Genomic DNA, 111,672 nt, shown 5'->3' on the forward strand with positions numbered 1-111,672 from the left:
GGCATTCTCGGCCGAGAGCGCGTCAATGGTGCGCGCGCCGTCGGTCCGCATCGCCTGGTTTTCGGCGGCGAGCGCATCGAGCTTGGCTTGCAGCTCGCTCGGGTTGGTACGGCCGTCCTCGAGCGCCTTCAGCTGCCGCGCTTGCGCGTCGAGCCGATTGCCGTAGATCGCGACGAACTCCTTCTGGCTCAGATCGCGATTGACGATGCCGTCGGTCTCGATCCGCTGCGGTGCGTCGGGATTGGCGATGCCGCCATCCGGTGAGCCGCCGAGCACGAACCAGGCGCCGAGCAGCGCGACGGTCCCGCCGCCGCCAAGCAGGATCATCTTCTGACGCCGCGCGGTTTTTGCGTTGAGTGCGCCGAGCGCGCCGCCGGCCGGCACCTCGGCGTCGCGGGTATCGACCGGCATGTGCGGCTGGGTGGAGCTCACCATGCCCCCTCTCCCGCCATGCCGACGAGCCACACGCTGGTGGCTGCGCCGGGTGCCAGCTCGGGGGTTGCAACGCTGAGCGCCAGCGTGCGGGAGGGTGCGATATCCCTCGCGCGAACGGACGCCGGCTTCGTCCCGCGGTTATCGATGCGGAGCACCTTTCCGACGAGCGCTGCGCCGCGATACTCGGCGATCAAGCGAACACTGAGGTCACCGATGCGCGTGGGTGCGGCGGCGACCTGCCGCAGCTGGTAGCCGTCCACGGTCGCGGACGTGGCCATGGCCTGGATGAGCCGCACGGCGGTTTCGCGCGGGCCGGACCTCGCTTCCCATTCCGCGGCCTTTTCGAGACCCAGTGCCGGGTTGGTGACGAAGATCTGCTCGGCTTCGTCGCCGCCGATCATGCAGGCGAACTTGTAGACATAGCCCTTCTTCGAGGTGGCGAAGAAGCTCAGTGAGCGCGCGGCGAACCCGTCCGGAACGGACAGATAGATGTCGCCGCGGATCGGCTCGTTGGTGACGGTGAAGTCGTTATAGGGGTAGCCGGTCGACACCTTGCTGACGCTCGCAAAGCCGTCGCCGACCAGCGCGATGCGGGTCAGGTCACGCGACGAGACGACACAGTCGACACGCGCATTGTCGGCGGCCTGCCGGTACTGGTCCGCCCAGGCAGGCGAGGCGCCGAGCACCAGGGCCGCGCCGATCAAGGCGAAGCCCAGCGGCTTCAGCCCCAGATCGATCGGCCGCGACGCGCCAGCCACGACCGAGGTCGCGCCGGCCGCAAGCAGCCAAGTGGGGGGGATGCAGATCACGGACGTGCCTCCTTGGGCGAATGGACGAGCGCGAAGCTCGTGAGGGAGAGGCGAAGGCCGGCGTAGTTCCAGCCGAAGCGGAACCGCTTGGTCTCGCTGGCAATCACCTGGCCGCCGACAAAGGTCTTGAGGTCACCCTCGACCTCAGAGGTCAGGCCTTTGGGATCGACCGTCATGCCGTTGATCACGAAGGCTTGGCTGACATCCGAGCCGCGCTGCTCGGTGACGATCTTGACGAGCTCGGCCTTGAGCGCCCCGTGCGCCGCCGGGTCGGCAAGCTTCAGGATCTGCTCCATCCAATAGTCGAGGCCGGCGGGCGATCGGTTGAGCAGCATCAGCGCGACGTCGCGGGTTACCAGCTCCAGATAATCGGCCTCGACACCCGACGAGCTGATCGTCAGGGGACGCGTCGCGATCGGTTGCAGGACGATCTCGCGGTCCTTCGACGACAATGCCGAGAACAGGGCGATGTTGGTGACGAACGAGGCGGCGGCGGCAAGCAGCAGCACCTTGCGCTGCCGCAACAAGGACTGGCTGCGCTGGTGCGCAATGTCGGCGAGCATATCGTCCTCCCTCAGCCGGCCAGCAGGCGGCAATGGGAGGGCGGAGTGGCTTTCAGCCTGACGAAGGTCGCACCCAGATACCAATAGGCGGCATGGATCACCCACGAGCTGGCCCGGCCAGCCTTTGCCTTGCGCAGCGCAAACCACGCTCCGCAGGAGAGTATGATGCCAATCAGGATATGCTGGGTGAGAATGCCCCAGGCGAACGGGATCGCCAGCCCCATGAATTCATCAAGGGTCCAAAGGCCGATGAGCTCGGGATCATCGAGACGCCTGGGAACAATATACTTGTCAGACATGGCTGCCGCCCCGCCCTCTTTTCCCGCGCTCAGATGAGCGCGGTGACCGTGGAGGTGACGATCGGCACGCCAGTGCCGACACCGATGCCGACGCCGACGGGCAGCGCCACCTGGCCGAGGCTGAACCGGCCCGACGCCATGCCGATAATGCCGCCGGCGAGGCTGAGCACGGCAATGATCTTGCCGCCCGAACCCTCGAGGAAGTCGGTGAACTTGGTCAGCGCCGGGCTGAAGGTTGCGTCCGCGCCGGCATAGGCTGCGGTCGCGCAGAGCATGAGGCCGACGGCAGGCAGGACGTAATCACTGGCGCGGCCGAGTTTGGCGCGGGCCAGCGGGAGCTTGAGGCTGTGCATCGAGAGCGTCTCCGTGGGAGTGTCGGTGCGGCCGAACGCCGACCGCCCAGTCACCAAGCGCGCCTCGCCGGGCTGCCTCAACAGAAAGGAACATCAGGAGAACAGATTGCCGCTTTCGTCGCGGCTTTTGCGATCGCCATCGCGGCTGTCCTTGGAATCTTCCTACTTTCCGCGACGGGGATCGCGCTGGTCCATCAGGGCAGCGCTCAACGTCGCGACAGCTGTCGCAACTTCCGCTTCTCGCCTGATTCGCTTCAGTTACAATTCGATTCGGTCGTCTGGCACGCCATCGAGAACCGACCCGCACGCCTATACCCCGCTAGGATGTTCCTGTTTTGTTTTCCTACAGGCCATGTTGGCGCTAGCGTGCGGTGCGACTCGATAATTGGAGATATTTCGTGCCCGCCAATGCCGACCCTCCACCTTTTACCTCGGCGCCGCTGCATGCCGTGGTCGCCGATCTCGTGGACGAGAGCGGCGTGAGCCAGCGCGACCTCGTTTCCCGCGTCGGGCTCTCCAAGGATCAATTAAGCCGTACGCTGAAGGGCTCCCGACACATGAGTCTAGAAGAAGCGGCGACGATCCTGCACGAAGCCGGGCTGCCGGCCCGCGGCACACTGACGCTGGCACTGTTCGATCGTCAGGATCTCGCGACCGATTGGGCACGCTCAGGACTCGGTGGCTTCTTGGAAATGATGGTGGCCGCTCTCCCCGATGCGCTCGCCGCGGAAATTGGCGAAACCAGCGATCGGGTCGACCCCCGTTGGGGAACGCAGGCCGCGCGCTTTGTCGCGCAGCGGATTGCCCACCACATCCACGACCTGATCGAACGAGAACAGCGTCTTGGCGACTTCTCGCCCGGACGTACCGCCTAACCCACTAGCAGCCGACCACTGGGGAGAGGTCGCGGTAGCTTCAACGAAGGACAGCTTGATGCAAGCTCATCTCTCCCGATCCTCGGAACGCCTCATCAGGCTGCCCGAAGTCAGACAGCGGGTCGGCCTCGGTCGCTCAACCATTTACCGGCTGATGGAACTCGGATCATTCCCGAAAGCGCGGAAGTTGGGCCCTCGCGCGATTGCGTGGTCCGAGGGCGAAATCGACAGCTGGATTGAGGGCAAGCTGACGGACCAAGCTAGAGACTGAGGCGCAATGGCGCGTTCGCAGAGCGAATTGTTCATGCAGCAGTTGCTGGGCTCCTGTAGCGATCGCTCTCTCTCTCTCTCTCTCTCTCTCTCTCTCAAGTGCACGCCTCGGGCAGTCCCTCGGACAACTGTTTGGCCCGCTCTGCGCAATACACTCGGCTTCAGTCGCCAAACTGGCCGATCCTCGATGCTGCCATCGGCGCTTGCTCACCGGCGCCGTCGAAATCGACCGGCATTGGGGACTTTCCCGCCATGCAGCTATCGGAGATAGCGACGCGGATAGCTGACGTAGCGCCCTCCTGAGAGGGGCGCCCGTAGCCCCATCGGCTAGGGGTGGCGGCCTACCGCGCGCTGGCGCAAGAGCTGACGGCGTTCCGCTCCGCAACCGGGACCGAGGCGGTGGTGGACTGCACCGCCGCCGTCTCCGACACGTCCGCGGCCACTGCTGACGGGCGGTTCGTTGCGCCTCAAGCGACGATGCGCACGGGCACGCTCTTGGCGGCCGGAGTCTTCGACTCTTCGTCGTGGTACCAGAGCGGAATGAGCGGGTTCATCTCCGGATAATAGCTGCCCAGGCACCCGCGCGGCAGCAGGAAGGGCGTGACCGTCAGACCGCCGACCTGCCGGTCGACGCCATCGCCGGCGTCACTGGCCAAGCCGACCACCTGACCCTCTTCGAGCCCTGCTGCCGCTATGTCCTCCGGGTTCATCAGCAGCACGTCGCGCGTGCCCTCGATTCCGCGAAGCCGATCAGAATAGCCGTAGATCGTGGTATTGAACTGGTCGTTCGACCGCATGGTGATCAGCCGCCAGCGGCCCGGCGCGTCGTCCACGCCGAAGGCGTTCATGTTGGTCGGCACGGTGAACTGGGCTTTGCCACTCTCAGTTTTCCAGATCCGCTCGCGCGCGGGATTGCCGCGGTAGAAGCCGCCGGGCGTGAAGACACGTTCGTTAAAGTCGTGGAACTGCTCGGGGTAGGTCGCCTCGATAAGGTCGCGAATGCGGTCGTAGTCCGATACCCAGCCGTTCCAGTCGACCTTAGAGTTCGGCGGCACCGTCGCCTTGGCGATGCCAGCGACGATGGCGGGTTCGGACAGCAGGTCAGGGCTGGCCGGTGACGCCTTGCCGACCGATCCGTGGATGCAGCTGAAAGTATCCTCCATCGTCACCTTCTGCGGCCCCGACGCCTGGACATCCTCCTCCGTGCGGCTGAGGCATGGCAGCAGATACGCTTGTGCCCCGTTGATCAGGTGGCTGCGGTTGAGCTTGGTCGCGATCTGCACGGTCAGCTGGAGGTCGGGCCATGCCGCTTCCATCTGTTCGCGCTCGGGTACCGCGCGGACGAAATTGCCGCCCAGGCCGATGAACGCCTTCACCTGGCGCGAAAGGATTCCCTCGCACGCTTTGACGGTATTCAAGCCCTCGTCGCGGGGCGGCTCGAACCCGAACTGTTCGGCGAGCGCGTCCAACGGCACCAGTTCGGGCTTCTCGGAGATTCCGACGGTGCGCTGCCCCTGCACGTTGGAGTGCCCGCGCATCGGCGACATACCGGTGCCGTCGCGCCCGATATTGCCCTTCATCAGCATCAGATTGACCAGCATCGCCAGGTTCTGGAACCCATGCACCTGCTGGGTCAGGCCCATGCCGTAGATGCAGATGGTGCGATGCGCGGCGATGTAGACGTCGGCGGCTTCTTCGATATCAGCCCGCGCCAGCCCGGATTCGTGCTCAATTTCGTCCCAACCCGTCGCGTCCGCTTTCGCCTTGACCGCCTCGAACCCGGTGGTGTGCTGAGCGATGAAGTCGACGTCGAGGACATGATGCTTGCTCTCGGACCATTTTCGCTCCTCGGCGGCGAACACGTGCTTGATCATCCCCATGATTGCCGCGATGTCGCCGCCCGCCTTTACCTGCAGATAGAGGTGCGAGATCTGCGTTGCCTTGGGCGTCAGCATCTCGAGCGGACTTTGCGGGTTCTTGAAGCTCTCCAGCCCTGTCTCGAGGACCGGGTTGAACGTCACGATCTTCACACCCCGGCGCACGCATTCCTGCAAGGGATGGAGCAGCCGCGGGCTGTTGGTGCCGGGGTTCTGCCCGAAGAAGAAGATCGCATCGCACAGGCTGAAGTCGTCGAGCACCGTGGTGCCGACCGGCGAGCCGATCACCTTCTTCAGCCCGACCGAGGTCGTCTCGTGACACATGTTGGACGAATCGGGCAGGTTGTTGTGCCCGTACAGCCGGGCGAACAGGGCGTAGAGATAGGCGGTCTCCAGGCTCGCGCGGCCCGACGAATAGAACACCGCCGCCCCCGGGTCGATCGCCCGTAGCGCGGCGCCGATCGCGTCGAACGCCTCCTGCCATTCGCAGGGAACGTAGCGGTCGGACGCATGGTCGTAGCGCATAGGATGCGTCAGCCGACCCGTCTGCTCCAGGTCATGATCCTTCCAGTCCTTGAGTTCGCTCACCGTGTGTTCCGCGAAGAAATCGGGCGTGCAGCGGCGGCTCGTCAGGTCCCAGAGCGTCGCCTTGGCGCCGTTCTCGCAAAATTCGAAGGCATGCGGGTGCGCGGGCTTGGTATAGGCACACGAGACGCACATGAAGCCGCCCGGCTTGTTCTGCCGCCGCAGGGTGTCGAGCGCGGCGGGGCGGCTTCCTTCCCTGGCGAAGGTCTCGACGATCCCGCGTACGGAGCCCCAGCCGCCCTCGGATCCCTCATAATGAACCGTGTCCTTCTCATCGGTCATGATCGGTGCTCCTCCGCAGCTCACGCTTTAACGTGCTGATTTCAAAAGGTGTTCGTCTCCGCGCTGTCATGTCAGCGTATAGAGATAGGCGGCTAGGCGTGTGTCGATGCAGGGGCTTTCCACGGTGCGTCGCCCAGACCGGCAAGCGGCACGGCGGCCTCGTCTAGCAACGCCGCGTCGCGAGACCGAAGGGTGCGCCCGCGGCGGCCGTTGCCGGGCACCAATATTCGGCAACCACGCCGTATCCCATCCCGAGCAATACACCGAAGCCGTAGTGCACGGCCTGGCCTGCAGCTGCCTTGCGCGGCTCCGGCACCGGCTCACCCGTTGCAGCCTCGCTCACCGCATCGGCAGCGCGTGCGGTCGCACATTCGTCGCTACTGTCGCTGTCCTGCAACATCGCAACGCCCCGCTGCAACAGATCCATCGCGGCGGCTGCCACGAGACCGGCCGCCAAGCCCGCAGCGCACCGCGCCAGACCGAGGGCGCGGTCACGTGGCGGGTTCCAGCTCGACCTTGATCCAGCCAGGCTGGCGCTCGTCGAACGCCTTGTAGGCATCGATCGCGCCGGTCATCGGCTCAGTCTGGGTCAGAATCTTGACCGGATCGAGCCTTCCCGAGCGCACATGGTCGAGCAACACGTCGTAGTAGCGGCGATGGTTGCAGTTCCCCATGCGGACGGTGACGTTCTTGTTCATCGCCGTGCCGATCGGGAACATGCGGTCGGTGGGTGGGTACACGCCGATAATCGATATCGTGCCGCCCTTGGCGACGCACTCGACCGCCCAGTCGAGCGCCTGGCTGGGATTGTCGCCGGCGACGAAGTGCGATCCATGGTTGTTGGCCATCGGCTCGATGACGTACTGCTCGACCGCCTCCTTTGCCTTGCCGAGCAGGCTAGGTGCGTCCGGGCCGGCATGCGCGTGCTGCGCGTCGACCCCGACCGCGTCGATCACACGCCGCGCGCCGTCGCCATCGGTCAGTTTCAGCACCGCATCGGGCACGTCGGCCTCGTCGAAGTTGATCACCTGCGCTCCCTGGCGCAGTGCCATGTCCAGGCGGTCGGACAAGCGATCGACCGCGATCACCTTGCCGCCCATGACGATCGCCGATGCGATCGCCATCTGGCCGACCGGACCGCAACCTAAAACGAGGACATGGTCTCCCGGCTCTATCTCGGCCAGATCCGCGCCGAACCAGCCGGTCGGTAGGATGTCGCTGAGCATGATCGCCTGATCGTCGCCGATCTCGTCCGGCACAGGAACCAGGTTCGTATCCGCCCAGGGTGTGCGCGCCTTCTCCGCCTGCAGCCCCTTCAGATTGCCTGCGGCCTCCGGTCCGCCGAAAAACACGGTGCCCGCACGCTTGCCCATCGGGTTGGCGTTGTCACATTGCGCAAAGAAGCCGTTGTCGCAGAACTGGCAATGGCCGCAGCCGACAGTGGAAGGGATGATGACCCGCTGGCCGACCCGGATCGTCTTCACCTCGGCCCCGACCGCCTCGACGATGCCAACGCCTTCGTGGCCGAGCACCTGGCCCTTCTTCATGCCGCTGAACGTGCCACGCACGAAGTGCAGGTCGGTACCGCAGATGGCGCTGGCGGTGAGGCGAACGATCGCGTCCGTCGGCTGCTCTAGAGTGGGCTCGGGGACGTCGTCGAGGCGGATGTCACCGACGCCGTGCCAGACTACTGCTTTCATTGCCGTCAAACCTTTGATGAGGAGGTTGTCAGCATGAAGCGCGATTTTCGGCGGCAGGTTCCCTCTATAAGGCAGTATCTATTTTCATTTAACTTGGATTTATAATAAATGTTGCAAGTCGTCCTGCGTAAATCAAATTCTGCACCTTTGTGAACTGCCCCCTCCTCACGCGTCGTCAAATTTCTATCGTATTTTTTGCGCAGTACGCCGACAATCAGTGCAACGTTACTTCTGATCGGCGAGTTACTGCCGAGCAATTACCGGCGAATATCCACTCAAGCCGGCAGGAGGATGCAATCTCATGGGCATTTTCGGTAGTACCACGCACACCCTCGACGACCTGTTCGTCCACGGCCTCAAGACGATCTACTACGCCGAGCGTCAGATCGCCGAGACGCTGCCCAAAATGATCGACATGGCCACCAACCCCGATTTGCGCAGCGGCTTCGAACAGCATCTCCGCGAAACTGAAAACCAGCGGACACGGTTGGAGCAGGTGTTCCAAATGCATGGTCGACAACCCGACGAAACGACGTGCCCGGCGATCGATGGCATCATTAAGGCCGCCAATTCGACCGCATCGGATATCGACGACAAGCAGGTGCTGGATGCCGCCCTCGCGTACGGGGCCCAGATGGTCGAGCATTATGAGATTGCCCAATACGGCACGTTGATCGCTTGGGCACGCGAGCTTGGGCGCGAGGATTGCGCCTCAGTGCTTTCCGATACGCTGGCCGAGGAAAAAGCGACCGACGAGAAGCTGACCCGCATCGCGGAGGCGCGCATCAATCGTGCCGCCGAGATGAAAGCCGGCTGAACCTCAGCGGGACGGATGCCCAGTGAATGAACGGCCCCACCCGCTCGCACTGAAAGCGTATGAGGATATGCTTAGTTATCACAGCACCGTAATCGGCGGTTCGGACGATCTCGGCCAATACCGTGACGATCGGACCATCGGTATGCCCGAAGTATCTGCAGAATCGGCGTCGAGGAACGCCCACAAGGGCCGGAAGCTCGCGGCTAAGCTGATCAAGGCCTGGCATAAAGATGTTGCAACCAGAGTGGAGTGCGAAGCCGCCCAAGAGGCGGCCATTAAGGCGCGATTCGGCAGAGCCCGTTGATGATCGCGGTCCCCACGGTACTGTCTTTGCTGATGGCCGCTGTGATCGCGTGGGTCACTGCATCATCCATCAGCACAGGCCACATCACTTTGTACACTGGTCGGCGTGGACGAGCGCTCTTGATAACACGGCAGGAGCCGATACCGTTCTGGTCAATGCTGCTGCTGATGTGCCTGATATCGCTCATGCTGTTGCTGAGCGCAGCTGGGGGATGAGCAGCATCGCAGGAGTAGCGGCCGTGCGGGAATTTCGTGCCTTGGGGCGTGTCGCTATTCTACCCGACTAGGCAGACGCCGTTAGCAACTCTGAATAATCAAGCGGCTGCATGGGAGCGTAGGGAAGCGGTTCAGTGGAACGGCAAGCAACTGCTCCGGCACCACGTACTGTTGTGACAGCAATTGCCGGATTGCACGCCCGATCAACTCGATGGTGAACCACTCGCCCGGACAGCGGTGATCGCGCGCGTGATCGCCCGCTCCCTGCGGCACCAGATCGAACCCGCTCGACTCCCGACCGACAAAGCGGTCGGGCCGGAACTGCTCCGGAGCGTCCCAAAGGCGCGGATCGTGGTTGGTAGCGTGGAGGCCCAGCAGCGTCCAGTCGCCCTGTTCAAACCGACGGCCTCGCCAGACAAAGGCCTGTCGCACGCGTCCGCCGATGACCGGGAAGAACGGGTAGAAGCGCCGAACCTCCGACACGAACGCCGGCAATCTGCCGTCCAGATCATGTCTCAGCCATGCCGCGGCGTTGACATGCTCGTGAAGGGCGAGGGCCGCGAACGTGATAAACCGGGCGACGGCTACCGTCGGGCGGATGAGGTTGAGCACTTCTACGCCGGCAGTGGTGAGATCCAGCGGCTTGCCGTGTTGATCATGGAATTGCGCGAGGCGCTCAATGGGGGAGGTTGGCGGCCCACCTGCGTCGCGGCAGCGAACCTCGGCGATGGCGCGACGGGCCCATCGCTCGCTGCGTCGACGCAGCATCAGCCCGCGCCAGGCGCGCGGACCGGCGGTGCCGGCACCATCGATCATCGCCGTCATTTCGCGCGTGCGCGCTGCCAACGTCTCTCCGGCCACCGGCACGCCAGCCCAGGCGCAAGCAGCGTCGCAAAGAACTTCCGCGACTGCATCGTGCAGCACGATCGGGCCTGTCTTGCGCCAACGCTTGAAAGCCGCAGCAAGGCGTGTTTCGAATAGATCGCCGATGTGCGTGACCTCGCTCCCGGTGAGCAGTTGGAGGAACAGCGCCTTGCGGGCGGCATGGGCCGCGCCGTCGAGCGACTGTACGCTACCCTTGTCCTGCAACTGGCGCAGCGTGGTCGTTGGCATCGCCCCCGAGCGGGTGAAGTGATGGCCGTCGTAGAATTGCCGCGCCGCATCCTCGCCCATCATGCACACCACCTGGCGGAGCATGATGCGCGTTGCGAAGGCGTCGGTGTCGAGTTCGGCACAGCGATTGCCTACAAAGCGATAGCCTTCGCGAAAGAAGGCGCGTGTGCTGTCCACTGTTCGAAGGCGCGGGATGGTCATTCAGCCAGAACGGACGCGAGCCGAACGAGTTCAGTCACTTGACCGTCGGAACGGATGATCGCGCCGGGAATTGTTGAGACGGTCAGGAGAGCGATCATGAGCACGACCAAGCATGACAAATCCGGCGACGAAGGTCCTTTTACCAGCGACCTTGAGGATGATCCGGGCGTCGGTCAGTCGCCGGGCTTGCAGCGCACCGGCGAAGACCCCGATCTGCTGGAGGCCGACAACACGCAGGAGGGCGACGTCGAGAACGGCGCCGGCCCGAACGGCGAAGCGCGTGAAGGCGATCTGGGACGAACAAACAAATAAGTGACGCCGAGCCTCCGACCCAGCTTGGTCAACGGCCGGTTCGGCGATCCTGCCGTGTTCATCGAGGTGGCGCACGAGCGCGCCGCCATTCTGCTGGATTGCGGCGATCTGTCGGCGCTCAGCGCACGCGACCTGCTGCGCGTTCGGGCGGTGTGCGTGTCGCACATGCACATCGATCACCTGATTGGCTTCGACGCGCTGCTGCGGGTGAATGTCGGCCGCGACGCTGTCATCGACCTGATCGGCCCTGTTGGCGTGACAGGATGCATCGGTGCGAAGCTGGCTGGCTACAGCTGGGATCTGGTCGACCGCTACGCGACCGAGTTGGTGTTCGTGGTCCACGAGGTCATCGCCGCCGGCAGGGTTGCAGCGACGCGCTTCCGCTTCTCGCGCGGTTTCGCTCCCGAACCGGAGCGCGAAAGGTCGGGCGAGGCGATCCTCGCGACGACGCACTGGCGGTTGCGGACCGCCGTCCTGGCCCATCACGGCCCCTGCCTCGGCTTCCTGGTCGAGGAGCCAATCCATATCAACATCTGGCGCAATCGCGTCGAGGCGGCGGGTTTGGCGATCGGTCCATGGCTCAAGCCGCTCAAGGAGGCGGTGCGCGCGGGATCGCCCGACGATACGCTTATCGCCCTGCCTGACGGCGGGACCGCGCCCCTCGCTGAGCTCCGGGCGCTGGTCAGCGTCGAGCGCGGGCAGAAGATCGGCTACGCCACCGACGTTGCCGACACGCCCGCGAACCGTGCGGCAATCGTCGGGCTCTGTCGCGACGCCGACCTGCTGTTCATCGAGGCCAGTTTCTCCGCTGCCGACGCTGAACGCGCCGCCGCTCGGGCGCATCTGACCACGACCGCCGCCGGCGAGATCGCCCGGGCGTGCGGGGCGCGGCGCGTGGAGCCGTTCCACTTTTCGCCACGCTACGACGGCGGGGAGCAGATGCTGTTGGACGAGGTCTCCGCAGCTTTCGCCAATTGACCCACATGGATCAGTCCGGGGCACTGCCTTGCCGCTAACGCGTTGACTTTGGCAGACAAGAGGAGAAGCGAAGATGCCTGCCAAATCCGCCGCACAACAGAAGGCAGCCGGCGCCGCGCTCAGCGCGAAGCGTGGCGATCAGCCTGAGTCGAAGCTCAGGGGCGCGTCCAAGACCATGGAGAAATCCATGAGCGAGAATCAGCTGGAGGAGCTTGCCCACACCAAGCGCAAGGGCAAGCCGGAACATAAATCGAAGAGCTGATGTCGTGAGCGATCACGAGGAAACACTTCGGCGCATGGTCGACGTCCAAATCGCCCGCCGCGGCGTGCGGGACGCCGCAGTGCTCGACGCCATGCGCGCGGTGGCGCGCGAGCGGTTCGTGCCTGAGGGCCTGGTCGAATTCGCCTTTGAGGACGGGCCGCTGCCGATCGAGGTCGGGCAGACCATCTCCCAGCCCTATGTCGTCGCCGCCATGGTCGAGGCGGCCGAAATCGGTCCGGGAGACCATGTGCTCGAGGTCGGCGCAGGATCCGGCTACGCGGCAGCGGTGCTGGGCCAAGTGGCCGGCCGTGTCATCGCGATCGAGCGGCACGGCGAGCTGGCGCGGTTGGCGCGCGCGAGGATGTCCGCCCTCGGCTACGACAATGTCGATGTGCGCGAGGGCGACGGCACCCTCGGACTGCCGGAAGAGGCACCGTTCGACGCGATCCTTGTCGCCGCCGGCGGCTCGGAGGTGCCGGAGACGCTGAAGCAGCAGCTTAGGATCGGCGGACGGCTTGTCATGCCGGTCGGCGAGCCTGACGTGCAGACGCTTTGCAAGGTGACGCGCGTAGCGGAGGATCGGTTCGAGGAGGAGAGCCTTGGCGCGGTCACCTTCGTGCCGCTGATTGGCGCCCACGGCCGGGCGGAGGACGGGCACCGTTCTGCGAGCAATCATTCCCCGGGCGCATCGCGCAAGCAGACGGTACCGGAGATGATCGCCGGGGCGGCCGAGCCGCTGCCCGACTTCGACGATCCCGCCTTCGGTCGCCTGTTCGATCGCTACGCCGACCGACGAGTGGTGCTGCTCGGCGAGGCGAGTCATGGGACGAGCGAATTCTACCGCGCCCGCGCCGCGATCACGCGCCATCTGGTGGAGCATTACGGCTTCACCATCGTGGCGGTAGAAGCGGACTGGCCCGACGCGGCGACGGTCGATCGCTACGTGCGTCATCGCGAGCCGCGTGCGGGCGCCGAGAAGCCCTTTGAGCGCTTCCCGACGTGGATGTGGCGCAACACGGACGTGCAAGCGTTTATCCACTGGTTGCGCGAGCACAACGCGGGCATCGCCGAGAGGAGCCGGCGTGCCGGCTTCTACGGGCTCGACATCTACAACATGTCCGCATCGATTGGTGCCGTGCTCGATTATCTAGACCGGGTCGATCCGGAAGCGGCGAAGGTCGCCCGCGAGCGCTACGGCTGTCTTACCCCGTGGCAGAAGAATCCTGCCACTTACGGCCGCGCCGCGCTGAGCCGAGGCTATGCCGAGTGCGAGGAGGCGGTGATCGAGCAATGCCAGGCGCTGCTCCGCAAGCGGCTCGACTATGGGAAGGGTGACAGCGACGCCTTCCTCGACGCAGCGCAGAACGCGCGGCTGATCGCCTCGGCCGAGCGCTATTACCGGATCATGTATTATGGCGGCGCGGAGAGCTGGAATTTGCGCGACACACACATGTTCGAGACGCTCCAACACCTGCTCGATGCCAAGGGGCCGGATGGTGCTGTCAGTCTAACGCGAACCGCTCTCCACAAGATGCACAAGGGGCTTTGAGCGCAGCGGCTTAGCTCGCGAGGATCTGCCACTCCGCAAGCGCTGCGGAGCGTCGGTCCTTGTAGGTCTGCCGATCGACGAGATGACGTTCGAGGCTGAAATGGTTGTGGACGTTGGCGTGGACGGAAGCGAATTTTTGTAGCGTCTTCATCCGCCTGAAACGTTGCATCGCACGTTCTCGTCGTCGGAACTGCAGGTGGCTGTTCTCCACCCGGTTGTTCGCCCAGCGCCCCACCTCCTGCTTGTCAGCGTTGCCCAGGTCCTTCATCGCTGCGCGGTACGAGCGAAGCCCATCGGTGGTGATCTTGTCAGGCGAGCCATGACGCTTGAGCGCCTTCTTCATGAAGGTGAGCGCTGCGTCCTTATCGCGGGTCTTGGTGATGTAGCTTTCGAGGATCTCGCCCTCGTGATCGACCGCACGCCACAGGTACACCATCTCGCCATTCAGCTTCACGTACATTTCGTCCATGTGCTAGCGCCAGTGACGGAAGCCGCCCATCCGGTTGATCCGCTGGCGGCGGATGTCACCTGCGAACATCGGCCCGAACCTGTTCCACCACATCCGTACCGTCTCGTGGCAAATGTCGATGCCGCGCTCGAACAGCAGATCCTCCACGTTCCGCAAGCTGAGCGGAAAACGGACGTACATCATCACCACCAGGCGGATTACCTCGGGCGAGGAGTTGAACCGGCGGAACGGGCTTGGCGGAAGTGCTCTGGATTTGCGGCTCATGCGAGCCAATTGTCAGCGCGGACCGCGTGGTGCCACGTTGGTCTGACAGAGTCAGCGCGGGGCATGCCCCCGCCCTACTCCGTTCAGCGCATCAGGACACCTGGTGCATTTGGTTTGACGGAGCCCCTCAGTCCGACTGTGGAATGCTATCCGTTCGCGCAGGCGATCAACTTGCTGGACGATCTGGAGGAAACTGGCGGCTCCTCTCGATCAATGCAGAGATTGGTTTACAAAAAAAATCTGACTCATACGCTTCAGCTACCGGTACTTCTAACGTTGCCGATCATTGGCGTAGGGAAAGAATGATGAATCTGGGACTGTCCGGAAGGACAGCACTGATATGCGCTTCGTCGCGTGGATTGGGGTTCGCCTGTGCGAGCGCGTTCGCGCGAGAGGGATGTCATGTCGTCATCAACGGGCGCGATCCCGCCGTCTTGCGGGAGGCACGCGATACCATAGCAGTCCATGGTGGAACGGTAATACCCGTAATTGCAGACGTTGCCACCGCGGAAGGCCGCGCGGCGCTGATGGCCGCGGCCCCCACTATCGACATCCTGGTGACGAACAATGGCGGCCCGGCGCCGGGGCGGTACGATCGCTGGGACGAGGACGCCTGGATCGCTGCGCTGCAGGCCAACATGTTGGCCGCCATCCTGTTGATCACGCAGGTCGTGCCGGGCATGCGCGCGCGGCGGTTCGGGCGGATCGTCAACATCACCTCGGCGATGGTGAAGTCGCCGCAGCTACCGATGGGGCTGTCGACCGCGTCGCGGGCGGGCCTGACGGCGTTTGCCAAGGCGCTGTCGCGCGAGGTGACGTGCGACAACGTCACGATCAACAATCTACTGCCCGAACGGATTGAGACCGCCAGGCTGCAGGGCATGATCGCGCGCGTGGCGCGGCACGGCGGGATTGACGAGCTGGCGGCGCGTGCCGAGATGCTGCGGCCGATACCGGCTGGCCGGTTCGGCACGCCCGATGAATTCGGCGACGCCTGCGCGTATTTGTGTTCCGCGCAGGCCGGGTATGTCACCGGGCAGAATTTGCAGATCGACGGCGGCGCCTATGCGGGGTTGATATAGAGCGCGGTCAGCCGCACGGCAGCACGAACGGCGCGGCGCGCTGCGTGATCGCGGCGATCTCGCAGGCCGCGGCGTCGTCGCCATAGACGCATTCGATCCGGTCGCGCGCGGCGATCATGTTGAGGTACAGCGCAGCCACGGCATCAGCGGCGGCGCGGTCCATCCGCGCGAAAACGGGGACGGTGCCGACATAGATGCCGCTGTCCTTCAGCTCTTCGGCGAGACTGTAGACATAATTGCGTAGCGCCGCCGCGCCGAGCCCCATCGAGCCGAGCAGCTTCATCGGCAGCAGCGAGGACCGGCCGCTGGCGAACAGCAGCGCGCCCTCGTCGCGTGCCTGCATGTCCGGCAGCACCTGCCGTACCGCGTTGATGGCGCCGACGGTCAGGAATTCGAACGCCGATCGCGCCGTTTCCGCCGTCACCTGCGACGGCGGCACGAACGCCATCGCCAGCGGGCTGAATTCGAGCACGTCGACCCGCCCGAACCGCGCTTTGATCGCCGCGAACGCGGCGACGAGCTGCGCCGCGTGGGTCAGGTCCGCGACGAAGCCGACGGCTTCGATGCCGGCCTCCCCCAGTTCGTCGACCATCGCGTCGAGCGACGCCTGACGCCGCGCGATCAGCGCCACCGCATAGCCCTGCGAACCGAACGCACGCGCGACCGAAAGGCCGAGCAACGGACCGGCGCCGAGGATGGCGATGGTCGGCTTCATGGAACGTCCCAGACAACATGGACCGAATCCGGGCCGCGCAGGCCGACGCCCTTGATCCGCGGCGGCGGCGTGTCGGGGTCGAAGCGGATGTTGGGCAGCAGATCGAACACTGCGTTGACCGCCGCCTCGATCTCGGCCTTCGCGACGAACAGCCCGATGCACATGTGGACGCCGTAGCCGAAGCCGAAGCTGGGTTTCGGCCGGCGATCGATGTCGAACGTGTCCGGATCGTCGAACACCTCCGGATCGCGATTCGCGGTCTGGATCACCATCGACACGATCGAGCCCTCGGGAATCGCGACCCCGCCGATCTCGACATCGCGCGCGGCCTCGCGCGCCTTGAAGGTGGCGACGGGTTCGTACCGTACAGCCTCGTCGATAGCCTTCCCGATCAGCTTGCGATCCGCGCGGACGCGGGCCAGCAGCTCCGGACGTTCGAGCAGGAGAATCATCAGGCTGCCGAACGTCCGCGTTGTGGTCTCCGCCGCGGCGGGCAGCAGCATGCGGACGAAATCCGTCACCTGCTCGTCGGACAGGGTGACACCTTCATGCTCGGTGCGCAGCAGGCGGCCAATCAGGTCATTGCCCTTGGAGCCTTCGGCGCGGCGCTTCTCCACCAGTGGCTTCACGTGATCGTGGAGCGCCTGCGACGCCGCCAGCGCCTCGGTGCGGGCGCGCATGGCTTCCTCGGGATCGCGCTTCGGGCCGGACAGGATCTTGAGCGCCATCGTGGCGAAGACCTCCATGCCCGCGGGATCGTCGGGAAAGCCGAGGATCGCGTAGATCACGCGTACCGGGAACCCCAGGCCGACATCCTTGATGAGGTCCGCCTTGCCGCGCGGCACCAGCGGGCCGATGAATTCGTCGCGGATGACCGGCTCGATCAGCGATTCGCGCCATTCCTTCAGCACCGGCGGCATGAAGCACGGCTGCAGCAGCGCACGCATGCGGCGATGATAAGCGCCGTCCATCGCGGTCAGCATGAACGTGCCCATGAAGCTGCCGAGCCCCTCGCCGATCAGGCTGCTCGTGAAGGAATCCTCGTCGCGCAGCACCGCGCCGATATCGGCATGGCGGAACAGCGTGTAGACCGGCCGCCCCTTGGCATTCCCGAAGATCGGCGGGACGCCCAGTTCCTCGAGGATGTCGCCCTTCATGACCGGCGTCTCGCGCATGCGTTCGCGATAGAAAGGCAACGGATCCTCGAGCGATCCGCCGAAATTGTCGCTGACGGACTGGAAGCTCTTCGCCATCGCGCGCGTGTCTTCGGTGTCCAATGCGGTAGCCATCGTGTCTCTCCTGGAGTTCGGGTTCACGCAGCCACGGCCCTTGCGCCGCCGACGTCGAGCTTCAGCATCTCGATCGCGTTGGTGCTGCGTATCTTCTCGCGGTCGGCTTCGGACAGGCCAATGCCCGCGGTCAGGTCGCCATGATCATAGGCGCCGCCGAAATTCGTGCCGTAGACCAGCCGGTCGGTCCCGACGACCTCGACCACGCCGCGCCGCAGCGCCGGATGATGGACGTCGAGATCGAAGTAGAAATTGGGCATGTAGTCGAGCAGCGGCCGCTGGTTGCGCGCATCGGGCGCCATCGCGCCGTTGAGTTCGGACAGCCGCCCGAGCTGGAACACCGCCATGCCGCCAGCATGGGTGATATAGGATTTCAGCGTCGGGAACGCATCGAGCGCGCCGCCGCAGATCAAATACCAGAAGAACAGCGTCTCATCGACGCAGTCGCCGACGATCGAGGTCGTCTCGAACCGATCCTCGTGATGCCGTTCGCCCAGATAGATCGACTGGTTGAAGCCGTGGACCATGATTGGGACGTCGAGCTCGGCGAGCTTTTCCCAGACCGGGAACAGCCGTTCGTCATAGGTCTGGATCCCGTCGAAATTGGTGCCGCCGACGCACAGGCCCTTGGCGCCGAGCACGCGGACCGCGCGATCGATCTCGACGACCGCGGCCGCCGGATCCGCCAGATTGGCGTGCGCCCAGAAATCGAAGCGATCGGGCATGACCCGGCAGAAGGCGGCGAGTTCGTCATTGCAGATCCGGGCATAGTCGTTGCCGAATTCGCCCGCCCAATACATGAACGCGTGCGACGGCACCGACAGCACCAGCTTGTCGACGCCGCGCGCGTCCATCAGCTTGATCCGCGCCGCATGCGTCATGCGCGCCAGCAGGTTCGCCTCGGCCTCCGCATCGCTGGCGGCCTTGGTCGGCTGCTTGGTGCCGAGCGAGAAATGGCCGACCGTCAGCCCCTGCATCTTCATGAAGGGACCCCAGAACGCGTGGCGGTTCAGCATGCCCGGCGAGACCAGGTGGGCGTGCACGTCGATCAGCATATGCATCCTCGTCCATATTGTTATGAGAACCATATTCTCATATTCGAATGGCATTCCGCAAGAGCGTATCGGTGGACGGTACGCGTCCGATCGAGAAAAGGACCGAGAATGGCTCCAGCACAGGTGGCGCCGCGTCCGCGCGCGCTGCTCGGTTCGGGGATCGTGTGCACCGCGTTTTCGCTGCGGATGATCTTTACGAGCCTGTCGGTGCAGCTGCCCGAGATCGTCCGCGCGCTGGCGCTGTCGGTCGGCGAGGTCGCGCTGCTCACGACGCTGCCGGTGCTGTGCCTGGGGCTCTGCGCGCCGCTGGGACCGGCGATCGCGCGCCGGCTGGGCACCGAGCGTACGCTGTTCGGCGCGATGGTGCTGGTCGCCGCCGGCACCGCGCTGCGCGCCAGCGGGGCGGCCTGGACGCTCTTCGTGTTCTCGATCCTCGCCTGCGGGGCGACCGCGACCGCCAACGTCCTGTTGCCGAGCCTGGTGAAGCGCGACTTCGCCAACCGGTCTTCGCTGCTGACCGGATTGTACGTCATGGCGATTTCGGGCGGCGCCGCGTTCGCCGCAGCGGCGACGATACCGCTGGTCCATCGCGTGGGGGCAGGCTGGCAATTCGGGTTGGCGGTCTGGGCGGTGCCGGCGACGCTGGCGGCGCTGCTATGGGTACCGCAGCTGGTGCGGCGCGGCGGATCGACCGACCCGGTCCACGCCGTTACCGGGCTGTGGCGCGACCCGCTGGCGTGGCAGGTGTCGATGTTCATGGGCCTGCAGTCGGCGCTCGCTTTTTCGGTGCTGAGCTGGTTGGCGCCGATGCTGCGCGAGCGCGGGCTGCGGCCGGTCGATGCGGGGCTGGTGCTGTCGATCCTGATCGTCGTGCAGCTCGCTACCTGCCTGACGGTACCGGCGATCGCGATGCGCGCGCGCAACCAGCGCGCGCTGGCGATGATCCTGGTCGCGGGCGGGGTCTGCGGCCTGCTGGGCCTGGTGTTCGCGCCGCTGGGCGGGGTCTGGATCTGGGCGCTGGTGCAGGGGCTGGCGCAGGGCGGGCTGTTCTCGCTGGCGCTGACGATGGTGCTGCTGCGCGCGCCCAACGCGCATGTCGCGGCGCATCTGTCGAGCATGGCGCAGTGCGTCGGCTATATCCCCGCCGCGCTGGCGCCGCTGCTGGTCGGGCTGCTGCGCGCGTGGACCGGCGGCTTCGCCGCGGCGGGCGCGCTGTTCGCGCTGATCGGGCTGGCGCTGGTGTGGAGTGGACTGGGCGCCGGCCGCGACGCGCTGGTCATGGCGCGGGTGGCGGACCCTGGACGATCTGCTTGATCGGCACGCCGGTGTCCGCGAGCAGGTCGGGATCGACCACGCGCTTCTCGCCGACCAGCGTCCGGCCGGCCATGAATTCCTGCGGCATGTTGACCGCCTCGACCGCGAGGATCCGCCATGCGTCCGACAGATGGAAGATCGCAAATTTCGCGTCGGGGATCGACCCGCGGACGACCAGACGGTGCGAATCGAACGGTACGCCGACGATCTGCAGCTTCAGGTCGTATTGGTCCGACCAGAACCACGGCACGTCGTGCGCCGGCGGTGCCTTGCCGACGATGGCGGCGGCCGCGCGCCGGCCCTGCTCCACCGCGTTGGGCACGCTTTCCAGCCGGAACATGCGGCCGTCGTACAGCGGCATCGGCCGCCAGGTCATGTCGCCGATCGCGTAGATGCCGGGGACCGAGGTCCTGGCGTCGTCGTCGACCACCACGCCCCCGGCGTCGCAGGTGAGCCCCGCATCGCGCGCCAACTGGTCGCAGATCGTCGCGCCGACGCCGACCAGCGCGGCGTCGCACGGCACGACCTGGCCATCGCCAAGCCGGACCCCCGAGACGCGGCCGTCCAGCCCGACGAATCCTTCGACCTGCGCGTCAGTGACGATCTTCAGCCCCCGGGCGCGATGATAGGCGTCGAAGAAACCGGCGAGCGGCTCGCACGCGACACGCGACAGGATCCGCGCCTCGCGTTCCAGCAGCACAACCTCAGTCCCGAGCGACAGCGCCGATGCCGCCGCCTCCAGCCCGATATAGCCGCCGCCGACGATCGCGAGGCGCCGCCCCGGCCCGACCGCGTCGCGGATCATGTCGGCGTCGCGCAGGTCGCGGAGATAATGGATGCCGTCCAGGTCCGCGCCGGGGATCGCCAGCCGGCGCGCGCGCGACCCGGTGGCCAGGATCAGCACGTCATAGGAAAGCAGCGTCCCGTCGGCGAGCGTCACGGTGCGCGCCACCGGATCCACCGTCCGGGCATCGCGCCCCAGGTGCAGCGCGATGCCGTTGTTCGCATACCAGCTTTCGGGGCGGAGCTTCAGCGTCTCCATCGCCGCGGTGCCCTTCAGATACGCCTTGGACAAGGGCGGCCGGTGATAGGGCACGATCGGCTCGTCGCCGACCAAGTCGATCGGGCCGAGATGCCCGGCCTGGCGCAGCGCCGCGACGGCGTTTCCGCCGCCATGGCCTGCACCGACGATGACCACGCGGGCCTGGAGAGAATCGCTCATCGCGCCACCTTATGACGTTCGAAAGACGGGCCGTCGCGCGTCAATGCTGCTGGCCACTGGCATAGAGGCGCAGGTGCGGCACGTTGGCGTGGAGCGGCTGATCGACCATGAAGCGGACCGCGGCAGCGACGTCCGCCGGGGCCAGCGGGGTCAGGCCTGCCGTGGCGGCGGCGCGGCGATCGGCGGGCAGATGGTCGAAGATGCCCGTGTCGGTGCTGCCCGGCGCGATGATCCCGACGCGGACGCCGCTGCCGGCGAGCTCGATCCGCAGCGCATCGCTGGCGATTTCGAGCGCGCGCTTCAGCCCGCCATAGACTCCGGCGGTGGCCGAGCTGAGGTTCGCCCCGATGCTCGACACGTTGACGATATGGCCGCTCCCCTGCGCCTTCATGGCGCGCGCGAAGACGTAGCTGGCACGCACCGGTGCCGCGTAGTTCAGCGCGATCATCGGCTCGAGCGCGGCCAGGTCGAAGGTGTCGAGCCCGCCGACGCGGAACACGCCGGCATTGTTGACGAGGATGTCCGCCCGGCCGAAGCGCGCGACCGCCGCGTCGAGCATCGCCTGCGCGGCGTCGGGCTCCGCGACGTCGAGCGCCAGCCCCGAGGCCCGGTCGCCGATCGCGGCGCAGAGCCGGTCGAGCACGTCGCCGCGGCGCGCGACCAGCAGCACGCGCGCGCCGCCGTCGGCCAGCGCATGCGCGATCCCCTCGCCGATACCGGCCGACGCCCCCGTCACGACCGCGACCTTGCCCTCCAGCATCACGCCCGCCCCTTCAGAAGCTGTTCGCACCGATCCGCGCGAAATAGTCGCGGATCGGTGCGACGGTCGGGACGTGGCTGGAAAAGCCGCCGTCGACCGGGATCGTCGTGCCGGTGACGAACGCGGCCTCGTCGGAGGCCAGGAACGCGACGACGTCGGCGATGTTGCGCGGCTGGCCCAGCTCGGGGGTGAGGTGCGCGTCGAGGATGATCTGGCGCAATTCGCCCTGCACCGAATGCTGCGCGTTCTCGCCGAGCACCAGGCCGATCTGGATGGTGTTGGAGCGGACCCCCTGCTTGCCATATTGCGCGGCGATCGACTTGCTCATCAGCGCGATCGCGGCCTTGGACATGCCATAGGCGGTGAGCGTCAGGTCGCCCTGCGCGCCGAACCCCGAACTGGAATGAATCAGCGAGCCGCCGCCGCGCGCGATCATGTGCGGGATCACGTGTTTCGAGCAGAGCAGCGCGCCCCCGGCATTAACCTGCATCGTGCGCAGCCAGGTGGCGTGATCGACGTTGCAGACGTCGCGGTCGCCCGCGCGGTGATCGGCCGTCAGGATCGCGGCATTGTTGTGGAGGATGTCGATGCCGCCGAACGCCGCAACGACGCGCGCGACCATGTCCCGGACCTGCGCCTCGTCCGCGACGTCGACCGCGATCCCGATCGCTTCGGCACCGGTGGCGCGGATCTCGACGGCGGCATCCTCGGCGCGGACAGCGTCGAGTTCCGCGATCGCGACGGCGGCGCCGTGGCGGGCGAGCGTGCGCGCAGTCTCGCGGCCCAGCCCCTGCCCCGCCCCGGTGACGATCGCCACTTTGCCGGCAAGCTTACCCGTCATCGCGCTCTCCTGTCCGCAGGGCGTTGGCCGCCCGTTCGATCGTGCGTCTTTAGCGGGAACAGCCCCCCTCCTGTCAACGCCGATCGGTTTAGGTATCAGAATGCAATTCCGATATTGAACGAACGCATTCCGCTGCTAGAGCGAAAAGAAAAGGAGAGGATGCATGGCTTCCCAGACCGTCCAGGGTGCGCGCTACCGGTTGCTCGGCCGCTCGGGCCTGCGCGTCTCGCGGCTCGCGCTGGGGACGATGACGTTCGGCCAGGCGCCCTGGGGCTGCCACGCCGGGGCCGCGGCCGAGATCCTCGACCGCTATCTCGACTGGGGCGGCAACTTGATCGACACCGCCGACCATTATGCCGGCGGCGAAAGCGAGCGCATGCTCGGCGCGATGCTCGCCGAGCGCGGTGCGCGCGACAAGATGGTGATCGTCGACAAGTTCAGCTTGGGCGCCGGCGAGACCGGCGCCAACGCGGTGGGCAACGGCCGCAAGACGATGGTGGCTTCGCTCGACGCGAGCCTCAAGCGGCTCGGGACCGACTATATCGACCTCTACACGCTCCACCTCTGGGACGGCGTGACGCCGGTGGAAGAGGTGATGCGCGCGCTGGACGACGCGATGCGCGCGGGAAAGATCCGCTATGTCGCGCTGTCCGACGTGACGGGCTGGTACGCGGCGCGCGCGCAGACGCTGGCCGAATGGCGCGGCTATGCCCCGGTGTGCGCGCTGCAGCTGGAATATTCGCTGCTGGAGCGCGGGCTGGAGCTGGAATTTCCCAGCCTGTGCGATTCGCTCGGCATGGGGATGCTGGCATGGGCGCCGCTGTGCAACGGGCTGCTGGCGGGCAAGCATCGCCGCCCCGAGGACGGCGGGCTGGCGGCGGGGCGAGTCAAGGCGGTGGCGGAATCCGGCCGGTTCGACCGGCTGACCGAGCGCAACTGGACCATCATCGCCGAACTGGAGCGCGTCGCCGCCGCGCTCGACCGGCCGATGGCGCAGGTCGCGATCAACTGGGTCGCGAACCGGCCGGGGGTCGGCGCCGTGATCCTGGGCGCGACGCGCGCCGCGCAGATCTCGGAGACGCTCGGCGCGCTGGATTTCGCGATCCCCGACGAGCTGCTGGCCGACCTCGAACGCGTATCGGCGCTGCCCAAGATCTTTCCGTATCGGTTCCTGGAGCGGATGCAGCCGGTGCTGCAACCGCGATAACGCAATGAGAGGATAGCCATGAACATCGACCTGAGCGCGAAACGCGTCATCGTCACCGGCGCGTCGCGCGGCATCGGGCGCGGCATCGCCACCGCCTTCGCCAAGGAAGGCTGCCGGCTGGCGATCGGCGCGCGGACCGACAGCGCGATCCAGGCGACCGCGGACGAATTGCGGCCGTTCGCCGGCGACCTGATCGTCCGCCGGCTCGACGTCGCCGACGATGCGTCGGTCAAGGACTTCGTGGCGGAGGTGACCGAGCGTTGGGGCGGCGTCGACGTGCTGGTGAACAACGCCGGCCAGGGCCAGAGCGGCACGCTAGAGAACCTAACCGCCGAGATGCTGCTGGCGCACGCGAACATCCTGCAGATGGGGCATTTCCGGATGGCGCAAGCGGTCGTGCCGCACATGCGCAAGCAGCGCTGGGGACGGATCATCGACATCAACGCGGTCGCCGGGTCGATCCCGACGCCCGACGGCATCCCCTCGGTCATCAACCGCGCGTCGTGCATCGCGCTGTCGAAACTGCTCGGCCAGGCGCTCGCGCCCGACAATATCCTGGTCAATTCGCTGAACATGGGCTGGATCAACACCGGCCAGTGGGACCGGCATTACCGCGAGATGCCGCCCGGCGTGAGCCGTGAGGAGTTCGACGAGATGGTGCTGAAAGTGGTGCCGCTCGGCCGTTTCGGGACGCCCGAAGACGTCGCCGGCGTGGCGCTGTTCCTGGCCAGCGATCTGGCATCGTTCATCAGCGGGGTCGAGATCAACGTCTCCGGCGGGCTCGGCGGCCAGATCACCTATTATCCCAAGCTGAAACGCGAGTTCAACCAGGCCATGCAGGCGCGGTACGACCTGTCGCAGGAGGCGCTGGACATCGACACGATCGCGTCCTGACCGAGCCGGTCGCGACGACGGGGATCAGGCCGTCGTCGCGACCGGGAAGCCCAGCCGGCCGACCGCGCGGTTCGCACCGAGCCTGCGCTGCGGACCGACGACATTCTCCAGCACGCCGATCCCGGCGATGCGCGCCTCCAGCCGGTCGCCCGATCGCAGGAAGCGGCCATCCTCCAGCCCGACCCCGCAGGTCGATCCCGTGAAGACCATGTCGCCCGGCCGCAGGCGGATGCGCGCGTCGACGAAGTTCAGCAGCTCGTCCATCGCGAAGATCATGTTGCGGCTGTTGTCGCGCTGACGCAGCTCGCCGTTGATCCGCATCTCCAGATCGACCTCGGGCTGGCCCGGGCCACCCATCGCGTCGAGCGTCGTGATCCAGGGGCCGAGCGGCGCGGTGTCGTCGAGCGCCTTTTGCGTGAACAGGTCGAGCGAGCCGAGCTGCTTGCCCGCATCGCGCGCGCTGATGTCGTTGCCGATCGTGTAGCCGAGCAGGCACGCGCTCGCCTGGACCTCGTCGTCGAGCGGCCGCGCGACCACCGCGACCAGCTCGATCTCGAAATCCAGCATCGCGGTCACCGCCGGATAGACGATCGTGCCGCCCGGATCGACGATCGCCGACTCCGGCTTGATATACGCGATCGTGTGCGGCGGCGCCTCGGTGCGTCCGAGCCGGGTGAGGTGCTCGAGATAGTTCATCCCGATGCCGAAGACGCGGCTGCCGGGTTGGCGCGGCGCGCGCAGCCGGACCGTCGACAGCGGCACCGCGACATCCGCGCGCAGGACGTCCTCGCCCTCGGTCGCGACGAGCGGCGCCCAGGCCTCGAACGGCGTCCGGATGCGCCGGGCGGTCTGCAGGTCCGGGTCGATCACCGCCCAGACCAGATCCTCCGCCAGCCCGGCGACGCGCGCGATATGCACCTCAGCCGACCTCGCCGAGTTCGGCGAGCTTCTTCACGCTGGGCCCAAGCACCGGCCCGACCAGCTGATGGCCCCAGCTGCTCAGCTTCTCCGGATTGAGCTCGAACATCTCGGGATGCCAGGGTTCGACCTCGTAGATCGTCTCGACCGCGAAGCCCGACGGCGAGTAATGATAGAAGGACAGATGCGGATCCTGGGTGTGCTGGCCCAGCGTGAACATCATCGGGATCTGGCGTTCCTTGACGATGTCGTAGGTCTTGCCGACGTCGTTCACGGTGTTCACGTACAGCCCGATATGCTGGATGCCGCGCATGCCGGGGCCATGGCCATAGGCGATGTCGTGGCTGGTCTTGTCGTTCAGCTTGGCGCGGAAGAAGCCGGTGCGGCCCTTGCCCGCGCCCGAGCCGTACCAGGAGAAGCCCATGACTTGGGTCAGGAAATGCTCGAGCTCGTCGGTATATTCAGGCGTGATTACGACCAGGTGGCAGATGCCGCGTTCCGCGGTGTTGAAGCCGGCATGGGGCCGCGGGGGCAGGAACGACCCCGGGGTGTATTTCTGACCGTAGAAGAGTTCGTGCTGGAACCCGACCGGATCCTTGAACCGGATCAGCTCGCGGACCCCGCGCCGCGCGGCCAGCGCCGCATCGCCGCGCTCGACCGCGATGCCCTCGGCCTCGAACTTGGCGATCGCCGCGAGGAACTCCATGCGGCCGCGCGCTTCCCAGCCGATATAGGCGAGGCGGTCGATCGGGCCGGGATGGAAGGCGAGGCGGTGGCGGCGGTCGTCCAGCTTGAAATACAGCGACTCGGCGTCGTCCTCGGGCGATGCGGCGGTCGAGAAGGCCAGCACGTCCGGGCCGTAATCGCGCCACTGCGCGATCGTGGCGCTTTCGAAACCGAGATAGCTGATACCGACGATATCCATGTCCAGAACTCCTGTTGGCGAGCGCCTGCGCGCTTGCTGGATTAAACCGCGCGACTTCCGCCATCGACGAGAATGTCCGTGCCGGTCAGAAACGACGCCTCGTTCGAGGCGAGGAACAGCGCGGTCGCGACGATCTCTTCGGGCTCGCCCGGCCGACCGAGCGGGATCCGCGCGGTCAGCTTCGCGCGGATGTCCGGATTGTCGAGGAACGCGGCCGTCCCCGGCGTCCGCACGAAGCCGGGGCTGAGGCTGACCGCGCGGATGCCGTCGGGCGCGCCCTCGACCGCGAGCTGGCGGGTCATCGCGATTACCGCGCCCTTGGTGGCGTTGTGCGCCAGCGTGCCGGCACCGGGCGACCCCGCCCAGCCCGCGGTCGAGCCGACGTTGATCACCACCCCGCCGGGCCGCGACAGATGCGGCCAGGCGGCGCGCGAGACGAAGAACACCAAATCGAGTTCGTTGCGCAGCGTGAAATGCCAGTCGTCGTCGGTCATCGCGTCGATCGGCGCGAAGCGCGCGGCCGAGGCGTTGTTGTAGAGGATGTCGATACGGCCGTGTTCGGCGACCGCGTCCTGGACCCATGCCGTGGCGGTGGCCGAGCTTACCAGATCGACCGCGCCGCGGGTGCCGTGCATCACCCCGCCGGCCTGCTGCACCAGCGCAATCGTTTCGTCCTGCCCGGCGGCGGTGACGTCGCACCCGACGACGATCGCGCCCTCCGCGGCGAACCGCAGCGCGGCAACGCGGCCCTGGCCGCCACCGGTGCCGGTGATCAGCGCGACCTTGCCCGCAAGCCTTCCCGTGATGGTCATTCGAATGCCTCGCTGCCGCGCAGGGCGATGCCCGGCCGGCCTGGTTCCTGCGATCGCGCCATGCCCACGCGATCATGTTTGTCGAGCTCGACCCGGATGTCGGCGCAGCGCGCCGCGGTCAGCGGGTATCGCCAGCAGAGCAGCGCGCCCAGCAGCCCGGTCAGCGCCGGCGTTCCGGCGAACAGCCATTGCAGCGCCGACAGCGCCGCGGGCGCGTTGGCCGCGCCGATCTTCGGGTCGTAGCCGATCAGGTCGAGCGCGATGAAGCCGATCCCGACCGACACCGCGCCGCCGAGCTTCCAGCTGCTGATGAGCAGCGCGTAGAGCACGCCGGTGCGATCAGCGCCCGACGCGAGCCGCAGTTCGTCCCCGGCATCCGCCATCATCGCGCGCGGCAGGAAGGTGACGCCGCCATAGAATATGCCCCAGATCGCCATCACGATCGCCGCCGGGACGAGCGCGCGCGCCGGCACCAGGAACATCACCGGGCAGATGAGCAAGGTGCCCAGTCCGCACAGGCCGAGCGTGACGTGCTTGCCGATCGGCGCGGCGAGCGCGCCCATCAGCGGCACCGCCAGCACCCCCGCCGCCATCTGCGCGATCAGCAGCACGCCGAGCACGCTGCGGTCGAAGCCCTTGGCCGCGGTGAAGAAGAAGACGAGCAGCGAGGACGCGACGCCGAAGCCGATGCCGAACAGCAGGTCCGCGATCACGAGGCGCGCGACCGCGGGGCGGGCGACGAGCGCGAGATAGCCGCGCAGGCCGATCGCGTGACGCTCGCGCGGCAGGGCGCGTTCGGGCACCGCGAACGCGGCGAACAGCGTGGCGGGGACCGCGACGCCGATGATCAGCCAGCCCATGCCGCGCAGCGCGGTCGCGGCGTCGTTCGCGCGCGTCCCCATCAGCAGCGGCAACAGCATGACGAGGCAGATGCCGCCGAGGAACGCCGCCTGGATCCACGCATAGATCCGCGCGCGTTCGGCATAGCCGCGCACCAGCCCGGCCGCGAGCGACAGCTGCGCCAGCGACAGGATCGACCAGCCGAGATAGGCGAGCGTCAGGCCGACGATCAGGTCGACCGAACCGGCGCCCGCGCGCGGCATGAACAACAGCATCGTGCCGATGATGAACGGCGCGAGCCCGGCGACCAGCCACGGCCGGAACTTGCCCCACCGCGTCTCGGTGGCGTCCATCAGGAAGCCGAGCGCGGGATCGACCACGATGTCGAACACCCGCACCATCATGAAGATCGTGCCGACCAGCGCGAGATTGAGGCCGAGTGCATTCCCGAAGAATTCGGGCACGTTGACGACCAGCGGCAGCGTCAGCATCGCCATCGGTATGCTGGCGCCCGCGATCGCGACCTTGGCCAGCGGGCGCACCGAGCGCCCGGCAAGTGAGGCGACAGGATCTTGGCTATCGGTCACGCGGCATCCTCATATTGGTCCGGGACGTCTTCGCCCTCGCGACGGGTGGTCAGTGCGTGATCGGTTCGAGGGTCAGCGCGAGCTGGGGGCACGCCTCGGCGGCTTCGCGCGCCCGATCGACCAGCGCCGCCGGGACGATATCGTCGTCCAGATAGACGATGCCGGCCTCGTCGAGCTTGAAAACCTCCGGGCAGATCTCGAAACAGACGCCATAGCCGCAGCACGCGCCGCGATCTGCCACGGCGCGCATTCCGCCACCCGCCCCTACGCTCGACTCATCGCCAGAATTCATTGGTTCATCCGCTCCTCGTCCGATCCAGCCGCACGGGGAGGAACCCCCGTCCGACGCCCGGCGCCTCGTTCGACGCATTGTTGCATCTTCTGAACAGAGATGGCATATCTGTATTGAAATTACCAGCCGCCGCGCGAGCGGTTCTTTCGGAGGATGCAATTATGCTGACACGCACTAGCACGACGCTTTCCGACGGTACCCGTATCGAGGATATCGTCCGTCCCGACACCCGCGAGGTCGAGCTCCGTGCCCTGTCGGACAAGGAAATCTACGAGCTCGAGATGGAGCGGATCTTCGGCAAGACCTGGCTGCTGCTGGGCCATGCGAGCGAGATCCCGAACTCCGGCGACTATATGATGCGCGACATGGGCAGCGATTCGGTGATCGTGACGCGCGACCGCGAGGGCGCGGTCCATGTCTCGCTCAACGTCTGCCCGCACCGTGGCATGCGCGTCTGCCTTGCGGATCGCGGCAACACCCAGGTGCACAAATGCATCTATCACGGCTGGGCGTTCAAGCCGAACGGCGACTTCATCGGCGCGCCGATCGCCGACGAGAAGATGCACGGCGAGATCCTGCCCAAGAGCGAGCTGGGGCTGAAGAAGGCGCGGGTGCATCTGTATGCCGGGCTGATCTTCGCGACGTGGAACATCGACGGACCCTCGTTCGACGACTTTCTCGGCGACATGAAATGGTATTACGACATGATCTTCCAGCGCACTGCCGGTGGCTGGGAAGTGATCGGTCCGCCGCAGCGCTTCATGGTCGACGCGAACTGGAAGGCGGCGGGCGAGCAGTCCGCGGCCGACGGCTATCACACGCTGACGCTGCACCGCTGGCTGGAGGAGATGTTCGGCAACGGCGGCAGCGAGCTCAGCAGCACGATGTACGGCGTCGAAGTTGGCTCGAACCACGGCCACGCCCTTCGCTGCCAGTCGCTGGCGAAGAAGTTCGAGCGCGCGCGCGACTTCGATTCGGGCACGCTGTCGGTCGAGGAGCGCTGGAACATTCTGCCCGCGCCGGGCTGCACCCCCGACATGTTCGCCGAGGTGCAGAAGCAGCTGAGCCCCGAGCAGCTGGAGCAGCTGATGACCAACCCGCCGCAGGTCGGCGGGATGTTCCCGAACGTGCTGCTCGCGTGCATCTACGCGCCGCAGCCCGACGGCCGGATCCTCGGATCGATGGCGCTCCACACCTATATCCCGCGCGGACCCGACCAGCTGGAATTCGTGAACTGGGTCTTCGCCGAAAAGGGCACGTCGGAAGAAGACAAGGCCATCATGCTGAAGAACACCGTCTTCATGCTGGGCACGTCGGGGCTGGTCGAACAGGATGATTCGGACACCTGGCCGCACATGACGATCAGCGCGCGCGGCGCGCAGGGCCGCAAGATGACGATGAAATACCAGGCCATCAACAAGCTGCCGCCGCCCGCCGACTGGCGCGGCCCGGCCTTTGCCTATGACGGTTTCACCAAGGACGACACCCAGTGGAACTGGTGGATGTACTGGCGCGAGCTGATGAGCACGCCCGCTTGAGACGTCCGACGGCCCCCTGCATCGTTCCGAAAGTAGCATCATGACCACATTGTCCGCCGTCGCCGAGCCGGAAACCGTCGAGGCGCCCGCTGCGCGGCGCGTTCCGATCGGTTCCCCGCTCTACAACCGCCTGCTCGAGACCTATTATCACGAAGCCGAGATGCTAGACGAGCTGCGCTTCGCGGACTGGACCGACTGGCTGGCGACCGACCTGCGCTATACCGCGCCGCAGCGACTGACGCGGCTGCTCGCCGACCACGACAAGTCGATCGACCGGTCGGTCATGCATTTCGACGAGAGCTACAACACGATCAAGGCGCGCGTGAAGCGCCTGAACGGCAACAGCGCGTTCGCCGAGGACCCCCCCTCGCGCACGCGCCGGCTGGTCACCAATATCCGCGTCGAGACCACCGCGACCGCGGACGAATACAAGGTGCGCGGCTATTTCCTGCTGACGCGAAGCCGGTTCGAACAGTCGAAGCTGGCGGTGATGAGCGGCGAGCGCCACGACATCGTCCGCGACCTGGGCGAGCGGTTCGAGCTGGTCTCACGCGAGACGATCCTGGACCAGGCGGTGCTGGGCATGCCGAACCTGGCGATATTCCTCTGAACCCCGTAACCATTTATTCTTCAGCGAGAGCGCCGTTCTACAAACAGAATTGACAAGCGCGGAGCGAGCGGCGACGAGTCCGGCAGGTGGATCGAGATCCACGGGGAGGACTTTAATATGACGTTGAACCGCAACCGCAGGGTCGCCGTTGCCGGTGCCGGGCTCATGGGCACCGGTATCGCGCACGCGTTCGCCGCCGCGGGCTTTCCGACGATCTTGGCCGACATCGACGGCGCCGCGCTGGACCGCGCACGCACGGCGATCGACGCGATCATTGACGGCGGCGTGAAACTGGGCAAGCTGACGGCCGAGGCCGGGGCGGCGGCAAAGGCCAATCTGGACGTCGCGACAACGGTGGAGGAAGCGGCGAGCGGGGCCGCGCTGTTCGTCGAGACGGTATCCGAGCAGCTGGCGGTCAAGCTGGCGGTGATCCGCGAGGCCGAGCCGGTCCTGGCCGCGGGCGGCATCCTGGCGACCAACACGTCGGCGCTGAGCGTGACCGAGATCGCGCGCGGCACCGCCGACCCGACGCGCGTGGTCGGCATGCATTTCTTCAATCCGGTCCACAAGATGAAGCTCGTCGAGCTGGTGCGCGGGCTGCAGACGAGTGCCGAGACGCTGGCGGCGACGCGCAGCTATTGCGACGCGATCGGCAAGACCTCGATCGTCGTCAACGAGGCGCCGGGGCTGACCACAAGCCGGATGTCGGCGTTGCTCGGCAACGAGGCGATGTACATGCTGATGGAGGGCACCGCGACCGCCGAGGACATCGATACCGCGCACCGCATGGGCTTCAACCATCCGCTGGGGCCGCTCGAACTGGGCGACGTCACCGGCTGGGACACGCGGCTGTCGGTGCTGCGCTATCTGCACCAGACGCTGGGCGAGAAATTCCGCCCCTGCCCGCTGATCATCAAGATGGTCGCCGCCGGCCGGCATGGCCGCAAGACCGGCGCCGGGGTCTATGAATATGATGGCGCCGACAAGATCCCCGGCTCCGGGCTGAAGGCGGGCGTGTTGTGACCGAGATCGTCATCGTCGACGCCGCGCGGACGCCGATCGGGCGGTTCCGCGGCAGCCTGAAGCATGTCCGGGCGGATCATATGGGCGCGCTGCTGATCGACGCACTGGTCAAGCGCGCCGGCATCCGGCCCGACGACGTCGACGACGTCGTCTTCGGTTGCGTCACCCAGATCGGCGAGCAATCCGCCAATATCGCGCGCACCGCCTTGCTGGGCGCGGGCTGGCCGAGCAGCATCCCGGGCATGACGATCGACCGCAAATGCGGGTCGGCCGAGGCGGCGGTGCACGTCGCGGCGGGATCGATCACGATGGGGGCGACCGACGTCGTCGTCGCCGGCGGCGCAGAAGCGATGACGCGCGTCCCGATGGGCAGCAACCGCGACCTGCACGGCGAGGCGTTCGGCTGGATGGTGACCGACGCCTATGACCTGGTGCCCCAGGGCGAGGCCGCAGAACGCATCGCCGACCTGTACGGCGTCACCCGGAACGCCTGCGACGATTTCGCGATCGAAAGCCACCGGCGCGCGGCATCGGCCGCCGACGCCGGTTATTTCGACCACGAGATCGTGCCGATACCGCTGGCCAGCGTCCAGGAACGCGGCGCCGAGAGCGGGCTGGACGTGCTGCGCGGCGACGAGACGATCCGCCGCGACACCAGCCGCGAGAAGCTCGCGACGCTGAAGACGAGCTTTCGCGAAAATGGTCGCGTCACTGCGGGCAACGCGTCGCAGATCTGCGACGGCGCGTCGGCGGTGCTGCTGATGTCGGCCGAGGCCGCGGCGCGGTTGGGAGTCAAGCCGCGGGCGCGGATCGTCGCGACGGTGACGGTCGGATCGGACCCCGAACTGACGCTGACCGGGCCGATCGACGCCACCCGCAAGCTGCTCGCGCGCACCGGGCTGCGCGCCGACGATATCGACCTGTTCGAAGTGAACGAGGCGTTCGCCACGGTGCCGATCGCGTGGATGAAGGAAATCGGCGTCGGCCACGACCGGCTGAACGTCAACGGCGGCGCGATCGCGCTCGGCCATCCGCTGGGCGCGACGGGCACCCGGATCATGGCGACGATGCTGAACGAACTGGAACGGCGCGAAGGCCGCTACGCGCTGCAGGCGATCTGCTGCAACGGCGGGCTGGGCACCGCCACGCTGATCGAGCGCATTCCTTAAAAGTCGAAACGCCGCCCCCCGTCCCCGTCGGTGCCATTGTGCGTCGCCAAGGCTTGGGTTAGGCCATTCGCTTTCGTTGAATTGTGAGCACAATGCGGATCCGGAAAGCAGTATCGTGAGCCATAGCGACGATCAGGACGCAGCGCTGGACCTGGATGTGGACATCGATCCGGAGGACGACGCGTCCGAAGCGGCACGGGTCGACGGCGAATCGAGCAAGACGGTGGTGGTCAAGCCGGTCGTCAACGCCATCCGGATCATGCGGTATCTGAGCGAATCGGGCAGCCCGTCGCGCGCGATCACGATCGCGCGATCGCTGTCGATCAACGCGAGCACCTGCTTCAACATCCTGCGCACGCTGGTGCTGGAGGACATCGTCGAGTTCGACCCCCTGTCGAAGACCTATTCGACGGGCATCGGCCTGACCCGGCTGGTGGAAAATTTCCTGACCGTCGGACAGCGCGTCGCCGCGGCGGCGCCGCACATCGCCGACCTGGCGTCGCGGTACAGCGTCACGATGGCGTTGTGGAAGCGCGTCGCGCCCGACCGCATTGTGCTGATCAAGAGCATCCCGAGCCCGACCGACGTGCGCATCGAGATGGCCGAGGGCCAGCGGCTGCCGATGATGATGGGCGCGACCGGGCGGTTGTTCGCGCCGCGCCTGGACCTGACCAACGCCAAGCTGCGGTCGATGTTCAAGACGCTCCGGTGGCAGCGTCCGCTGAGCTTCGAGGAATATTGGGAGCAGGTCGAACGCGCCGAGGAAATCGGCTGGGCGATCGACGAGGGCTATTTCTCGCGCGGGGTGATGAGCCTCGCCGTGCCGATCGACGACCGCGGCGGCAATCTGTGCTTCACGTTGGTCGCAATCATGTTCCGCAACCAGCTCGACGACGCGGCGCTAGAGGAACTGGGGGCCACGATGCGCGATCTCGCGCCGCGCCTCGCCGCGATCCTCGTTTAGCCCCCGACACCTGCCGGGCTGGGGCCTGCGAAGACGGCCGCCGGCGATAAAAGAGTGGACGAACCCCCCGCGATACCTATATTGAGAATGCCATTCTGATATAAGATATAGACGGGCGAGGGTTTGAAAACGAACCATGCAATCCATGCGGCGTCGCATCGTATAGAGCTCGCCGACCGGCGGCCGGCCGCGAGTGCGACGCGATGCGCCTAACCGATTTCGCCTATGCGGCGGTTCCCTCGGACGCCGAGCTGTTGCGCCAGGAAATCCGGGCGTTTCTGGCGCGCGAGATGGAGGGCATAGCGCCGGTCGTGCGCGCCGACAGCTGGCTGGGGTACGACGCCGCGTTCAGCCGTAAATTGGGCGAAGCGGGACTGATCGGCCTGACTATGCCGGAACGGTTCGGCGGCCGCGGCGGCAGCGCCTTCGCGCGCTACGTCGTAAGCGAGGAACTGCTCGCGGCGGGTGCGCCGGTGTCGGCGCACTGGATCGCCGATCGGCAGAGCGCACCGCTGTTGCTGCGCTACGGCACCCAAGAGCAGCAGGACCTCTACATTCCCGCGATCGTCCGCGGCGAAAGCTATTTCTGCATCGGGATGAGCGAACCTAATTCCGGGTCGGACCTGGCGTCGATCGGCAGCCGCGCGGTGGCCAAGGGCACCGGGTGGCGGCTGAACGGCCGCAAGGTCTGGACGACCAACGCCCACCGCTCGGACGTGATGATCGCGCTGATCCGCACCGAGGGCGGCGGCAGCGACGACCGCCACGGCGGCATGTCGCAATTCCTGATCGACCTGCACGCGCCGGGCGTCACCGTCCGCCCGATCCGCGATCTGAGCGGCGGCGAGCATTTCAACGAGGTGTTCTTCGACGACGTCGCGCTCGACCGTTCGGCGCTGATCGGGGTCGAGGGCCAGGGCTGGCAGCAGGTGATGGCGGAACTGGCGTTCGAGCGCAGCGGGCCCGAACGCTTCCTGAGCTCGATGGCGCTGATGCACACGCTGATCGACCAGGTCGGGCCCGAGCCCGATGCGTTGCAGGCGTTCCAGATCGGGCGGATCACCGCGCGGCTGATGGCGCTCAGGGCGATGTCGCTGTCGGTGACCGCACAGCTGGATGCCGGCGAGGACCCCGCCTGGGCGGCGTCGTGCGTCAAGGATGTCGGCACCGCGCTGGAACAGGAGCTGCCCGAGGTGGCGCAGCTGCTCGACGCGACCGAACCGCGCGTCGACAGCGGCAGCGATCATGCGCAGGTGCTGGCGTATCTGACCCAGCTCGCGCCGTCCTTTTCACTACGTGGCGGGACCCGCGAGATCCTGCGCGGGATCCTCGCGCGCGGGCTGGGAGTGCGCTGATGCAGGCGATGTTCGAGGAAACCGTCGGCCGCGTGCTCGGCTATTACGTGACGCCCGAAAGCCTGGCCGCCGCCGAGCGGGGCGAATGGCCCGCCGATTTGTGGGATGCGATCACCGAGAACGGACTGGCGATCGCCGCCGCGCCCGAGGAACGCGGCGGGGTCGGCGGAAGCTGGCACGACGCGTTCGTGCTGGTCCGCGCGGCCGGCCGGTTCGTGGCGCCGCTGCCGCTGGCCGAGACGATCCTGGTGAACTGGCTAATGGGGCTGGCGGGCGCCGACGTCGCACCCGGCGCCGCGACGCTCGCCATCGGCGACGGGACGCTCGACGGCGACCGCTTCACCGGGACGCTCGACGGCGTCGCGTGGGGCCGGCAGGCCGGCCATGTGCTGACCGCGGTCGGCGACGGGCGCACGCTGGTCCTGCTGGCCTGCGCCGACGCGTCCGTCGTCCCGGCGTTCAACACCGCGCGCGAGCCGCGCGACACTCTGGTCTTCACCGGCGCGCGCGCCGCGGTGGTCGCGACGCTGCCGGCGGCGATGCCGACCGAGACGCTGTTGCTGGGCGGCGCGATGATCCGCTCGGCGCAGATCGCGGGGGGGCTGTCGCACCTGCTCGACACCGCGATCGACTATGCCAACCAGCGCGTGCAGTTCGGCAGGCCGATCGGCAAGTTCCAGGCGATCCAGCATCAGCTGGCGGTGCTGGCGGAACAGACCGCGCTGGCGTCCGCCGCCGCCGAGCTGGCGTTCGCGTCGAGCGAGCGCGCGCCATGTGTTTCGGGAATCGCGGCGGCCAAGACGATCGCGAGCGACGCGGCGGGACAGGGGGCGGCGATCGCGCATGCCGTGCTGGGCGCGATCGGCTTCACCTACGAACATTCGCTGCACTTCACCACGCGGCGGCTGTGGTCGTGGCGCAGCGAGTTCGGGTCGCAGGCCTTTTGGGCGCAGCGGCTGGGCCGCGAGATGTGCGCGCAGGGCGCCGGCGGCTATTGGCCGAAGCTGACGTCGGCGATGACGCCGGCATGATGGGGGACGCGACGCCATGCCACCATTTCTGACGATCGAGCGCGACGGCGCGATCGCGACGGTCACGCTGAACCGGCCCGACGAGCGCAACGCGATCTCCCGGCCCGAATATATCCAGGAAATCCGCGATTTCTGCGCCGACGCGACGCGCGACCAGGCGCTGAAGGTCGTGATCGTCACCGGCGCCGGATCGGCGTTCTGCGCCGGCGGCAACGTCAAGGACATGCGCGACAAGGCGGGCATCTTCGAAGGATCGCCCTATACGCTGCGCAACCGCTACCGCGACGGCATCCAGCAGATCCCGCTCGCGCTGTACGAGCTCGAAGTGCCGACGATCGCGGCGATCAACGGGCCTGCGATCGGCGCCGGGCTGGACCTGGCGTGCATGTGCGACGTCCGGATCGCGGCCGAAAGCGCGATCTTCGCGGAAAGCTTCGTGAAGCTCGGGATCGTCCCCGGCGATGGCGGCGCGTGGCTGTTGCCGCGGATCGTCGGCAATGCCCGCGCGGCGCTGATGACGCTCACCGGCGACGCGATCAAGGCGCCCCAGGCGCTGGAATACGGCTTGGTCAGCGACGTCGTGCCGGGCGACCAGCTGCTGGCGCGCGCCCAGGCCGTCGCGCAGCGGATCGCGAGCAATCCGGGCCATGCGCTGCGGCTGGCCAAGCGGCTGTTGCGCGAGGGGCAGGACATGAAGCTCGGCCCCCTGCTCGAACTGTCGGCGGCGTACCAAGCGATCGCCCACCATACCGCCGACCATGAGGAGGCGGTCAACGCGTTCCTCGAAAAGCGGCCCGCCGACTTCCAGAACCGATAGACCAGATCCAAAGGGGGCAGCGCGATGCGCACCGTATTCCGCGACGACCACGAGATGTTCCGCGACCAGGTCCGTCGCTTCGTTGACCGCGAGATCGTGCCGTTCCACAGCGAATGGGAGCATCAGGGCTTCGTCCCGCAATCGGTGTGGCGCAACGCCGGCCGGGAAGGCCTGTTGTGCGTCATGGCGCCGGAGGAATATGGCGGTGCGGGCGGCGACTATGGCCATGCCGCAGTGCTGATCGAGGAACTCGCACGCGCCAACGCGACCGCGATCGGCTTCACGACGCACAGCGAGATCGTCGCCAACTACATCGTCGCGTATGGCACAGAGGAGCAGAAGCAGCGCTGGCTGCCCGGCATGATCAGCGGCGATCGGATCAGCGTCATCGCGATGAGCGAGCCCGGGATCGGCAGCGACCTGCGTTCGATGCGCACGTCGGTACGGCGCGACGGCGACGACTATGTCATCAACGGATCGAAGACGTTCATCACCAACGGCTTCAATTCGGGGATGGCGGTGGTCGCGTGCAAGACCGACCCGGCCGAGCGCAACCTGACGCTGGTCTGCGTGGAGGAGGGCACGCCCGGTTTCACCAAGGGCAATCGGCTCGAGAAGATCGGGCTGAAGGGCCAGGACACGTCGGAGCTGTTCTTCGACGAGGTCCGCGTGCCGGTCGCCAACCGGCTGGGCGAGGAGAATAAGGGCTTCACCTATCTGACCCACCAGCTCGCCTGGGAGCGGCTGATCATCGCGATCCGCGCCGCCGCGTCGATCGAGGCGCTGCTGGAGGAGACGATCGACTATACCCGCGGCCGCAAAGTCTTTTCGCAGACCGTGTTCGATTTCCAGAACACGCGGTTCAGCCTGGCGGCGTCGAAGGCCGAGGCGACGATGCTGCGCGCGTTCGTCGACGAATGCCTGCGCGAGGTGATGGAGGGCACGCTGACCGGCGAGAAGGCGGCGATGGCCAAGCTGGTCGGGTCGGAGATGCAGGGCCGGCTGCTCGATCAGTTCCTGCAGCTGCACGGCGGCTATGGCTTCATGAGCGAATACAAGATCGCGCGCGCCTGGGTCGATGCGCGCGTCGCCCGGATCTATGGCGGCACGTCGGAGATCATGAAGGAGATCATCGCGCGCGCGCTCTAGGCGGCCGCGATCGGCGCGTCCGGCGCGTCCTCGGCATAGCCGCGCTGGACATAGGTCATCCGGCCCCCTGCCAGCATCAGCGCGGCGAACAGGTTCAGCTCGACGATCTGCGCGGTGGTGAAATGCCGGGCGAGCGCGTCGTACACGGCTTCGTCGATCGCGAAATAGTCCGCCGCGAACAGCTCGGCATAATGCAGCGCGGCCTGTTCGGCGGGCAAGAAGCGCGGATCGGCCCAGTCGAGGCACGCGATATCGGCTTCGCTGACCGCGTCCGACTTGCGCGCGACCTGGCACGCGGTGCAGCGCGTGATGCTCGCGATCTTCAGGCGGACGAGTTCGCGAAGCCGCGGTTCGAGCACGCCGTGGCTGTGCATCTCCTCGATCGTCGCGAGCCAGGCGAGCGCGACCTTCGGCCGATGCGCCCAGATCTGCACCGGCAGCGTCGAGCCGAGCATGCGGGTCTCGGTCCCGCGCGCGATCGCGGCGGCGAGATCGGGCGGGACGGCATCCAGCGGCACGGGGTCTATCCTGGGCATGGCGGTTCCTTCAGGCGGTGACGGGTTCGAGCGGCGGCGCGCGATAGGCGCCGATCGCCGCCCAGATCGCGGTCGTCACGATGACCGCGGAGCCGATCATGGTCCACAGCCCCGGCACGTCGCCGAACGCGAGATAGCCGACCGCGATCGCCATCGGCAGGCGGACGTAATCGACCGACGCGAGCTTCGCGGCGTCGCCCAGCGACATCCCGTGGATATAGGTCGCGGTGGTCCCCACGCTGAGCGTGCCCAGCAGCGCCAGCAACCCGAAATCCAGCCCCGTCGGCCAGCGCCACCCGTCGAGCGCGAACGGGAGCAGGAGCAGCACGCCGAGGATCGACGACCAGACCATGATCGTCGCGACGCTGTTGCGCCGCGTGAGGAGCTTGATCCCGGTCACGCTGAGCGCGAGCAGGAACGCCGAGGCGATCGCCGCGATATGGGCCCAGCCGATCGGCGTCGCGGTCGACGGCCGGGCGATCAGCAGGACGCCGCCAAAGCCGATCGCCAGCGCCAACCAGGTCGCGCGCGACACCCGGTCGCGCAGCACCAGCGCGGCCAGCGGACCGATCCACAGCCCGCGCGTGAAGGATATGGCGTTGGCGTCCGCCAGCGGCAGCCGCTGGATCGCATAATAGGACAGGGTCACGCCGAGCGCGGCGGACAGCGAGCGGCCGAGCTGCATCCAGACGCCGGACAGTCTGAGCACGGTGCCGCGGCTGCGCAGGATCAGCGGCAGGAATAGGATCAGCCCCGCCGTCTGGCTGTAGAGCGCCTGGACCGGGGGCGGATAGCCGCGCAGCAGCTTGATCATCAACGTCATCGCGGTGAAGATGACCGCCGACACCACCAGCCATAGCGCACCGCGGGTGTCCGCGGGCAGGCCATCGAACCCCGCGCGCAGCGGCGCCGATCCGCCGGTTTTCAACCCGATCGGCATGTCAGCGCGCCGCCGCCATGGTCTTCCAGTCGTCGGGCGGCGTCTCGCCGATGTCGAAATCGAGCTCGACCTCCGCGCCGTTCGGATCCTGCGCGAACACTTGCCAGCGCGAGAACGGGCGCGGCGTGCGCAGCAGGCGATACGGCGCACCCCGATCGCGCAGCGTGGCGATGGCGTCGCACAGCCCCTCGGCGGCGAACGCCATATGATCGAGCACGCCGCGCCGCGGTTCGGGCAGCCGGTCCACCGCCACGACATGCAGAACCGGACGGTCGCCGGCGTACAGCCACGCGCCGTCGACGCCGAAATCGGGCCGCGGGCCATCGACAAGCCCCAGCGCGGCGTAGAAACTGCGCGTTTCCTCCAGCCGATCGGTCACGATCGTGAAATGGTCCATCGTCCGGATCATCAGGCCCCTCCCCCCGCGCATGGTCGGGTCGCCGCCCGATCTTCCTTACGTTATTTCGTCTGAATATAGGACTTTCATCTGATATTAGATAGGTGCTAGCAGCCGCCGACGCGAAAATGTCGTGCGACGACGATCGATTTGCAGGAGAGCGAGATGTCCAAGTTCGAGATGCTGCTGAGCGCAGACATGATGGTGCCGGATCCCGACGCGATGACCGACCTGCTGGTGTCGAAGCTCGGCATCCACAGCCATCCCAAATGGCGGCAGGCGTTCGACAACCACCCGTACATCGCCCATTTCCTGCGCGTGCAGAAGTCGCTCGCGATCGCCCCGACGCGGATCGAGCCGCAGGTGCATCTCGACCGTCCGAACCCCGGCGACCCGCTGTTCCACGATCATCTGAAGGGGCTGGAACGCTTCCAGGGCCGCCATCGCCCGATGCTCACGCATTCGGTCGTGCTTGTCGCCTGGCGCGAGAAGATGGAGGCGCTGATCGAGCGGCTGCACGACCGCAAGCTGCGCTTCCGGCTGGCGCAGCGCACCCCGGAGATGCCGTTCGACCGGCTCTGGCTGGGGGTGACGCCCGAGGATCTCGCGTACGACCCGTCGGTCGACGGCGGGCTGTGCATCGAGTTCATTCCGCTGGAGCCGACGCAGATGCCGGCCGAGGTGTTCGACGTCCCGCCGCCGCGCGTCGCCAACCCCGCGCCGGGCGAGCTTCTTCGCGTGACCGCACGCGGCTTTCTGGTCCGCGACCTGGACTTCACGATCGGCAAGCTGCGCGACAATCTCGACTGGGAGCCCGAGCAGGTCGATACGCTGCCTGGCGAAGGGTATCGGCGGGCGCGGATGGGGTTCACGATCGGCCACAGCGCGGCCCTCGACATCGTCGAGCCGACGCGGTGGGACAGCCCGGCCGGGCTCTATCTCAACAGCTGGGGGCCGGGGCCCTATTTCATCCGTCTCGGCGCGTTCGACCTCGCCGCGAAGGCCGATCAACTGAAGGAACAGGGCATCGCGTTCCAATGGGTGCCCGAAAGCGACGCGGTCGGCGGCGGGCCGCTGATCCGCATCGACCCGCGCGAACTGGACGGCCAGATCTTCGAGATCGAGGGACTGGCGGCGTAACCCCCGCCGCGCTCCCCAGTGCGGGGAGCGCGGCGGGGGTCAGGGCCGGATCAGGCGGCTGCGCAGGATCCCGATCCGTTCGACCTCGAGCTCGACGACGTCGTCGGGCTTGAGGTAGCGCATCTGCTCCAGCCCGCACCCGGTGCCGACCGTACCCGACCCCAGCGCCTCGCCGGGATGGAGCGTCTCGGACCGCGAGACGTGCGCGATGACCTGTTCGAAGGTCCAGCCCATGTCGCGCGTCGTGCCGCGTCCCCATTCCTCGCCGTTGACGCGCGCGATCATCGTCAGGTCATAGGGGTCAGGGATCTCGTCCGCGGTGACGAGGCACGGGCCCATGACGTTGCCGGTGTCGAAATCCTTGCCCTTGGCCGGGCCGAGCTGGCCGCTCATCTCCCACGCCTGCGCGTCGCGGGCGGAGAAGTCGTTGTAGATCGTATAGCCGAAAATCGCCGACCGCGCGTCCTCGACCTGCACGTCCTTGACCGGGCGCGCGATGTAGCAGGCCCATTCGAGTTCGAAGTCCATCGCGCGCGAATAGGACGGCCAGATGACGTCGTCGTCCGCGCCGACGACCGAAAAGCGGTTCGCCTTGTAGTAAATCGGCTGGCGCTTGAACGTGTCGAGGACCGCATCCTCCTCGGCGGTGCCCAGCGCGCGATAGGCGGCTTCGGGATCGTCGGCCTTGCGGACCTTGAAACGCCGGGCGGCGGCGAAGCTGTTGCGCAGATGCTGTTCGAAGCACGAGAAGTCGCGCAGCTGCGGCGGCGGCTGGAGCGGCGCGTGCAGGTGCGCGGCGTCGCGCGCGACCAGCGCCGAACGCGCGGGATCGACGAGCATGTCGCGCGCCTGGGCCGACGCGTCCGCGCCCCCTTCGATCAGTCCCAGGATCGAGGTCAGCGACGCCGGCGCGGCGCCGCCATGCCCGGCTTCATAGGCGGCGGCGAGATCGACGATGCGGGTGTCGCCGTCGATCAGCGCCCCCGCCCGCGCCGGCACGCCCGCGCTCGACCAAGTAACGAGTCTCACAATGCTTCCCCCATGTCGGCCGGCGAGCGCACGCCCGCCCGCCAGGCCAGAATAAAGTGCAGGCATCCCCAGGCACCGGTCAGCATGAGCGCCGCCAGTCCCCAGCGGATGCCGTCGCCGCCGCCGACCCGGTCGCTCACCGCGCCGGCGAGGAAGGGTCCGAGGCCATAGCCGATCAGATTGGTCGCGATCTGCAGCGAAGACACGCTGATCCCGCGCATCTGCGGCTGGACGCTGCCTAGGATCGCGCTGTAACCGGGCGCGGTATAGGCACGCGCGATCAGTTCGAAGACCACCAGACCGGCAAGCGACGCCGCCAGGCTGTCGGTCAGGAGGAAGACCATGCCGGTCACCACCGACAGCAGCGTCGTGCCGGCCGCCGCCAGCGGCAGCCCGCCGATCCCGGCGCGTTCGAAGACGCGGTCGCCCATCGGTCCGCCGATCAGCGACCCGACCCCGCCGAATATCCCGGCGGCGACGCCGGCGAGCAGCCCGGCCTGGGTCAGCGACAGATGATGCACGCGGATCAGGAACGACGCCTGCCATACCAGCACGCCCGACAGCATCATCGAATTGAGCGTCATCGCCAGGAAGACATGGACGAACAGCGGCTGGCGCAGCACGTAGCGCAGCGTCTCGCGGAGCGCCGGCGCCGCGGTGCCGTCGCCTTGCGGACGCTCGCGTCTCGGCTCGGGCACGGTGAAGAACAGCAGCGCGGCGATCGCCAGCCCGGGAACGCCCGCGATCAGGAACGCCGCACGCCAGCCATGATGCACGACGATGATGCTGCCGAGGATGAAGCTGGTCGCGGTGCCGAGTGCGGTACTGGCCCAGAAGATCGCGATGGCGGTAGAATGGCGGCGCGGTGGAAACAGGTCGCCGATCATCGACAGCGCGGTGGGGGCGCCGCCCGCTTCGGTGAAACCCACCGCGAGGCGCGCCGCAACCAGCGTGGCATAGCTCTGCGCGAGCCCGCACAACGCGGTGCATCCGCTCCATATCGCCACGAGGAGCGACAGCAGCCGGCGGCGATCGGTCCGGTCGATCAGATAGCCCAAGGGCAGCCCGGCGATCGCATAGGTCAGCCCGAATGCGAGCCCGGTCAGCACGCCGAGATGCGAATCGTTCAGGTGGAACTCGCTCTTGATCGGCTCGATGACGATCGACATCACCGATCGATCGACCGAATGCAGCGTGTAGATGAGCGTCAGGATCGCCAGGGCATACCATGCGCCGCGCCCGATCGGGCGTTCGGCCTGTGCCGCTTCGGACCGCACGCCCGGCCCCGCCGTCATCCCCGTTCGATAGGCCCCGGCCACGCTGGTCATCCCCCGACGCCGCATGCTCGGCCTATCGGCCAACCTAGCGCGGCCGATCGGCCATTGCAATCTTGTCACAGCGCATCGTTCTGATATGGGAATGCCATTGCCGGTCGCCGCACGTCATGGCCTCACGAGAAAGGCAGGGGACGTACCACGATGCCACGCAAGCTTCCGATGTTGACGGCCGAGAACCGCGCGTTCTGGCAGGGCGGCGAGCGCGGCGAACTGCTCATCTATCGCTGCCGGTCGTGCGAGGCGTGGTTCCACCCGCCGGCCCCGGTATGCCCTCGGTGCAACGCGGTCGAGGTCGGTCCCGAACCGGTATCGGGACGCGGCACCGTCGCCACTTTCACGATCAACATACAGGCGTGGACCCCCGAACTCGCCGAGCCCTATGTCGTGGCGATCGTCGAGCTGGTCGAGCAGCCCGGCCTGCGCTTCGCGACCAATATCGTCGGCTGCGCACCCGATCAGGTGGCGATCGACATGCCGGTCCGCGTCACCTTCCTGCCATGCGACGACGTCTGGCTGCCCCTGTTCGAAAAGGACGCCTGATGCTGCCGATCGGCGCCGCCATCACCGGGATCGGCCAGTCCGAGGTCGCCCGGCCGTCGTCGCGCTCGGCGATGCAGCTGACCGTGGACGCGGCGCTGGAGGCGATGCGCGACGCCGGCCTGACCAGCGCCGACATCGACGGCGTCGCGTGCTGGCCGGGCGACAACGACAACGGCAACCCGTTCTCGCCGGTCGGCCCGCTGGCGCTCAAGACGGTGCTGGGCATCGAGACGAGCTGGTTCGGCGGCGGCTATGAGGCACCCGGCCCGCTGGCGGCGGTCATCCATGCGGTGATGGCGGTGGCGTCGGGCGTCTGCCGCCACGTGCTCGTCTTCCGGACGATCACCGAATCGAGCGCGCGCAAGGTCGACCGCACCGTCTCGTCGCTGTCGAACAAGACCCAGGGGCGCGACAGCAGCTATTTCTGGCAATGGTACACACCGTTCGACGTGCGCTCGGCGATCAACCTGATCGCGATGTACGCGCAGCGCCATTTCCACGAATACGGCACGACGTCGGAACAGCTCGGCTGGATCCCGGTGACGCTGCGGTCGCACGCGGCGCTGAACCCGAAGGCGATCTATCGCAAGCCGATCACGATCGACGATTATCTGGCGTCGCGGATGATCTCGACGCCGCTGCGGCTGCTCGACTGCGACGTGCACTGCGACGCCTCCACCGCGATCATCGTCTCGCGCGCCGATGCGGCGCGCGACGGGCCGAACCCGCCCATCCGGGTCGAGGCGATCGGCTCCGCGCTGTCGCAGCCCTGGTCGTGGGACCAGATCTCGCTGACCGAGATGGCGACGCGCAACGTCGGCGACATGCTGTGGTCGCGCACCGACTATACGCCGGCCGACGTCGACACGGCGCAGCTATACGACGGCTTCTCGATCCTGACGCTGATGTGGCTGGAGGGCCTCGGGCTATGCCCTCGCGGCGAGGGCGGACGGTTCGTGGAGGGCGGCACGCGGATCGGCCTGACCGGGGAACTGCCGCTCAACACCAATGGCGGCCAGCTGTCCGGCGGCCGGACGCACGGGCTGGGCTATGTCCATGAGGCGTGCATGCAATTGTGGGGGCGCGCGGGCAACCGGCAGATCGCGAAGCACGACGTCGCCGCCTGTGCGGCCGGCGGCGGTCCGCTGGGCGGCGCGCTGCTGCTGGTGAAGGACTGAGGGACGGAAGCGGCGGCGGTTTGGGGGCCGCCGCCGCGTCAGGCGCGCGCTTCAGGGGCGCTGGCCGATGACGTTGCGCAGCGTGCCGATGCCCTCGATCGTCGTTTCCATGACCTCGCCGGGGTTGAGGTAGCGTCCGGTCCCCTGGCCGACGCCCTCGGGCGAACCGGTGAACAGGATGTCGCCGCAGTCGAAGCTGGTACGCGCGTCGATGAAGCGGATCAGCGCGTCGACCCCCCATGTCATGTCGCCGCTGGAAGCCGACTGGCGGACGTCGCCGTCGACCGTCAGCGTCATCTTCAGCGACGGCGACCCGGCGGGGAATTCGTCGTGGGTGACGATCCACGGGCCGACCGGCGTCGTCGCGTCCTGGCTCTTGGCGGCGAGCAAATCCATGCCGACGCCCACGGGGCCGCTGCGCTGCAGGTCCCGCGAACTGACGTCGTTGCCGATGGTGTAGCCGAGCACGCTCGACAGCGGATCGTCGCGGTCCACTTGTTCCGCGCCGATCACCGCGACGAGCTCGACCTCGTGGTCGAGTTCGTTGGTCAGCGCCGGCCAGCGGATCGCATCGAACGGCCCGGTCAGCGCGCGGTACGCCTTCAGGAACGCGAAAGGCTGGGCCGGCGGTGCGACGCCGAATTCGGCGATATGCTTGGTGTAGTTCACCCCGGCGATCATCACCCGGGCGGTGCGCTCGATCGGTGGCAGCAGCGTGACGCGGTGGAGCGGCATGGTCCCGCCGGTGAACGCCAAGGCCGCCTCGCCTTCACCGCGCGTCACCGCCGGCGCCCAGTCCGCGAACACACCCGCGATGGGACGGATGGTGGATGCGGTCGCATCCACCACGCCCCAGAACGGCGCGCCACCATTGGTGGCCCGTGCGATACGCATCAGGCGGCGACGGCCGTACGCGCCCGCCCGATCTTGGCGACGTCGAGATTGCACAGCTCGACCGCGTTCTTGTATCGGATCTTCTGCAGATCGTCGTCGGAGATACGCAGGCCCTCGGTCAGGTCGTGGCGGACCGCGTCGCTGCCGCCGAAGTTGGTGCCGTAGACCAGGCGGTCGGCACCGATCAGGTCGAGCACGGCCTGGCGCATGATGACTTCGTGCAGTTCCAGATCGAAGTAGAAGTTCGGCAGATACTCGATCAGTTCCTTCTTGTTGTAGGTCGTGTCGAGATTCTTGTTGGTCTGGTTCAGGCGACCCAGCTGGTAGGGGACGTAGCCGCCGCCATGGGTGATGTAGACCTTCAGGTCGGGGAAGCGATCGAACACGCCGCCATTGACCATGTACCAGAAGCACCGCGTCTCGTCATATTGCATGCCGACGATCGCGGTCGTCTCGTATTTGTCGTCGTTCGCCTTGGCGCCCCACGACACCGACTGGTTGTAGCCGTGGACGAACATCGGCAGGTCGAGGTCGCACAGCGCCGCCCAGACCGGATCGAACGCGGGATCGTCGAACTCCAGACCGCCGAAATTGGCGCCGCCCGCGTTGAGGCCCAGAAAGCCGTGTTCCTTGACCGACCGGCGCAGCTCCTTGGCGGCTTCCTCGGGGACGTTCAGCGGCGCGTGCGCCCAGGCGTACAGACGGTTGTCGCCCCCTGCGCAATATTCGGCGAGCGCGTCGTTGACGGTGCGCGCATAGGGCACCGAGAATTCCGGCTCGGTCCAGTACATGTAGCAATGCGACGGCACCGACAGGCACTGGGCGTCCTGGCCGGCAGCGTCCATGTTGGCGAGCCGCCGCTTGGGATCGGACCAGCTGGCGAAATACTCCTCGAGCGAGGGCGCCTTGCCGGCCTTGACCGCCGCCTTGCGCTCCGGCGAGCCGAGCGTCAGGACCCAGTCGCCGACGCGCAGGCGGATGTCGCCATCGTCGCACTTTTCGAAGAACGGGCCCCAGTGATCATGCTGGTTGTAATAGCCGGGCAGCGGTGCGTGGGCGTGCAGATCGATGAGCATCGAAGAGTCCTTTCTGATATCCCCGGCAGCAACCCCGTGCCTGTCCCGGCAAGCGGCTCCGCCTTTCCAGCCTCGAGACGTGCGCGCTTCGCAATTCCAAGTCAATATCGGCGTATCTGTTCACAACATTTAGAGGCGGTACGTACCGCTGACGCCGAAGGTGCGCGGCGCGCCGATCACGCTGGAATTGTAGTTCGCGCCGTAGAACGACCCCGAACGGCCGGCATAATATTCGTCGGTCAGGTTTTTGCCGTAGATCGCAATGGTGACCGGAAGCGCCTTCAGGTCAAAAGCGATCTGCGCGTTCAGCAGTCCGTATCCGCGCTGGGTGACCGACGCGATCTGGAAATCGCTGTACGGCACCGTCCCCGTGGCAGTGACGCGCGCCGTGTTCAGGAAATACACCTTCGACTGATGGGTATAATCGAGATGCAACTTCACGGTGCCGGATTCGCCCACCGCGACGGGAAGATCGCCACCCAGGCTGAACGTCGTCTTGGCGACCGTCGGGACCTGCGATCCGACGAACGGCCCGCCGGTGAATTTCGGATGGATGAGGCCGAGCGACCCGTTCAGCCGCAACCTGCCGAGCAGCGCTTCGGCCTCGAACTCACCGCCATAGATCTCTGCCTTGCCCGCGTTGATCGTGGTGATGATGATCGGCTGCGCCTGCAAGACGGCGTTCTGCTGGATATCGGAATAGGTCGTATAATAGCCCGCGACGCCCAGCCGGAGTCGCTTTGCGAACAGACCGATCTTGGCCCCCGCCTCCCAGCTTGACACCCGCTCGGCGCCGAACGGCGTGTAGAAGGCCGCGGTGGTGCCGCTCGCCTGCTGGAACCCGCCCGAGCGGAAACCCTTGGCATATTTGGCGTAGAGCAGCCCGTCCGTCGGCAGCCGGTAATCGACGCCGACAGTGAAGGGCACGTAGTTGAACGTGATCGGCGCGGGCCGGTACGCGCAACCGCCGGGCGCCTGATTCAGGCCGATGGCGGTGAACGGGCACGCCGCCGGGGTGATCGCGGATGCCGGCGGCGACGCGACCAGCGCATAGGGCGCGCCCACCGCGTAGCGGGTCGGTGTGTAGACCATCTCGCGCGCGTCGTGGACGTAACGAAGCCCGCCGGTCAGACGGAACCGCGGCAGCAGTTCATAGGTGAGCTGCGCGAAGACGCTCATCGACTCATTGTCCGGGTTGATCGTATTGTCTTGGATCGCCGCGCCGACATGGGTGATCGGCGAATTGTGCATCTGTTCGCGGAAATAATAGGCGCCGGTCACCCAAGCGAGCTTGTCGCGGAACGCGTTGCCGAGCAGCTGCAGTTCCTGCGAGACCTGATGCCCGTCGAGCGTGAAGATGCCCACATCAGCATTGGCGATCGGCGTCGCATCCAGATCGGACGCCCCCTCGAACGCCAGATGGCGATAGGCGGTGATCGATTTATAGGTAACGTCGCCAATCTTGCCGGTGATTGTCCCCGACAGGTCATAGATCTTCGAATGATTCAGCGGGTTGATGCCGCCATACGTGATCCGCGACCCGTGGGGCACGACATACGGCGCCAGATTGGCGGGCGAGAGAGCGGCATCGAAATAGTTCAGTACCCACAGGGGCTGGTGGTTCTTGCCGTCGTAATAATCGGCGCTGAGGTCGACGCGCAGGTCGTCGGCGAGATCGGCGCGCAGGCTGGCGCGGACATAGTCGTCGTTCTGGTCCGCGACCCGGTCGCGCGTCGTGCGGTCATAGCCATAGCCGTCATGCTGGGCATGGACATACACGACGCGCGCAGCGAGCCTGTCGTCCACGATCGGCACGTTGGCGACGGCGGTGACACCCAGTGCGTCGTAGTTGCCATAGGCCAGCTTCATCGACCCTTCGGTCGTATATTTGGGCTTGGCAGTCGTGATGTTGAGCGCGCCCGCAATCGTGTTGCGGCCGAACAGCGTACCCTGCGGCCCGCGCAGCACCTCGACCGAGGCGAGATCGACCAGTGCGAAGTTGCTGCCCTGCGAGCGCGCGTAATAGACTCCGTCGACATAGACGCCGACCGCCGGATCGACGTTAGGAAGGACACCGCCGGGCGAAACGCCGCGAATCGCGAGGATGAGATCGTTGCTGCCGTACGGCGTCGCCGTGAAGGTGACGGCGGGAACGTTCGCGGCCAGCGAGGTGATATCGCCGATCTGGCGCGTTTCCAGCGCCGCCGCGCCGAACGCCGTCACCGCGACCGGCACGTTCTGCAGCCGTTCTTCGCGGCGCTGGGCGGTGACGACGATATCGGCCAGCCCTTCGCTTGCGGGCTCCTGTGAAGCCGACGCGGACTCAGGCGAACCCGGGATGGCCTTCGGCGAAGCCTGCGCCGCCGGCGGGGTGCCCGGCACGCCCTGGGCATGAAGCGCCGCCGGGAAAAGGGCGCTGACAGCGCCGGCGCACAGCAGGCGATGAATGGACTTCCGCATCGAAACTCTCCCAATAGGAAGCCGCCCGGCCATGGCCGGCGCTGGTGGCGTCGTTTGGCGCGGCGTAGTCTCAAAGCCGATCTTCGACAAGAATGATATTCGGACCCTAGAATACGACGTCCGAACGCGTTACCAGCGGCAAAAGCCGGAGAGAGGAAGCCGAATGCCGTTCAGCGAGGGTAACGACGCGACTCGTCGCCCGATGAACCCCGGTCCGGGCGGCATCCGGGGCTTCCCGTCGATGCGCAAGGCCTGGGCGGTCATCGCCATCCTGTGGATCGTCACGCTCTTCTCGCAGCTCGATCGCCAGCTGCCGGCGCTGCTCGTGAAGCCGCTGAAGGGCGAGTTCGGGATCACGGATACGCAGTTCAGCCTGTTGCAGGGCTATGCGTTCGCGCTGGTCTATACCGCGATGGGGCTGCCGTTCGGGCGGCTGGTCGACCGCGCGAACCGGCGCAACCTGATCCTGTTCGGTGTCGTCGTATGGAGCGCGATGACGGTGTTTGCGGGCTTCGCGACGAGCTTCGGCGAATTACTGGTCGCGCGGATCGGGGTGGGCGTGGGCGAAGCGGTCCTTGCCCCCGCCGCCTATTCGATCATCGCCGACTATGTCGCGCCGGCGCGGCGGGGTCGCGCGCTGAGCGTCTATTACGTCTCGCTCGCGATCGGGTCGGGCGCGTCGCTGCTGCTCGGCGGCATGATCCTGCACATGCTGCCGGCCGCAGGGCTGCAGGTCGGCGCGCTGGTGCTGACGCCGTGGCGGACGACGTTCATCCTCGCCGGGCTGCCCGGCCTGCCGCTGGTCCTGCTGCTGTTGCTGGTCCGCGAACCCGAACGCCACGAGACGCAGGGCATCGCGCGTGCGTCGATCGGCGACTTCCTCGCCTATCTCCGCGAGCATCGGGCGACGTTCTGGCGACTGCTGACCTATCCGGCGCTGATCGCGGCGATCGGCTATGGCATGCTCGCCTGGGCGCCGGCCTATTTCGAGCGCCGCTTCGGGCTGCCGATCGCGCAGGTCGGCGTCACGCTGGGGATCATCGTCGCGGCGGCGGGGCTGACCGGCACGCTGGCCAGCGGCGCGCTGAGCGATCGCTGGCTCGCGCAGGGCAAGCCCGCGGCGCGGTTCCGGGTGACGCTGGTGGGCTGGATGCTGATCGTGCCATCGGCGTCGTTCTGGCCGCTGATGCCGAGCGCGATCCCGTGCTTCGCGCTGCTGGCGGTGCTCGTCACCGGCACCGCGATCGCGCAGTCCGCGGCGCCGGCGGCCGTGCAGGACGTCTTTACCAACACCATGCGCGGCCAGGCGATCGCGGTGTATCTGTTGCTGGCGGGGCTGGTCGGCATCGGCCTAGGCCCGATGCTGGTCGCGCTGGTCACCGACCATGTCTTCGGCGACCCGGCCAAGCTCGGCTATTCGCTGGTCGCGGTCGCGGTGCCGATGACGCTGTTCGGACTGTGGCTCTCGATCTCGGGCCAGCGGCCCTATGCGCAGACGCTGGAGGCGCTTCGGCGCGGGCGCCCGTGAGGTCAGCCGACGTGCTTTGCAAGCTCCATCAGCTTGCCCGCCAGCCCCTTGTGCCCATGCGACACCGGCACGAGCACGTTGCTGATCAGCACGCGCATGATGAATTCGGCGAGCAGGCGGCGGTCCAGCTGCCGGCCGAGCTGCCTGCTCCAGTGATCGAACACCGGATCGAGCGCGTCGCGCACCTTGGAAACGCCGTCGTCGAAGCTGCGGCGGAAATAGCCCAGCGCGAACTGCGGCTCGGTCTCGAGAAAGCGGCGCGCCTGGTCCGAATTGAGATATTCGTCGAAGAAGCCGAGAAACGCCTCCAGCCGCGCGGCGGGCGCCGTGTGCGGCAGGATCGCGGCCTGCAGCGCCGCGTCGAAGCGCTCGCGCATATAGCCGGTATAGGCGTCGAGCAGCTCCTCCTTGGACGAGAAATAGCGGTACAGCGTACCGCGCGCCACACCCGCCTCGGCGACGATGGTCTGGATCGACATGCCGTCGACCCCGGCGCGCAGCATGACGCGCGTCGTCGCCTCGAAGATCCGGCTCTTGGTGGCGATCGCACGGGAATCGGGCTTGCGCTGCCGCTTCGCCGGGCGGCCCGTGGTGCCGGGCAGGCCCGCTCGCAGGGCCGCGTCGCCGTTCGCCGTCACTGTCAGAACGTCCATGCGGCTCCTCATCGTCGGGCATGCAGACCCGTCTCGCTACCCGCAACGGCGGCGGTCGTCCACAATTGGCGCGTCGCGCGGTCGCGGTCCGCCATCATCCTCCACCCTCGCCCTCTTCAGGAGTAAGCATGTCCATCGATCCTTGGGGTACCGGCACACGCGATACCGTCATCGCCGCGCTCGACCGGGCCGTCGCCGCCCATCGCGACCGCATCATGCTCGATTTCGGCGGGCAGACGTTCAGCTATGGCGATGTCGACCGGCTTTCGACGGCCTTCGCACACGCGCTCGCCGCGCTGGGCATCGGCGCGGGCGACACCGTCCTGTCGATGCTCAACAACAATGTCGACGCGGTGGTCTGCTGGCTCGCGGCCAACAAGCTGCGCGCAGTGAGCGTGCCGATCAACACCGCGCTGCGCGGCGAGTTCCTGCGTCACCAGATCGGCGATTCGGGCGCCAAGGTGGTCGTCGCCGAGGCGGACTATGTCGCGCGGATCGGCGCGGTCGCCGACGGCCTTCCCGAGATGCACACGCTGTTGCACCGAGGCGACCTGTCCGCCCTCCCCCGGATCGCCGCGACCGTGGCGGCTCTGGACGCGCACCGCGGCGACGTCACCGATGCGTTCCCGGACAAGCCCGATCCGTCGGACCTCGCGATGCTCGTCTATACCTCGGGGACGACGGGGCCGTCGAAGGGGTGCATGATCCCCTATAATTACATGTGCAACCTGGCCCGGCTGCAGCTACGCGCGGGACCGGCGACAGCGGACGACGTCACCTATACGCCGCTGCCGCTGTTCCACCTGAACGCGATCTGCGTCGGCGTGGTCGCGACGATCTTGACCGGCTCGCGGCTGGTGGTGGCGCCGCGATTCTCGGTGTCGGCGTTCTGGCCCGAGGTCGAGCGCTCGGGTGCGACGATCGCGTCGATACTGGGAGGCATGGGTGCGCTGCTCGCACAGGCCGGCGACTGCGACGCGGCGACGCGCTGCCACGGCCACATCCATACGGTGCGCGGCAACCCCTTCACCGAGGAGACCAAGGCGATCTGGCGCGAGCGGTTCGGCGCGCGCCAGGTCGGCGGCAACGGCTATGGGCTGACCGAGGCGTCGGTGGTGACGTCGCTGGCCGGCGGCGACTATGCCGCGCCGGGATCGTCGGGCACGCGGATTCCCGATTTCGACGTGCGGATCGTCGACGATGCCGGGCGCGAGGTGCCGCCGGGCACCGCGGGCGAGATCCTGATCCGCCCCAACCAGCCCGACATCATGTTCCAGGGCTATTGGCGGCGCCCCGAGGAGACGCTTAAGGTCACGACCGACCTCTGGCTGCATTCGGGCGACATGGGCAAGTTCGACGAGGCCGGCTTCTTCTATTTCGTCGACCGCAAGAAGGACTATCTGCGCCGCCGCGGCGAGAACATCTCGAGCTTCGAGATGGAGTCGGCGTTCAACCAGCATCCCGCGATCGAGGAGGCCGCGGTCCATGCGGTCTTCTCGCCGCGCGGCGAGGACGACGTGAAGGTGACCGCGGTGCTGGCGGCGGGCGCGACGCTGACGGCGGAGGCGCTGTTCCACTGGTCGACCGACAAGGTGCCCTATTACGCGCTGCCCCGCTATATCGAGTTCCGCGAGACGCTGCCGAAGAACCCGCAAGGGCGCGTGCTCAAATACGAGCTGCGCGAGGAGGGCAAGACCGCCGCGACCTGGGACCTGGAGGATACCGACATCCAGGTCGCCAAGCGCTGAGCAGCGGCGGCGCCGCCGGGATCGCCGACGGCGCCGCGCGATCAGGTGAGCGCGTCGAGCGCCTCGAGATTGCCGGGCTTCGAGTTGAAGCCCCACAAATGCAGGCCGCCATCGACGTTGATCGTCTGCCCTGTGACGAACCCGGCCATGCGCGACGCGAGGAAGACCGCGACCGGCGCGATGTCTTCCTCCGGATAGCCGACGCGATTGAGCGGCTTGGCCGAGGCGGACACCTTTTCGAAGCCCGGATGCTCGCGGCACAGGCGTTCGAAGCTCAGCCCCGCGGCGGCCGGCGCGATGGCGTTCACGCGGATGTTGAACCGGCCCCATTCGGACGCCGCGCTGTGCGTCAGCCCGCGGATCGCCGACTTGCCCATATTGTAGTCGGCATGGCGCCACGCGCCGGTATCGGCGTCGATCGAATAGAAGTTGATCACGCTGCCGCCGCCGCGCGCCCGGAAATGCGGGTAGGCCGCCTGCATCGCCCACCAGGTCGCCCACATCGTCGTGTCGAGGGTGCGCGCCAGGATGGCGTCGGTCTTCTGTTCCAGCAGCACCTCCGGGCTGGGTGCGAAGGCGTTGTTGACCAGCGTATCGAGCCCGCCGAACGTGTCGACCGCCGTCTGGATCGCGCGCTCGACGCTCGCCTTGTCGCCGACATCGGTATGGACGAACAGCGCCGAGCCGCCGAGCTCCTCGCATTCCGCCACCACCGCGCGGCCGCGCTCCGCGTCGAACTCCGCGACCACGACCTGCGCGCCTTCGCGGCAGAACAGCCGCGCGATGCCGCGCCCGATGCCGGCGCCCGCGCCCGTGACCAGCGCTACGTTGCCTTCCATGAGCCCCATCGATCGATATCCTCTCGCAAAATCTTTTCTGATATTAGACACAAAGACCGATGGCGGCCGCTGTCAAGCGCGCGCCGATGCTCGCGGCCGCGGCGGCCCGCAATTCCGACACGAGAAGGTCGTTCTGCCCTTGGTAGTGTGTCGCAACTGCGCTAAAGCCTGTCACTGCGCGACAGCCGGCACAGACCGTTCGTCAATGGAGACTGGAAATGAACGCCGAAGACATGATTCTCATCAGCGTGGACGATCACGTGATCGAGCCACCAAACGCCTTCACGCCGCATTGGCCGGCGCATTTGAAGGGCCGCGAACCGCATATCGAGAAGCGCGACGGTCGCGACGTGTGGATGTTCGAGGAAAAGGCCGCAGGCTATATGGGCCTGAACTCGGTGGTCGGCCGTCCCAAGGAAGAATATGGGATGGAGCCGCTGAACTACGAACAGATGCGGCGCGGCACCTGGGACCTCAAGTCCCGCGTTGAGGATATGGACGCGAACGGCATTGTCGGTTCGATCTGCTTCCCGACATTCCCCGGTTTCGCCGGACAGCGCTTCCAGGCGACATCGCATAATGATCCCGAAGTCGCGCTGGCCGCGATTCGCGCCTACAACGACTGGCATTATTACGACTGGTCGGAGGCGGCCCCGGGACGTTTTATCCCGCTGATGCTGACGCCGTTCTGGGACATGCCCGCCGCGGTCGCCGAGGTGACCCGGCTCGCAAAGCTCGGTGTGCATGCGTTATCCTTCTCCGACAATCCTGCACTGTCGGGCTGGCCGTCGATCCACGACCCATATTGGGATCCGCTCTGGAAGGTGTGCGCCGACAATGACGTCGTCATCTGCTGCCATATCGGCACCGGCGCGGCCGCGCAGCACGCTTCTGACCTGTCGCCGATCGACGCATGGATTACGTCGATGCCGATCTCGATCGCCAACTCCGCGGCGGACTGGATCTGGGGTCCGATGTGGAAGAAGTATCCGACGCTGAAGATGGCGCTGTCCGAAGGTGGTATCGGCTGGATTCCCTATCTGCTCGAACGCGCCGATTTCACCCACGGCCATCACAATGCCTGGACGAATTCGAATTTCGGCGGAAAGATGCCCAGCGACATCTATAAAAAGCACATCATCAGCTGCTTCATCGAGGACCGGTTCGGCTTGGCCAACCTCGACTATATCGGCGAAGACATGGTCATGTACGAGTGCGACTATCCGCATTCCGATTCGGTGTGGCCGCATTCGGCGGAGAAGCTGTGGGAGGACGTCAAGACCCTCGCACCGGCAACGATCGACAAGATCACCCACCTGAACGCTATGCGCGAATTCTCCTATGATCCGATCAGCAAGCTCGGTCGCGAGAATTGCACGGTCGGTGCATTGAAGCGCACAGCCGCTGCAGTTCCGGTCGAGACCGATCCCATTCTGGGCATGGGGGGCGCCAAGCCGGATCGCGAACCGGGCAAGGCAGTGACGTCGGGCGACATCAACCGCATGTTCGAAAGCGCGGGCGCGGAGTCGACCGTTTCCGGCCGCCGTTAAGGGAGCGGACCTATGAAAAAGAGCTCCGGGCGCAAATCCGCCCGGAGCCCTTTCTCTTGGTCGTAGCCTCAACGTGCGGTGAACCGGGGCGCACGCTTTTCCCGAAATGCCGTCGCCGCTTCGATGCGGTCTTCCGTTGTCAGCAGCAGCGCGAACAGATGGCGCTCCAGCGCAAGGCCTTGGCGAAGGTCAAGTTCCGCACTGGCATAGGTGGCCGTGCGTACAAAGGCAGTCGCAGTCGGCGGCTTGGCCGCAATCCGGTGCGCCAGCGCATCCGCCGCCTCGAACAGCGTCTCGGTGCTCTCGTATAACCGGGTCACGATATTCAGCCGCTTGGCCTCGGTCCCATTGATGCGGTCGTTGCTGAGCATCAGGTCCAGCGCCGCACCGACGCCGATCAGCCGCGGCAGGCGCTGCGTACCGCCCGCGCCGGGGATCAGGCCGAGGCCGGTCTCGGGAAGTGCGAACACGGCATCCGTGCTGGCCATGCGGATGTCGCAGGCAAGCGCGATCTCGAACCCGCCCCCCATGCAGGCACCATGGATGGCTGCGATCGTCGGCGTCGACATCGCCTCGAATGCCGCGATCCAGGGGTCCTGGGACATGCGGCGATGCGCCTCTACAGGTGTCTCGACGGCGCGCTGCTCACGAATGTCCGCACCCGCGCAAAAGCCGCGCGCGCCGTTCCCGCGAACGACAATCGCGCGGACTCCGCCATCCGCGTCGAGTGTCCAAAGCGCCTCGGGCAAGCCTTGCCGGATCGAATCGTCGATCGCATTGATCCGATCCGGCCGGTTGAGGATGATCCGACCGATCGCGCCGTCGCGCTCGACCAGAATGGCGCCGGATTCCATCACGGTGTTCCCGCAGTTAAAGTGTCGTTGGAGCGCCGACCGCCTGACCGCGAGCCTGTCATCGCGATCGGCGTACCCGCAGGCGTCATTTGCCGCCGAAACGGAAGGTCACGCCGCCCCCGAACGTGAAGGGATCGCCGACCGTCCGCTGAACGAATCCGAGCCCCTGCGTATACAGATCGGCGAAGACCCGGCTGGTATATTTCTTGGCGGTGAGGTTGCGAGCGAACAGGAAGACCTCGGCGTTGGGCGATTGCAGCTGCAGGCCGATACGCGCGTTCAGCAACCCATAGCCGGGCAACCGTGTCAGCTGGTTCTGTGTCGCATAGGTCGCTAGCACGGCGGCGGATGCACCGGGAGGCGGGGTAACAGGACTGATCACCATCTTGCCTATATAGGCATAATCCATGTGCAGACGCAGGTCGCCCAGCGACACCGGCACCGTCTGCGTACCGCCGATGGAGAATTGCTTCTTCGCCAACTGCGGCAGCGGCTCGCCGCTCCGGTCGACCGTGACGTTGGCACCGTTGACCGACTGGACTTCGTTGAAGCTCCCCTTCTCATATTTGCCGTCGAGCAGGCTCAGCGATCCGTTCAGCTCCATCCCGGTCCAGGGAACGGCGGTCACCTCGAACTCGGCACCCCAGATCCGGGCATTGCCGGCGTTCACGAGATATTGGGTGGGCTGCTGCGTGCCCGGCACCAGCGCGCCGATCTGCTTCTGCAGTCCGTTGGTCCAGCTGTTGAACAGCGCCACATTGGTCCGCAGACGACGATTAAACCAGTCCAGCTTGGCGCCGACCTCGACGTCCTTGACCTTTTCGGGATCGAACGCCGGGATCGAGCCGGCGCGGACGTTCCAGCCGCCGGACTTGGACGCGCCCCGGGTCTGAGCATACAGGAAGACGTCGCTGTTCGGCCGATAGTCGAAACCGACCGTCCAGGCCGGATAGTCGAAGGTCGCCTTTTGAGTCTGGTCGCAGACCGAACCCGCATCCTTCATGGCCACCGTGCAGGTGCTCGGATCGCCGAGCCGCGATTTGTTGTGGAGCACGACGTTGCGATTGTCCCATGTCCAGCGGATCCCACCAGTGAAGCGCAACTGTTCGGTGATGTTGTAGTTGCCCTGCGCGAACAGACCCTTGGTGATGTTTGTCACGTCGGCAGCGTTTTCGGTGATGAAGCGCGGAGCGGGGATAAAGCCGAACGTCTGCGAGACGCTCGATTCATAGCCCGTCTCGCGGCTGTAATAGGCGCCCAGGATATAGTTCAGGCGCGTCCCCGCCTTGCCCGAGAGCTGGAATTCCTGCGACACCTGCTCCGATCCGTAGCCTGATCGCGTCGTCAGCAAGGGGATAGGCGTACCGTCCGTATCGATCAATCCGGTCGAATTGCTGTACCGGTAGCCGGTGATCGATTTCAGGGAGATGTCGCCAAGATCGACGTTGATCGTCCCGCCGAAGCCATAGGCGACGACCTGGTTCTGGGGCTTTTCCAGATACAGGTCGCGGACCTTGGCCGGCAGGCTGTTGTAGATCGCCGTGCCCGCCGCGTTGACCGTCGGCAGGACGAACGCGGTCCCGTTGGTTTCGTACCAGGTCGACTTTGTCTGGAGATACTGGCTCAGAACGGGCACGATCGCCGCCCCGCCCGGCAGCGCCGAGAACACCGCCGGGTTGAAGGCGACGAGGCCGATCTTCTGGCCGTTGTCGTTGATCTTGTTGTAGTCGCCGGACAGCGTGACGTCCCAGCCCGAACCCTGATACCGCAGCTTGCCGCGGACGAAATAGCTTTCGGGATCGTCGGCATAGCCGTTCAGCGCGACGTTTTTCACATAGCCGTTGCGTTCGTGATAATTGCCGTTGATGCGGGCCGACAATCCTTCGGCGAGCGGCGCGTTCACGGTCAGCCCGAGGCTGCGATAGTCGTAATTGCCAACCTCTGCCTTGGCGATCACCTCGAGATAATCCTTGGGCTGCGCGGTGATGATGTTGACCGCGCCGCCCGTCGTGTTGCGGCCGAACAGCGTCCCCTGCGGCCCCCGCAGGATTTCGACGCGCTCGAGATCGTCGAGGTCGGTCTGACCCTGCGACGGCCGCGGGATGTACACGCCGTCGACATAGGTCGCCACGGTGGGATCGTTGGCCGTCCCCGGATTTTGATTGTTCTGACCGCGCAGCGACACGAAGACGAGCCCCGAGACCGATGGGCCGCCGGTCTGGATCGAGAAGCTGGGCGTCACGCGCTGGAGATCGGTCGCGTCCTGGATCTGCGCGGTCTCGAGCTGCTGCGACCCGAGCGCGGTGACGGCAACCGGGGTGGACTGCAGGGTTTCCTCGCGGCGCCGGGCGGTGACGACGATGTCTTGAATGCCGCCCTGCTTCGCCGCCGGCGACGTCGCCGCGCCGTTGGGGCTGGACGCGGCCGAATCGACCGACACCGGTGCCGGCGGCGTCGGATCGGCCGGCGGACTGGCCTTCTGCGCCAGCGCGGCGCCGGACGACAGGATCGACACGGTCCCCAGCAAGATGCGGACCCGTGCGGTGAAAACATTCCTCATTCCGACATCCTCCCAACGATTGTGTGCCGAACTCTTCCGGTTCGGACGTTGCATTCCCCTAGCGCGATTTTGGATCGCTGTGAATTCTAAAATCAGAACACCGTGTTTGATGTCAGAAAGGTTCACGTCGCACGACGGGATAACGCCGACGTTGCGGAACGGGGCGCCGGTCGCCGGCGCTTCGATCGCGCCGCGGCTCAGGCCGATGCGGTGCGCGTCGCCTCGGAGACCGGCCCGGTCAGCATGGCGACCAGCGCGTCGAGCAGATTTTCCATCGTGCTCCCGCTCGTCCAGAACCGGAGATGTTCGCGCTGGTGATCTAGCGACGCCTCGCGCGCCGCCATGATCGCGCGCAGCGACAGGCTTAGGAACACCAGCCGCTGTTCGAGCAGGGGGGCGGGGATTTCGCTCGCCAGCCGGCGGATATGGACCAGCGCGCGCTGGTACCCCGCGCTCCAGCGGCCCGCCAGCGTGTCGCTGAGCAGCGCGCGCTCCTGCAGCCCGAGATTGCTGATGAAGCGGATATAGGTATCCTCCTCGCCGGGGCCCTCGCCCAGATCGGTGGACGGCCAGACCAGCACTTCGACCGCCTCGCGAACGTCGTGCGGCCCGCCCGTGGCCTCCGCCGCGTCGAGCCGCGCCTGGCGCCGCTCGTCGATCACCTGCGCGCCGTCGACGATCAGCTCGCGGACCAGCGCCTCCTTGGTGCGGAAATAATAATGAAGCGACCCGCCGTTCTTCTGACCGGTGGCCGCGACGATCTCGCGGGTCGAGACGCCGTGGATGCCCTTCATGGCGAACAGCCGGCGCGCCGCCAGCTTGATCTGATCGCGGGTTTCGTCGCCTCGCAGGCTTGACTTGGACTGCATCCAAGCGGATTAGGTCAATCGCTTTAGCGAATCAACCTAGTTGGGCGTGCCAGTGTCGGATCTCGATTTCAGCGGAAAGACGGTGCTGGTCGTCGGCGGCTCCAGCGGCATCGGCAACGGCATCGCCCAGGCGTTCCTCACGCGCGGCGCCGTGGTGTGCGTCACCGGCACGCGGGGGTCGCCGGCGGAGTACGACGCGGCCGACGGCTCCGATCTCGACGGGCTGGACTATCAGACGCTCGACCTGACCGATCCGCTGGCGCTCGATTGCTGGACGCCGCGGTTCGACGCGCTCGACGTGCTGGTGCTCTGCCAGGGCGCGGTTCGCTATGGCCGCGCCGAATTCGAACTCGACGTCTTTCGCGAGATCGTCGAGATCAACCTGAGCAGCGTCATGGCGTGCGCGACGCGGTTCCACCCGCTGCTCGCCGCGAGCGTCGGATCGGTGATCGTCATCAGCTCGATCGCCGCATTCGGTGCGCGCATTGGCAACCCCGCCTATGCTGCCTCGAAGGCGGCGGCGGTCGCGCTCGTCAAGACGCTGGCGGAGGCGTGGGCGGCGGACGGCATCCGGGTGAACGGCATCGCGCCGGGGCTGGTCCCGTCCAAGCTCACGACGATCACCACCGGCGACGAGAAGCGGCTCGCCTCCACGTTGCGGCGCATTCCGATCGGGCGACTGGGCACGCCGGACGAGATCGCTGGCGCGGCGCTGTTCCTGGCGTCGCCACTCGCTTCCTATGTTGTCGGCCACACCATCGTGGTCGACGGCGGCAAAAGCTTATCCTGAGGAACGACGATGGCATGGGACTTCGAGACCGATCCGGCCTTCCAGCCCGAGCTCGACTGGATCGAGGCGTTCACCCGCAACGAGATCGAGCCGCTCGATCACGTGCTGGGCAATCACTACGACGTGAACGCGCCGGGCTTCGTGAAGCTCGTCCGTCCGCTGCAGGCGCGGGTGCGTGAACGCGGCCTGTGGGCCTGCCACCTCGGCCCCGAGCTCGGCGGCCAGGGCTATGGGCAGATCAAGCTCGCGCTGATGAACGAGATCATCGGGCGGACGCGGTTCGGCCCGATCGTGTTCGGCGCGCAGGCGCCCGATTCGGGCAATGCCGAGATACTGGCGCATTACGGCACCGCGGACCAGAAGGCGCGGTATCTGCGCCCGCTGCTCGATAACGCGATCGTCTCGTGCTTCTCGCTGACCGAGCCGCATGGCGGCGCCGACCCGCTGATGATCCGGACGTGCGCGGTCCGCGACGGCGATTCCTGGGTTATCGACGGCGAGAAATGGTTCTCCACCAACGCCCGCTACGCGGCGTTCTTCATCGTCATGGCGGTCACCGACGAGGATGCGGCGCCTCATCGGCGCGCGTCGATGTTCATCCTGCCCGGCGACACCCCCGGCATCGAGGTGGTGCGCAACGTCGGCTATGGCGGCGACACGCCGACCCACGCCTATCTGCGGCTGAGCGGCGTGCGCGTCCCGCTGGATCACATGCTCGGCGAACCGGGCCAAGGCTTCGTCGTCGCGCAGACCCGCCTGGGCGGCGGCCGCGTCCACCACGCCATGCGCACGATCGCCAAGGCGCGCGAGGCGTTCGACCGGATGTGCGAGCGCGTCCTGTCGCGCAGCACCCAGGGCGGGCTGCTGGCCGACAAGCAGATGGTGCAGGAAAAGATCGCGGACAGCTGGATCGAACTGGAGCAGTTCCGCCTGCTGGTGCTGCGCACCGCATGGCTGATCGACAAGCACGGCGACTACAAGCTGGTCCGCAAGGACATCGCCGCGGTCAAGGCGGCGATGCCCAAGCTGCTGCACGACATCGCCAGCCGGGCGCTGCATCTGCACGGCTCGCTCGGGCTGTCGGACGAGATGCCGTTCATGCACTGGGTCAACGAATCCTATTTCTTGGCGCTCGCGGACGGCCCGACCGAGGTGCACAAGGTGACCGTCGCGAAACAGGTGCTGCGCGGCTATCGGCCGAGCACGACGCTGTTCCCCGACTATCACCTGCCGCAGGTGCGGGCCGCCGCGGTGGCGCGGTACGGCGCCGACCTGGAAGCGTTCGAGACCGCCTTCTGATGGCGATCGACCGCCCCGTCGGACTGGACCTGGTCGACTTCGCGGCGCTGTCGGCGTGGATGGACGACGAGGGCCTGGGCGAAGGCGCGATATCCGACATCGTGCCGCTGACCGGCGGATCGCAGAACGTGATCGTGCGGTTCGCGCGCGGCGGCACCGACTATGTGCTGCGCCGTCCGCCCGCGCATCCCAGCGCCGACGGCAACGCGACGATGCGGCGCGAAGCGCGCATCCTGCGCGCGCTGGTGGGGACCGCGGTGCCGCACCCGCGGCTGATCGGCGCCTGTGCGGACGAAACGGTGCTGGGCGCCGCCTTCTATCTGATGGAGCCGGTCGACGGCTTCAATCCCGGCGTCGGCCTACCGTCGCTGCACGCCGGCGACCCCGCCATTCGCCATGCGATGGGCCTTGCGATGGTGGATGCGATCGCGGCGCTCGGCGCGCTCGACCACCGCGCGCTCGGGCTGGCGGATTTCGGCAATCCCGACGGCTTCCTGACCCGCCAGGTCGGCCGCTGGCAGCGTCAGCTGGACGGCTATGGCCGCCATGCCGGCTGGCCCGGTGCCGCCGCGCTGCCGGGCGTCGGCGAACTGGCGCTCTGGCTGGAACGGGAATGCCCGGCGCGGTTCGATCCCGGCATCCTGCACGGCGACTTCCACCTGAAGAACGTGCTGTTTCGGTACGACGGCCCCGCGATCGCGGCGGTGATCGACTGGGAACTGGCGACGATCGGCGATCCGATGCTCGACCTCGGCTGGCTGCTCGCCACCTGGCGCGACCAGGGCGCCCCGGCGTCGGAGGCGCAGATCGTCGTCGAGCCGTGGGACGGTTTCGCGACGTCGCGGGATCTGATCGCGCGCTACGGCGCGGCGAGCGGCCGCGACGTCTCGCGCGCCGATTGGTATGCGGTGCTCGCCTGTTTCAAGCTGGCGATCCTGCTCGAAGGCAGCTTCGCGCGCGCCTGTGCCGGCAAGGCACCGCGCGCGATCGGCGACCGGCTCCACGCCAGCGCGGTGCGGCTGCTCGGCAAGGCCGCGCGGATCGCGGCGGGATAGGAGCAAGAGATGGAACTGACGGGCAAACGCATCATCATCACCGGCGGCGCCAGCGGCATCGCCGCGTCGGCGGTCCGCGGCCTGGTCGCGGGCGGCGCCCGGGTCGCGAGCATCGACGTGGCGACCGACGCCGGCGCGCAGGTCGTCGCCACCGCGAATGCCGCGGGGGGGGCCGGCTTGGCCACGTTCCACACCGCAAGCGTGGTCGATCGCCCGGGGTTCTTTGCCGCGGTCGACGCCGCCGTTCAGGTGATGGGCGGGCTGGACGGGCTGATCCACGCCGCGGGCGTGCAGCAATACAAGCCAGCCGAGGATCTGGACGACGACGATTGGGACCGCGTCATGGGGATCAACGCGCGCGGCACGATGATAGCCAACCAAGCCGTCTTTCCGCATCTGAAGGCCAATGGCGGCGGGCGGATCGTCAATTTCGCGTCGGCGGCGGGGCTGGTCGGATTGCCCGGCGCGCCGCATTATTCGGCGTCCAAGGGCGCCGTGCTCGGCTGGACGCGCGCGTTGGCGCAGGCCTGGGCGCAGCACGGGATCACGGTCAATGCGGTCGCGCCGGCGATGTGGACCGCGATGTACGATGCGACGCGCGGCCGGCTCAGCCCCGACGAACTGGTCGCGCACGACGCGATGATGGCGCGCGCGATCCCGCTTGGCGGCAGGCTGGGCGATCCCGATATCGACATGACGCCGGTGCTGGCGTTCCTGGTCGGCGACGGCGCGCGCTTCATCACCGGCCAGACGCTGCCGGTGGACGGCGGCACGGCGATGACGCGATGAGCCCGACCCCGGCGGCCGACATGCCGGCGCAGATCCTTGCCGGGCTCCGCGTGCTGGACCTGTCGCACGGTATCCCCGGGCCGATGGCCGCGCTGCAGCTGTCCGAGGCGGGGGCCGACGTCGTGAAGGTGACGATTCCGGGCGAGGCCCGCGACGAGGACGCGCCCGACATCCTCGCGGCGGTGCTCGATCGGTTCAAGCAGCGGATCGTGCTCGACGGCGCGGCGGACGGCATCGACGACACGCTCGACCGTCTGCTCGCCGAAGCGGACGTGCTGATCCACGATCTGCCGCCCGCGGTCGCGCGACGCCGCGGCCTGGACGATGCGCGGCTGTTCGCGCGGTATCCGCGCCTGATCGTCTCGGCGGTCACCGGCTGGCCCGCGACGCATGCGAAGGCCGAGGCGCCGGCGCGCGAGACGCTCGTCCTGGCCGCGCTCGGCATCCTCGACGAACAGCCGGGCCATCGCCCGGGCCCGGTGTTCGTGCGGATGCCGTTCGCCAGCTGGACCGCAGGCTGGCTCGCGGCGATCGCGGTCGTGGCGCGGCTGATCGCGCGGACCCGCGACGGGCATGGCGGCGCGGCGCACACCAGCCTGGCGCAGGCGGCGCTCGTGCCGATGACGATGCACTGGTCGCGCGCCGAGACGCCCTCCCCCGCCTTTGCCAAGGGGCTGTCCAAGGATATCCCGATCCCGCTGCACCAGGCGTCCGACGGCCGGTGGATCCATGTCCATTATTCCCCCGACAAGGCGCCGTGGATGGCGGACGCGCTGGCCGCGATGGGCCCCGACGCGGTCCGGCGTGAGAATGCGCGCTTCGCGCCCTCGCACGTCGCGCCCAATTACGGGGCCAACAAGGCGATCATCGCCGGGCGCCCCGCCGCGGACTGGGTCGCGCATTTCTGGGCGCACGACGTCGCCGCGCAGATCGCCGCGCCGTTCGGCGAGATCTATGCGGACCCACAGGCGGCGGCCAACGGCTTCGTCGCGACCGTCGAGGACCCGGTGCTCGGCGCGACGCTGCAGCCCGGCGTCCCCTTCACGGTCGCGCCGGCGTCGCGCATCCGGCATTCGACCGCCGGGCTCGAGACCGACGCCGACGCGATCCTGCGGCGCTGGACGCCGCGCGCAGCGGTCGCGGTGCCAGCGGCGACCGCACCCCGCGCACCACTCGACGGGCTGAAGGTGCTCGACCTCGGCGCGTATCTGGCGGGTCCGTTCGCGACGATGCTGCTGGCCGATCTCGGCGCCGACGTGATCAAGGTGGAGCCGCCGACGGGCGACGCGATGCGCCGGCTCGAGCGCCAGTTCGCGGGTATCCAGCGCGGCAAGCGCGGCCTGGCGATGATGCTCGGCCGTCCCGAGACCGGCGCGGCGACCGCGGCGCTCGCGCGCTGGGCCGATGTCGTGCACCACAATATCCGCCGGCCCGCGGCGCGCAAGCTGGGCGTCGACTACGACACGCTGAAGGCGGAGCATGCCGACATCGTCTATTGCCATGTCAGTTCCTATGGTCCGCTCGGCGAGCGCGCCGACTGGCCGGGCTTCGACCAGCTGTTCCAGGCGGCGTGCGGCTGGGAGGTCGAGAATGGCGGCGCGGGCAATCCGCCGCTGTGGCTGCGCTTCGGCATCGTCGACTTCTACGGCGGGCTCGCGTCGGTGTTCGCGACCCTGCTGGCGCGCGTCGAGCATGGCCGCAGCGGCGCAGGACAGGCGGTCGCGGCCTCGCTGCTGGGCGGCGCTATGCTGACGATGGCGGAGGCGATCATTCCGGCGAACGGCGGCCTGACGCCGATCGCGCATCTCGACCACGCGCAGATGGGGGTGTTGCGGCACCACCGGCTATATGCGACCGGCACCGACTGGATCGCGGTGGCCGCGCTCGCCGACCGCGAGCGCGCCGCGTTCGACGTGGTCGTCGGCGCGGATGCGGGGGCCTGGCTCGCCGGGCGCGACGCCGATGCGGCCTTGTCGCAATTGGCCGAGGCGGGCGTGCCTGCGGAACGCGTCGCGCGCGCGCAGCATGACGCGTTCCTCGATTCGGCGGATCATGCGGCGGCCGGGCTTCACGCCGACTATCCCCACCGGGAGTACGGGCACGTGCGGCAGATCGGCGGTTTCTGGGATTTCGACGACCTGCCGCTGCATCTCGGCCTGGCGTCGCCGGCGCTCGGCGAACATACCGCCGAGACGCTGGCCATGGTCGGGATCGATGCGGCGGCGCGCGCGGCGTTGTCGGCGCAAGGGCTGATCCACCAGGCCTGACGCCCCGCCGCGCGCGGGCTTAGTCGGCGGCGGTGTCGCGTGCCGCGCGGTGCGCCTTCAGCCCGGCCTCGTGACGCTCGAAATGGTCGCTGCGGCGCTCCACCCAGACGCCGTGCGCCCGTGCCAGCGGGGTCGCGTCGCCGGCCAGGGTCAAGGTCGCCGAGAGCATCCAGCGCCGCCCCTCCTGCGCATCGATCGACACCGCGATCGCGAGCGGCTCCTCGACCGGCACGGGCTTCAGAAAGTCGGTCGTCAGCGTCGCGGTCACCGCGGGAATGCCGCGCTGGCCGAGCGAACGCCCCATCACGTCGTCGAAGACCGCCGCGGTCCAGCCGCCATGCGCGACGCGCGGTCCGGCGTGAAAGGTCGCGGCGCACACGACCGCCGCCAGCGCGGCGTCGTCCGTCAGCGAGATCGGCCCCACCCCCAATCGGCAGCGACCATAAGCGCGGCAGCTGCCGCACAGGAATTCTGGCGCGCTCCCGGCCGGATCAGACATGGATCGCATGCCCGAGCGCGGCGAGCGCGCTTTCGTGGATCGCCTCGCAGAGCGTGGGGTGCGCATGGATGATGCCCGCGACATCCTCCAGCACCGCGCCCATCTCGATCAGCGTGCCGAACTCGCCGGCGAATTCGGAGATATGCGCGCCGACCGCCTGGATGCCCAGGATCCGGTGATCCGACGCGCGCGCCGTGACCCGGACGAAGCCGCCATCGTCGCCCGCGTCCATCGACAGGGCGCGGCCATTGGCGAGGAACGGGAACTGGCCGACGATCGTCGCGGTGCCGGCGGGCACGTCGTGCGGCGACAGGCCGACGCTCACGATCTCGGGCTCCGTGAAGCATACCGCGGGGATCGCCAGCGGGGCGAACCGGCGCGTCTTGCCTGCGATGATCTCCGCGACGCATTCGCCCTGTGCCGAGGCCTTGTGCGCCAGCATCGGTTCGCCGACCAGATCGCCGATCGCCCAGACGTTGGTGGTCGAGGTCGCGCAGCGATCGTCGACGCGAACGAAGCGACCGTCCATCGCCAGGTTCATCGCCTCCAGCCCCCAGCCCGCGACGTTGGGCGTGCGCCCGACCGTGACGAGGATGCGATCGGCGGGCAGCACGCAGCGCGCGCCGTCTGCGGTCTCGATCGCGAGGCCCTCCCCTTCCTCGCCCACCGCGCGCGCGCCGAGATGCACCGCGACGTCGTGCGCCTTCAGCCAGCGCCGCACCGGATCGGTCAGCTTCGCGTCGTAGAGCGGCAGGATGCGATCGGCCATCTCGACGATCGTCACCTGCGCGCCAAGCTTGCGGTACGCGATGCCGAGTTCCAGCCCGATATAGCCGGCGCCGACGACGACGAGCGCCTCGGGCACCGCGGACAGCGCCAGCGCCTGGGTGGACGAGACGATCTTGCCGCCGAACGGCAGGAACGGAAGCTCGACGGGCAGCGAGCCGGTCGCGAGGATCACGTGTTCCGCCGCGATCGCGACCGGACCGTTGGCGGTCGCGACGCTGCACGTCTTGGCGTCGGAGAACACCGCGTGGCCCGCGACGACCCTGACCTTTGCCTTGCGCAGCAATCCGGCGACACCGCCGCTCAGGCGATCGACCACGCCGTCCTTCCACGCGATCGTCGCGCCGAAATCGAGCGTCGGGGCGGCCGACAGGCCGATGCCGAAGCGCGGCGTTCGGGCCGCCTCCGCCATCTCGGCATGCAGCGACGCGACGTGGATCAGCGCCTTGGACGGGATGCAGCCGCGGATCAGGCAGGTGCCGCCTAGCCGTTCGGCATCCACCAGTACCGTATCAAGCCCGAGCTGCCCGGCGCGGATCGCGGCGACATAGCCGCCGGGACCGCCGCCGACGACGAGCACTTTCGGGGTGAGGATATCGGCCATCGGATCAGTCCATGAACAGGAGCGCGGGGTGTTCGATCAGCCGCTTCAGCCGCTGCACGAACAGCGCGGCGTCGTAGCCGTCGACGATCCGGTGATCGAACGACGAGGACAGGTTCATCATCTTCCGCACCGTCACGAAGCTGCCGTCGACGACCGGCCGCTCGACGATCTTGTTGGGCCCGATGATCGCGACCTCGGGGTGGTTGATGACCGGCGTCGTCGCGATCCCGCCGAGCGTCCCCAGGCTGGTGATCGTGATCGTCGAGCCGCTCAGATCCCCGCGCGCCGCGGTGCCGTCGCGCGCCGCCGCGGTGACGCGCGCGACCTCTGCGGCGAGACCCCAGATGTCGCGGCTTTCGGCGTGGCGGACGACCGGCACCATCAGCCCGCCCGGCGTCTGCGTCGCGATGCCGATATGGATGCCGTCATAAGCGTGCAACACGCCCGCATCGTCGTCGTAGCGCGCGTTGATCTGCGGGAAGTCGGGCAACGCCCTGACCAGCGCCTGCATGAAGAACGGCAGCAGCGTCAGCTTCGGCTGATCGGGCTTGCGATGCGCGTTCAGGTCCTGGCGGAGCTTTTCCAGCTCGGTGACATCGGCTTCCTCGACATAGGCGATGTGCGGGATGCGGCGCTTGGCCTCCTGCATCTTCTCGGCGATCTTGCGGCGCAGGCCGATGATCTTCGTGTCGTTCACGCCGTCGCGCGCGGCGTAGCGGACATCGCCGACCGCCGCCGCACCGTCGCTTGCCAGATAGGCGTCGAGATCGTCCGGCGTGATCCGCCCGCCCGGTCCGGTGCCGGGCACGAACTGCAACGCGACGCCGCGCGCGAACGCGCGCGCGCGGGTGGCGGGGGAGGCGAGCGGCGCATCGCCCTCGGCCCGCGCGGCGAAGACCGCGGGCTTGGCCGGCGAGGACGGCGGGGGCGACGGTGCCGGGGGCGGCAGCGGATCGCTTGCCGCGGGCCCCGGCTCGGGCGACGGCGCGGGCGCGGCGGGCACCGCGTCGACGACGATGTCCGCCTCGGCATTGCCCTGGCCCTCGACCGCCAGCTCGACAAGCACCGACCCGACCGACAGCATCGCGCCGATCTCGCCGTGGATCGCGGTCACGACGCCATCGACCGGCGCGGTCATGTCGACCGTCGCCTTGTCGGTCATCACGTCGACCAGGCTCTGGTCCTCCTTGACCACATCGCCCGGCTTCACGTGCCAGACGACGATCTCGGCCTCGGCGACGCCCTCGCCGACATCGGGCAGCCGGAACAGATAACGCCCCATCACCTGTTCTCCATCGTGCGCGCGAGTGCTTTTGCGAGGCGCGCGGGGCCGGGGAAATAATCCCATTCGAACGCGTGCGGATAGGGCGTGTCCCAGCCGGCGACGCGTTCGATCGGGCTCTTGAGCGCCCAGAAGCAGCGTTCCTGCACCAGCGCGGCGAGTTCGCCGCCAAACCCGCCGAACTTCGACGCCTCGTGCAGGATCACGCAGCGCCCGGTCTTGGCGACCGACGCGACGATCGTGTCGATGTCGAGCGGCACGATCGAGCGCAGGTCGATCAGCTCGGCATCGACTCCGCTGTCGGCGATCCCGGCCTTGGCGACATGCACCATCGTCCCGTAGGCGAGCACCGTCGCCGCGCTCCCCTCGCGTACCACCGCCGCCTTGCCAAGCGGCACGGTATAATGCCCTTCGGGCACCTCGGCGGTGGGATCGCCGGCCCAGGTCTTCAGCGCCTGGTCGTGGCGCCCGTCGAACGGCCCGTTGTAGAGCCGCTTGGGTTCGAGGAAGATGACTGGATCGTCGTCCTCGATCGCCGCGATAAGCAGGCCCTTCGCGTCATAGGGGTTGGACGGGATCACCGTCTTCAGCCCGGTGATATGCGCGAAGATCGCCTCGGGGCTCTGGCTGTGCGTCTGGCCGCCGAAGATGCCGCCGCCATAGGGTGATCGCACCGTGATCGGTGCCCAGAACTCGCCGTTCGACCGATAGCGCAACCGCGCCGCCTCGCTGACCAGCTGATCGAACGCCGGCAGGATGTAATCCGCGAACTGGATCTCGGGCACTGGCCTGAGGCCATACGCGCCCATCCCGATCGCGGTGGCGATGATGCCGCCTTCGCTGATCGGCGCGTCGAAGCAGCGCTGCATGCCGTGCTTCTTCTGCAACCCGTCGGTGACGCGGAACACGCCGCCGAAATACCCGACATCCTGCCCGAAGATCAGCGTGTCGGGGTCGTCGCCGAGCTTCACGTCGAGCGCGGAGTTGAGCGCCTGGATCATGGTCATCGTCGCCATGTCAGATCCCCATCTCGCGCCGCTGCTCGATCACGCGCCAGTCGGGTTCCTTGAAGACGCCTTCGAACATCTCGGCGACGCTCGGCTTGGACTGGCCGAGCGAGCCGACCGCATCGGCGGCGCGTTGCGCGTCGCGCAGCGCTTCGGTCAGTTCGGCCTCCAGCTGCGCATGGCGCTCGTCGGACCATTCGCCGAGCCCGATCAGATGCGTCTTCAGCCGCGCGATCGGATCGCCGAGCGGCCAGTGCTCGGCCTCGTCGGTGGGGCGGTATTTGGTCGGATCGTCCGAGGTCGAATGCCCGGCGACGCGGTAGGTGACGAACTCGATCAGCGTCGCGCCCAGATTGGCGCGCGCGCGCGCGGCCGCCCATTTGGTCGCCGCCCACACCGCGAGGAAATCATTGCCGTCGACCCGCAGGCCCGGCAGGCCGTACGCGATCGCCTTGGCCGCAAACGTGGTCTGCTCGGCGCCCGCGATGCCGGCGAAGCTGGAGATCGCCCATTGGTTGTTGGTGATCGCGAGCACCGCTGGCGCGCGGTAGACGCTGGCAAAGGTCAGCGCCTCGTGGAAATCGCCCTCCGCAGTCGTCCCCTCGCCGATATAGCCGAGCGCGATGTGCCTCCCGCCCTTGTACGCCGACGCCATCGCCCAGCCGACGGCATGGCCGAACCGGCTGCCGACATTGCCCGACAGCGAATAGAAGCCGTATTCGCGCGCCGAATAGAGTATGGGCAGCTGGCGTCCCTTCAGCGGGTCCTTGGCGTTCGAATAGATCTGGTTGATCATGTCCTCGAGCGGATAGCCGCGCGCGATCAGCCAGCCCTGCACGCGGTAGGTGGGAAAGCACATGTCCCCCGCCTCGAGTGCCAGCGACTGCGCGACGCCGATCGCCTCTTCACCGGTCGACTTCATGAAGAAGCTCGTCTTGCCCTGACGGTGCGCACGGAACATCCGATCCTCGAACAACCGCGTCTGCAGCATCGCGCGCAGCCCGCGACGCATCGTCTCCGCGTCGAGCTTGGGGTCCCAGGCGCTGCCAGTCTCGCCGATCACCCGGACCAGACCATAGGGCAAGTCGCGCAAGGCCGTCTCCGGCGTATCGGGATCTGGGCGGACCGCCGCCGCGCCGGTCGCGAAGCTCAGATGGTCGAAACTGGCCGCCTCGCCCGGTCGCGCGACAGGCTGCGGAATATGCAGGGCCAATGATACCTCATCGGTCATGAGCGGTGCGATCCTCTCTAAAACGGCTTTGATCCGCCTGTGTATCTTCCGATACCGGAATGCAATTCCAAATGCAGGTTGCATATCGGCGCTGGGATCGACAATGATCCGGCTACGGCCGGGCATTACACCGGCATTCGAGGAGCGGACATGAAAGCGGCAGTAATCGGCTCGCACGGCGCCACACCGGCCTTCGGGGACTTCCGGGAACCCGAGCCCCGCGAGGGTTGCGTCGTGATCGAAGTGGACACCGCCGGATTGGGCGGATGGGACGTGCTGGGCGCCTATCGCCTTGCGGTCGAATATCCATGCGTGTTGCGCGGCGAGGGCGTCGGTCGCGCCGAGTATGGCCGGCGGGTCTATTTCGGCGAGCGGTCGGTCGCCCCCTGGGGCGGCTGGGCGGAGCGGACGATCGTCCCCGCCGCGGAAGTCTGGGACGTACCAGACGATATCGACGACGAAACCGCGATCACGATGGCGATCGCCGGCACGGGCGCGTTCGTGCCGCTGGAGCAGGCGGCGATCAAACCGGGCGAGACCGTGCTGGTGCTGGGCGCCACGGGTACGCTCGGCCAGCTCGCGCTGCAGTTCGCGCGCATCCTGGGCGCGGGCCGCGTCGTCGGTGCGTCGCGCAGCGCAACCGCGCTGGATCGGCTGCGCGAACGCGGTATCGCCGACGCGACCGTCGTCATGGGAGGGGACGACGATCTCGCCGCGCTGAAGGCGGAGGCCGGCGAAGGCTATGACGTCGTGCTCGATCTGGTGTGCGGCGCGCCGATGGTCGCCGCGTTGAAGGCGACGCGGTGGGGCGCGCGGATCGTGACGGTCGGCACCGGCGCCGGTGCCGCGATCAACCTGACCGCGGGCGACCTGCTGTTCCGGACGCTGACCGTGGTCGGGACCGGGCAACGGCCGCCGGCCGATCGCGAGCGGATCTGGCGGCGGCTACTGGACATAACGCGCGAGCACGCCATCACGGTCGATCAGCTGGATTACGACCTCCCCGAGATCGCGACCGCCTGGGCGGTGCAGAAGGCGGGGCCGCATGCGAAGATCACCGGCAAGATCGCGCCATCCGCCGACATAGGTTGATGGCGATGATCCCGACGGTGCGGTGGGAGGAGCGGCGGCGATCGCGTGCGGCGCTGGGCGTTCCCGCCCTCATAACGTTGTTCAGCGTATTGTGCGTGCTGCTGCTCAAGGTGGTGGCGACCTATCGGACCGGATCTATCGCGATGCTGGGATCGATGACCCATGCCGCGATAGAGGTATTTGGGGCAATCTTGGCGGTTCGGGTTCGGCTGTTGGCGATGGCGCCGGCCGATCACGACCACCGGTTCGGGCACGGCAAGGTCGAAGCACTAGCGGCATTGGCGCGGGTCGGGCTGGTGACGGGCGCTGCAGTCATCATCCTGTGGTCCGCCACGCGCGCGCTTGCGGCCCACGACTATCTACGCGACGTGAATTTCGGCATCTCCGTCTCGCTTGTTGCCATCGCGTGGCGACAGGCGCTGCACGGCCTGCGCCGACGCGGCTACGGCACGTCTGATCATCTGGGCTTCGCCCTGCCCCTGACGGACGAGCGCTTCGGCCTGGCAACGATCCTGAACCTGATCGTCGTCGCGACACTGACCCTCGATCACTATCTCCATCTGCGCGGCGTGGATGCCGTAGCCGGCGTCATGATCGCGTGTTGGCTCGCGTTTCGCGCGCTTCGTGCGGCGAGCGTCGCGTTCGACGAGTTGATGGACAAGGAATGGAGCGATGACAAACGGACGCGCTTTCTGGCCATCGCCGCAGAGCAGCACGGCATCAAAGGCATCCATGATTTCCGGACCCGCCGCTCAGGATCGCGCGACTTCGCCCAATTTCATCTGGAGGTCGATCCTTCCCTCTCGATCGTCGTCGCCCATCGGATCGTCGAAGCCGTGGAGGCTGCGCTCGGCGCCCGATATCCAGATACGGAGGTGTTCATTCACCTTGATCCGCAAGGTCATATCGATACGACATTCGATCTGAACGAAGCCGACGTCATGCCCAAACGGTCTTCTGACACATCGCGTTGAACGGCATGGCCCGTCGGCCCTGCCGTTGATCGCCGGATGGGAACGGGGCTCAGCCTCTGCGGCGACGTGCTCACAGTGCAGTAGCTCGTAAACCTTTGGCCAAACTCTCTGTCAGATTCGATGCTTGGGCCACCGAAACCCACTTGTGGATGTATGTTCTTATATGAGAATCTCATTCTGAAATAGACATGCGAGTGCTCATGCTGACTGACATTCATCTTATTTGGCGCAATCATGCGTTTGGCGAATTTTGTGATCCCGTGACCGAGCGAAAATCGATCGTGGGATCCTGTAGATAGGCGTCCAAATGGGACTCCACCATTTTTCATCGTAACTCACTCAGATTGGGCGATAATATTTGATGGGGAGGGGGTCCTGATCGGCGCCGATCGGAACCCCCCTTAAAAACCGGTTTTCCATTTCGAAACAATGACTTGCGTGTCCGAGAGGTGGGATCCCATTTCGACGCCTGTTCACACGTCTGGCACTCACCATACTCGCAAAGATGCGTCAGCCGAATGACTGATCTCAACCATTGCATCTCTGAAAAGTCCGCAAGACTGGAGACGGTAGGACGAGGTCGTTAGGTCAGCTCACCTACTCTCTGATCGGCTCAATCTACCGTATGCGGTACCTGCAGCGAGGCTTGACTGCTTTCGTGGACGATGCGTGACAAGCCCGCTATGGAGTACGGCTTCTTCAGCAGCGGAAACCCGCTCGCGCCGGACTGAACGATCGCCTCGCTGTACCCGCTGGTCAGCACAAATGGCAGATCCGGGTAGAGGCGCTGCACTTCATGGCCCAGGTCTATTCCGGACATGCCCGGCATCACGACGTCGGAGAACACCATATCGAATGCATTTGGCTGCTCCAGCTCAGCCAGTGCCTCCTTGCCGCTGGTCACCCAGCGGGTGCGATAGCCGAGCTCCTCCAGTGCCTGAGTGGCAAACTCACCGACCTCAAGGTTGTCCTCGACAACAAGAATGCACAGGCCATGACCTGCTGCTGCATCCTCACTCTTCTGCACCGTGACCGGGTTCGTGACACTTTGCTCGACAACGGGCAGGTATAGCGTAAAGCTGGCGCCGCCTTCTTCGCCATTTGTGGCCACGATATCACCGCCGGATTGCTTGGCGAAGCCAAACACTTGCGACAGGCCCAGCCCTGTTCCCTGCCCCACGCCTTTGGTCGTGAAGAACGGTTCGAAGATCTGCTCCAGCGCCTCAGCAGGAATGCCCGGGCCCGTATCGTTAAGGGTGATCGCAACAAAATCCCCCAACGCGGCCGGGTGCGAGCGAATAGCGGGAATACCGGAAACGTGCTGCGCCGCGATCGTAAGCCGCCCCTCGCCTCCCATCGCGTCGCGCGCGTTGACCGCCATGTTGACGATCGCGGTATCGAACTGAATGCGATCGGCGTTGACGAAGCAGGGACAGTTACCAGGATCGACATCCACAGCGACCATCGCCCCAGCAAGGGTTCCGATGATGTCGGTCAGCCCCGCTATACTCTGCGCCACATCGAAGACTTCGGGCGTGAGCGCCTGGCGGCGTGCAAACGAGAGCAGCTGGCTGGTCAGCTTGGTGGCACGGTCAGCAGTATCGGCAATCGCATCAGCATAACGCTGCCGCCTTTCTTGGGTGAGTTCGGGCCGCCGCAGTAGCTCCGCCGAACCGCGGATGACGGTGAGCAGATTGTTGAAATCGTGCGCGATGCCGCCGGTCAATTGCCCCAGCGCCTCCATTTTTTGCGATTGACGCAGCTGGTCCTCGATTTGGCGCTGGCTAGTCATGTCAACACCAACGCCGGTGCGGCGCACCGGCTGGCCATTTGCATCAAGATACGTGTGACCCCGCGATAGCACCCAATGGGTGGAGCCATCCGGGTGCATGAGACGGTATTCGAGTTCGAGATCACCCGGACGCTGTAGCCCCGCGGCCATAGTCTTCTGGAGAGGAAGGCGGTCAGCTGGGTGCACGTTCTTCAAAAATTCATCACGTGGCAGACCTGCAGCTCCTCGTTCCGGATCAAGTCCATAGAGCGCCGAAATTGCAGCATCGCAGTAGAAGCGGTCGCCTGGAATGTCGTAGGTCCAAACGCCTACGCCTCCGACTGCCGAAAGGGCCAGACGCGCAAAATCCTGCTCGTCCCTTAGGGCTGCCTCAGCTTCTCGTTGGGCGGTGAGGTGGCGTCCAGTCGCCAGGATCGAGCGCTCTGTTGGTGCGGCTACCCACGAGAACCAGCGAGTAGAACCATCCTTGTGGCGATACCGGTTTTCGACCGTCGGCAAGGGACCATCAGCAGCATGCGCCAGCGCCCGCTCCGTGAGATCGTAATCGTCCGCAACCACCAGGCTGCTGACCTGTCGACCGATCAGTTCATCCCGCTCGTATCCCAGGATATCCGTCCATGCAGGATTGACCCTCAGGAGGTGCCCCTCGAAATCGAGCTCGACGAGCAAGTCAGGCGACGTCTCCCACAGGAGATCGCGCTCGCTGCGGTGCGCTGCCAACGTGGAATTGGCAGCTGTGAGCCGGTCAGCGCTGTCGAGTTGTGACCCGACGATCTGCGCAAACATGTTGAACATGTCGATCGTATCTGGATTGCTCAAGCTGCGCGGCTGTGGATCGATCGCGCACAGGGTGCCGAAGAGGCGACCGTCAGCCAAAGTGATCGGCACCGAAATATAGCTGCGAAACTTATAGAGTGCGGGAGTTTGATGATCGCAGAACACCGCGTCGGTTTCTACGTCGTCGATGACAACCGCCTTACCGCTCTGGCGGATCTCATAGCAGATCGTCGTTTCGACCTTCAGCTCGCCACCCGGTTCCAGCCCGAAGTTGATCTCGTCCCGAACACTACAGGCGATCCAGCGCTCGTCGGTCACGCGCGCGACAGCGGCAAAGCCCATACCCGTCGCGCGACACACCGTCGCAAGGATAGTCGGCACGATGTCGACCCGGCCGACTGCCGCAACATCGTCTTCGTAGTCGATCACGCGTCCGTTCCGATTATCGTTTGATTGTAACTCCTTATAGCCGCTGAAAGGATGGTGAAAGGTCAATGCGCTGAGCCACCCTTTGGCTCACGCATTCCTCGACGATCATTGCATTCGGTCGCGATGCGATGATCAGAGCATCGTCGCGGCAGACGGCCTTGGCTGTTTCGTCTCATGAGGGAACAACGCTGTCGAGGAGCTCGGCCGCTCTAGAGCGAATTCCGTTCAGTCCGGATCATAGCCGCAGGAGCTGAAGTAGTTGGCGCATTGCTGTGGCTGGAAGAGGTCGACCAGCTTGCCGATGAGAGACCAAAGCCCGGAGACGGTCCGCTCGCCAGCCTTGCGGAGCATGGCTTTGAGGCGGGAGAAGGCTTTCTCGATCGGGTTGAAGTCGGGGCTGTATGGCGGGAGGAACAGCAGGCGGGCACCGACGGCCTCGATAGCTTCGCGGACGCTGGCACGCTTGTGGCTGGACAGGTTGTCCATGATGACCACGTCGCCGCGCCTGAGGTCGGGAACGAGGATCTGTCGGACATAGGCCTCGAACCAGTCGCCGTTGATCGGCCCGTCGAGCACCATCGGTGCGACCATGCCGGTCATGCGCAGGCCCGCGACCAACGTGGTCGTCTTGCGATGGCCGTGCGGGTAACCCATCCGCAGCCGCTCGCCTCGCCGGCAGCGACCGTGACTGCGCGTCATGTTGGTCGCCGTCCAGGTCTCGTCGATGAACACCAGCCGCGCAGGGTCGAGGTCGAGCTGGCCATCGAACCAGTCCTCGCGCGCACTCAGGACGTCGGCGCGGTCCTGCTCGGCCGCATGTCCGGTCTTTTTTTACGCGTGATCCCGTGGCGCGCGAAGAAGCGGTGCAGCGTCGAGATCGCCACCGTCACGCCCGCCTGGCCCAGCTCGCGACGCAGCTCGTCCAGCGTGATGTCGCGCCGTGCCTCGTACAGCGCCAGCACCGTCTCCCGATGCGCTTCGATCCGCCGCGACCGCGTGTCCCCGCCCTGCGGCTTGGCGGCGTAACTGCCCGTGCTGCGGCGCTGGTCGTGCCACCGGATCACCGTCGCGGCCGCCACACCAAACCGCACCGCCGCAGCCCGGCAACTCATCCCCTCGTCAACCGCGGCCAGCACCCGCAACCGCAGATCCATCGACAACGGCTTGCCCATCCATGCCGGCCTCCATCCAGCCAGCACTGTGAATCAGATCAGCGCGTCCGTGTGAATCCCCTTCGACTCAGGTCGGCCGGAAAACGCTCTAGTCGCAGCGAGTTCATGACCGACTTCGGCACCGTGCCGACCGTATGAACAAGTGTTTGAAGTTGAAGAGCGGCAAACTAGCTATGAATGGCCGGCTGTGGGTCGTGGCGACATTCCAGCCCTTCGGGGCGGGCAGTTAGGCAACAGTCAAGGCTCTACATCTCAACTGTACAAAAGCGTTCCCACCTTGCTGACGCGAAAACCCTTATTGTCGGTTTTGGCAGCCACCTTGGGCCGGATGTCTGGACACACCGGATGATAGATGACGAATCTGTGTTCGGGCGCAGCGCCCGCAATCTCTGGTCAGGAGCGCTCTGATGTCGCGTTGTTACTCGCCAATTGCATGGACCGCCTGAAAATGGACGCGAGCCTCGGTGCCGATGAGGTGCTGAAGCACCACCCAGAAGCCAGCGACGGCATCTCCGCCGGCCTCATTGTAGGCACGCTCCATATTGGCATGAAGATCTTCGAAAATCTCGCGCTCAAGCACGCGTCCCTGAGGGGTCAATCGTAGTAGGCGGTGGCGTCGATCGTCCAATCCTATACGCTGCTCTAAAAAGCCGGACGAGATCAGGTAGCTGGATACTCGCCGGAAGGACTGCTTCGTCACATCTAGTATGGAAAGAAGCTCGCCAACCGGCATATCCGGCCGTCTCGCGACGAAGTAGAGGACCCGGTAGTGCGCGCGTCCCAAGCCAGATAGAGCCAGCTTCGTATCGGCCTTTTTAAAATGCCGGGTGTTGGCAAAAAAAGGAGGTCCATGCCTCCACGAATGGATGCCTCTCGTAAATACTGGCCGGCTGGCGGCATGATGATTGTAGAATCCATGCTTCCCCCGAAGTATCAAGTCGCCCCGCTTGACCTATGTCACAATGCAGGAATTTATAAGTCAACCTAATTGTATACTCCTAACCATCTAACATACGCCTCGCCAATGGTTAAGTATCTGCCGACCTTCGAGGCCAACACCTCCGAGCGGATATCACCGAACAGGAACGCTCCGTGGGATGCTCACATTGCCCGGTGAAGCCGTCAAGTCATATCCGGGGCACTCTAGATCTGGTTACGACACTCCGAGCCGAAATACGGGTATGTCAATCGGCGTCCAAAAAGGACCCCTATCGGCGTCCAAAAGGGACCCCCTTCGTCGTGCAGCGTGACGGTTATGGCGGGCGTGCCGTTCGCGCTGGTTGCGGCGTAGGGCGGGCGTAGCCCGACCGGAGGCGCAACCAGCGCGAAGCGTCTTTGACCGGTGGTCCCGGGCATTAGCTGCGGTGCTTGAAGCGCCAGCTGTCGTTGCCGGTCTCGACGATGTCGCAGTGGTGGGTAATGCGGTCGAGCAGCGCGGTGGTCATCTTGGGATCACCGAAGACGGTGGGCCATTCGCCAAAGGCAAGGTTCGTAGTGACGATGACGGAAGTGCGCTCGTAGAGTTTGCTGACCAGATGGAAGAGCAGCTGACCGCCCGAGCGGGCGAATGGCAGGTAGCCCAGCTCGTCGAGCACCACGAGGTCGAGCCGGGAGAGCTGAGCCGCCAGCGTGCCCGCCTTGCCGAGGCGGTTCTCCTCCTCGAGCCGGTTCACCAGGTCGACCGTGTTGAAATAGTGTCCGCGAGCGCCAGCTCGCACGACGTTGGCGGTAATGGCGCTGGCCAGGTGTGTCTTGCCGGTGCCCGTTCCACCGACCAGCACGACGTTGCGCTGGCCCGCCAGGAACGAGCCGCTGTGCAGCGAGCGCACCAGGCCTTCGTTGATGGGGGTGTCCTCGAAGACGAAGGCGTCGAGATCCTTCACCGCTGGTAGCCTGGCGGCTGACATCCGGTAGCGGACCGACGCTGCATGGCGGTGGGTTGCCTCGGCACGCAGCAGGTCGGTCAGGATCTCCATCGTCGTGCGCTTGCGCTGCAGGCCGGTGGTCACCGCCTCGTCGAACGCGCCGGCCATGCCCTTGAGGCCAAGCCCCGCCATCGCCGTCATCATCTCATGCCGCTGCATGAAGGCCTCGCAGGCTGTCATAGCGACCGCAGTCGGCACGCGGCGGATGACGCAGCGCCAGGTCTTCGGGCGTGACGATGGTCAACGGTCGTGGCGGTTCTCGCCTGCGGGCCAGGATGTTGAGGATGACGTCGTCGCTGGTGACGCCGGCCAGCAACGCCTCGTGCACGGCTGCTTCAACTGCCTCCAGCCCGTCGTCGAGCACCGCCGCCAGCACCCGTACGAAGCGCCGGTCGGCATCGTCGCCGGCGCCGAGCTTGCGCCGCAGCCGTGATAGCGCAGGTGGCAGCTCCCAGCCCTGGAACGGCGCACCGTTGCGCAGGGCGCCCGGCTTGGTCACCAGCACAGGCAAATAGTGCCACGGGTCGTAGATGGTCCGGTCACGACCGAAGAACCGGGGATGGTCGGCAACGACCTCGCCGTCGCAGCGCACGACGATGCGGTCGGCATACGCACGGACCTGGACCGCACGCCGCACGACCTTGGCCGTGACCGAGTAGCGGTTGCGGTCGAAGTTTATCAGGCACGTGCCGCTTACCGCGTGCTCGCTCTCATAGAACCTATCGAAGGGCGCTACGACCGGCTGGAGCAAGCTACGCTCGGCAGCCCATGCCTGAGCGACCGTCAGTTCCTTCTGCTCGGGATGCTGGTGCATGTCCGCCCAGCGCAGGCACTCCGCCTCAAGCCAGCCGTTCAGCTCCTCGATGCTGGCAAAGCGCAGACGCGGCTGGAAGAACCGGCCACGTGCGGTCTGCACCTGGTTCTCGACCTGACCTTTCTCCCAGCCGGCTGCTGGCGAGCAGGCTGTCGGTTCGACCATGTAGTGGCTGGCCATGACCAGGAAGCGCCGGTTGAAGACCCGCTCCTTGCCGGTGAACACGCTCGTCACCGCCGTCTTCATGTTGTCGTAGATGCCGCGCGTCGGTACGCCCCCGAAGAAGGCGAACGCCCGCGCATGCGCGTCGAACAGCATCTCTTGCGTCTCACGCGGATAGGCTCGCACGTATATCACCCGCGACGCGCACAGCCGCACATGGGCGACCTTCACGCGCATCGGCTTGCCCGCGATCTCGACGTCCTCGTGGCTCCAGTCGAACTGATAGGCCTCGCCCGGCCGAAACAGCAGCGGGATGAACGCTGGTGCATTCATCACGTCCCGACGACGTGCCTGCCGCCAGCGGGCCGCATAGCGGCGCACCGCATCATACGAGCCGTCGAACCCCTCGCGCAGCAGCAGATCGTGGATACGCGTGATGCGCAGCTTCTCGCGCCGCGGCCGCGCCTCGTCTTCATCGAGCAACGCATTCAGTCGCGCCTGGAACGGCCCCAGCTTCGGCAGCGGCTGCACCTCACGCCGGTAGCCCATGTCCGCCTCCGGCGACCGGATCGCCTTGCGCACCACTTTGCGAGATAAATGCAGGTCTCGCATGATCGCCTTGATGGCTTTTCCCGCCGCGTGCTCGCGCCGGATCCTCAACACCGTCTCCAATACCAACATCCCGATCTCGCCGCCTGACACACCGCCAAGCGGACAGCCTAGACCACCGGGATGAGGGGTCCTTTTTCGACGCCGATCACCCCGCTACCGGGGTCCTTTTTCCACGCCGATCCACAGGTCGAGATTGGCGGCAGCGTCTTGATGGTGGGCGCGCCGTGGGACACGATGACGCTAGTTCATCATGCCGATCATCTCGCCGCTATTCCCGACAAGCGGACAATCCGAATCGAGGTGCCGTTTGCAGGTGCGAGCGGCACCGAATGGCGCTTTATGGAGGAGTTCGAGACCGGCGATCCCGTTCACGAAGACCTGCCTGATAATTATATCGAGCAGATCGTGACCGCCTATGTCGAGGGTGGCGAAGGCAATCAAAACGTGATCGGTGCTGCGCCATCGCTGCTGGTCGATGCCCGTCTGATGCTCGACTTCGCAATCCAATGGCTCGAAGCGTGGGCGGATCAACATAAGGTGAGCGTGAACGGAGCGTCTTAGCCGCTTCCGCGGAAATCGATCGAGAAATGGGAAAGCAGAATCGTTCTCGCAACCGTTCTCAAATGGTAAGGATCATTCGCTAGGCGGCTCCATTACCCGCGCCAGCAATGGCAAAATCGCCTCTAGTCGTTGCCGCTCGTCAGGATTGAGCGCGTCGATCCGCGCCGCCAGCGGTGCCGTGGCGCGTAGTTGACCCGTCCGCCAGAGGGCTAGCCCTTCGGCGGTAGCCACGACGATCGATCCCCGCTTGTCAGTAGGGTGAGGTTCCCGGCGAACCAGGTTCCGCGATACGAGCTCGTCCACCAGCCGCGTGATCGTCGGACGGCGTACCTGCTCCAGATCGGCAAGGGCCGATGGCGCGATCCCGCCGGAGTGAACGACGACCGCCATCGCCGATGTGAGCGGGCCTGATAGGGCCGCCGTTTCGTCGACCGCACGCAGCCAACGGATCAGCCGCACCGCCATGATGGAGATATCGTTCGCGATCGAATGGCTCTTGCTAGTTTCTTCCATCTAATTACCATAGGCTAATCACATGATGCTTGAAAGGTAGGTTTATGCAGGTCGCCGGTCCAGAAGCGAAGCGGTTGCGGAAAAGCTGTATCGGGCTTTCGCGCGTGATTGCCGGCACGGTGCTGGCAATAGCGGCTGTGCCGGCGCTCGCGGCCACTCCCGGCATGGCTCCCGTCCGGCAAACGATCGGCGCCGCAGCCCCCGCGCTGAAGGTTGAGCCCTATGCCTTCAAGCTCCGAGACGGCACTGTCATACAGGCCGAACGCGGATCGTTCGAAGTGCCCGAGCGGCGCGGGAACGCCTCGTCGCGGCGCATCCGCATCGGCTTCGTCCGGTTCCGGTCTACCGCCGCGCATCCCGGCGCACCGATCGTCTATCTCGCTGGCGGTCCTGGCGGGTCGGGGATCGATGCCGCTCAAGGAGCAAGGCAGCCGATCTTCCTCGCCCTGCGCGCGCTGGGTGACGTGATTGCACTCGACCAGCGCGGTGTCGGCATCTCGAACTCCGTCCCGCCATGCAAGGCCAGCACCAGCATCGACCCCGCCGGTGGGCTGAACGAACAGACGTTCACCCGCTACTACCGCGACACGCTGACGAAATGCGTGGGCGAGTGGCGCGCGGCGGGAGTTGCGGTTGAGGGATACACGACGCCGGAGAACGCTGACGACGTGGAAGACCTACGCCGTGCAATCGGCGCTCCTAAGCTGCGGCTCTGGGCAATATCCTATGGCACCCATCTGGCATTCGAGATGATGCGCCGCCATCCGGGCAGCGTCGATCGCGTTGTCATGGCCTCGGTTGAAGGCATGGACCAAACCGTCAAACTGCCGGCGCGGGTCGATGCCGCGCTCGGACGGCTCGCTGGCTCGGCTGGGGCCGCAAACGGTGACGACCTACTTGCCACGATGCGGCGCGTCCACGCTAAGCTGGATGCCAAGCCGCAGGTGATGACGCTGGGCGACGCCACGGGCAAGATCAGCTTCGCGATGGACTCGTTCCCGCTGCGGGTGCTGATCGGGGGCATCGCCAAGAACCCGGCCGGCATAGGGCAACTGGGCCAGCTCTATGCGGCGTTCGATGCCGGGCAGGGCCAAGCGGTCGCCCCGCTGCTGTATGGCGCCTTCCTCAAGGATCCCCTGACCATGAGCGGGATGCCCGAGCTGATGGACCTCGCCTCCGGTGTCAGTCCGTCGCGCCTCGCTACGATCGGGCGGGAAGCGCCCGCTGCGATCGTCGGCGCGGCGACGAATTTTCCCATGCCGCAGGTCGCCGCGACGGTGCCGGGGATGGACCTCGGCGACGCCTTCCGAACCGACGTGCGCTCGGCGATCCCGACGCTGATATTCAGCGGCGACCTCGATCTGCGGACGCCGATTGAGGAACAGGCCGCTGCAACCATCGGCCTCTCGCGCGTCACGCGCGTTACCGTACATGGCGGCGGACACGACCTGTTCGAGGCACAGCCGGCCATTCCCGGCATGATCGCCGACTTCTTCGTTGGCCGCCCAATCAAGGAGTCTAGCATCGTGGTGCCTGCCCCAAAGAGCTGACCGCTTTCCCGATTGGGAACGGCCAGCGAGAGGGCACTGACGTTCTCGAAATGGATGCTCAAACAGGAATCGCCGCTTGCCGGATGAAAGGTTCGACCAGATCCCATCGGTTGCCGTAGAGGTCTTCGAAGACAGCCACGATGCCATATGGTTCATGGCGAGGCGCCTCGACGAAGCGGATACCCTGCTGCGTGTAGGCGAGGTGGTCACGGGCGAAGTCGTCTGTTTCGAGAAACAGGAACACGCGACCGCCGCTCTGATCGCCGATCGCCTCACGTTGCCTCTCGCCGACAGCCCTCGCCAGTAGCAGTCCGCTCGCCGCGCCGTACGGCGCGACCACGACCCACCGCTTGTCATCTGTCAGCGCGGTATCTTCACGCAGCTCGAAGCCAAGCTTCCCGACGAAGAAGGAGAGAGCGGTGTCATATTCGTCGATGAGGAGGGCGGTCAGGTTCAAGCGCTGGGGCATCCGGTGAAATTGCCCTATCGCGACGTCGAGCCAACGCTCGCTTCCCATCTGGGATCGGCAAAAGAGAAAACACCAGCGTTCTCGCAATCCGCCCAGCCTCGTATTTCGAGAACCATAACGCCTGCGCCTGTCCACCTCGATCACCCATTGACGTTGTCGGCGGGGCGGGGCTGATGGTCATGTGAGCATCGGTTCCATGTCCCTCATCCTCGGTCTGTTCGAGGCACAGATGCTGGTGCTGGCGGCTGCCATCATCGGGCGGGGCGGGACGGCGAGACGCTCTCTCGGAGCGTTGCTGATCGTCCTGTGCGGCGTGCTGACGCCGTTCACTATCGGCTATGCAGGTTTCTACGATCGATGGCTGTGGCTTTCATTCGCGCCGTTCGCCGTTCCTCTGGCGATGGGGCCATTGCTCTACGCGCACCTGAACGCCCTGATCTTCGATCGCCCGATACCCCGTTGGCACGCCGCGTTGCCGGTGGCCCAGTTCGCTTATCAGGCTGTCGCTTTCTGCCTGCCGCTCGATCTGCGGGGCGCATTCGACCGGCAGGTGCAACGCCCTTGGCTTGATCCAATCCTGGCGGCGCTGCTGCTCGCGTCGATGGTCGGATATGCCGTTGCAGCCCTGCGTGCGCTGCGCCGGCATCGAGGCTGGCTCGTGGCGCGCCGATCCGACCTCGCCGCAGCAAGGCGCGTGCGGGCCGTGCTGATCGCCTATGCCGCGATCGTCACGGTGCGGACGGGATACCTGATTGCTGATGCGTTGATCGCGCCGCTCTCTTACTTCGATATGTTCGGTTTCTACGTCGTGCTGGCTGTCGTCGGCAATTACCTGGCGATCGAGGGCTGGCGACAGGCGGACGCCCGACCGCAGCCGATCGTGGAGCCGGTCGAGCGCGACTGGCGGCCGATTGCGGCCGGGTGGATGGACCGGATCGAAGCGCATGGATGGTGGCGCGATCCGGACCTCGATCTTGCCGAACTGGCCCGCAGGCTGGGGACCAACACCGCCTATCTGTCCCGCGGCCTCAACGAGGGGCTGGGGCTGGGTTTCGCCGAAGCGATCAACGGGCTGCGCGTCGAGCATGTCGCCGCCCGCCTGCGGGACGGCGCCGATGGCGATATCCTGACGCTCGCGATCGATGCCGGCTTCGGATCGAAGGCGACCTTCAACCGCGTCTTCAAGGAGCGGTTCGACGTCACACCCTCGGCCTATCGTCGCGTCTCAACCAACAAAAATGACCCGGAACGCCCGGATTTGCAGCGCACCACCTGACCGGCATCGGCATCGGTTCGGGGCACATCCGCTCGGAGCAAGACCATGATACATCTCGATCGCCGGCACCTTCTGACGGGAGCGTCGGGCTTGGTCGCAACCGCCTTTCTGCCCGCTCCCGCCAAGGCGAGCGATACGCTGCTGTCACCCGCGGCGATGCGATCAGATATCGCCATTCTGTGCGACGCCTATGCCAGCCTGCATCCCGGCCTCTATCGCTATCTGACCCCGGCGAACTTCCAGCGCGAGCGCCAGCGCCTCGATCGCTTCGCCGCGACGCCCCATACGCTGGGAGACTTCTACCTGGCGTTGTCGGCGTTTACCGCAAGCGTCCGGTGCGGTCACAGCTTTCCTAATCCCGCCAACCAGACTCGGGCCGTCGCGTCGGCGCTGTTCGGCAAGCGTGATCGCTTACCGTTCGCCTTCAGATGGCTGGACCGGCGCATGATCGTCACCGCCGATCTCGGCAGCGGGCATCATCTGCCGATCGGAAGCGAGGTCGTTGCGATCAACGATATCAGCGCTCACGCCATGCTGGCGAAGATGCTCCCTTATGCCCGCACGGACGGCAGCAACGATGCGCGCAAGGTGGCCAACCTCGGCATACCCGGCGATGCCGATCAGCCGACATTCGACGTGCTACGGGCGCTGCTGTTCCCGTCGTACAGTCCCTCGACCCGTGTCGTGGTGCGGATCGCCGGCAGAGCCGAGACGATCGCTTGCCCGTTGATGACGGCCGCAGCGCGCGACGCTGCGTTGCGCCATCCCTCTAAGGATTCCCCCTATGGCTGGACGTTCGAAGTGCACGACCAAGTCGGCATCCTGACCATGCCGACTTGGGCGGTCTTCCATGAGAAATGGGATTGGCAGGGCTTCATCGACGCCAGCCTGGACACCGCAGTCGATCGCCAGCTCTCGGGCATCGTTATCGACGTGCGCGACAATGGGGGTGGGCTCGATTGCGGGGCGGCGATCGTCGCCCGTCTGGTCGAAGCGCCCCTAACCGCAGACAGCTATTCCCGCCATGTGCGTTATCGCAAGATACCCGACAGGCTGGTTCCCTACCTCAAAACCTGGGACCGCAGCTTCAAGAATTGGGGAGCGTCGGCGATCGGTCCTGATGCGGCCGGCTTTTACAATCTGACCCGTCCCGGCGACGCTTCGGACACCGACACTATCCAGCCCAAGGGTCGCCGGTTCGCCGGCAAGGTCGCCGTTCTAGTCGGCCCGAAGAACGCTTCGGCCACCTTCGGCTTCGCAAGCCTCATGCAGCGTCAGCGGCTGGGAACGCTGATCGGGGAGGAGACCGGCGGCAACCGCCGTGGCATCAACGGCGGTGCCTTTTTCTTCGTCGGGTTGCCGGCATCGGGCGTCGAGGTCGATCTGCCGCTGATTGCCTATTGGCCTGAGACGCCGTAGTCGGATGCTGGAGTCATGCCCGATATTACCGTGCCGGCGCGGACTGCCGATATTCAAGCCGAACGGGATACTGCGCTGATGCGGGCGGTCGTTGTGGTAAGCTGAACGATCAGCCTTCCCGATTGGGAGGTGCAGCTGGACAGCCAAGGCAGGCTCGGTCTCCCGATGCCTCCGGGTTGAGCCGTTTCCCGAAACGTGTTCCCGAATGCGTTTTCCCGAAACGGTCCGTCGGACATGGAAAAATGGGACTGCTGCAAGTCAGTGAAACGACCGGTTTCGGGATGCCCGGCCGATCTACTGAACGGCGAGAACTGGGTCGGAGCCGACATCACGTGGCGGTGACGCTTTTCCCGGAGAGAACGCGGTCGGGACGGCCAGAGCCGTCCCGACCGACATAATGTTCCAGGCAAGTACGAATGGCTGTCAAGACGCTGGCGTCTGTCGCATGGCGGATGCCGCTTCGGCGCTGGCAGTGAACAGACTAGGATTAGTGATCGCGAGACCGCTTCCAAACACGATTGCCTCCTCGATGAAGCCCGTCGCCGTCTGTCCCCACCGCTTCATGGCCCATTTGCGCAGCGCGAGACCGGGATAGGCCGAACCGATCGCAGCCACGACCGCTACTCCGGCACCGACCCATCGCTTGTCGCGCGGAGCCAGGGCAGCGCCCGCATAGGCGGCAGTGACACTCCGCACGACCAGGCCGATTGGCACGGTGCGGTCCGGTGCCGTCTTCATCTTGTCGCCTGCCATCTCGGCCGCGGCGAACGCCGCGGTGCCGGCGGCGATCACAGGATTGAGCATCAGCTTCTGCAAAGGGAGCTCAGGCGCCACCTCGCCGCGGCGCGTGGCGGTGGCAAGGACCGCCAGCGGCGTGATGCCCCGCTGCCCGGCGACCAGACCGATGAGAAATGAACGAAGCATGGGTGATCCTCCTGTGGACACACTCAACGTAGGACATCCTATTTCTATCCCGCACAATCCCGTTGCGAACAACAGGTGTTGGGCTATATGACGGCCTTGGAGGCGTTGAGCGCAGCTTGACTGTCCCGGATGACCGGGTGGTTCTTGTGTCGCGCCGGTGTCCTGTCGCCTGCAACCTACAAGGAGTCCGCCTTGAGCCATCTCTACACCACCAAGGTCACCGCCGTTGGCGGCCGCAGCGGCACGATCAGGAGCGAGGACGGTATCCTCGACCTGCCGCTCGCCATGCCCAAGGAACTAGGTGGCAAGGGCGGCGCCACCAACCCCGAACAGCTGTTCGCGGCGGGCTATGCCGCATGTTTCGAGAATGCGGTGATCCACGTCACCCGCGCGCAGGAGACCAAGGTGCGCGACAACGACATTGTGGTGGTGGGAGGGGTCGGCCTGTTGCCGAACGGCGCCGGCGGCTTCAACCTGGCGGTGACGCTCGATGTCGAGATCGCCGGCGTCGATCAGGCGAAGGCTGAGGAGATCGTCCATGCCGCACACGCCGTCTGCCCGTATTCCAACGCGGTGAAGGGCAATGTCGACGTCAAGCTGAACGTCACCACCCGGTGAGCGAGATGGCGGCGACACCGGCGAAGCACATCGATCCCCTGTTGCTAAATCGACAGGTATGCTTCCCGCTCTATGCCGCCACCAACCTGCTCAATCGACTGTACACCCCGGTGCTGGCCGAGCTGGGGCTCACCTATCCGCAGTATCTGGTCATGCTGGTGTCGTGGGAGCACGAGACGCAGACGGTCGGCGCGCTGGGCGCCCGGCTCTATCTCGACAGCGGCACGCTCAGCCCTCTCCTCAAGAGGATGGAGGCGGCAGGGCTGGTCGTGCGCCGGCGCGATCCGGCAGACGAGCGCAAGGTGTCGGTCGCGCTGACCGATCAGGGCCGCGCACTGCGCGAGCAAGCTATCCACGTTCCCGAGACGGTGTCTGACGGTTACGAACCCGAAGGCATCGACGAACAACGCGACAGCGTGCGTGCGCTCGTGTCGATTCTGGCACAGCGCAACGGTCGCCGCCTCTTCCCACCGCGCGTGCCGCTACCAAGGAACAGCCATGGCCGACCTGACATGCGACGTGGCCGTCATCGGCGCGGGAACCGCCGGCCTTGCCGCCGAACGCAGCGCGCGAGCGACCGGCGCGCGCACGCTGCTGATCGACGATCGTTTCGCCGGCACGACCTGCGCGACGGTGGGCTGCATGCCCTCCAAGCTGCTGATCGCGGCCGGCAAGTCCGCAGCCGCGGTCCGGCTCGCGCCGGTCTTCGGCATCGACGCGCCCGCGCCGCGCGTGGACGGTGTCGCGGTGATGGCGCGGGTGCGGGCGGAACGGGACAAGTTCGTCGCCGCCACGCGCAAGTCCTTCGACAAGCTACCCGAAGGCACGACGATACAGGCAACCGCGCGCATCCAGGACGCCGCGACCTTGCGGCTCGACGATGGCCGCACGGTGTCGGCGCGCGCCGTCGTGATCGCGACCGGGTCCAAACCCACCATCCCGCAAGCCTACCAATCGCTGGGCGATCTGGTGCTCACGAGCGACACGATCTTCGATCTGGTCGATCTTCCGCGATCCGTGGCGGTGATCGGCACCGGGCCGCTCGGCGTGGAACTTGCGCACGGGCTGGCGCAACTCGGTGTAGAGGTCGAGGTGTTCGGCCAGAACGGATCGCTCGCTGGCGTAAAGGACGAGGCGGTCATGGCGGATCTCTGCCGCATCCTGCGCAAGGTCATTGCCGTTCGGCTGGACGTGACGGTGGAGGCGCAGCGGCACGCTGGCGGCGCGCTGCTGCGCTGGAGCGGGGCCGAGAGCGGCGAAAAGGTGTTCGAGCGGGTGCTCGTAGCGACCGGACGCCGGCCGTCGCTCGACCGGCTCGATCTCGCCGCGGCGGGGTTGGCGCTCGATGACAAGGGCGTGCCACTGTTTGACCGGCACACCATGCAGTGCGGCGACGCAACCGTGTTCATCGCCGGCGATGCCGATGCGGACGCGCCGATCCTGCACGAGGCCTCCACCGAAGGCGCGATCGCCGGCACAAACGCGGCCTCCTTCCCAGAGGTGAAACCGACGGAACGTGCGCTCCCGTTCTCGATCACCTTCACCGATCCTCCGGTCGCGGCGGTCGGCGATCCCGCCGGAGACGACAGCGTGATCGGATGCGCGTCCTACGAGGATCAGGGACGCGCCAAGGTGGAGGCGCGCGCGGAAGGATGCGTGCGGATCTACGCCGCGCCGGGCGACGGCCGGCTGACCGGTGCCGCCATGATCGGCCCTGGCATGGAGCATATCGCCCATCTGCTCACGCTAGCGATCACGCAGCGCATGACCGCCACCGAGTTGCTGCGCCTGCCCTTCTACCACCCCACCCTCGAAGAGGGGCTGAAGCCTGCCCTCAGGCAGATCTGCCACTCGGTGCACGCCCCCATTCCTGTCGACAGCGGTGATCCGGCGGGCGCCTGAGCCACCCCTCCATTCTCGAAAGACGACATCATGCTGACCCTCCACCATCTTGAACACTCCCGCTCGCAGCGCGTGCTGTGGCTGCTGGAGGAACTGGGCGTGCCCTATGAACTCGTCCGGTACGCGCGCACCGACCAGCGCCGCGCACCACCCGCGCTGAGCCGGGTGCATCCGCTCGGCAAGTCCCCCGTGCTGGTCGACGGCGACCTCGTTCTGGCCGAGTCCTCGGCGATTCTGCGCTATCTCGACGACCGCTACGGCCAGGGCCGCTTCACGCCGGCCGCGGGGGCCGACGATTTCTGGCGGCATCAGGAATGGCTCGACTATGTCGAGAGTTCGGCGGTGCTGCCGGTCATGCTGGGCCTGCTCGGCCGGATGACCGGGGAAGCAGGACCGAAGACCGACGGCTTCTGCCAGGAAGAGGCTGGCAAGGCGCTCGACTACATCGCTGATGGGCTAGGCACCAACCCGTTCCTGATGGGCGAGCGCGTCATGCTCGCGGACATGCAGATGACCTATTATCTCGGCATGGCGAAGAGGACAGGCTTGCTCGATGTCCGATCGACGTTGCTCGCCTATCTGGACCGCCTGGAGCAGCAGCCCGGGTTCCGGCGTGCCGAAAGCAAGGGCGGCCCGATGATGGCGCCAGCGGACGCCTGATCGACGCTGGCATCTTCGCGACTACGTTGATCTGCACCCGACCGAGCCCGCTATCGACGGGACTGCGGCGAGTTGGCGGAACGGCTGTTTTCGGGATGCCCGGCTGATTTACCGAACGGCCGGGAATGGGTCGGGAGCCGACAACGGCGCGCGATCCCACCCTCGTGACCACGTTCATGCCACGGCCAATCACGGCCGTGGAGACGAACAATGGGACATGCACAATATGATCCTGCCACGCATCGCCGCCCTGTGTGGAATGCGGGCAAGACGGTCGGCACAAAGCGACCGCTGACGCAGAAGCAAATCTGGGCCGTTCGCTTCTTCCTGGATCGAGAGGGGCGCCTTCGTGACAGGGCGCTGTTCGACCTGGCGATCGACAGCAAGTTGCGAGGCTGCGATCTCGTGAAGATCAAGATCGGCGACCTCGTCTCCGGGCCTGATATCAGAACTCGAGCGATCGTCATGCAGCAGAAGACCGGACGCCCTGTTCAGTTCGAGCTTACGGCCGATGTCAGAGCAAGTCTCCTCGCATGGCTCGAACGTCGCGGTGGTACCGTCCACGACTACGCTTTTCCGAGCCGCGTCGATTATGCGGGTCATCTTAGCACAAGACAGTACGCCCGGCTCGTAGACGAGTGGGTCGATGCGGTCGGACTTCGTCGCGCCGAATACGGGACGCACTCGCTTCGCCGTACGAAAGCATCGATGATCTACAAGGCTACCGGGAACCTTCGGGCGATCCAGATCCTGCTGGGTCACACGAAGATCGAGAACACTGTCAGGTACCTCGGCGTCGACATCGAGGATGCCCTAGTCCTCGCAGAACGGACCGAAATCTGACCTTGGAGCGGCCCATCTCACGAGGGATGGGCCGTTCCTACACCCTCCGACAGCTGCCGGCCCGATAGCGGTCGCAGCCGCGACAAATTGCCGATCTCGAGTGCGGAGAATCTGAGCCGGTCTATGACATCTGGAAACGCTTTAGAAAGCTGGTGAAGTGCTGCTGTCCGAACTGACCGGTTGCAAGAGATGCAGTGCGTGCGCCATGCGGAACGGTATCAGGATAATCGGGCTTTAGGTCGTACGCGCCGCGCGAGTGTGTCGGCCAGCCACAAGACGCTGCCCCGTAGAACGCCATGAAGACGCGCTTGATAGCTGCGGTAGAGCATGGCGTGGCCGAGCTGCGCGATACGGCCACGGATGAATCCGCCATCGAAGAAGCCGAACCGTCCCAAGGAGCCATAAGCATCGAAGCCGCCCAGTGAGACCAGCGAGCCGAAATCTCGGTAAGTAGCGGCCGGCGCCTGCTTCCCTACAATCAGGGCCGGCAGATGCCGGCACAAATATAGCGCCTGCTGGTGCGCAGCCTGCGCCGTCGTCGGCACCGGGATATCACGTCCGGGAAGCCGCAGACTCGCGCAATCCCCAACTGCAAAAATGTGCGGATCCACGGGGCTCGCCAGCGTCGGACCTACGACTAACTGCCCAGATCGGGTGCGCTCCAGATCACCGAGCGTATCCAGAAGAGCGGGAGCCTTTACCCCGGCGGCCCACACCATCAGGTCCGCAGCGATCCGTTCGCCACCGCCGAGTTGGAAGCCATCTCCATCCGCCGACGCCACCCGTGCGCTCGTCCGAACGGAAACGCCAAGCTGTTCAAGCTTACGATGCGCAGCGTCCGCCACGCGCTCGGGAAAAGGCGCGAGTAGGCGTGGTCCGGACTCGATCAGTACCACTTTGAGATAGGTCGACGCGCCATTTGCGCCATATTGCTCGGCCACAACAGCGATCTGCACCAGTTCTGCCGCAAGCTCCACGCCCGTAGCACCACCTCCCACGATGCCGATCGTCAGCGGCTCCCTGGACCAGACGGCTTGCAGGAGGCGGACGCGCAGTCGATCATTGAAGGCAATGGCCTCGGAGCGAGAGTCGATCTTGGCGCAGTAATCGGCCACACCGGGAGTGCCGAAGTCGTTTGCTCGGCTACCCACTGCCAGCACGAGCGTATCGTACGACACCGTTCGTGCCGGCACGATCTCGACGTCGCCAAGGCGCAGTGGAGCAACCTGGACCTCTCGCCGGTGCCGATCGATCGATATCGCCTCTCCAGGCTGATAAGCAAAGCCGTGACTACGCGCGTGTGCCGAGAAGACAGTCTCCTGGGTTCGTGCGTCCGAAGTCCCTGCCGCGATTGTGTGAAGCATCGGCTTCCAGACGTAGGCAGCTTCCTTGTCGACCAGGGTAACCTCGATCGGTTGGCCACCCACTTTCGTGCGGGCGAGATGCGTCGCGATGTCGAGGCCGGCAACCCCACCACCAATTATCACCAGCTCGTGCCGGCCCGCGACTTGATGCGTCGTCGTCATTTCACGCCATCCACGGCAAGCCGCTTTGACACGGCCTCGCCTATTACGATTCCGCCGCCTGTCACGAGTACTACCCTCTCGACTAACATGCGTCTCTCCTCGTGTCTGTAATCCACTGGAATTGGTGCTTCCTCATTTCGACGACCCATTCGCCTGGGCGGCGCGAGCGGACGGCGGACCTGACGTCGACGAGAGGTAGCGCTCGTCCCACCCGCCGCCAAGCGCGGCCCATAGCTGGACAAGATTGTTCAGCTGAGCCTCGCGCACGCTGATCGCGTCGAGATCGGCCTGGAACAGGTTCCGCTGCGCATCGAGCTCCTCAATATAGGCAGCGTAGCCACCACGGTAACGATCTCGCGCCAGCACGAGCGAGCGCTGGAGAATGGCGCGGCGGTTTCGCACCCGTTCGATCTGCTCGCGCAGGCGGCGTTCACCGGACAGGGCGTTCTCTACCTCGCTGAAGGCGGTCAGCACCGTGGCGCGATAGGCGAACGCCGCCTGGTCGCGTTGTGCGGTGGCCGTGTCGAGATTCGCGGTCAGTGCCCCGCCGGCAAAGATAGGCGCAAGCACGCTGGCACCGACACTCCAGAGCGTCACCGGATTCCAGTCCAGCGCGTCTACGAACAGCGCGCCCGCCGATCCGGTCAGCTGTATATCGGGCAGGAACTCGGCGCGGCGCGAGGCGATCTGCCGGTCGGCGGCAACAAGCGCATATTCGGCGCCGACCAGATCGGGACGGCGGCGCAGCAGCGTGGAGGACAGGCCGGCGGGCGTCGCGGGCAGCGTGAGGTTCTGCAGCCCGCCCCGGATGATCGGCCCAGGCATGGCCCCGGTGAGGCGGCGCAGCGCATTCTCCTGCACCCGGAACGCCTGTTCCAGCTGCGGGATGGTCTGCGCCACCGCCTCATATTCAGACTGCGCCTGGGTCAGCTCGAACTGCGAGCTGTATCCCAGGGTCGCCCGATCGGTGGCGATGCGCAACGCTTCCTGCCGGCTGGTCAGCGTCTCCCGGCTGACCTGCACCTGCGCACCAAGCGACAGCAGCGTGATATAGCCGCGCACCGTGGCGGAGATCACCGACAGCCGGATCGCATCACGATCCGCCTGGCTGGCGACATATTGCGCGCGTGCCGCCCCTTGGAGCGCGCGGACCCGCCCGGAGATGTCGAGGTTCCATGCCGCGCTGACCTGCGGCTGCGCGAACGCGGAATTGGCGCCCACGCCCGCCGTCTGGCTCAAGGCGCGTTGCGCGCCCACTGGGCCCTGCGCGTCGAGCGTCGGCAGTCGCTGGGAGCGCGCCAGCCGTGTCGCCGCTTCCGCTTCCTCGACGCGCGCCGCAGCGGTCAGCACGTCGGTGTTATAGGCGAGCGCCCGCTCCACGAGCGGCGGAAGCGCCGGATCGTTCAGTCGCTGCCACCAGGCTGCGTCCACAGGGACAGTCCCGGCGGCTACGGGATCGCGCCATTCCGCGGGTGGCGCGACGGCGGCGAGGGGGGAGACGGGCCGCGCATGAGGAACACAGGCCGCCAGCATCAGCGCCGCGCTACCCGCCAGCAAGAGCGCGCGCATCACCGTTCCTGCTCGCGCGGGGAGACGGCATCGGCGGTATCGACGCGCGCGACGACCGACATGCCGGGCCGCAACCGTTTCGCCAGCGGCTGATCCGCGTCGATTCGGATGCGCACCGGGATGCGCTGGACGATCTTGGTGAAATTGCCGCTGGCATTGTCCGGCCGCAGCACGCTGAACTCGGAGCCGGTCGCCGGCGCGATCTGCTCGATCCGACCGGTCAGGCGCGCATCGTCGAGCGCATCGACCCTGAAGCTTGCCGGCTGGCCGATCCGCATCCGCGCGGTTTGCGTCTCCTTGAAGTTGCCGACCACCCAAAGCTGCTCGGGCACCAGGAACATCAGCTGAGACCCCGCCGCGACGTACTGACCGACGCGAACCGAAGCCTCGCCGATCTGCCCATCGCGCGGCGCACGGATCAGCGTATTGGCAAGATTGATACGGGCAAGGTCGACCTGCGCCTGCGCCTGTTCGACTTTGCCCTCCAGCGATGCACGAGACACCCGCGTCGACAGGATCGTCTGCCGCTGGCTGTCGATCCCGGCTTCCGCACGCGTGACCCCGGCCTCGGCGGCAAGCTTGGTGGCGCGCACCTGATCGCGCTCCCGGAACGAGACAGACCCGCGGCTGGCGAGTTCGCTGACCCGCAGCAGGTCGGCCTCCGCGCGAACCAGTTCCGACTGCGCCTGCTGCCGGTCCGCGACGCGAGTGCGCAGCGTCGCTTCGTTCTGCCCCACGGTCTGTTCCCAATTGGCAAGATCGGCGCGCGCCACCTTCAACTGCGCCAGCGCCTGATCGAGCTGCTGGCGATAGATGCGGTCGTCGATCCGCATCAGCAGCTGGCCGCGTTTCACCGGCGCGAAGTCGCGCACGGCGACCTCCACGACATAGCCGTTCACCTGCGGCGCCATCGCCGTGATTTGGCCGCGGACATAGGCGTTCTCGGTCGTGCGGTCGTCGCTGGCGAACGGCCACAGCTTCCAGGCGTAGAGCACGACCAGCACGCCGATGAGGAAGACGACGACCATCGCGATCACGACCTTCGCGGTCGGCTTGATCGTCTTGGGCGGCGGGGCCTCTCCCGCCGGCTCGGCCCGCGGCGACGTCTCCTCCGCCGGCGTGGATACCGCCGGCGGCGCGGCGTCGGTAGTCTCCGTGTCAGGAACGGATCGGGTATCGGTCATCGGGTCATACCGCGGTTGCGCCGGCAGACGCGCCGGCTGGTTGTGGACTGTCTTTCGAAGCGCGAGCCGCCCTGGCGACGAGGAACACCGACCAGAGCAGGAAGAGGCCGGCGAGGATCGCGTTGAGCGTGAAGACGTCGTTGAACGCACGCACATTGGCCTCGCGTGTCGCGGTTTGCGCTAGCAGACCGACGCCCTGCGCCTGACGCCGCACCGGATCGGTGATCTGCGCGGCATAGATCTGGCCCTGCTGCGCCAGGCGCTGTGCCACTACCGGATCGCCGGGATCGAAATTGGCGTTTATCTGAGCCGAATATTCATGCTCGCGCACCTGCTGGAACGTGCCGTAGACCGCCGGGCCAGCCAGCCCGCCGAGCGACTGGGTGACGGCGAACAGCACCGCGAAGGTGACGATATGGTCCGCCCCCTTCGACAGCGCCTTCATCACCCCGACCAGCAGCAACGGCCCCATGAACAGGCCCGACGCGACCGCCAGCAGGAACTGGCTGACCATCATGTCGTGCGGCCGTGTGTCGCTGGTTGCGTCATTGTCGATCAGCGAACCGATCACGATCAGGACGACCGACCCGACCAACTGGACCGGGATCGCCTTCGGTCCGAAGGTGAGCGCGGAGATAGCGACGCCGACGATGATGCCGGCCAGCATCACACCGTAGAAAAGCTGGAGCTGATCCGGCCCCATGCCCAACGTGCGCAGCAGCCCGGTCGCGGCATAGGTCTGCTCGGACAGCAGCATCCGCATCCCGAACGCGCCGAGCGCGAAGCGGGCGGTTTCGGCGGTGCCCAGCCAGCGGGTCTTGATGAGCGGGTTTGCGCGGTAATGCTCGATCGTGAAGGCAACAATGAACAGGCCGAGCGCCACGATCAGGGCGGCGGCGATCCATGGCTGCTCGGTCCACCACTGCGTCCGCCCCTGCGCCAGCACCGCGCCGACCAGCGCGAAGGCCGGGGCCAGCAGCGCGAAGGTGACGAAGTCCATCGCCTCGAACGCCTTGATGCGGATGCCCGGAGGCAGCTTCAGCACGATGCAGGCTGCAAGCGTGCACAGCGCCAGCCCGAATTCGAACAGGTACAGCGTCTGCCAGTCGCCGAGATCCAGCAGGGGTGGTGAGAGCAGCCACGCCATCGGCGTCCAGACTTGCGACACGCCCAACGCCACGCATAGCCCCTGTCCCAGCTTCGCCTTGGGGAACGCCTGCAATATGTAGAACAGGGCAAGCGCGCTCATCGGCGCGGCGGCGAAACCGGCAACCGCGCGCACCAGGACTGCCGCCTCATAGCTCTGGATCAGCAGGTACAGGGTCGTAATCGCCAGATAGGCCAACAGGCCGGCTTCCGCAAACCGCCGGATGCCGAACTGCTGTCGGCATTTGAACAGGATCAGGTTCGACGAGACGTTGACCATCACATAGGCGGCGGGCAGCCAGGTACCCTGCACCGGGGTCAGGCCGAGCGCGCCCTGGATTTGCGGCAGGTTGGCCGACACCAGCGCATTGCCGAAGCCGGCCGTGGCGCTCGCCAGCACGCCGACCAGCAGATACGCCGCCCGCCGTCCGGCGCTGTGCCGGGGGGTCGATGGCGATCCGGGCATCGACGGCTTCTCGTCCTCTTCCCAGTCGGGAAGCGGATCGAGCGGCTGGGCCTGGACCGCGCTCAGGACGAGCGCTCGGTGACGAAGGATTGCATGGGCGTAAGCGAGCCGTGAGATGAGGTGGACAAACGGACAATATTTGTCCAGTTATGGCTGAACACGGAACGGAGTTCAAGGTTGCGAAAGGATGCTGCGGCACGGCGTGAAAAGCTTATCGGGGTCGCGGCGGCGCTGTTCGAGCGTGACGGCTACGACATTCCGCTGGAGGCCGTGATCGAGGCGGCGGGGCTGGGCCGCGGGACGCTGTACCGAAACTTTCCCGATCGGGCGGCACTGATGGCGGCGGTGCTGGCCCACAAGGTCATGAGCGTCGAGCGGTTCGTTGAGGAGCATCAGGACGATGCGACGTTGCTCAAGACCTTCGTCCGACACCAAGGGCTTGTGGTGACGCTGCATTCACCCGCTATCCTGAGCTTGCAGGCAGATGCTTCGCGCAAGCAGGAATTGAAACTTCTGACTGAGCGCGCCTCCGTGCTGCTCGAAACGATCGTCGTTCGTTCCTGTGCGGCGGGCACACTCCGGCCGGATGTCACGGTGAACCATCTTCGCCTCGTCACGCGCATGCTGATGACGACGGCAACGGAACCGGCAGAGGAGCAGGCCGCCAGCCTGGACATGGCGATCGATATCGTGATGCGGGGCCTCGAACCGCGCGATGCATGATGCCGGACCATCGCCTATCCAGAGAGCGGCAGCGTCTCCATCTTCTTTGCCAATCAGACTACGGGCTGTCCTGGATGCCAGACCAGATCAAAGCTGGATCCGGTTTCCGGTCGCGGCCGCGCGCGCGATCGTGTCGAGCAGGCAGTGGTGCTTCACGGCTTCGGCGAAGTCGGGCAGCGGGTCTGTGGCATCGGGGCCTTGCGCGAAGCGGGCATAGGCCTCGCCGACATTGACCGGAAAGCCGGAGACCTCGTCCGGCATGGTGCGGTAGGCCGGCGGCACGTCGATGCGCGACAGTCCGGCATCGTCGCCGCGTCCGCCCCACAGCGACAGCTCGACCATCTGCATGTGGCCGTTGTCTGCGGTGATCCGCAGGTCGCCGTCCGTGCCGTTGATTTCCCACAGCAGGTTGGTACCGCGACACAGGCCGCCGCGATAATGTGCGCTCACCACGGCGCCGCTTTCCAGCACGCCGCCGACGACGATCTGGTCGGCGGCCTCCATCGGCCGCTGCTCGCCCGTCTCCTGAATGGTGACCGTCTTGCGCCGCGTCTCCAGTCTGGCCTCGACTTCGCGAAAGTCGCCCAGCACCCAGCACAGCGCATCGAGCGTGTGGCCGAACGGAATGGTGAACGCGGTGGCACCGTTCTCGCGATCATAGAGGTAGGCCTGCCGCTCCGACGTGCTTGCCGCCCCGATCATGGCGGAGCCGACCAGCGTGGTCGACAGCACCTCGCCGACATAGCCGTCACGGACCAGATCACGGACATAGCGGACGAGCGGCGAGGAGCGCGCCTGCAACCCGACGGCGGTACGGATGCCCAGCGCCTGCGCGCGCGCGGCCATGGCCTCGGCGTCCGCCAGCGTGCGGCCGAGCGGCCATTCGCAATAGACCATCTTGCCGGCATCGAGCGCCGCATCCACCAACGCCCGGTGGTGCGGCACCTTGACGGTGACTGCAACAAGATCGACCGCCGGATCGCGTGCCAGAGACGCGGCATCCGGAAAGGCCTGCGGGATACCACACGCCTCGGCGGCGCGCTGCGAAGAACCCATGCTGCTGTTGGCGACGCCGACCAGCGCATAGTCGGGTAGCGCGCGGAGTGCCGGAACATGGGCGGTCGCCGCCCAGCTTCGCCCCGGCGTGAGGCCGACGATGCCGACGCCGATCTTCCTGTCCGTCCCGCTCATGGTGCGACCTGCTTGACGGGGCGAAGCAGGATCTCCTCCACCAGCACGCGCGGCGGCTGCGCGAAAGCATAGACCAACGCCTGCGCCACGTCCTCGCCCGCCATCGCATCGAGTTGCGCCCAGCGCTGCGCCATCGCATCGGCGACATTCGCGCCGAACTCGGTGCGCACCGCACCCGGCTCGATCACCGACACGCGGATACCCTCCTCGCCCAGTTCCTTGCGCAGCGCGTCGTGGAAGCCGACCACCGCGAACTTGGTGGCGCTGTACACGGACCAGTTCGGGACGCCGTAGCGCCCACCGACGCTCGACACCGAGCAGATCATCGCACCGGCACGACCACGCAGCAGCGGGATGGCGGCCTGGGTACAATGCAGCACGCCGTACAGATTGACGTCGATCATGCGGGTCCAGTCCGCCGGATCGCTCTGCTCGAAGGGTGCGTTCACGCCCAGGCCGGCATTGTTGAACAGCAGGTCCAGCCCACCGAACCGCTCCCGCACCAAGTCGAAGACCGTCGCGACCTGCGCCGGATCGGCGACATCGGCGGCGACCGCCACGGCGTCGGGGCCAAGCTCGGCGGCAAGCGCCTCGATCCGCTCGCGTCGGCGCGCCACCAGCACCACTCGTACGCCCTCGGCGACGAGCAGCCGTGCCGCCGCCTCGCCGATGCCGCTCGACGCCCCGGTGACCACCGCGACTTTCCCCGACAAATCCTGCATCTTCATATATCAACTCCAAGGCGACCCATCGGTCGCAGCTCATGGTTGTCTCGATTCATCACGCGGTAGGTCAGCCGGCCTTCGATCCTCCAGCGCGCGTGCTGTGCTGCGCCAGGACGGATACGAGATCGCGCACCCGCTCACGCAGGTCATCGAGATTATCGGGCGTGTAGCCGTTCGCCATCGTCTCGGGCACATGCACGGCCTTGTCGCGGAGCGCCTTGCCCTTATCAGTGAGGGTGATCAGGACGCGCCGCTCGTCGCCGGGATCGCGGGCACGGGCGACAAGCCCGGCCGCTTCCATGCGCTTGAGCAGCGGCGTCAGCGTGCCGCTGTCCAGATAAAGCCGCGCACCCAACGCGCCCACCGTCTGCGGCTGTTGCTCCCACAGCACCAGCATGACGAGGTATTGCGGGTAGGTGAGGCCGAGCGCGCCAAGCACCGGTCCGTAGAGGCGGTTGAGCAGGTTGGTGGCGGCGTAGAGTGGGAAGCAGACCTGCCGGTCCAGCAGGAGCGGATCGTCCTCCCGCTCTCGCGCTGCCACCGGGGCACTCATCGCGTGGTCACGTTGAGCTGGACGTCGACGTTGCCCTTTACGGCGTTGGAATAGGGACAGACGGCGTGTGCGGCCTGAACGATCTCCTCGGCCTTTGCCTGATCGAGGCCGGTGATCGCGACGTCGAGCGTCACCGCAAGCATGAAGCCACCCTGGCCATTGGGTAGCAGGCTGACCTCGCCCACCACCTCGATATCGTCGTCGCGCACCTTGTCGGCCTGCGTACGCGTCACATGGATGACGGCATTTTCGAAACAAGCTGCATATCCGGCCGCGAAAAGCTGCTCCGGGTTGGTGGCGCCCCCCTTGCCGCCCAGTTCCTTCGGCATCGCGAGTTGCAGGTCGAGCAGTCCATCGTCGCTGCGGATGGTGCCGTTGCGTCCGCCGATCGCTGTGGCCTTGGCGGTGTAGAGGTGGTTCATAACGTGCCCAGTCATATCTTGCGCCGACCGGAGATGGCAGGTGCTCTAGCGCATATGGGCGCAATTACATTGGGCGCAATATGATTGCGCAATCCTCCTACTTACCTCAAGCTTAAGGCCATCTAACTTGTGGACCGTTTTCGAGACGGAAGGTCCGAGAGGCGCGGGGCTGACCGACAGGAAAGTTCTCAATGTCAGCTGTTCCGGTTTCCACGAGCAGCAAGGTGAATAAACGGCAGGTTATGGGCTAACGCCGGTCAGGCCGAACGTCGGGAATTGGGTCGGAAGCCGCCCGGCAGCTCAGCGGCGGGCACGACCATCCTCGGCAAGAGCACTAGCCTCGCGCCGCGTTTGTGCGCCTTAGATGAAGCCGATCTGCTCGGTCTCAGCGCCTGCGTTCTTCTTCCTACGGGAGGCTCGGGCCGCCCGCTTTGTAGGCTGTTCCGTCACGAGCTTTTGAACTTCAGCGCCCCAGACTTCGAGAGCTGCCCTTTTCTCGGCTGCGAAGCCATAGCGCTGGTACACTCCGACGATACCGCTTCGACTTCCCGAGACATGGTTCAAAACCGCCTCGGTGACTTCCAGTCGAACGCCGAGTCGCTGGAGCCCCGTTGCCGCCGTCCGTCGAATGTCGTGGAGCGTCCAGTCACGTACCACACCGAGTTTTTCAAGCATTGCAGCCCGTAGCCGCGCCTGAACCTTGCTGAAGCCGCTCGGTCCATTCTGCGGCTGACCTTTCGCCGGAAACAACTTGGGGCTGTCCGGCACCTCGTCAATCTTCTTGAGAACGGCAAGTGCCTCCCGGGAAAGCGGAACGAAGTGGCGCTCACCGTTCTTCGCCCGCTCAGCGGGTATCCACCACTCACCACGTTTGAGGTCGAACTCGCTACGGTCCGCGCTGAACACCTCATCGCGCCGCTGCCCGGTCAGGATCAACAATTTTAATGCAGGCCCCCAAGGAAGCGGTTCGGCCTCTAACAGCTTCCACAGGGTCACAAGCTCCCGGTCGTCGAGCACGCGGTCGCGAGCCTTCGGCGCCTTCGGACGGCCGGCGTCTCGGCACGGGTTTGTAGGAAGTCGATCTAGCCTGGGTAGTGCCCACGAGTAGAATGCGGACAATTGCGCATGGACGTTGCGCGCCATCACCGGCGCTGTAGCGGCGACGCTGTCGACCAGTGCCGTGATGTCCCCCCGGGTCACCGCGTCCGCCATTCGGTCACCCAGCACCGGGATCACGTAGTTTTCGAGAACCCGCTTCATCTCCCCGACGGATCGGCGATCTGCCTTCGCGGCCAGATAATCTGGGACCATGCTGCGGATCGTGAGCGTGCTGGTTCGCTTGCTCGGTGTCCTCAGTTTCGAACTGAGGTCCCCGCCGGTCTCGATGTCGCTGATGATCGAGCGGGCCTTCTTCCGGGCGTCGGCAAGACCGAAACGAGCACCGTACTGGCCGATCGTCATGTTCTTGATCCTGCCCCCTACCCGCTTGCGGACGATGAAGGTCTTCAAGCCGGTGGCGCCGATCCGGACCCGAAGCCCTGGAACCGCGGGATCGCTGACCTCGATCTGGCCCCGCTCCGGTGCCTTCAAACCCTTCAGCTTCGCGTCGGTGAGTCCCGTCTTGTTACCTAGGATGTTACCTATGTTCTTCATTTGTCCGGCCTCGATTCAGGACCCGCTGAGGTGTTACCTTAGGTATCACTTGGGGTCAGATACCCCGGTAAACTGCGGGAAACCTTGGGATAATGCAATGGCGGAATTCCGCGCTTTTTGGACGTTACGGGGCCTCGCGGGACACCCCAAAAAATGACTCTTAATCAGCGGGTCCTTGGTTCGAGCCCAAGTGCGTCCACCACCCTTCCGACAGTCACGAATGACCCGCCGTATGCCGATGCGCTATCCTCGCACGGACGCATGGGCAGCCAGGCACGTGCTGCGTCAGAGGCGGATTGGGCAATCGCCCGCGATGCGTCGTCCGCGAATAGAGTGCAGCGGCCTTCCCGAAATGGAACGCGGCACGACAGTGGCTGATCCGAATTCTGCGGCGCCGGCTTGACCAAATCCAGCAAACGTCATGATGCCATGCGGCATGGCGATCACACTTGGCGTGCGGCCAACACTTGCATCGGCGCTCTTTCGAGCCGGTTAATCGCGATGCTGCAATCGTTTCACTGGAGCGATCCGCCTCCGCGTGCAAGCTGAACGTCACGACCGCCGGTTACCGAAGATAACGACGATCGACACGGGCATCGATCCGATATGACATTTACGGGCCAATGGCCTCGCCCGGGTAATCGCCCGAAATAGGCTGGCCTTCGTCTTCCCCGGGTTTTTCCCGGATAGCGGTTCCGATGTCCCGCGCCGACAGATGCCACCCAACAGCGCAACAAGATCGGACACCGTTGTGACATTCCTGTCGGGATGTGCAGCTGCGATCGTGTTCGTTTCAATTGGGAACTGCACATGATCGTTGCGGAGACGCTCGAACCGCGTCCGGCCAGAGTCCATGCCTTCGACACCGCGCGCGGTTGCGCCGTCGTGCTGGTCGTGTTCATGCACGTGACCGAACGATTGCAGCTCGAAGCGCCGCTGTCTGCCGGACTGACGCTGTTCAACTGGAGCGCGGCGTCGATCCGCATGCCGCTGCTGTTCATGCTGAGCGGCGTGCTTGCCAACGGCTATCTGACCCGCGGGCTGCAAGATGTCGGGCGGCGGTCGACCCACTTCGTCTGGCTGCTGTTCGTCTGGGGCGTCGTCGCGACCATGGTATCGCTGATCGGATCGCCGGCTCCCGCCGCTTTCTCGAGCCAGATCCGGTCGATCCTGCTGCCGGATTCACCGCTGTGGTTCATCTGGGCCCTGGCCATGTTCACCGCGGTCATACCGTTCGTCGCCCGCAGGCCGCGCGCGCAGATCGTCGGGATCGCGCTCGTGATCTCGTGCCTGTCCTATCTTCCGTCGATCCGGGACATGCTGCCCGACGTGCCCGTGCTGAAGACGGCGCGGCATGGCGTGTATTTCTACGTCGGGCTCACCTATGCCCGGTCCATCGTCGATTTCACTGTCGGACGCAGCGCACGTTCGATCGCGCTCCTGGTGGGCGCGACGCTGGTGCTGCATGCCGCGAACGGGATTACCGATCGGTGGCTTCACCTCTCGCTGCTGCTGATCCCGGAAAAGTTCACCCTGTCGATCCTCGCGCTCGCACTGGCCGCCAGCCTGCCGCAGACGCGACTTGCGCTCGGTCTGCAATGGCTCGGCAGAAACACGCTGCCGATCTTCCTGGGACATATGCTGTTCGTCGACTATCTCGTGCGGTGGCCGATAGGTATCGGGCAACTGGAGCGATCGGCGGTGATTACGCTGTGTTCGGTCATCGCATCGCTCGGGCTAAAGAAATGCATCGATTCGGCAGGGCTCGGGTGGATGTATCGCATGCCGACGGCCATCGCCACGTCCGGCGCCTTTACGGCGCCGGACGGGCACAGGACACGAAAGATACCCGGCATCCTCGCCCGCGCCCGCGACGCGATTTAACTGTCGTGCGTCGTCCAGACGCGAGACGTCACGATACGACATGTTTCGCGATGACATGGCGCCCGGTAACGGGCATGGCACATGTACCGTGCGGCAACGGCGATGGACGGTCGCAAAGCCGATCGCAATTGCATATCCGCCTGGCGAGGGCCTTCGACATCTTTCCGGTTGCCATGAACAGGATGCGGACTTGGGGGCGGGCGGCCGTGCCGACGCGCCGCGACCTGCCCTGGCTGCTCCTCTATGCATTCGCCTTTGCGGCCATGCATGCATTTGCGGCGCCGTGGGGCGGCGGCGGCTTCTATTCCCTGTGGTTTCCCGTCGCGGGTGCGCGGCTGGCGCTGATCTGGCGGTGTGGCGCCAGGTTGACCCTGTCGGTCGCCGCCGTCGAACTCGCCGTCGACATGCTGACGGGCGCGATCGACCCGCTCGACCGTGGCGCCATGGCAGGGATCGTCGGCGTCCTGCGATCGGTCATCGCCTACGGACTGACGGTGGCGGCGGTGCGACGCTGGACCGATGGCGCCGAGCGCGAGCTGCTCGCGGGGCCGATGCCGTTCGGCCTCGCCGCGGTCATCGCGCCGATCGCCGCGGCGCTGTGCGCGCTGCCGCAGGCAATGTGGCGCCCCGAACTGACCGGCGTCGGCGACGTACCGCAGGTCATCCTGTCGCTCTCCGCCTTCGCGGTGGGCGACCTGCTCGGCACGCTGATCGTCGCGCCACCGCTGATCTGGCTCGACGAACGCGGGCGCGAGGGGTGGCCGGGCATCAGGATCACGCCCCGACATGTGCTCGAAGCCGTGATCGTTCTGATCGCGGGCGTGGTCCTTACCGACCTGCTGCACCGTGCCGGACTGGGGCTGCAGCCCATGCCGGTGCTCCTCGCCGCCGTATGGATCGGCCTGCGCCTGGGGCGGGTCGCCGCGTGGCTGGCCGTCGTCCTGCTTTTCGCCGCGGTCCTTCCGGCGACGGCGGACGCGACGACGATGGAATTGCGCCTGCAGCTTCATCTGGCCTTCGCCTCGCTGGCCGTGACGGCCTATCTCGCCGGCAGTTTCTCCGACGCGCTCGTCGTCGCGCGTGCCACACTCGTGCGGCGCGACCGGATGCTGTTCCAGGCCGAGCGGCTCAAGACGTTGCGGGCCATGTCCGTCGCGGTCATCCACGAAATCAGCCAGCCGCTGTCGACGCTCGCGATCGAGGCCAAGTATCTCCACGAGATCGCGGCCGGGTCCGATCCGGAAATCGCCGCCGGCGCCGCATTGCTTGACCGAAAGGCGCGCAGCCTGGCGGAACTGGTCCGCCGCCTGCGCCGGTTCGGCGGGCGGTCCGTCGAGGGACAGGCCCCCCTCCCCATCGCCGCGCTGGTCGAGACGGTGCGGCACATCTGCGTGCCGGAAGCGAAGGCGGCAAGGGTCGCGCTGGACGTGGCCGATATCGAGCCCGACCTGATCGTCAGCGCGCATGAGATCGAGCTGTCGCAGGCGCTCATCAATCTCGTCCGGAACGCCGTGAAGGCCTGCGACGGGCACGTGGTCCGCATCGCCGCCGAGCGCGCCGTTCGCACCGCCGTCATCACCGTGGAAAACCACGCCCCGCCCCGCGCGCCGGGCGGCGACGGCATGGGCATCGGCCTGCTGGTCGCCCGCGCGATCGTCGAGGCGCACGACGGCCGGCTGGAGCGCGCCGACCATGCCGGACAGGTGGTGCACCGCGTCGTCCTGCCTCTCGCACGAGCATCGCAATGACCCTTCAACCGGCCGGCCTGTCGAATGTCTATGTCGTCGACGACGATCCCGACCTCGCGGCGAGCGTCGCGCGCCTGCTGTCGCGCCACGGTTACGTCGCGGAGCCGTTCGCCGATCCTGTGGCGGCACTGGCCGCGCTATCGACGGGCTGGGCGCATTGCATCGTGACGGACGTGATGATGGGCGAGCTGGACGGCTTCGGCTTTGCGGATCGGGTCCGGGGGATCGATACCTCCGTGGCGGTCGTCTTCATGACCGCGTGGCCGACCGCGGCGGACGCGGTCGACGCCATCCGTCGCCACCGCGGCCTCGACTATCTCGAAAAGCCGATCGACGAGGATCGCCTGCTCGCGGCGGTGGGCGAAGGGGTACGGTGGTCGAAGCGGTGCAGATCGGATGCCGCGCGGATCGCCGCCTTGACCCCGCGGGAACACGAGGTGTTCCGCTTGCTGGCGCGCGGACATGTGAACAAGGTCATCGCGGACCGGATGGGCATCAGCCCGAAGACCGTGGAAGACCATCGCGCCGCGGTGCTTGCCAAGACCGGATCGCAGAACCTCGCCCAGGTCATCGCGCTGGCGGCAGCCCTGTCCGATCGATCCTGATCCGGAACCGGGCGACGGTCGGGACCGGAGCAGGCGTGTGGGCGTCGTCCTGACGCCTGCGAATTGCGCCGGACGGCTGCCGTTCCGTGCGCAGCGGTCCACGCGCGCGGCCGACTACGCCCTGTACAAGTCGGTCCGGCGGCAAGCGGCCTGCGCAATCCCGAACCGCCACGGATCCGACACGCGGACGGGAGACGACGGATGCGTCCGCGCGACCCGATCGTGAGGCCCCGGTCACCGTCGGGAAGCGGCGCGGCGCGTCGGACCGCCCATCAACCGTCCGCGTGCGGGCGTGCGCCACCAGCGGGGGTACCGCCGCTTCCCCCACGGCCATCGGCCCGCCCCATCGTCAGCCGAGGAACCGGCGCGCCCGTGCATGCGCCGGTTGCCAGTCGACCGCGCGTGCCGCCAGCCAGGCATCGTCATAATAGGTGCAGGCATAGCGTTCGCCGCCGTCGCACAGCAGCGTGACGATGCTGCCCGCCCCCCCCGCCGCCAGCAATGTGTCGGCAACGGCCATGCAGCCGATCAGGTTGGTGCCCGTCGACCCGCCGACGCGCCGTCCGAGCCGATCCGACAGCGCCTTCATCGCGCCGATGCTGTCGGCATCCGCCACCCCGATCATCCGGTCGATGACCGACGGGATGAAGCTCGGCTCGACCCGCGGCCGGCCGATGCCCTCGATACAGCTCGCGCAACCCTCCGGCAGTGCGGTGACGGCCGGATCGGCGAAATGGCGGTGGAAGACCGAGTGGACCGGATCGGCGACGCACAGCCGGGTGGCGTGGCGCGAATAGCGGATGAAGCGTCCGATGGTCGCCGACGTGCCGCCCGTGCCCGCGCCACAGACGATCCAGGCGGGCACCGGATGCTCCTCGAACGTCATCTGCGCGAAGATGCTTTCGGCGATATTGTTGTTGCCGCGCCAGTCGGTCGCGCGCTCGGCATAGGTGAACTGGTCGATGTAATGACCGCCGGTTTCCGCGGCGAGGCGGTGCGCGACGTCATAGACGGTGCGCGGATCGTCGACCATGTGGATCTCGCCGCCGTAGAAGCGGATCGCGTCGAGCTTGGGCGCGGCGGTACTCGCCGGCACCACCGCGATGAAGCGCAGGCCGAGCATGCGCGCGAAATAGGCTTCGCTGACCGCCGTCGAGCCGGACGACGCCTCGATCACGCACGTATCCGGCCCGATCCACGCATTGCACAGCGCATAGAGGAACAGCGACCGCGCCAGCCGATGCTTCAGGCTGCCCGTCGGATGCGAACTTTCGTCCTTCAGATACAACGTGATGCCGGGGTGGTGCGGCAAATCGAGGCGGATGAGATGGGTGTCGGCCGAGCGGTTGTAATCCGCCTCGATCCGCCGGACCGCCTCGGCTGCCCAGCCGCGCGTCGTCGATACGGCGGTCATCGCAGGCCGTGCCGGACCAGCATCGCCGACGGATCGGCGTCGCGCCCGCGGAACGCGCGGAAGCTGTCCGCGGCGGGCCGCGTCGCCCCGCGCGAGAGCACCTGTTCGCGGAACAGGTCGCCGGTCGCGCGATCGACCAGCCCCGCCTCGACGAACCGCTGGAATCCGTCGGCGGCAAGCAATTCGGCCCAGAGGTAGCTGTAATAGCCCGATGCGTAGCCGCCCGCGAAGATATGGCTGAACGCATGCGGGAAACGCTGCCACGCGGGCGGGCGGATCACCGCGATCTCGTCGCGCACCGCCTCGATGACCTCCATCGGGTCGGACCCCATCGTGCCCAGATGCAGCAGCAGATCGAACAGCGCGAATTCGACCTGGCGGACGATGAACAGCCCCGCCTGGAAATGCCGCGCCGTCACCATCCGGTCGAACAGGTCGCCGGGCAGCGGCGCGCCCGTCTCGTGATGCCCGGACATGCCGGTCAGCACGTCGCGATCCCAGGCGAAATCCTCCATCAGCTGGCTCGGCAGCTCGATCGCGTCCCATTCGAAGCCGCTCGTCCCGGCGATGCTCGGCCGGTCGACCCGCGTGAACAGGTGGTGCAGGCAATGCCCCGTCTCGTGCAACAGCGTCGTGACGTCGTTGTGGCTGAGCAGCGACGGCGTCTCGCCCCCCTGCGGCGCGAAATTGCAGACGAGATAGGCGACCGGCACCGTAGAGATGTTGCCGTCGCGCAGCCGCGGCCGCGCCTCGCCCATCCACGCGCCGCCGCGCTTGCCCGTGCGCGCGTGAAGATCGACATACAGGCCCGCGATCGCCGCGCCGCGTTCGTCGATCAGGTCGTAATAGTGCGCGTCGGGATGATAGGTCGCGACGTCCGCGCGCCGCGCCAATCGCACCCCGAACAGCCGCGTCAGCAGCGCCTGCCACCCCTCGACCACGCGCGCGACGGGGAAATAGCCGCGCACCTCCTGCTCGTCGACCGCATAGCGCGCCTGGCGCAGGCGATTGGCGACGAAGCCGACGTCCCACGGTTGCAGGTCGTCGATGCCGAGCGTTTCCGCCGCGAAGGCGCGCATCTCGTCCAGGTCGCGCATCGCCGCCGGTCGCGCACGGGTGCCGAGGTCGCGGAGGAAGGCGAGCACCTCGCCCGCGTTCGGCGCCATCTTGGTGGCGAGCGACCAGGCGACCGGATCGGCGAATCCGAGCAGCGCCGCCGCCTCGCGCCGCAGCGCCAGGATGCGGGCGATGCGCGGCCCGTTGTCGAACCGACCCGCGTCGGGTCCGCGATCGGACGCGCGCGTGCCGAACGCTTCGTAGACGCGGGCGCGCAGCGTGCGATTCTCCGCGAAGGTCAGGACCGCGCTGACGCTCGGCTGGTGCAGCGTGACGCGCCAGCCCTCGCCGCCATGCGCCGCCGCGGCGTCGCGGAACATCGCCTTGTCCGCATCCGGGATACCGGCAAGGTCGGCTTCGTCGGCGACGTCGAGCGTCCAGGCTTCGGTCGCATCGAGCACCGCACTGCCGAAGTCGTTGGACAGCGACGACAATTCGACCGACACCGCCCGGAACCGGTCGCGTGCCCCGGCATCCAGCGCGACGCCCGACAGGGTGAAGTCGCGGATCGCATGCTCGACCGCGACGCGATCGGCGACCGGCAATCCGGCGAAGTCGGGCGACACCGACAAGGCGACGAGCACG

General features: G+C 66.4%; 105 protein-coding genes, 1 tRNA gene and 2 pseudogenes (2 of these 108 only partly in view). 49 read left to right on the top strand and 59 right to left on the bottom strand.

Annotated elements, in window-relative coordinates; all coding sequences use genetic code 11:
* The 5 genes in view from LPN01_RS03220 to LPN01_RS03240 are tightly spaced (at most 29 nt apart) and all read right to left on the bottom strand, a layout consistent with a single transcriptional unit that may run on beyond the window.
* Positions 1–411 carry the 5' end (the start) of a TrbI/VirB10 family protein gene (locus LPN01_RS03220; protein WP_262827065.1) on the bottom strand. Its footprint begins 930 nt before the window's first position, so the window shows 411 of its 1,341 coding nt (coding positions 1–411); it begins with the start codon at positions 409–411; its stop codon lies beyond the left edge, outside the window.
* Between the two features lie 17 nt (positions 412–428).
* The gene (locus tag LPN01_RS03225; protein ID WP_262826893.1) at positions 429–1,244 is read right to left on the bottom strand and encodes a type-F conjugative transfer system secretin TraK; all 816 of its coding nucleotides are present in this window, start codon (positions 1,242–1,244) and stop codon (positions 429–431) included.
* Complete coding sequence (locus LPN01_RS03230) at positions 1,241–1,807, bottom strand: type IV conjugative transfer system protein TraE (protein WP_262826894.1); 567 nt, start codon at positions 1,805–1,807, stop codon at positions 1,241–1,243. The genes LPN01_RS03225 and LPN01_RS03230 overlap by 4 nt, the downstream gene beginning before the upstream one ends.
* A gap of 11 nt (positions 1,808–1,818) precedes the next feature.
* Positions 1,819–2,106, bottom strand: a complete 288-nt coding sequence (gene traL, locus LPN01_RS03235; protein WP_145147011.1) for a type IV conjugative transfer system protein TraL — start codon at positions 2,104–2,106, stop codon at positions 1,819–1,821.
* A 29-nt stretch (positions 2,107–2,135) separates the two neighbouring features.
* Positions 2,136–2,381, bottom strand: coding sequence for a hypothetical protein (locus LPN01_RS03240; RefSeq protein WP_410482789.1), 246 nt, complete (start codon positions 2,379–2,381; stop codon positions 2,136–2,138).
* A gap of 476 nt (positions 2,382–2,857) precedes the next feature.
* Here LPN01_RS03240 and LPN01_RS03245 point away from each other — a divergent pair, with 476 nt between their 5' ends.
* Together LPN01_RS03245 and LPN01_RS03250 are read left to right on the top strand one after the other, a co-directional pair.
* Positions 2,858–3,334, top strand: a complete 477-nt coding sequence (locus LPN01_RS03245; protein ID WP_145147015.1) for a helix-turn-helix domain-containing protein — start codon at positions 2,858–2,860, stop codon at positions 3,332–3,334.
* 58 nt (positions 3,335–3,392) lie between these two features.
* Complete coding sequence (locus LPN01_RS03250) at positions 3,393–3,605, top strand: helix-turn-helix transcriptional regulator (protein WP_145147017.1); 213 nt, start codon at positions 3,393–3,395, stop codon at positions 3,603–3,605.
* 466 nt (positions 3,606–4,071) lie between these two features.
* On the opposite strand, the gene LPN01_RS03255 is transcribed toward LPN01_RS03250, so the two are convergent.
* The 3 genes from LPN01_RS03255 to LPN01_RS03265 all read right to left on the bottom strand — a co-directional run bounded on the left by LPN01_RS03255 (position 4,072) and on the right by LPN01_RS03265 (position 8,048).
* Complete coding sequence (locus LPN01_RS03255; protein WP_262826895.1) at positions 4,072–6,348, bottom strand: FdhF/YdeP family oxidoreductase; 2,277 nt, start codon at positions 6,346–6,348, stop codon at positions 4,072–4,074.
* A 163-nt stretch (positions 6,349–6,511) separates the two neighbouring features.
* On the bottom strand, positions 6,512–6,775 hold the full coding sequence (locus LPN01_RS03260) for a DUF1440 domain-containing protein (protein ID WP_262826896.1): 264 nt from the start codon (positions 6,773–6,775) through the stop codon (positions 6,512–6,514).
* Positions 6,776–6,839: 64 nt separating this feature from the next.
* Positions 6,840–8,048, bottom strand: coding sequence for a zinc-dependent alcohol dehydrogenase (locus tag LPN01_RS03265; RefSeq protein ID WP_262827066.1), 1,209 nt, complete (start codon positions 8,046–8,048; stop codon positions 6,840–6,842).
* Positions 8,049–8,349: 301 nt separating this feature from the next.
* Between LPN01_RS03265 and LPN01_RS03270 the strand changes: the two genes are divergently transcribed.
* Together LPN01_RS03270 and LPN01_RS03275 are read left to right on the top strand one after the other, a co-directional pair.
* Complete coding sequence (locus LPN01_RS03270) at positions 8,350–8,865, top strand: ferritin-like domain-containing protein (protein WP_262826897.1); 516 nt, start codon at positions 8,350–8,352, stop codon at positions 8,863–8,865.
* A 22-nt stretch (positions 8,866–8,887) separates the two neighbouring features.
* Positions 8,888–9,169 carry a hypothetical protein gene (locus LPN01_RS03275; protein WP_262826898.1) on the top strand — a complete coding sequence of 94 codons (282 nt, stop codon included), beginning with the start codon at positions 8,888–8,890 and terminating at the stop codon, positions 9,167–9,169.
* Between the two features lie 296 nt (positions 9,170–9,465).
* On the opposite strand, the gene LPN01_RS03280 is transcribed toward LPN01_RS03275, so the two are convergent.
* Positions 9,466–10,698, bottom strand: coding sequence for a cytochrome P450 (locus LPN01_RS03280; RefSeq protein WP_262826899.1), 1,233 nt, complete (start codon positions 10,696–10,698; stop codon positions 9,466–9,468).
* Positions 10,699–10,794: 96 nt separating this feature from the next.
* Between LPN01_RS03280 and LPN01_RS03285 the strand changes: the two genes are divergently transcribed.
* The 4 genes from LPN01_RS03285 to LPN01_RS03300 all read left to right on the top strand — a co-directional run bounded on the left by LPN01_RS03285 (position 10,795) and on the right by LPN01_RS03300 (position 13,799).
* The gene (locus LPN01_RS03285) at positions 10,795–11,010 is read left to right on the top strand and encodes a hypothetical protein (protein ID WP_262826900.1); all 216 of its coding nucleotides are present in this window, start codon (positions 10,795–10,797) and stop codon (positions 11,008–11,010) included.
* Positions 11,011–11,988 (top strand): MBL fold metallo-hydrolase, encoded by a 978-nt coding sequence (locus tag LPN01_RS03290; protein ID WP_262826902.1) that lies wholly within the window; start codon positions 11,011–11,013, stop codon positions 11,986–11,988.
* Positions 11,989–12,061: 73 nt separating this feature from the next.
* The gene (locus tag LPN01_RS03295; protein ID WP_262826903.1) at positions 12,062–12,250 is read left to right on the top strand and encodes a DUF3008 family protein; all 189 of its coding nucleotides are present in this window, start codon (positions 12,062–12,064) and stop codon (positions 12,248–12,250) included.
* Positions 12,251–12,254: 4 nt separating this feature from the next.
* A complete protein-coding gene (locus LPN01_RS03300) occupies positions 12,255–13,799 on the top strand; it encodes a protein-L-isoaspartate(D-aspartate) O-methyltransferase (RefSeq protein WP_262826904.1) in 1,545 nt (514 codons plus the stop codon).
* A gap of 10 nt (positions 13,800–13,809) precedes the next feature.
* On the opposite strand, the gene LPN01_RS03305 is transcribed toward LPN01_RS03300, so the two are convergent.
* Together LPN01_RS03305 and LPN01_RS03310 are read right to left on the bottom strand one after the other, a co-directional pair.
* Positions 13,810–14,268: a DDE-type integrase/transposase/recombinase gene (locus LPN01_RS03305; protein WP_262826905.1), complete on the bottom strand. Its 459-nt coding sequence runs from the start codon at positions 14,266–14,268 to the stop codon at positions 13,810–13,812.
* Between the two features lie 3 nt (positions 14,269–14,271).
* On the bottom strand, positions 14,272–14,532 hold the full coding sequence (locus LPN01_RS03310; protein WP_262826906.1) for a hypothetical protein: 261 nt from the start codon (positions 14,530–14,532) through the stop codon (positions 14,272–14,274).
* A gap of 305 nt (positions 14,533–14,837) precedes the next feature.
* Here LPN01_RS03310 and LPN01_RS03315 point away from each other — a divergent pair, with 305 nt between their 5' ends.
* Positions 14,838–15,614 carry an SDR family oxidoreductase gene (locus LPN01_RS03315; RefSeq protein WP_262827067.1) on the top strand — a complete coding sequence of 259 codons (777 nt, stop codon included), beginning with the start codon at positions 14,838–14,840 and terminating at the stop codon, positions 15,612–15,614.
* Between the two features lie 7 nt (positions 15,615–15,621).
* Here the strand turns inward: LPN01_RS03315 and LPN01_RS03320 are convergent, their stop codons facing one another.
* From LPN01_RS03320 to LPN01_RS03330, 3 genes are read right to left on the bottom strand one after another with little or no spacing between them, the layout of a single operon-like run.
* Positions 15,622–16,329, bottom strand: a complete 708-nt coding sequence (locus LPN01_RS03320; RefSeq protein ID WP_262826907.1) for an SDR family NAD(P)-dependent oxidoreductase — start codon at positions 16,327–16,329, stop codon at positions 15,622–15,624.
* Positions 16,326–17,618, bottom strand: a complete 1,293-nt coding sequence (locus tag LPN01_RS03325; protein ID WP_262826908.1) for a cytochrome P450 — start codon at positions 17,616–17,618, stop codon at positions 16,326–16,328. Before LPN01_RS03325 ends, LPN01_RS03320 begins: the two co-directional genes overlap by 4 nt.
* A gap of 23 nt (positions 17,619–17,641) precedes the next feature.
* On the bottom strand, positions 17,642–18,673 hold the full coding sequence (locus LPN01_RS03330; RefSeq protein ID WP_262826909.1) for an amidohydrolase family protein: 1,032 nt from the start codon (positions 18,671–18,673) through the stop codon (positions 17,642–17,644).
* Between the two features lie 108 nt (positions 18,674–18,781).
* On the opposite strand from LPN01_RS03330, the gene LPN01_RS03335 reads away from it, so the two are divergent.
* Positions 18,782–19,987: a CynX/NimT family MFS transporter gene (locus LPN01_RS03335; protein ID WP_262826910.1), complete on the top strand. Its 1,206-nt coding sequence runs from the start codon at positions 18,782–18,784 to the stop codon at positions 19,985–19,987.
* Here the strand turns inward: LPN01_RS03335 and LPN01_RS03340 are convergent.
* From LPN01_RS03340 to LPN01_RS03350, 3 genes are read right to left on the bottom strand one after another with little or no spacing between them, the layout of a single operon-like run.
* The gene (locus tag LPN01_RS03340; protein WP_262826911.1) at positions 19,950–21,209 is read right to left on the bottom strand and encodes an NAD(P)/FAD-dependent oxidoreductase; all 1,260 of its coding nucleotides are present in this window, start codon (positions 21,207–21,209) and stop codon (positions 19,950–19,952) included. The genes LPN01_RS03335 and LPN01_RS03340 overlap by 38 nt on opposite strands.
* A 40-nt stretch (positions 21,210–21,249) precedes the next feature.
* Entirely contained in the window at positions 21,250–21,969 is a 720-nt protein-coding gene (locus tag LPN01_RS03345; protein ID WP_262826912.1) for an SDR family oxidoreductase, read from the bottom strand.
* A 13-nt stretch (positions 21,970–21,982) separates the two neighbouring features.
* On the bottom strand, positions 21,983–22,810 hold the full coding sequence (locus LPN01_RS03350) for an SDR family NAD(P)-dependent oxidoreductase (protein ID WP_262826913.1): 828 nt from the start codon (positions 22,808–22,810) through the stop codon (positions 21,983–21,985).
* 163 nt (positions 22,811–22,973) lie between these two features.
* On the opposite strand from LPN01_RS03350, the gene LPN01_RS03355 reads away from it, so the two are divergent.
* Both LPN01_RS03355 and LPN01_RS03360 read left to right on the top strand, forming a co-directional pair.
* Positions 22,974–24,017, top strand: coding sequence for an aldo/keto reductase (locus LPN01_RS03355; RefSeq protein WP_262826914.1), 1,044 nt, complete (start codon positions 22,974–22,976; stop codon positions 24,015–24,017).
* Positions 24,018–24,035: 18 nt separating this feature from the next.
* Positions 24,036–24,911 (top strand): SDR family oxidoreductase, encoded by an 876-nt coding sequence (locus LPN01_RS03360; protein WP_262826915.1) that lies wholly within the window; start codon positions 24,036–24,038, stop codon positions 24,909–24,911.
* A 24-nt stretch (positions 24,912–24,935) separates the two neighbouring features.
* On the opposite strand, the gene LPN01_RS03365 is transcribed toward LPN01_RS03360, so the two are convergent.
* From LPN01_RS03365 to LPN01_RS03385, 5 genes are read right to left on the bottom strand one after another with little or no spacing between them, the layout of a single operon-like run.
* Positions 24,936–25,829, bottom strand: a complete 894-nt coding sequence (locus LPN01_RS03365) for a fumarylacetoacetate hydrolase family protein (RefSeq protein ID WP_262826916.1) — start codon at positions 25,827–25,829, stop codon at positions 24,936–24,938.
* Between the two features lies 1 nt (position 25,830).
* The gene (locus LPN01_RS03370; protein WP_262826917.1) at positions 25,831–26,754 is read right to left on the bottom strand and encodes a VOC family protein; all 924 of its coding nucleotides are present in this window, start codon (positions 26,752–26,754) and stop codon (positions 25,831–25,833) included.
* Positions 26,755–26,795: 41 nt separating this feature from the next.
* Positions 26,796–27,566 carry an SDR family NAD(P)-dependent oxidoreductase gene (locus LPN01_RS03375; RefSeq protein WP_262826918.1) on the bottom strand — a complete coding sequence of 257 codons (771 nt, stop codon included), beginning with the start codon at positions 27,564–27,566 and terminating at the stop codon, positions 26,796–26,798.
* Complete coding sequence (locus tag LPN01_RS03380) at positions 27,563–28,993, bottom strand: MFS transporter (protein ID WP_262826920.1); 1,431 nt, start codon at positions 28,991–28,993, stop codon at positions 27,563–27,565. The genes LPN01_RS03375 and LPN01_RS03380 overlap by 4 nt, the downstream gene beginning before the upstream one ends.
* A gap of 49 nt (positions 28,994–29,042) precedes the next feature.
* On the bottom strand, positions 29,043–29,243 hold the full coding sequence (locus LPN01_RS03385; RefSeq protein WP_262826921.1) for a ferredoxin: 201 nt from the start codon (positions 29,241–29,243) through the stop codon (positions 29,043–29,045).
* A 203-nt stretch (positions 29,244–29,446) separates the two neighbouring features.
* Between LPN01_RS03385 and LPN01_RS03390 the strand changes: the two genes are divergently transcribed.
* The 9 genes from LPN01_RS03390 to LPN01_RS03430 all read left to right on the top strand — a co-directional run bounded on the left by LPN01_RS03390 (position 29,447) and on the right by LPN01_RS03430 (position 38,941).
* The gene (locus tag LPN01_RS03390) at positions 29,447–30,823 is read left to right on the top strand and encodes a Rieske 2Fe-2S domain-containing protein (protein ID WP_262826922.1); all 1,377 of its coding nucleotides are present in this window, start codon (positions 29,447–29,449) and stop codon (positions 30,821–30,823) included.
* A gap of 40 nt (positions 30,824–30,863) precedes the next feature.
* Positions 30,864–31,433 carry an aromatic-ring-hydroxylating dioxygenase subunit beta gene (locus LPN01_RS03395; RefSeq protein WP_262826923.1) on the top strand — a complete coding sequence of 190 codons (570 nt, stop codon included), beginning with the start codon at positions 30,864–30,866 and terminating at the stop codon, positions 31,431–31,433.
* Positions 31,434–31,550: 117 nt separating this feature from the next.
* Positions 31,551–32,456, top strand: a complete 906-nt coding sequence (locus LPN01_RS03400) for a 3-hydroxyacyl-CoA dehydrogenase (protein ID WP_262826924.1) — start codon at positions 31,551–31,553, stop codon at positions 32,454–32,456.
* The gene (locus LPN01_RS03405; RefSeq protein WP_262826925.1) at positions 32,453–33,625 is read left to right on the top strand and encodes a thiolase family protein; all 1,173 of its coding nucleotides are present in this window, start codon (positions 32,453–32,455) and stop codon (positions 33,623–33,625) included. The genes LPN01_RS03400 and LPN01_RS03405 overlap by 4 nt, the downstream gene beginning before the upstream one ends.
* Positions 33,626–33,740: 115 nt before the next feature.
* The gene (locus tag LPN01_RS03410; RefSeq protein ID WP_262826926.1) at positions 33,741–34,589 is read left to right on the top strand and encodes an IclR family transcriptional regulator; all 849 of its coding nucleotides are present in this window, start codon (positions 33,741–33,743) and stop codon (positions 34,587–34,589) included.
* A gap of 203 nt (positions 34,590–34,792) precedes the next feature.
* Complete coding sequence (locus tag LPN01_RS03415) at positions 34,793–35,944, top strand: acyl-CoA dehydrogenase family protein (protein ID WP_262826927.1); 1,152 nt, start codon at positions 34,793–34,795, stop codon at positions 35,942–35,944.
* Positions 35,944–36,975, top strand: a complete 1,032-nt coding sequence (locus LPN01_RS03420) for an acyl-CoA dehydrogenase family protein (RefSeq protein WP_262826928.1) — start codon at positions 35,944–35,946, stop codon at positions 36,973–36,975. Before LPN01_RS03415 ends, LPN01_RS03420 begins: the two co-directional genes overlap by 1 nt.
* Before the next feature lie 16 nt (positions 36,976–36,991).
* Positions 36,992–37,792, top strand: a complete 801-nt coding sequence (locus LPN01_RS03425) for a crotonase/enoyl-CoA hydratase family protein (RefSeq protein WP_262826929.1) — start codon at positions 36,992–36,994, stop codon at positions 37,790–37,792.
* Positions 37,793–37,816: 24 nt separating this feature from the next.
* Positions 37,817–38,941 (top strand): acyl-CoA dehydrogenase family protein, encoded by a 1,125-nt coding sequence (locus LPN01_RS03430; RefSeq protein ID WP_262826930.1) that lies wholly within the window; start codon positions 37,817–37,819, stop codon positions 38,939–38,941.
* On the opposite strand, the gene LPN01_RS03435 is transcribed toward LPN01_RS03430, so the two are convergent.
* The 3 genes from LPN01_RS03435 to LPN01_RS03445 are packed head-to-tail and all read right to left on the bottom strand — an operon-like array spanning position 38,938 to position 40,826.
* Entirely contained in the window at positions 38,938–39,477 is a 540-nt protein-coding gene (locus LPN01_RS03435; protein ID WP_262826931.1) for a carboxymuconolactone decarboxylase family protein, read from the bottom strand. The two genes, LPN01_RS03430 and LPN01_RS03435, sit on opposite strands and share 4 nt — an antisense overlap.
* A 10-nt stretch (positions 39,478–39,487) precedes the next feature.
* Positions 39,488–40,417 carry a DMT family transporter gene (locus LPN01_RS03440; RefSeq protein WP_262826932.1) on the bottom strand — a complete coding sequence of 310 codons (930 nt, stop codon included), beginning with the start codon at positions 40,415–40,417 and terminating at the stop codon, positions 39,488–39,490.
* Position 40,418: 1 nt separating this feature from the next.
* Positions 40,419–40,826 carry a VOC family protein gene (locus LPN01_RS03445; protein ID WP_262826933.1) on the bottom strand — a complete coding sequence of 136 codons (408 nt, stop codon included), beginning with the start codon at positions 40,824–40,826 and terminating at the stop codon, positions 40,419–40,421.
* Between the two features lie 153 nt (positions 40,827–40,979).
* Between LPN01_RS03445 and LPN01_RS03450 the strand changes: the two genes are divergently transcribed.
* The gene (locus LPN01_RS03450; RefSeq protein WP_262826934.1) at positions 40,980–41,954 is read left to right on the top strand and encodes a hypothetical protein; all 975 of its coding nucleotides are present in this window, start codon (positions 40,980–40,982) and stop codon (positions 41,952–41,954) included.
* Positions 41,955–41,993: 39 nt separating this feature from the next.
* Here the strand turns inward: LPN01_RS03450 and LPN01_RS03455 are convergent, their stop codons facing one another.
* A complete protein-coding gene (locus tag LPN01_RS03455) occupies positions 41,994–42,983 on the bottom strand; it encodes a fumarylacetoacetate hydrolase family protein (RefSeq protein ID WP_262826935.1) in 990 nt (329 codons plus the stop codon).
* Entirely contained in the window at positions 42,980–44,311 is a 1,332-nt protein-coding gene (locus LPN01_RS03460; RefSeq protein ID WP_262826936.1) for a spinster family MFS transporter, read from the bottom strand. Before LPN01_RS03460 ends, LPN01_RS03455 begins: the two co-directional genes overlap by 4 nt.
* 150 nt (positions 44,312–44,461) lie before the next feature.
* On the opposite strand from LPN01_RS03460, the gene LPN01_RS03465 reads away from it, so the two are divergent.
* A complete protein-coding gene (locus tag LPN01_RS03465) occupies positions 44,462–44,860 on the top strand; it encodes a Zn-ribbon domain-containing OB-fold protein (protein ID WP_262826937.1) in 399 nt (132 codons plus the stop codon).
* Positions 44,860–46,038 carry a thiolase family protein gene (locus tag LPN01_RS03470; RefSeq protein ID WP_262826938.1) on the top strand — a complete coding sequence of 393 codons (1,179 nt, stop codon included), beginning with the start codon at positions 44,860–44,862 and terminating at the stop codon, positions 46,036–46,038. Before LPN01_RS03465 ends, LPN01_RS03470 begins: the two co-directional genes overlap by 1 nt.
* A 51-nt stretch (positions 46,039–46,089) precedes the next feature.
* Here LPN01_RS03470 and LPN01_RS03475 read toward each other — a convergent pair whose 3' ends face one another.
* The 3 genes from LPN01_RS03475 to LPN01_RS03485 all read right to left on the bottom strand — a co-directional run bounded on the left by LPN01_RS03475 (position 46,090) and on the right by LPN01_RS03485 (position 50,468).
* The gene (locus tag LPN01_RS03475) at positions 46,090–46,932 is read right to left on the bottom strand and encodes a fumarylacetoacetate hydrolase family protein (RefSeq protein WP_262826939.1); all 843 of its coding nucleotides are present in this window, start codon (positions 46,930–46,932) and stop codon (positions 46,090–46,092) included.
* The gene (locus LPN01_RS03480) at positions 46,932–48,008 is read right to left on the bottom strand and encodes an amidohydrolase family protein (protein WP_262826940.1); all 1,077 of its coding nucleotides are present in this window, start codon (positions 48,006–48,008) and stop codon (positions 46,932–46,934) included. Before LPN01_RS03480 ends, LPN01_RS03475 begins: the two co-directional genes overlap by 1 nt.
* A 129-nt stretch (positions 48,009–48,137) precedes the next feature.
* A complete protein-coding gene (locus LPN01_RS03485) occupies positions 48,138–50,468 on the bottom strand; it encodes a TonB-dependent receptor (RefSeq protein ID WP_262826941.1) in 2,331 nt (776 codons plus the stop codon).
* A gap of 163 nt (positions 50,469–50,631) precedes the next feature.
* Here LPN01_RS03485 and LPN01_RS03490 point away from each other — a divergent pair, with 163 nt between their 5' ends.
* Positions 50,632–51,996: an MFS transporter gene (locus LPN01_RS03490; RefSeq protein WP_262826942.1), complete on the top strand. Its 1,365-nt coding sequence runs from the start codon at positions 50,632–50,634 to the stop codon at positions 51,994–51,996.
* Positions 51,997–51,998: 2 nt separating this feature from the next.
* On the opposite strand, the gene LPN01_RS03495 is transcribed toward LPN01_RS03490, so the two are convergent.
* Positions 51,999–52,649, bottom strand: a complete 651-nt coding sequence (locus LPN01_RS03495) for a TetR/AcrR family transcriptional regulator (protein ID WP_262826943.1) — start codon at positions 52,647–52,649, stop codon at positions 51,999–52,001.
* 128 nt (positions 52,650–52,777) lie between these two features.
* On the opposite strand from LPN01_RS03495, the gene LPN01_RS03500 reads away from it, so the two are divergent.
* Positions 52,778–54,397: an ATP-dependent acyl-CoA ligase gene (locus tag LPN01_RS03500; RefSeq protein WP_262826944.1), complete on the top strand. Its 1,620-nt coding sequence runs from the start codon at positions 52,778–52,780 to the stop codon at positions 54,395–54,397.
* A gap of 41 nt (positions 54,398–54,438) precedes the next feature.
* On the opposite strand, the gene LPN01_RS03505 is transcribed toward LPN01_RS03500, so the two are convergent.
* A complete protein-coding gene (locus LPN01_RS03505; RefSeq protein ID WP_262826945.1) occupies positions 54,439–55,245 on the bottom strand; it encodes an SDR family NAD(P)-dependent oxidoreductase in 807 nt (268 codons plus the stop codon).
* Between the two features lie 209 nt (positions 55,246–55,454).
* Between LPN01_RS03505 and LPN01_RS03510 the strand changes: the two genes are divergently transcribed.
* A complete protein-coding gene (locus LPN01_RS03510) occupies positions 55,455–56,786 on the top strand; it encodes an amidohydrolase family protein (protein WP_262826946.1) in 1,332 nt (443 codons plus the stop codon).
* A gap of 68 nt (positions 56,787–56,854) precedes the next feature.
* On the opposite strand, the gene LPN01_RS03515 is transcribed toward LPN01_RS03510, so the two are convergent.
* From LPN01_RS03515 to LPN01_RS03525, 3 genes are all read right to left on the bottom strand, one after another.
* The gene (locus LPN01_RS03515) at positions 56,855–57,640 is read right to left on the bottom strand and encodes an enoyl-CoA hydratase/isomerase family protein (RefSeq protein ID WP_262826947.1); all 786 of its coding nucleotides are present in this window, start codon (positions 57,638–57,640) and stop codon (positions 56,855–56,857) included.
* Positions 57,641–57,725: 85 nt separating this feature from the next.
* Positions 57,726–60,200, bottom strand: a complete 2,475-nt coding sequence (locus LPN01_RS03520) for a TonB-dependent receptor (protein ID WP_262826948.1) — start codon at positions 60,198–60,200, stop codon at positions 57,726–57,728.
* A gap of 197 nt (positions 60,201–60,397) precedes the next feature.
* Positions 60,398–61,069, bottom strand: coding sequence for a TetR/AcrR family transcriptional regulator (locus LPN01_RS03525; protein ID WP_262826949.1), 672 nt, complete (start codon positions 61,067–61,069; stop codon positions 60,398–60,400).
* Between the two features lie 52 nt (positions 61,070–61,121).
* Here LPN01_RS03525 and LPN01_RS03530 point away from each other — a divergent pair, with 52 nt between their 5' ends.
* The 5 genes from LPN01_RS03530 to LPN01_RS03550 are packed head-to-tail and all read left to right on the top strand — an operon-like array spanning position 61,122 to position 67,269.
* Entirely contained in the window at positions 61,122–61,859 is a 738-nt protein-coding gene (locus LPN01_RS03530; protein WP_262826950.1) for an SDR family NAD(P)-dependent oxidoreductase, read from the top strand.
* Positions 61,860–61,868: 9 nt separating this feature from the next.
* A complete protein-coding gene (locus LPN01_RS03535; RefSeq protein ID WP_262826951.1) occupies positions 61,869–63,158 on the top strand; it encodes an acyl-CoA dehydrogenase family protein in 1,290 nt (429 codons plus the stop codon).
* Positions 63,158–64,213 (top strand): phosphotransferase family protein, encoded by a 1,056-nt coding sequence (locus tag LPN01_RS03540; protein WP_262826952.1) that lies wholly within the window; start codon positions 63,158–63,160, stop codon positions 64,211–64,213. The genes LPN01_RS03535 and LPN01_RS03540 overlap by 1 nt, the downstream gene beginning before the upstream one ends.
* Positions 64,214–64,222: 9 nt before the next feature.
* Positions 64,223–65,002, top strand: a complete 780-nt coding sequence (locus LPN01_RS03545) for an SDR family NAD(P)-dependent oxidoreductase (protein ID WP_262826953.1) — start codon at positions 64,223–64,225, stop codon at positions 65,000–65,002.
* Entirely contained in the window at positions 64,999–67,269 is a 2,271-nt protein-coding gene (locus LPN01_RS03550; protein WP_262826954.1) for a CoA transferase, read from the top strand. The genes LPN01_RS03545 and LPN01_RS03550 overlap by 4 nt, the downstream gene beginning before the upstream one ends.
* Before the next feature lie 19 nt (positions 67,270–67,288).
* Here LPN01_RS03550 and LPN01_RS03555 read toward each other — a convergent pair whose 3' ends face one another.
* The 5 genes from LPN01_RS03555 to LPN01_RS03575 form a co-directional block, all read right to left on the bottom strand.
* On the bottom strand, positions 67,289–67,693 hold the full coding sequence (locus tag LPN01_RS03555; RefSeq protein WP_262826955.1) for a PaaI family thioesterase: 405 nt from the start codon (positions 67,691–67,693) through the stop codon (positions 67,289–67,291).
* Between the two features lie 67 nt (positions 67,694–67,760).
* Positions 67,761–69,158: a dihydrolipoyl dehydrogenase gene (lpdA, locus tag LPN01_RS03560; protein WP_262826956.1), complete on the bottom strand. Its 1,398-nt coding sequence runs from the start codon at positions 69,156–69,158 to the stop codon at positions 67,761–67,763.
* Positions 69,159–69,162: 4 nt separating this feature from the next.
* Positions 69,163–70,440 carry a dihydrolipoamide acetyltransferase family protein gene (locus tag LPN01_RS03565; RefSeq protein ID WP_262826957.1) on the bottom strand — a complete coding sequence of 426 codons (1,278 nt, stop codon included), beginning with the start codon at positions 70,438–70,440 and terminating at the stop codon, positions 69,163–69,165.
* The gene (locus LPN01_RS03570) at positions 70,440–71,456 is read right to left on the bottom strand and encodes an alpha-ketoacid dehydrogenase subunit beta (protein ID WP_262826958.1); all 1,017 of its coding nucleotides are present in this window, start codon (positions 71,454–71,456) and stop codon (positions 70,440–70,442) included. Before LPN01_RS03570 ends, LPN01_RS03565 begins: the two co-directional genes overlap by 1 nt.
* A 1-nt stretch (position 71,457) precedes the next feature.
* The gene (locus tag LPN01_RS03575; protein WP_262826959.1) at positions 71,458–72,678 is read right to left on the bottom strand and encodes a 3-methyl-2-oxobutanoate dehydrogenase (2-methylpropanoyl-transferring) subunit alpha; all 1,221 of its coding nucleotides are present in this window, start codon (positions 72,676–72,678) and stop codon (positions 71,458–71,460) included.
* 234 nt (positions 72,679–72,912) lie between these two features.
* Here LPN01_RS03575 and LPN01_RS03580 point away from each other — a divergent pair, with 234 nt between their 5' ends.
* Positions 72,913–73,770 carry a zinc-binding alcohol dehydrogenase family protein gene (locus LPN01_RS03580; RefSeq protein WP_262826960.1) on the top strand — a complete coding sequence of 286 codons (858 nt, stop codon included), beginning with the start codon at positions 72,913–72,915 and terminating at the stop codon, positions 73,768–73,770.
* Positions 73,770–74,744 (top strand): cation diffusion facilitator family transporter, encoded by a 975-nt coding sequence (locus tag LPN01_RS03585; RefSeq protein ID WP_262826961.1) that lies wholly within the window; start codon positions 73,770–73,772, stop codon positions 74,742–74,744. The genes LPN01_RS03580 and LPN01_RS03585 overlap by 1 nt, the downstream gene beginning before the upstream one ends.
* Positions 74,745–75,357: 613 nt before the next feature.
* Here the strand turns inward: LPN01_RS03585 and LPN01_RS03590 are convergent.
* Together LPN01_RS03590 and LPN01_RS03595 are read right to left on the bottom strand one after the other, a co-directional pair.
* Positions 75,358–77,742, bottom strand: coding sequence for a PAS domain-containing protein (locus LPN01_RS03590; RefSeq protein ID WP_262826963.1), 2,385 nt, complete (start codon positions 77,740–77,742; stop codon positions 75,358–75,360).
* A gap of 225 nt (positions 77,743–77,967) precedes the next feature.
* A protein-coding gene (locus tag LPN01_RS03595; protein ID WP_262826964.1) for an IS630 family transposase occupies positions 77,968–78,914 on the bottom strand; the annotation gives its coding sequence in 2 pieces (ribosomal slippage) (positions 77,968–78,575 and positions 78,575–78,914; 948 coding nt in all).
* Between the two features lie 352 nt (positions 78,915–79,266).
* On the opposite strand from LPN01_RS03595, the gene LPN01_RS19045 reads away from it, so the two are divergent.
* Complete coding sequence (locus LPN01_RS19045; protein ID WP_316746761.1) at positions 79,267–79,518, top strand: hypothetical protein; 252 nt, start codon at positions 79,267–79,269, stop codon at positions 79,516–79,518.
* A gap of 69 nt (positions 79,519–79,587) precedes the next feature.
* Here the strand turns inward: LPN01_RS19045 and LPN01_RS19050 are convergent.
* From LPN01_RS19050 to istA, 3 genes and pseudogenes are all read right to left on the bottom strand, one after another.
* Positions 79,588–79,647, bottom strand: a pseudogene (locus LPN01_RS19050) (hypothetical protein); the annotation flags it as partial.
* A gap of 622 nt (positions 79,648–80,269) precedes the next feature.
* Positions 80,270–80,998 carry an IS21-like element helper ATPase IstB gene (gene istB, locus LPN01_RS03605; protein WP_056634497.1) on the bottom strand — a complete coding sequence of 243 codons (729 nt, stop codon included), beginning with the start codon at positions 80,996–80,998 and terminating at the stop codon, positions 80,270–80,272.
* A complete protein-coding gene (istA, locus tag LPN01_RS03610) occupies positions 80,985–82,496 on the bottom strand; it encodes an IS21 family transposase (RefSeq protein WP_262826965.1) in 1,512 nt (503 codons plus the stop codon). Before istA ends, istB begins: the two co-directional genes overlap by 14 nt.
* 51 nt (positions 82,497–82,547) lie before the next feature.
* Here istA and LPN01_RS03615 point away from each other — a divergent pair, with 51 nt between their 5' ends.
* The gene (locus LPN01_RS03615; RefSeq protein ID WP_262826966.1) at positions 82,548–82,988 is read left to right on the top strand and encodes an AAC(3) family N-acetyltransferase; all 441 of its coding nucleotides are present in this window, start codon (positions 82,548–82,550) and stop codon (positions 82,986–82,988) included.
* Between the two features lie 72 nt (positions 82,989–83,060).
* On the opposite strand, the gene LPN01_RS03620 is transcribed toward LPN01_RS03615, so the two are convergent.
* Positions 83,061–83,501, bottom strand: coding sequence for a MarR family winged helix-turn-helix transcriptional regulator (locus LPN01_RS03620; RefSeq protein WP_262826967.1), 441 nt, complete (start codon positions 83,499–83,501; stop codon positions 83,061–83,063).
* A 44-nt stretch (positions 83,502–83,545) separates the two neighbouring features.
* Between LPN01_RS03620 and LPN01_RS03625 the strand changes: the two genes are divergently transcribed.
* Positions 83,546–85,051, top strand: coding sequence for an alpha/beta fold hydrolase (locus LPN01_RS03625; RefSeq protein ID WP_262826968.1), 1,506 nt, complete (start codon positions 83,546–83,548; stop codon positions 85,049–85,051).
* A 58-nt stretch (positions 85,052–85,109) separates the two neighbouring features.
* On the opposite strand, the gene LPN01_RS03630 is transcribed toward LPN01_RS03625, so the two are convergent.
* Entirely contained in the window at positions 85,110–85,520 is a 411-nt protein-coding gene (locus LPN01_RS03630) for a VOC family protein (protein ID WP_410482790.1), read from the bottom strand.
* Positions 85,521–85,716: 196 nt separating this feature from the next.
* Between LPN01_RS03630 and LPN01_RS03635 the strand changes: the two genes are divergently transcribed.
* Positions 85,717–86,796, top strand: a complete 1,080-nt coding sequence (locus LPN01_RS03635) for an AraC family transcriptional regulator (protein WP_262826969.1) — start codon at positions 85,717–85,719, stop codon at positions 86,794–86,796.
* 45 nt (positions 86,797–86,841) lie between these two features.
* Positions 86,842–88,215, top strand: coding sequence for a S41 family peptidase (locus tag LPN01_RS03640; protein WP_262826970.1), 1,374 nt, complete (start codon positions 86,842–86,844; stop codon positions 88,213–88,215).
* A 423-nt stretch (positions 88,216–88,638) separates the two neighbouring features.
* On the opposite strand, the gene LPN01_RS03645 is transcribed toward LPN01_RS03640, so the two are convergent.
* Positions 88,639–89,139 (bottom strand): DUF4126 domain-containing protein, encoded by a 501-nt coding sequence (locus LPN01_RS03645; protein ID WP_262826971.1) that lies wholly within the window; start codon positions 89,137–89,139, stop codon positions 88,639–88,641.
* A 192-nt stretch (positions 89,140–89,331) separates the two neighbouring features.
* Here LPN01_RS03645 and LPN01_RS03650 point away from each other — a divergent pair, with 192 nt between their 5' ends.
* From LPN01_RS03650 to LPN01_RS03670, 5 genes and pseudogenes are all read left to right on the top strand, one after another.
* Positions 89,332–89,757, top strand: a complete 426-nt coding sequence (locus tag LPN01_RS03650; protein ID WP_262826972.1) for an organic hydroperoxide resistance protein — start codon at positions 89,332–89,334, stop codon at positions 89,755–89,757.
* A 5-nt stretch (positions 89,758–89,762) separates the two neighbouring features.
* A pseudogene (locus tag LPN01_RS03655) lies at positions 89,763–90,206 on the top strand (MarR family winged helix-turn-helix transcriptional regulator); the annotation flags it as partial.
* 49 nt (positions 90,207–90,255) lie between these two features.
* Positions 90,256–91,659 carry a dihydrolipoyl dehydrogenase gene (locus tag LPN01_RS03660; protein WP_262826973.1) on the top strand — a complete coding sequence of 468 codons (1,404 nt, stop codon included), beginning with the start codon at positions 90,256–90,258 and terminating at the stop codon, positions 91,657–91,659.
* A gap of 30 nt (positions 91,660–91,689) precedes the next feature.
* Entirely contained in the window at positions 91,690–92,319 is a 630-nt protein-coding gene (locus LPN01_RS03665) for a glutathione S-transferase family protein (protein ID WP_262826974.1), read from the top strand.
* A 210-nt stretch (positions 92,320–92,529) separates the two neighbouring features.
* A complete protein-coding gene (locus LPN01_RS03670; protein WP_262826975.1) occupies positions 92,530–93,162 on the top strand; it encodes a tyrosine-type recombinase/integrase in 633 nt (210 codons plus the stop codon).
* A gap of 218 nt (positions 93,163–93,380) precedes the next feature.
* On the opposite strand, the gene LPN01_RS03675 is transcribed toward LPN01_RS03670, so the two are convergent.
* The 4 genes from LPN01_RS03675 to LPN01_RS03690 form a co-directional block, all read right to left on the bottom strand.
* A complete protein-coding gene (locus tag LPN01_RS03675; RefSeq protein WP_262826976.1) occupies positions 93,381–94,688 on the bottom strand; it encodes an NAD(P)/FAD-dependent oxidoreductase in 1,308 nt (435 codons plus the stop codon).
* A 132-nt stretch (positions 94,689–94,820) separates the two neighbouring features.
* Complete coding sequence (locus LPN01_RS03680; RefSeq protein WP_262826977.1) at positions 94,821–96,257, bottom strand: efflux transporter outer membrane subunit; 1,437 nt, start codon at positions 96,255–96,257, stop codon at positions 94,821–94,823.
* Entirely contained in the window at positions 96,257–97,441 is a 1,185-nt protein-coding gene (locus tag LPN01_RS03685) for an HlyD family secretion protein (RefSeq protein WP_262826978.1), read from the bottom strand. Before LPN01_RS03685 ends, LPN01_RS03680 begins: the two co-directional genes overlap by 1 nt.
* 4 nt (positions 97,442–97,445) lie before the next feature.
* The gene (locus LPN01_RS03690; RefSeq protein ID WP_262826979.1) at positions 97,446–99,053 is read right to left on the bottom strand and encodes an MFS transporter; all 1,608 of its coding nucleotides are present in this window, start codon (positions 99,051–99,053) and stop codon (positions 97,446–97,448) included.
* A gap of 177 nt (positions 99,054–99,230) precedes the next feature.
* Between LPN01_RS03690 and LPN01_RS03695 the strand changes: the two genes are divergently transcribed.
* Positions 99,231–99,776, top strand: a complete 546-nt coding sequence (locus LPN01_RS03695) for a TetR/AcrR family transcriptional regulator (protein WP_262826980.1) — start codon at positions 99,231–99,233, stop codon at positions 99,774–99,776.
* Positions 99,777–99,863: 87 nt separating this feature from the next.
* Here LPN01_RS03695 and LPN01_RS03700 read toward each other — a convergent pair whose 3' ends face one another.
* The 5 genes from LPN01_RS03700 to LPN01_RS03720 all read right to left on the bottom strand — a co-directional run bounded on the left by LPN01_RS03700 (position 99,864) and on the right by LPN01_RS03720 (position 104,320).
* Positions 99,864–100,967, bottom strand: coding sequence for a Gfo/Idh/MocA family protein (locus LPN01_RS03700; protein WP_262826981.1), 1,104 nt, complete (start codon positions 100,965–100,967; stop codon positions 99,864–99,866).
* Positions 100,964–101,695: an SDR family oxidoreductase gene (locus LPN01_RS03705; protein WP_262826982.1), complete on the bottom strand. Its 732-nt coding sequence runs from the start codon at positions 101,693–101,695 to the stop codon at positions 100,964–100,966. Before LPN01_RS03705 ends, LPN01_RS03700 begins: the two co-directional genes overlap by 4 nt.
* A gap of 64 nt (positions 101,696–101,759) precedes the next feature.
* Positions 101,760–102,245, bottom strand: a complete 486-nt coding sequence (locus LPN01_RS03710) for a MarR family winged helix-turn-helix transcriptional regulator (protein WP_262826983.1) — start codon at positions 102,243–102,245, stop codon at positions 101,760–101,762.
* Positions 102,242–102,667 (bottom strand): organic hydroperoxide resistance protein, encoded by a 426-nt coding sequence (locus tag LPN01_RS03715; RefSeq protein WP_262826984.1) that lies wholly within the window; start codon positions 102,665–102,667, stop codon positions 102,242–102,244. Before LPN01_RS03715 ends, LPN01_RS03710 begins: the two co-directional genes overlap by 4 nt.
* A gap of 360 nt (positions 102,668–103,027) precedes the next feature.
* On the bottom strand, positions 103,028–104,320 hold the full coding sequence (locus LPN01_RS03720; RefSeq protein ID WP_262826985.1) for a tyrosine-type recombinase/integrase: 1,293 nt from the start codon (positions 104,318–104,320) through the stop codon (positions 103,028–103,030).
* 119 nt (positions 104,321–104,439) lie between these two features.
* On the opposite strand from LPN01_RS03720, the gene LPN01_RS03725 reads away from it, so the two are divergent.
* The 4 genes from LPN01_RS03725 (at position 104,440) to LPN01_RS03740 (ending at position 108,557) form a co-directional block, all read left to right on the top strand.
* Positions 104,440–104,522: transfer RNA gene (locus LPN01_RS03725), tRNA-Lys, on the top strand.
* A 608-nt stretch (positions 104,523–105,130) separates the two neighbouring features.
* Entirely contained in the window at positions 105,131–106,204 is a 1,074-nt protein-coding gene (locus LPN01_RS03730; RefSeq protein WP_262826986.1) for an acyltransferase family protein, read from the top strand.
* A gap of 206 nt (positions 106,205–106,410) precedes the next feature.
* Positions 106,411–107,952: a sensor histidine kinase gene (locus tag LPN01_RS03735; protein WP_262826987.1), complete on the top strand. Its 1,542-nt coding sequence runs from the start codon at positions 106,411–106,413 to the stop codon at positions 107,950–107,952.
* Complete coding sequence (locus LPN01_RS03740; RefSeq protein ID WP_262826988.1) at positions 107,949–108,557, top strand: response regulator transcription factor; 609 nt, start codon at positions 107,949–107,951, stop codon at positions 108,555–108,557. The genes LPN01_RS03735 and LPN01_RS03740 overlap by 4 nt, the downstream gene beginning before the upstream one ends.
* A 349-nt stretch (positions 108,558–108,906) precedes the next feature.
* Here LPN01_RS03740 and LPN01_RS03745 read toward each other — a convergent pair whose 3' ends face one another.
* A complete protein-coding gene (locus LPN01_RS03745; protein ID WP_262826989.1) occupies positions 108,907–109,971 on the bottom strand; it encodes a PLP-dependent cysteine synthase family protein in 1,065 nt (354 codons plus the stop codon).
* Positions 109,968–111,672, bottom strand: the 3' portion of a protein-coding gene (locus LPN01_RS03750) for a M3 family metallopeptidase (protein WP_262826990.1). Its footprint extends 335 nt past the window's final position; only the last 1,705 of its 2,040 coding nucleotides appear in the window; the start codon falls outside the window, past its right edge; its stop codon occupies positions 109,968–109,970. The genes LPN01_RS03745 and LPN01_RS03750 overlap by 4 nt, the downstream gene beginning before the upstream one ends.

Source organism: Sphingomonas sp. A2-49 (genome assembly GCF_025548555.1).
Classification (GTDB): domain Bacteria; phylum Pseudomonadota; class Alphaproteobacteria; order Sphingomonadales; family Sphingomonadaceae; genus Sphingomonas.

Bases quoted from the DNA above. Each gene is read 5' to 3' on its own strand.
- LPN01_RS03425 (WP_262826929.1), top strand. From the start codon at position 36,992: ATGCCACCATTTCTGACGATCGAGCGCGACGGCGCGATCGCGACGGTC.
- LPN01_RS03710 (WP_262826983.1), bottom strand. From the start codon at position 102,245: ATGAGTGCCCCGGTGGCAGCGCGAGAGCGGGAGGACGATCCGCTCCTG.
- LPN01_RS03280 (WP_262826899.1), bottom strand. From the start codon at position 10,698: ATGACCATCCCGCGCCTTCGAACAGTGGACAGCACACGCGCCTTCTTT.
- lpdA (WP_262826956.1), bottom strand. From the start codon at position 69,158: ATGGCCGATATCCTCACCCCGAAAGTGCTCGTCGTCGGCGGCGGTCCC.
- LPN01_RS03335 (WP_262826910.1), top strand. From the start codon at position 18,782: ATGGCTCCAGCACAGGTGGCGCCGCGTCCGCGCGCGCTGCTCGGTTCG.
- LPN01_RS03535 (WP_262826951.1), top strand. From the start codon at position 61,869: ATGGCATGGGACTTCGAGACCGATCCGGCCTTCCAGCCCGAGCTCGAC.
- LPN01_RS03345 (WP_262826912.1), bottom strand. From the start codon at position 21,969: ATGCTGGAGGGCAAGGTCGCGGTCGTGACGGGGGCGTCGGCCGGTATC.
- LPN01_RS03545 (WP_262826953.1), top strand. From the start codon at position 64,223: ATGGAACTGACGGGCAAACGCATCATCATCACCGGCGGCGCCAGCGGC.
- LPN01_RS03745 (WP_262826989.1), bottom strand. From the start codon at position 109,971: ATGACCGCCGTATCGACGACGCGCGGCTGGGCAGCCGAGGCGGTCCGG.
- LPN01_RS03685 (WP_262826978.1), bottom strand. From the start codon at position 97,441: ATGACCGATACCCGATCCGTTCCTGACACGGAGACTACCGACGCCGCG.
- LPN01_RS03720 (WP_262826985.1), bottom strand. From the start codon at position 104,320: ATGAAGAACATAGGTAACATCCTAGGTAACAAGACGGGACTCACCGAC.
- LPN01_RS03660 (WP_262826973.1), top strand. From the start codon at position 90,256: ATGGCCGACCTGACATGCGACGTGGCCGTCATCGGCGCGGGAACCGCC.
- istB (WP_056634497.1), bottom strand. From the start codon at position 80,998: ATGCAGCGGCATGAGATGATGACGGCGATGGCGGGGCTTGGCCTCAAG.
- LPN01_RS03265 (WP_262827066.1), bottom strand. From the start codon at position 8,048: ATGAAAGCAGTAGTCTGGCACGGCGTCGGTGACATCCGCCTCGACGAC.
- LPN01_RS03640 (WP_262826970.1), top strand. From the start codon at position 86,842: ATGATACATCTCGATCGCCGGCACCTTCTGACGGGAGCGTCGGGCTTG.
- LPN01_RS03670 (WP_262826975.1), top strand. From the start codon at position 92,530: ATGGGACATGCACAATATGATCCTGCCACGCATCGCCGCCCTGTGTGG.
- LPN01_RS19045 (WP_316746761.1), top strand. From the start codon at position 79,267: ATGACGAATCTGTGTTCGGGCGCAGCGCCCGCAATCTCTGGTCAGGAG.
- LPN01_RS03355 (WP_262826914.1), top strand. From the start codon at position 22,974: ATGGCTTCCCAGACCGTCCAGGGTGCGCGCTACCGGTTGCTCGGCCGC.
- LPN01_RS03490 (WP_262826942.1), top strand. From the start codon at position 50,632: ATGCCGTTCAGCGAGGGTAACGACGCGACTCGTCGCCCGATGAACCCC.
- LPN01_RS03320 (WP_262826907.1), bottom strand. From the start codon at position 16,329: ATGAAGCCGACCATCGCCATCCTCGGCGCCGGTCCGTTGCTCGGCCTT.
- LPN01_RS03520 (WP_262826948.1), bottom strand. From the start codon at position 60,200: ATGAGGAATGTTTTCACCGCACGGGTCCGCATCTTGCTGGGGACCGTG.
- LPN01_RS03470 (WP_262826938.1), top strand. From the start codon at position 44,860: ATGCTGCCGATCGGCGCCGCCATCACCGGGATCGGCCAGTCCGAGGTC.
- LPN01_RS03675 (WP_262826976.1), bottom strand. From the start codon at position 94,688: ATGACGACGACGCATCAAGTCGCGGGCCGGCACGAGCTGGTGATAATT.
- LPN01_RS03295 (WP_262826903.1), top strand. From the start codon at position 12,062: ATGCCTGCCAAATCCGCCGCACAACAGAAGGCAGCCGGCGCCGCGCTC.
- istA (WP_262826965.1), bottom strand. From the start codon at position 82,496: ATGTTGGTATTGGAGACGGTGTTGAGGATCCGGCGCGAGCACGCGGCG.
- LPN01_RS03255 (WP_262826895.1), bottom strand. From the start codon at position 6,348: ATGACCGATGAGAAGGACACGGTTCATTATGAGGGATCCGAGGGCGGC.
- LPN01_RS03680 (WP_262826977.1), bottom strand. From the start codon at position 96,257: ATGCGCGCGCTCTTGCTGGCGGGTAGCGCGGCGCTGATGCTGGCGGCC.
- LPN01_RS03330 (WP_262826909.1), bottom strand. From the start codon at position 18,673: ATGCTGATCGACGTGCACGCCCACCTGGTCTCGCCGGGCATGCTGAAC.
- LPN01_RS03740 (WP_262826988.1), top strand. From the start codon at position 107,949: ATGACCCTTCAACCGGCCGGCCTGTCGAATGTCTATGTCGTCGACGAC.
- LPN01_RS03315 (WP_262827067.1), top strand. From the start codon at position 14,838: ATGAATCTGGGACTGTCCGGAAGGACAGCACTGATATGCGCTTCGTCG.
- LPN01_RS03700 (WP_262826981.1), bottom strand. From the start codon at position 100,967: ATGAGCGGGACGGACAGGAAGATCGGCGTCGGCATCGTCGGCCTCACG.
- LPN01_RS03625 (WP_262826968.1), top strand. From the start codon at position 83,546: ATGCAGGTCGCCGGTCCAGAAGCGAAGCGGTTGCGGAAAAGCTGTATC.
- LPN01_RS03500 (WP_262826944.1), top strand. From the start codon at position 52,778: ATGTCCATCGATCCTTGGGGTACCGGCACACGCGATACCGTCATCGCC.
- LPN01_RS03615 (WP_262826966.1), top strand. From the start codon at position 82,548: ATGAGGGGTCCTTTTTCGACGCCGATCACCCCGCTACCGGGGTCCTTT.
- LPN01_RS03480 (WP_262826940.1), bottom strand. From the start codon at position 48,008: ATGCTCATCGATCTGCACGCCCACGCACCGCTGCCCGGCTATTACAAC.
- LPN01_RS03445 (WP_262826933.1), bottom strand. From the start codon at position 40,826: ATGATCCGGACGATGGACCATTTCACGATCGTGACCGATCGGCTGGAG.
- LPN01_RS03715 (WP_262826984.1), bottom strand. From the start codon at position 102,667: ATGAACCACCTCTACACCGCCAAGGCCACAGCGATCGGCGGACGCAAC.
- LPN01_RS03390 (WP_262826922.1), top strand. From the start codon at position 29,447: ATGCTGACACGCACTAGCACGACGCTTTCCGACGGTACCCGTATCGAG.
- LPN01_RS03465 (WP_262826937.1), top strand. From the start codon at position 44,462: ATGCCACGCAAGCTTCCGATGTTGACGGCCGAGAACCGCGCGTTCTGG.
- LPN01_RS03475 (WP_262826939.1), bottom strand. From the start codon at position 46,932: ATGCGTATCGCACGGGCCACCAATGGTGGCGCGCCGTTCTGGGGCGTG.
- LPN01_RS03705 (WP_262826982.1), bottom strand. From the start codon at position 101,695: ATGAAGATGCAGGATTTGTCGGGGAAAGTCGCGGTGGTCACCGGGGCG.
- LPN01_RS03575 (WP_262826959.1), bottom strand. From the start codon at position 72,678: ATGACCGATGAGGTATCATTGGCCCTGCATATTCCGCAGCCTGTCGCG.
- LPN01_RS03485 (WP_262826941.1), bottom strand. From the start codon at position 50,468: ATGCGGAAGTCCATTCATCGCCTGCTGTGCGCCGGCGCTGTCAGCGCC.
- LPN01_RS03690 (WP_262826979.1), bottom strand. From the start codon at position 99,053: ATGCCCGGATCGCCATCGACCCCCCGGCACAGCGCCGGACGGCGGGCG.
- LPN01_RS03370 (WP_262826917.1), bottom strand. From the start codon at position 26,754: ATGGATATCGTCGGTATCAGCTATCTCGGTTTCGAAAGCGCCACGATC.
- LPN01_RS03310 (WP_262826906.1), bottom strand. From the start codon at position 14,532: ATGAGCCGCAAATCCAGAGCACTTCCGCCAAGCCCGTTCCGCCGGTTC.
- LPN01_RS03350 (WP_262826913.1), bottom strand. From the start codon at position 22,810: ATGACGGGTAAGCTTGCCGGCAAAGTGGCGATCGTCACCGGGGCGGGG.
- LPN01_RS03460 (WP_262826936.1), bottom strand. From the start codon at position 44,311: ATGACCAGCGTGGCCGGGGCCTATCGAACGGGGATGACGGCGGGGCCG.
- LPN01_RS03495 (WP_262826943.1), bottom strand. From the start codon at position 52,649: ATGGACGTTCTGACAGTGACGGCGAACGGCGACGCGGCCCTGCGAGCG.
- LPN01_RS03440 (WP_262826932.1), bottom strand. From the start codon at position 40,417: ATGCCGATCGGGTTGAAAACCGGCGGATCGGCGCCGCTGCGCGCGGGG.
- LPN01_RS03250 (WP_145147017.1), top strand. From the start codon at position 3,393: ATGCAAGCTCATCTCTCCCGATCCTCGGAACGCCTCATCAGGCTGCCC.
- LPN01_RS03540 (WP_262826952.1), top strand. From the start codon at position 63,158: ATGGCGATCGACCGCCCCGTCGGACTGGACCTGGTCGACTTCGCGGCG.
- LPN01_RS03635 (WP_262826969.1), top strand. From the start codon at position 85,717: ATGTCCCTCATCCTCGGTCTGTTCGAGGCACAGATGCTGGTGCTGGCG.
- LPN01_RS03525 (WP_262826949.1), bottom strand. From the start codon at position 61,069: ATGCAGTCCAAGTCAAGCCTGCGAGGCGACGAAACCCGCGATCAGATC.
- LPN01_RS03375 (WP_262826918.1), bottom strand. From the start codon at position 27,566: ATGACCATCACGGGAAGGCTTGCGGGCAAGGTCGCGCTGATCACCGGC.
- LPN01_RS03420 (WP_262826928.1), top strand. From the start codon at position 35,944: ATGCAGGCGATGTTCGAGGAAACCGTCGGCCGCGTGCTCGGCTATTAC.
- LPN01_RS03450 (WP_262826934.1), top strand. From the start codon at position 40,980: ATGTCCAAGTTCGAGATGCTGCTGAGCGCAGACATGATGGTGCCGGAT.
- LPN01_RS03515 (WP_262826947.1), bottom strand. From the start codon at position 57,640: ATGGAATCCGGCGCCATTCTGGTCGAGCGCGACGGCGCGATCGGTCGG.
- LPN01_RS03325 (WP_262826908.1), bottom strand. From the start codon at position 17,618: ATGGCTACCGCATTGGACACCGAAGACACGCGCGCGATGGCGAAGAGC.
- LPN01_RS03305 (WP_262826905.1), bottom strand. From the start codon at position 14,268: ATGGACGAAATGTACGTGAAGCTGAATGGCGAGATGGTGTACCTGTGG.
- LPN01_RS03340 (WP_262826911.1), bottom strand. From the start codon at position 21,209: ATGAGCGATTCTCTCCAGGCCCGCGTGGTCATCGTCGGTGCAGGCCAT.
- LPN01_RS03270 (WP_262826897.1), top strand. From the start codon at position 8,350: ATGGGCATTTTCGGTAGTACCACGCACACCCTCGACGACCTGTTCGTC.
- LPN01_RS03400 (WP_262826924.1), top strand. From the start codon at position 31,551: ATGACGTTGAACCGCAACCGCAGGGTCGCCGTTGCCGGTGCCGGGCTC.
- LPN01_RS03385 (WP_262826921.1), bottom strand. From the start codon at position 29,243: ATGCGCGCCGTGGCAGATCGCGGCGCGTGCTGCGGCTATGGCGTCTGT.
- LPN01_RS03430 (WP_262826930.1), top strand. From the start codon at position 37,817: ATGCGCACCGTATTCCGCGACGACCACGAGATGTTCCGCGACCAGGTC.
- traL (WP_145147011.1), bottom strand. From the start codon at position 2,106: ATGTCTGACAAGTATATTGTTCCCAGGCGTCTCGATGATCCCGAGCTC.
- LPN01_RS03510 (WP_262826946.1), top strand. From the start codon at position 55,455: ATGAACGCCGAAGACATGATTCTCATCAGCGTGGACGATCACGTGATC.
- LPN01_RS03230 (WP_262826894.1), bottom strand. From the start codon at position 1,807: ATGCTCGCCGACATTGCGCACCAGCGCAGCCAGTCCTTGTTGCGGCAG.
- LPN01_RS03565 (WP_262826957.1), bottom strand. From the start codon at position 70,440: ATGGGGCGTTATCTGTTCCGGCTGCCCGATGTCGGCGAGGGCGTCGCC.
- LPN01_RS03630 (WP_410482790.1), bottom strand. From the start codon at position 85,520: ATGCCCCAGCGCTTGAACCTGACCGCCCTCCTCATCGACGAATATGAC.
- LPN01_RS03285 (WP_262826900.1), top strand. From the start codon at position 10,795: ATGAGCACGACCAAGCATGACAAATCCGGCGACGAAGGTCCTTTTACC.
- LPN01_RS03505 (WP_262826945.1), bottom strand. From the start codon at position 55,245: ATGGGGCTCATGGAAGGCAACGTAGCGCTGGTCACGGGCGCGGGCGCC.
- LPN01_RS03260 (WP_262826896.1), bottom strand. From the start codon at position 6,775: ATGGATCTGTTGCAGCGGGGCGTTGCGATGTTGCAGGACAGCGACAGT.
- LPN01_RS03360 (WP_262826915.1), top strand. From the start codon at position 24,036: ATGAACATCGACCTGAGCGCGAAACGCGTCATCGTCACCGGCGCGTCG.
- LPN01_RS03550 (WP_262826954.1), top strand. From the start codon at position 64,999: ATGAGCCCGACCCCGGCGGCCGACATGCCGGCGCAGATCCTTGCCGGG.
- LPN01_RS03570 (WP_262826958.1), bottom strand. From the start codon at position 71,456: ATGGCGACGATGACCATGATCCAGGCGCTCAACTCCGCGCTCGACGTG.
- LPN01_RS03435 (WP_262826931.1), bottom strand. From the start codon at position 39,477: ATGCCCAGGATAGACCCCGTGCCGCTGGATGCCGTCCCGCCCGATCTC.
- LPN01_RS03730 (WP_262826986.1), top strand. From the start codon at position 105,131: ATGATCGTTGCGGAGACGCTCGAACCGCGTCCGGCCAGAGTCCATGCC.
- LPN01_RS03415 (WP_262826927.1), top strand. From the start codon at position 34,793: ATGCGCCTAACCGATTTCGCCTATGCGGCGGTTCCCTCGGACGCCGAG.
- LPN01_RS03585 (WP_262826961.1), top strand. From the start codon at position 73,770: ATGGCGATGATCCCGACGGTGCGGTGGGAGGAGCGGCGGCGATCGCGT.
- LPN01_RS03240 (WP_410482789.1), bottom strand. From the start codon at position 2,381: ATGCTCTGCGCGACCGCAGCCTATGCCGGCGCGGACGCAACCTTCAGC.
- LPN01_RS03645 (WP_262826971.1), bottom strand. From the start codon at position 89,139: ATGCTTCGTTCATTTCTCATCGGTCTGGTCGCCGGGCAGCGGGGCATC.
- LPN01_RS03620 (WP_262826967.1), bottom strand. From the start codon at position 83,501: ATGGAAGAAACTAGCAAGAGCCATTCGATCGCGAACGATATCTCCATC.
- LPN01_RS03395 (WP_262826923.1), top strand. From the start codon at position 30,864: ATGACCACATTGTCCGCCGTCGCCGAGCCGGAAACCGTCGAGGCGCCC.
- LPN01_RS03665 (WP_262826974.1), top strand. From the start codon at position 91,690: ATGCTGACCCTCCACCATCTTGAACACTCCCGCTCGCAGCGCGTGCTG.